Origin of the sequence: Maridesulfovibrio zosterae DSM 11974 (assembly GCF_000425265.1) — a bacterium.
GTDB lineage: Bacteria > Desulfobacterota > Desulfovibrionia > Desulfovibrionales > Desulfovibrionaceae > Maridesulfovibrio > Maridesulfovibrio zosterae.
This window is the reverse complement of sequence record NZ_KE384343.1, coordinates 108,445-223,787: the sequence shown is the minus strand read 5'-3', so window position 1 is coordinate 223,787 and position 115,343 is coordinate 108,445. Positions and strand designations below refer to the sequence as shown.

The window sequence follows — 115,343 nt, the reverse complement described above, 5'->3', positions numbered from 1 at the left end:
TATTGTCGTCAGTCCCGGTATTCCCGTGCGTAACATAAAGCCTTTTATAGGGAATCTTCCGGAACGAAAGATAATTTCCGAACTGGAGCTTGCGTCCTGGTTTGCAGATGAGCCGAAAATCGCCATTACAGGAACCAATGGTAAAACCACTACTACAGCACTTATCAAGCATATTCTCGAGCATTCCGGCAGGACCGCTTTCGCAGGAGCGAACTACGGCCCTCCCCTTTCAGAATATATTGTTGATAAAGGACAGTGTGATGTACTGGTACTTGAAGTTTCGAGTTTCCAGCTCCAGAACTGCCGTCTTTTCAGACCTCAGGCCGCTATATTGCTGAATGTTTCTGCCAACCATCTGGATTACCATATGGATATGGACGAATACCTTAAGGCAAAATTGAAAATATTTGAACGCCAAAGCAAATATGAACTGGCTATACTCCCAGCACACATGAAAGAGGAACTTTCTCCCATAGATTTTACTCATGCTGAAGTTAAGTGGTTCAACGGCGAGACTTTTCCTGAACAGCCGAATCTTCCTGGACTGCATAATCGTTCGAATATTGAAGCTGCATGGCTGGCCCTTGAAAAAATTGGACTTAGCATGGAAGAATTTCAGTCTGGGCTGAAAACTTTTAAAGGTAAGCCTCACCGTATTGAAAATATTGGATCAGTCAACGGAGTACAGTTTATCGACGATTCAAAAGGGACCAACCTTGATGCTGTTACAGCTGCCTTAAAAAGTTTTGCTGGGCCTGTAAGACTTTTACTAGGTGGTAAGTTTAAAGGTGGAGATGTAACAAGCCTGATTCCTGCAATGAAGGGGCGGGTTACTGAAGTTGCACTATTCGGTGCTGGCAGGGAACATTTTGAGCCACCTTTGAAAAATGATTTTAAAATTTCATGGCATGCAAATCTGGAAAAGGCTGTAAAGACCCTTTTCGCAAATTCAGATGCAGGAGATACAATCCTGCTTTCTCCCGGAACAGCAAGTTTTGATGCTTACACGGGTTATGAGGCTAGAGGCGCTGATTTTCAAAGAATCATGGAGGAATTGTCTTGAATAAGAAAAAGGACCTCTCCGGCAAACCTGAACGCCCTGACTACTGGCTGCTGGCTGCGGCACTACTGCTGGCCTGCTTCGGTTTAATGATGGTGCTCTCTGCGAGCGGCATCATGGCAGAGCGTTTCTTTGATGATAAATACCTATTCTTTAAGAAACAGGCTATTTTCCTCGCTGCCGGAACCTTTCTGATGTACTTGTGCGCCCGCCTGCCTAAAGCTGTGTTCTACAACATGGTTTATGTATGGCTTATGGGGGCATTTGTGCTGCTCCTGCTCTGCGATTTTTCACCGCTGTCGTTCTCTGCTGGCGGGGCTAAACGCTGGATAGCGCTAGGGCCTATGCGTATCCAGCCTCTCGAGTTCTGCAAGCCAGCATTGGTGCTCTACCTGGCTTACTTTTTCTCACGCAAGCAGGATTTGATCAAGACTTTCAGTGTTGGCTTTCTACCTCCGTTCGCCATTACAGGAGCACTTTGCCTGTTGCTAATGATGCAACCTGATTTCGGTGGATCAGTATTTTTATGCATGATTTTATTCTTCATGAGTCTGGTTGGAGGAACACGTATAAGCTATCTTCTGACTTCGCTTATTTTCGCAGGAGGAGCAGGTTACATGCTCATCACAAGTTCGCCATACCGCTTAAAACGTATGACTGCTTTTATTGATCCGTTCAAAAGTGCTCATGAAGAAGGATACCAACTGGTTCAGTCTCTTTATGCCTTTGGTTCAGGAAATATCTTTGGGCAGGGACTTGGCGCAGGTAAGCAAAAACTTTTCTTTCTACCTGAAGCGCACAATGACTTTATTATGGCTGTGGTAGGCGAGGAACTTGGTTTTATCGGCGTAACGGCAGTTTTCCTTGTTATCGGTTTTCTGCTCTGGCGTGGTTTTAAAATTGCGCTGGCACAAGATGATTTGCAGGACAGATTTACTGCTTATGGGCTGACAATTATGCTGGCTCTGGGTTTTACCCTAAACCTTGCTGTAGTAATGGGAACCGTGCCCCCTAAGGGAGTTCCCATGCCGTTTGTAAGTTATGGAGGTTCAAGTCTCCTTATTTCGTGTGCCTGTATTGGAATGCTGCTCAACCTGTCACGGGGAAAAGTCTGATGAAACGGATTATTCTAACTACAGGTGGTACCGGAGGGCATGTTTTCCCAGCTCTGGCCGTTGCTCAGGAAATCAAAGACAGATTTCCAGAATGTCTTATTCTTTTCCTAGGCGGACGTGGATCTGAAAAAGATATGGTTGAGCGTGCAGGAATTAGATTTAAAGGACTTCCTGCAGCAGGTGTTATGGGCGGCGGAATCAAAAAAGCTCTTAAATCTTTATGGATTGCACACGCTCTTGTGTTGTCTTTAAAGGAAATTTTGAGTTTCAAACCGGACGCCATTATCGGTTTTGGCGGTTATGCAGGCTTTTGTCCGGTACTGGCTGGCTGGATGCTTGGAAAACCAACAGCAATCCATGAGCAGAACAGCGTTCCAGGAGTTACTAATCGTATTCTCGGTAAAATTGTCAGAAAAATTTTTACTTCATTTGAAGATATCTGCGGCTCATTTCCAGCAGCTAAAACAGAAATTACAGGTAACCCTGTACGAAAAGAAATTTTATATTCAGGTTCGGCTGCAAAGAACAAATCAATTTTAGTCTTTGGCGGAAGTCAGGGCGCAGCAGCAATAAATGATGCAGTTATCCAGGCTCTGCCACAACTAAAAAAAGCAGGAATAATCCTGCGTCACCAGACTGGAACAGCAGATCTTGAACGGGTTCGTACTGCATATGAAACGGAAGGAATGAACACAGAGAAAGTATCAGCTTTTATTCACGATATGGCTTCAGCCTACGCCGAAGCACAACTTGTAATTTGCAGATCCGGAGCATCCACTGTTTTTGAAGTGGCAGCAGCTGGTAAGCCGGCAATATTCATTCCGTTCCCGTATGCGACCCACGACCATCAGACAGGAAACGGAAATTGTCTGGCTAAATTTGGAGCAGCAATAATGATACCCCAGAAAGATTTAACAGGGGATTTGCTGGCAGATAAAATTTTGGAACTTATTTCAGATCAGGACATTTTAGAAGAAATGGGAAGCAAAGCTCTTTCATTTGCACGTCCTGATGCGGCTTCCGCAATTGTGGATGGCGTTATTAATATTATTGGCGATAGAACAGTGAGAGGTGTGGCATGATCGCAGCAGAAGGTCCCAGCGTTCCTTTGGTAACAGACATTGCGTGTCCAATTATGCGTAGCAGAGTAGGCAATATTCATATGATCGGTATCGGAGGTTCAGGCATGAGCGGTATTGCCGAAGTTCTGATCAATATGGGTTTTACAGTAACAGGCTCAGATCTTGCCGCTGGAGCCCCAGTGAAAAGACTGCTCAAGATGGGAGCTCAGGTTTTCATCGGACATGGTGCGGAAAACGTTACTGATGCTGATGTTGTGGTTAAATCAACTGCTATATCTGAAGAAAACCCGGAAGTAATAAAAGCGCGTGAACTGGGTATTCCTATCATTCCAAGAGCAGAAATGCTTGCCGAACTTATGAGATTGCGTACAGGAATAGCTGTGGCTGGTACTCACGGCAAAACCACAACCACATCACTGTTGGCAACAATTTTTACTGAAGCAGAACTGGACCCCACCGTGATCATAGGTGGACGCCTCAATACCTTCGGCAGCAACGCCCGTCTTGGAGACGGACAATACCTGATTGCAGAAGCGGATGAGTCTGACGGGTCATTTCTCTGCCTTTCGCCCATTATTACTATTGTGACCAACGTAGATAAGGATCATCTTGATTTCTATCATGATCAGGACGCAATTGATAAATCGTTTCGCAAATTCATGAACTCCATCCCTTTTTATGGAATGAATATTGTCTGCGGCGACGATCCTGGTGTTAAAAGATTATTGCCCAGCATCAAACGCCCCTGCCTAACTTACGGTTTGGAAAAAGGGAATAAACTGCGTGCGGAAATTTTATCCTGTGAAGTTCGCTCTCTGTTCAAAGTTTTTTATGAAGACGAACTTCTAGGAGAAGTATCTCTTGCCCAGCCGGGACAGCACAATGTGCTTAACGCCCTTGGAGCCATAGGCGTGGCTTTAGAAGCCGGAATTGATAAAAAAGTTATCTTTTCAGGATTGTCCAACTTCATGGGTGTGGGACGAAGGTTTGAGAAAAAAGGCGAATGCAAAGGAGTTCTTGTTGTCGATGACTATGGGCATCATCCAGCAGAAATTGCAGCAACACTCAAAACAGCTAAAGCATGCTTTCCAAATCGCAGACTGGTTGTTGCTTTTCAGCCGCACAGGTTTACCAGAACACAGGCTCTGTTCGGTGAATTCTGTAAAACGTTTGAATACGCCGATGAACTTCTGCTGACTGAAATTTATCCTGCTTCCGAATCTCCTATTCCGGGAGTCAACGGCATGTCATTAGCGCAGGGAATCAGACAGGTCAGCAGCACTAAAGTCCGCTTTTATCCGGATTTTGAAATGATGGAAAACGAGCTCCCCAATATTCTGAAACCAGGTGATCTTTTTATTACTCAGGGAGCAGGATCTATTTATAAGATTGGCGAAAACTTTTTGAATTATCTGGAAGAACAGGGTTGCGATTGTAAAATTGCAGAGAACTGTACTCCACTATAACGGGTTTTAATTATGACACTGAAGTTGCTTCATGAACCGAGCATGTCTGAGCTCACCTCCCTTGGTATTGGCGGAACCGCCCGTACACTTGCCAAGGTGTGTGATGAAAACGGACTAGACAAGCTGGCCCGCTTTGTAGAAAGCGAAAGGCCCGGTCTTCTTGCTCTAGGTGAAGGAAGCAATATGCTCGCTGGTGACGGTAAACTTGACCTTGCACTGGTTCAAATTGACCGTAAACAAAAATCAGATGCAGCGATTTCAGGTTGGACAGTAAGAGTTCCCGCAGACATGCGTCTTCCCAAATTGCTGGCAACTCTGATCAGGGAAGGCCTTAGCGGCATGGAAGGACTGGCAGGTATTCCGGGCTCAGTTGGTGGCAGCATTGCTATGAATGCCGGATCTTACGGAACCGACATGGCAACCTCAGTTAAAAGAGTCAGACTATGGACCCCGACGAAGGGACTTTTCTGGAAAGACGCGTCTGAAATGCAATGGGGTTACAGATTTTTTTCACCTGCTACGGATGAATTCACGCTGGTCTGGGAAGCCGAATTTGAGCTTTCCGCATCCAGTGAAGATGAAGTCAGAAATAGAATAAAGGAAATATTCAGCAAGAAAAAAGCAACACAACCTGTTCTTGAAAAAACAGCAGGATGTGTTTTCAAAAATCCCGAAGGTTACAGTGCGGGAAAATTGTTGGATGAAGCAGGATTCAGAGGCAAAAACCTCGGAGGCATGTGCTTTTCTGAGATTCACGCCAACTTTCTTGTAAATAAGGGTGGCGGTTCGGCATCTCAAGCATTGGAACTAATGTCTTTGGCAACAGAAACCGTAACTGAAAGGTTCGGCATCACTTTAAAGCCGGAGGTCATAATAATATCATGAGCGTAGCTGATCTTAACAAAAGCAGGCTGAACCTGAATAAAACAGGTAAAAAGCGTAAAAGCCGCAATACAAGTATAAAGCGTAAAGGGTCATCTTCTATTTCAAGCATGATGTATGTTCTGGCACGTAAAACATGTATTTCCGGAATATTCCTCTTGCTCCTGATGCTTATCGGTGTTGGTTGCCTTGCAGGATATCGCTGGCTCACGACATATCCATATTTTGCGTTGCAGGACATCAAAGTAACCGGAAACCATAGATTGACCTATGGTGAAATCCTGTCCATTGCTGATGTCGGATTAAATAAGAACAGTCTGGCGGTGAATATAGCTGATGTGGAGAGCAAACTCAGTGACAACCTGTGGATTAAATCTGCCGCAGTTAAAAGAGAACTGCCCGGTAAGCTGCAAATCCATGTCCGTGAGAAAGACCCGCATTTCATGGTACGCCAAAATGATAAGCTCTATTACTGCGACAGCAACGGAGAGCTTATTGCTCCGGTAGTTCCTGGTAAATTTACATCACTGCCGTTTTTAAATATTGCCGCTGAAGCTATGGATAAGGCCGCTATTCTGCCTGAATTCATGGAAATATTGAATAGAAGAGAACTCCCCTTTGATTCCGGGCAGATTGCATGGATAGATATAAAGGGTGGCAACAGAATGATAATTTTTATGGACAGCCTAGGCCTGAAAGTACGGCTTAGTCTGGACAACTGGCAAGAACAACTTTCACACCTGAACATAGTATGGAATGACCTCAAAAACAGGGGAGAGTTCAGGAATGTGGCGGCCATATCCACCGACAAAGGCAGGGTCTGGGTTGAAAAACGCAGTTCCGGTAGTGGTTCGCCGCAATAGTTAATACCCCTAATTTAAAGGTGATGAGGAGAAATAATTATGTCCAAGTCTGATCTGATCGTCGGCCTTGATGTCGGCACCACCAAGATCTGTGCAGTCGTCGGGGAGGCTACTGCCGACGGAGTAGACATTGTCGGAATCGGCACTGCACCGTCCACAGGTCTTCGTAAAGGTGTAGTGGTCAACATCGAACAGACAGTTCAGTCCATCAAGAAAGCGCTTGAGGAAGCTGAACTTATGGCTGGGTGCGAAATCCGCTCTGTATATGCAGGAATAGCAGGAAGCCATATCAAAGGATTCAACAGCCACGGCGTTATTGCTGTTAAAGGCGGAGAAGTCACTCAGAAAGATGTGGACCGCGTTATTGATGCAGCTAAAGCTGTAGCGATACCTCTGGACAGAGAAGTTATTCATACTCTGCCACAGGAATACATCGTAGATGATCAGCGTGGTATTGCCGACCCTCTGGGAATGGCAGGCGTCCGTCTTGAGGTAAAGGTACACATTGTTACCGGAGCTGTAACTTCAGCCCAAAACATTATCAGATCATGTCACCGTTCAGGACTCGACGTATCTGACATTGTTCTTGAATCGTTAGCATCAAGCAAAGCTGTTCTTTCTGAAGAAGAAAGAGAAATAGGTGTTGCCATTGTAGATATCGGGGGTGGAACTACCGACTTGGCAATATTTGCTAATGATTCAATTAAACATACTTCTGTTATCGCCCTCGGCGGTAACAACTTGACTAACGACATTGCATTTGGATTAAGAACACCAATGGGTTCTGCGGAACAGATCAAGGTGAAATACGGAACAGCACTGACAGACCTCGTCACCACTGACGAAACAATCGAAGTGCCATCCGTAGGGGGACGTGATCACCGCAAGATGTCCAAACGGGTTCTCGCTGAAATTTGTGAGCCTCGTTGTGAAGAAATCATGGCGCTGGTAGACCAGGAACTGGTACGAAGCGGCTACAAAAACATGATTGCAGCAGGAGTTGTACTCACAGGCGGAACTTCACTTGTGGACGGAATGCAGGAACTGGCAGAACAGATTTTCGACCTGCCGGTCCGTATCGGATACCCCGCAGGCATTGGTGGCTTAAAAGATGTGGTCAACAGTCCCAAATATGCAACAGCAGTGGGACTGCTAATGTACGGCGCAGAAAAAGAAGGCAGCTCTGAGCAGGTTTTCCGAATTCGCGACGAAAATGTTTTCAACCGTATTCTGGGCAGAATGCGTAAATGGTTCACTGACATCGCATAAGGCAGAACGATGTGAGTGAAGGTTTATTCCTTCTCTGATCAAGGAAAAGTTGAAATTAACGGAAGTCAAACAGGGGAATTATTATGATGGATTACATGGAAATTGAAAACGATGGTCAGGCAAAGATCAAGGTTATCGGTTGTGGCGGTGGCGGTGGTAACGCTATCAATAACATGATTCAGTCCGCACTTACAGGTGTCCGCTTTATTGCAGCTAACACCGATGCTCAGGACATCAACAAATCTCTTGCTGAATATAAAATTCAGCTCGGCGACCAATTGACCAAGGGTCTTGGTGCAGGAGCCAACCCCGATGTTGGTAAAAATGCAGCTATTGAATCTCAGGAACAGATTCGTGAACTGGTCGGCGATTGTGACATGGTTTTTGTTACCGCCGGTATGGGTGGCGGAACAGGTACCGGAGCAGCCCCGGTAATTGCAGAAATAGCCAAAGAAGCAGGAGCACTGACTGTAGCCGTTGTAACCAAACCATTTTATTTCGAAGGCAAGCGCAGACTTCTTCAAGCCGAAAAAGGTATTGAAGAATTGAAGAATGTAGTCGATGCAATTATTACCATTCCTAATGATCGTCTGCTTCAACTTGCCGCAAAAAAAGCAGCTTTCTCTGAAATGCTCAAAAAAGCTGATGAAGTACTCTACTACGGTGTTAAAGGTATTGCAGATCTGATCACAGTTCATGGTCTGATCAACCTTGACTTCGCAGATGTTCAGGCAGTTATGTCAAACTCTGGCCTCGCCTTGATGGGTACCGGTATCGCACGGGGCGAAAACAGAGCCCGTGAAGCTGCAATGAAAGCCATTACCAGTCCTCTGCTCGAAGACGTTTCAATTGAAGGAGCAAAAGGAGTTCTGATCAATATTACATGCTCTCCTGATATGACCATCGATGAAGTCAGTGAAGCTGCAAATATTGTTCATGAAGAAGCACACGAAGATGCTCAGATTTTCTTCGGTACAGTCTTCGATCCAGAAGTAGGCGATGAAATGCGCATAACAGTTATTGCCACCGGCATTGACACAGCAGGTGAACAGCCAGTTGCACCTGTGATGGAACAGCCTCAGCCTCAGGCTCAGCCACAGCGTCATAATCTGACTCCGAGAGGCATGACCTCTAAAACAAGTCAGGGCGGAAATGTGCGTCATCTCGGCAGCGCTCATGCTGAAGAAGACAGATCCATTCCTGCTTACCTTCGTCATGGCTCCAAGCCTCAGGAAGCAGCAGGAAGCACAGCTCCTGTGCAGCATCAGCCCAAGCAGGCAGCAGCAAACAGCAGCGGTGAAGAATTCATCTTCCACGACGACGATGATTTTGAAGTTCCAACTTTCATCCGCAAGCAGGCTGATTAGTCCGTCTGCGTATGATTTATAATCAGGAAACAGAACGGACCATCAGATCCGGAAGTAAACTATTACCATGTCTGTAACAGAAGAATTCTTCTATTACGGAAAAGAAGAACCGTCTGCGGAGGAAACCGGAGGCCGTCTGCCCACGGCATTGGTATTTCCAGGCAGAAAAGGAGCAGGACTGTCAACTTTAGGGTGGCAGGCCGTATATAGATTGCTTGCTCCGGACGCGGAGCTTGCAGTTGAAAGGTTCTTCCTAGGAGACCCCGGAAAACCGTCTGTTTCCATGGACAGTGATAAAGTACTGTCCGAGTTTCCCCTGATCGGTTTCAGCATCAATTTCGAGGAGGAATATCTCCACCCGGTAAGGATGTTGAAAGATTCGGGCGTTCCGCCGCTTGCGGCGGAACGCCCGGACTTCCCGCTGGTCATGGCCGGAGGTCCCGTTGCATTCCTGAACCCTGCTCCAATAGCCCCATTTTTCGACCTGTTCTGGGTAGGAGAAGCAGAGGCAGGACTCAAGGAACTGTGTATTGAACTGAAACGTCACATATATAATGGCGGCAGTAAAAAAGAATTTCTTGAACTTATAAAAGACCGAGATGGCGTTTACATTCCCGGAATGACAAAAGGGCAAGTCCGCCGAGCCGTACTCGCCCCCGGAACTGTTGCAGCAGGACATGGAGTTCCTCTTCTTTCCGCACCGGCTTATTCATGTTTCATAAGTGCGGAAGCTGTTTTCAAAGATATGTTTCTGGTTGAAGTAAACCGAGGCTGTCCTTACGGCTGCCGATTCTGTGCAGCCGGATTCATCTATCGCCCTCCCCGCCACGCATCAATTGATCAGCTCAAAGAGATTGTCGAATTTGCCGATCCACCAAAAGTAGGGCTGATTGGCACAGCTCTGACTGATTGGCCTGATCTAATTACATACATTGAGTGGTTAAAAAAGCGTAAAACAAAATTTTCTCTATCATCGGTACGTGCCGATGGTTTGACAGAAGAGCTGCTTGATATTCTGCGTGCCTCTGGAGTTCGCACAGTAACTCTAGCTCTCGAAGGGGCAAGTAAACGCTTACGTGATGCCGCAAGCAAAAACCTCGAAGAAACAGACTTCCTTCGTGCCGTGGAACTATGTGCAGCCAAAGGGGTAAATCATCTACGTGTTTATGTTATTGTAGGATGGCCAGGTGAAGTAGATGAAGACTATGAAGAGCTTGCACAGATGCTCCAAAAAATGGATGAAGCCCGCAGTCGAGGTCAAGGCAAAAAGAAAAAACAATTTATGCGAATAACCCTTGGTGCCAGTTGCCTTGTTCCAAAACCATGGACTCCTCTGCAATGGTCTTCAATGCCCTCTGAAGAAGAGCTTAAAAATGTACTTTCCAAAGTTAAAGGACTGACCAAAAAATATAAAGGGGTCGCATTCTCAGGCGATTCTCCTTTTCAGGCCAGATTGCAAGGTATACTATCCAGAGGAGATGAATCTCTTGCCGAGTTTATAACTATCGCCGCCGAGCAAGGTGGCTGGAAGAAAGCTTTTAAATTTTATAATGGTGATCCTGAAAAATTCATTGATAATGAATTAGATCAAAAAACTCCATTGCCATGGGACTTCATTGATACCGGAGTAAATAAATCTTATCTCTGGCGTGAAAGAAATCGCTTTCACGAAGGCATAAAGACTCCGCCATGTCCGGCTGAAGGATGCTCTGAATGCAAAAAATGCGGTATGTTTCAATGGCTTAACGATAGATAACCACTCTACAAATTACTTCTTTTTTACTATTCACATTTAGTATGGGGCAGGCACTGATTTTTAACGCAGGCCTGCCCCATTTTTTAATTTAAATATATTCGAATCATCCAGTTCAACATTATTATGCTCTGAGTTTTGAAAATACAGAATTAATTCTAAATAAAAGCCCCTCTTAAAAGTGCATTTGATTCAAAATAATGCACATATGTGCAATCTATGGGCAGCATTTTGCAGTTATCTTTTCCAACCATTTCAGTATGTTTTACACAAAAAGGCTTTAAAACACGGGCTTAATAGAAATGGCACGAAGAATGCTTTTACATTTTAAAATTGACCACCAGTTTAAACATTTCCAGGAGAATATCATGCAGAAAAAAATAGTAATCTCAGTAATGACACTAATGGTTGTAGCACTGGCAGGCACAGCAATGGCTCAAGGTGGCCACATGAACGGTTTTTACAGAAACAACTCATTTATCTTTGATCAGCTAACTCCCGAGAAGCAACATGAAGCAGCAGCTATTTTTAAAAAATTTGAAAATAAGTTTGAACCAATCAAAAGTCAGATATGGGCAAAGCGGACTGAACTAAATGCTCTGGTGAATTCTGGCGCTGCTGAAAAAGACGATATCACAGCCCTTGTCGGAGACCTGACAATATTGAGAGACAAGGACTACAAACTCCGTAAACAGTTGTCCGAAGAAATTGAGCAGGTTACAGGTATTGCCATGCCTGTGAGAAGCTTTGCTGGATACGGTATGAATAATGGCAGAATGGACCGCAGATCTCACCGTCGTCCTCCCCACAATGGTAGAAACTGCTGGGACTCTAACTTCTAAAACTCTCCTTACAAGTTGTAAACTCCCCTGCGTAACAGAAGCACCCTGAAAACCCCACCGGACTTGGAGTCCGGTGGGGTTTTCTATTAAAGAAAATTTGAATGTGTATTACTGATGAACTCTCCTGTTATTTAGCACAAACTTTGATATGATCTACTTTATACTTCATAAGCGGCATTCAGAGTAACAAAAGTGAGTATGCACTATTTGTACAAATTAAAGTGCAATACACTGCACATATTATTGCACATACAGAAATAATACCCCTCATAATAATTTTATATCTACATGTAATACCTAATGATATTAACTTGGCACAGCAAATGCTTAATAACAATTGAGAGGGCAACAACATCTAACCGTATCAGGAGATCATATGAAAAGAAAAACTTTGGTCCCATTGATTATCGTGCTCGTTCTGGCAATTTCATCTGTTGCCATGGCACGAAACGGCAACCAGAATGGTGCATACCATAATGGTGGCTATCACAGCGGCAACTGGGCTGCTTACAACCAACTGACACCTGAAAAACAACAGCAGGTGCAGGCAATTATCAAGAAATACGAAAATTCATTTGAATCGCTCAAGAATCAGCAGTGGGCTAAAAGAACAGAACTCAACGCACTTGTAGATTCCGGCAAAGCTGATAAGGAAACTATCCATACTCTGGTTAAGGAACTTTCCGATATTAGAGATAAGGTATATGCCGAGCATAAGAAAATGAGCGATGAACTAGAGAAAGAAACAGGACTCACCTTTCCCATCATGGGAAAAGGTATGAATCGTGGTAACCGGGGTTGTGGAAATTACCAGCAGGGTAACTGTCCTAACAATGGTTACAGATGTCCGGGCGCGAACTAATCGAGCCTTTAAAACAACGTTCATCTACACCATACTAATGGAAAACGGGTAAAAAGGAGGGCTGAACAAGTCCTCCTTTTTTTATTATACACTCTTCCTAATACGTGACAAATTAGGTTATCAAGGACGTAGTAAAACCAAGGAGAATAAAATGCTTAGAAAAATCACATCCCTCACCAGCTTTATCTCAATTATAGTCCTGATGCTTACCAGCATTGTCTTGTATTCCGTTCCACAAGGAAGGGTTGCGTACTGGGCCGATTGGACATTTCTAGGGCTCAGCAAAGAGCAATGGGGTGATATTCACATATGTATGGGAGTATTTTTTCTTGTTGCCTCTATTTTGCACATCTGGCTTAACTGGAAACTGATAATGGCCTATCTGAAACGAAAAGCAGGTGCAGCAAATTTTTCATCTCCTGCATTCTTTATCAGTCTTCTTCTCACAGTTTTTGTTACTTTCGGGGCACTTGCTGGTTTACCTCCCATGAAGCAGGTCCTTGAATTTTCCAGTTATCTAAAAGATCTTGGTGAAAAAGAATACGGAATACCTCCTTATGGGCATGCCGAATTAAGTACCCTAACCGTATTTTGTAAACGAATGGGACTTGATGAAGAAAAAGCGGTTGCCTCCATAAAAAAAGCCGGTCACGAAATAAATTCTGTAAAAGAAACTATAAAACAAATTGCTGGAAGAGCCGGTTTGACACCAAAAGAACTGCATGAAATCATTCTAACTGATCAGCCTGAAAAACAGCAGTCAATTAATCCCAAAGCTGGAAGCAGCATGCAGAATATGGATAGCCACAGTTCAGGAGCTGGGATAGGGAGAATGTCTCTCGAAAAATATTGTCAGAAATATAATCTAGATCTGAATACAGCTTTAGGAATATTGCGAGAAAGAGGAGCTGTAGTTGATAAAGACACTACCATACGCGAAATTGCAGGTTCTCTAGGACTTAATTCACCACGTGAAGTCAGCGGTATGCTAAATCCCTAATTTTTAGAAGTATCATTAAATGGAATTAAGCTCACAAAAATCACAAAAATTACCTCTAGCTCTTGCGCTTCTGGCTCTGCTTCTACTCGGAGCCGGAAGCCTCTACCTGACATGGCACAACTTGCGCCAAATGCATCAGACAGTATTTGAGCACATGCTCCTATCAGCCAGATCAATATCCAGAGGCCTTGATATTCAGCTGGTCGAAGGAGCCCGACGCATGCGGGGCCCAGGCATGCACAATAGACGTATGCCTAAAACGATGATCCCTGATACACGTAAATTATTTACTGAACTTGTTGAGCAGGGAGATTTGCTTTTTATAGCTCTATACGGCCCGGACCGTAAGCCGCTTATTGTTGTGGAACAGGGAGATGAAAAGAATATTTTCACTCCTCCACCAGAGATATTTGATATGATCAGGTCTATGCAGGAATCGAGTACTCCGGTGATAATAGATAAAAAAGCAGCCCTGCTGTATGGAACACTTGGACAGCCTACACTGCTCAGAATTTACGGAGGCCCGCAACATCATTTCCTCCCTCCTCAAAAAAGCGAGACCTATCTTCTGCTGGGACTGAATGCAGAGAAACATTTGTATCAATTCAAACAATACAAACGTGCTGCTTTATTACAAACCGGATATATATTTCTTGCCGGTTTTGTACTCTGGCTGTTAGCTGTAGCTTATTTTCAACGCCGTGAAGAAAGCAAAAAAATTACCAAACTTGAAAGGTTTCAAGCCAACCTGCTTGATAACATGCCGGATGGACTGCTCACACTATCCCCTGACGGAATGATTCTTTCTGCCAACGGTTCAGCCCATAAGTTACTTGATAGTCCGGAGAACAAAGCTTTAGCAGGTCTTAACTGGAACGATTTCACATACGAATCCCTGCAGGAATTCAAACAGGACAATGTTATATGGGTTCATGCCAGACTCAACAGGAAAAGCCTTGAATTTATTCTTTTTCCCTACTTTGAAAGTCAGGACGAAGAACGCACCATGATCATAATACGTGACCGTACGGATATTGCAGAACTGGAAGAGGATCTATACGAAGCACGCAGACTTGCATCCATAGGCTCTCTGGCTGCCGGTGTTGCCCATGAAATTCGTAATCCACTCAGCTCACTTCGAGGATTTGCCCAGCTGTTTGCTGAAAAATTCAATGGCGAGCAACCATACGGGACTTATGCCACCACCATGCTCGAAGAAGCAGATCGTCTGAACCGAGTTGTTACAGATCTTCTTTATCTTTCCAGACCTCATGAGCTTGAACCTGAATTACTTAACACTGAAGAACTGTGTGAATCAATGCAGACTCTCATGGAGCTGGATCTTGAACACAAAGGAGCTGTAATCAATACAGACCTGCATAGCAAAACTGTTTTCGCAGATTCTGATGCAATCAGGCAGGTACTCCTAAACCTGCTGGTGAACAGCCTTGATGCTGTGCCGGACGGAACAGGAGAAATATTCATATCATCTGCAAGTAATATCCACGGAGTATGGATAAGTATTTGTGACAACGGTCCAGGAATGCCCGAAGATATACGCAAACACGCCCTCGAACCATTCTTTACTGACAAACCCAAAGGAACCGGTCTTGGCCTTGCTATTGTAAATACTATCATGCGCGGACACAAAGGAAGAGTTACTATAACCGAACCGGGTGAAACAAAGCCCTGTAACGGAACATGTGTAAAACTGTTCTTCCCCAATCCCAGCCATGAGGAATAAAAACATGACAGATAACACCAAAAATGTACTGATCGTAGATGACGAACCACCACTGCGAATGCTCATCAGGGCTGTGCTGGAAAGTGACGGCTGGAAAGTTTTCGAGGCTGAATCAGGTGAAAAGGCATTAGAAATGCTCTCAGATCTGTCACTCAACGCAGCTCTTGTTGATATGCGTATGGGTGGTATGGATGGTATGACTCTGCTTAAAGAACTTAATACCAGAGTTCCAGGTCTTCCGGTAATTATGCTCACAGCTTACGGAAACGTTAACTCTGCTGTAATTGCGATGAAGCACGGAGCTTTCGACTATCTCACTAAACCAGCTGATAACGAAGAACTGAAAGCTGTTCTTGCTAAAGCTCTTGATTATTCCAGACTTGTTGATGAAAACGAACGTCTTAAATCTGTCGCAGGCACCTCTGAAAAGATGATCGGTAACACACAAGGCATGCGCCGCGTGAAAGAACTCATTGAACAGGCTGGACCGTCTGAGGCTACAATTCTTGTGCTGGGGGAATCCGGTACAGGTAAAGAGCTGGTTGCAGAAGGACTGCACAAGGCCAGCTTACGCGCCCAACAGCCATTAATCAAAGTGAACTGCGCCGCGCTACCCGCGGACCTACTTGAAAGCGAACTTTTCGGATACGTTAAAGGAGCTTTCACAGGAGCAAATACCAATAAACCGGGAAGATTTCAGCTTGCAGCCGGAGGAACTCTGTTTCTTGATGAAATTGGAGAAATGGAGCAGGTACTGCAAGCTAAAATTTTGCGAGCACTGCAAGAAAAAGTTGTTGAGCCTCTCGGAAGTATCTCCCCTGTTGAAACAGATGTACGTATTATTGCAGCGACAAACCGCGACCTGAAAAAGGAAGTTGAAAAAGGTAATTTTCGCGAAGATTTATACTATCGCTTGGGCGTTCTTGAAATCAATATTCCTCCGTTGCGAGAAAGAATAGGAGATCTGCCGGCTTTGGTTGCATACCTTCTTGAAAAACTAGGACATAAAAACAGTAAAAAAGTACGTTCAGTCAGCCACTCCTTTCTTGACCTGCTTAGCCATTATAGCTGGCCCGGAAATGTACGAGAACTTGAGAATGTTCTTGAAAGGGCAATAATTCTCAGTCGCAGTGAAGTACTTGGCCCAGAACTGTTGCCTCCACAAGTACAGAATCCGAAAACAAGATGCTTACCCCCAAATAATCTTTCATCTTCAGGGGTTCCAGCACAACATGCAGACCAGCCAAAATCAACTGTAGGGACTTCATCTCTTGACGATGCAGAAAGACAGGCTTTAATAGCCGCACTTGAGGCCAATATGCATCATCGCGAACGTACTGCCGATGCATTGGGTATCAGCCGCAGGACCTTACAATACAAACTCAAAAAGTATGGTTTGACCAGAAGATAAAAATAACTTGCCCCCCCAGAAAAGGCCCTTGATAACATCAGATTATTCAGGGCCTTTTTTTGTAAATATGCCCAGAATACGATCTTAACCGACTAGAAAATTTTCTCATTAATATTTTCGTTATTCTGCTCTGTTGGATCAACATGCATTTGCCTATTTTAAAAAATTAAATAACTACTAAATCACAAAAAAATAGTATCAATCACAAAAAAATTATTCTTATTTGACACAGCTGTATATTTTATATACCTTATACAATCCTGAGTAACGAATTTTAAACTCTGCTCAGAAACGTATATTTTATCATTAACAGAGGCGCAACATGAGATTTGAATCTTATTTTACTTACTATAATTTACACATATACATTAAGTAATTTACCATTCTAACATCAGCATGTTTAAACTACAACATTAAATACAACTGTAAAACTGCAATACTAAATAAAAAAATGTATTCAAAATCACATTACTGCATTATTAACACAGGATCTCCCATCAAAAATTTGAATCCAGATACTGCCCCTGAAAAAGTACCCGTCTCCAATACTTCTCATTTTTTAAAAATCTGTTACATTTAATTTTAATTATCCATTTATTGAACACGTGGAGCATGTTTAGTTAAGCTAAACAAGGAAGTCGAGAAAGTCATGGAAAAGATACGAGTTGAGAATCTCTACAAAATCTTTGGAAGCACCCCTAATAAAATCATCCCGATGCTTGAAAAAGGAGCTTCCAAGGATGAAATAAAGGAAAAGCATAAACACGGCGTGGGTGTAAATAACGCTTCATTTTCAGTAGATGAAGGTGAAATTGTTGTAGTTATGGGATTATCAGGAAGCGGAAAGTCGACCCTTGTCCGTTGTATCAATCGATTGATTGAGCCAACTGGGGGAAAAATTTTCATTGATGGAACAGACATAACCAAACTTAGCCAAAACGAACTACGCAAGGTCAGACTGGAAAAACTTGGAATGGTCTTCCAGAACTTTGCTCTCTTTCCCCACCGCACTGTACTGAAAAATGCTGAGTACGGCCTTGAAATCAACGGAGTAGATCCGGAAACCAGAAAGCAGAAAGCAACAGAAGCGCTTGAACTGGTAGGACTTGCAGGATGGGAAAACTCATATCCGCCCCAACTTTCCGGCGGCATGCAGCAGCGCGTAGGACTTGCCAGAGCCCTGGCACTGGACCCGGATATTTTACTTATGGACGAAGCATTCAGTGCTCTTGATCCTCTCATCAGACGAGATATGCAAGATGAGTTGATCAACTTACAGGAAAGGATGCACAAGACCATTGTCTTTATCAGCCACGATCTGGATGAAGCGCTCAAAATCGGCGATAAAATAGTCCTGATGAAAGACGGTGAGATAGTCCAGACAGGCACCCCAGAAGAAATACTGACCTCTCCTGCAAATGATTACGTCAGAAGATTTGTAGAAGATGTTGATATAACGAAGGTTCTGACTGCTGAGTCAGTCATGAAAAAGACAGAGGCTGTCGCATATATTAAGACAGACGGCCCTAGAGCTTCACTGAGAAAAATGCGCAAAAATAATATTTCCAGTCTGTTCGTACTAAACGAAGAGCGCAGACTTATGGGAGTCATCGGCGTACAGGATTGTGCCCGACTTGTGGAACAAGGCAGCAGTGACCTCAGAAGTATAATATGCACTGAATGCAAAACAACACACCTTGACACTCCTGCACAGGATCTCTTCATACTCCTTCAGGATCTGGCGTATCCTCTGGCCGTCGTCGATACCGACAACAGATTAAAAGGTGTGATTATCAGGGGAACTCTTATCGGTGCACTTGCAGAAAGGGGAGGAAACTAAGATGAATATCCCACGCATTCCTGTAGGTGAAACCATTGAAACATTTATTAATTTTTTAGTTGACCACTTCTCGTTTGCTACCAAAGCATTTTCAGCTGTGCTGGAAACAGGATTGGATTTTGTTGAAGGGATCATGAAAGCCTGTCCTCCATGGTTGTTCATAATCATTGTTGTGCTGATAACCTGGAGATTAACACGCAGTAAACGGACAACTGTATTTTCTGCCTTAGGCCTCATGCTCATCTGGAATATGGGACTGTGGACAGCGACTGTTAGTACAATTGCACTGGTAATTGTATCAACCATGCTGGCTCTCCTGATAGGCATTCCCATCGGCATTATGGCAGCCATGAATCCTTATGTTAACAAAGTTGTCATGCCTGTACTGGATGTGATGCAGACTATGCCGGCATTTGTTTACCTCATCCCGGCAATTCCATTCTTTGGTCTGGGAAAAGTGGCGGCTATATTTTCAACAATTATCTTTGCCATGCCGCCGTCAATCAGGCTGACCTGCCTTGGCATTAAACATGTTCCCAGCGAACTGGTGGAGTGCGCTGAAGCATTCGGTTCAACCCGCTGGCAAAGACTTATTAAACTGGAACTCCCTATTGCAACCCCCACCATCATGGCCGGAGTGAATCAGACAGTCATGCTGGCTCTGTCCATGGTTGTTATTGCCTCCATGATCGGAGCTAAGGGCCTTGGAGGAGAAGTCTGGAAAGCTATTCAACGCCTCCAGATGGGCAATGGCTTTGAAGCAGGAATAGGTATCGTAATTGTAGCCATGATCATGGATCGTGTGCTTCAAAAAATAGGTTCAGGCAAAAAATAGCCTGACCACAACTTTTCAGGAGATAAAAATGAAGAAGTTATTAGTGCTAACTGTAGCAGCTCTGTTTGTAGTGGCTCTTTCATTACCAGCTTTTGCCGGAAATGAAAAAAAAGTTAAACTTGCTTATGTTGAGTGGGACTGCGCTACTGCTACAACCAACGTAATTAAAGCTGTTCTTGAAGAGCGTATGGGATATGAATGTGAGATTATTCCGGTTGCAGCTGCAGCAATGTGGCAGGCTGTAGGGACTGGTGATGTAGACGGTATGGCTACAGCATGGCTCCCTGTTACACACGCAGACTACCTTAAAAGGGTACAGAAAGACGTTGTAAATCTCGGTCCAATTGTTTCCGGAGCAAAACTGGGATGGGCTGTCCCGGCATACGTGACAGTAGACTCTATTGCTGATCTCAATAAATATGCAGATAAGTTCAATGACAGAATAATCGGCATCGACCCCGGTGCTGGACTTATGAAACTGTCTGAAGATGCCATAAAAGGCTACAATCTTGATAAGTTTGAGCTTATGGAAGGTTCAGGGGCGACCATGACAGCCGCTCTGAGTGATGCAATAAAAAATAAAAAATGGGTCGTAGTTACAGCATGGTCTCCTCACTGGATGTTCGGCCGCTGGGACCTGAAATACCTCAAAGATCCCAAAGGTATTCTTGGCGAAGAAGAAACAATTAATACAATTGTTCGCAAAGGACTCAAAAAAGACAAACCTGAAGTATATGCATTCCTTGATAAATTCGCATGGAAAGACGCTGCACAGCTTCAGCAGGTTATGGCCTGGAATCAGGAAAAAGGTGCCGATCCTTATGAAAATGCAAAACGTTTCATTAAGGAAAATAAAGCTCAGGTTGACTCCTGGCTGAAATAACAACCACTTCCTTGAAGTTTAAAAGCCCCTGCAAAGGGGCTTTTTTATTATTTATATTCGTAGCTTTGCCACAATGATCTTTTTATGTAATGTAAAGTTGAATTGAATCACTTAAGCAAGGCTGCAATATGACAGAGAAAATTACTATCACCAAAGAAATCCTTCATGATGCAACAACTCTCATGAAGGAGCGCTTTACCCATGCAGACCTCAAGAAGCCAGTGTTAAAAACTCTATTCGAGCTTGGAGTTACCCATGTCGCAAAAGACCTTATAGAACATCCGGAGCTATATAAACCTCTTGCCAAGCTTCCCATGCCTAAGAATCAGTTTGATAATATTGATCCTGTTTCACTTTTACGCTCGGAGGTGAAACTCCCATCTCTGCCTCAGGTTTTTATTGAAATGCGAGAGGTTATTAATGACCCTTCAAGCTCAGCCTCAGATGTTGCAAGAGTAATCTCACAGGATACAGCTCTTTCTGCTTTTTTGTTGCGTATGGTAAATAGCGCCTTCTACAGTTTCCCCTCACAGATAGATACTATTTCTCGAGCAGTAGCAGTAATTGGCACCAAGCAACTTTCCACTCTTGCTTTGGGTACTTCGGTAATGGATATGTTTAAAGGGCTGCCCACTGACATTATAGACCTGGAACTTTTCTGGAGACACAGTTTTGCCTGTGGAATTATTGCCCGTGAGCTTTCCAAACTTTTTAAACAGGGATCGCCTGAAAAATGTTTTGTAGCCGGATTATTGCATGATATCGGCCGTCCGGTACTGATGATGGCCCTACCGGACAGAGCTATTGCAGCAACAGCAATATCACGCAATAAGAAGGCTCTGATGTATAAAGCAGAGAGGCTTGTCACCGGTTTTGATCACGCTAAGCTTGGAGGAATGCTCCTGCGAAAATGGAACCTCCCATTCTCACTGGTGACAGCAGTACTTTATCATCACAGCCCGTCCAAAGCGGCAAAAAGCCCAGAATCAATGTATGTATATTTTGCCAATATAATTGCCAAAAGCTTTGGTATCGGCGGAGGTGGAGACTTTTTTATCAGAGATATAAATAACGACAGATGGAAAGAACAAGGACTGACACCTGAAAAGCTACGAGAGATTGAAAAATCTATAATTCCAATACTTAACGACTCTTTTTCAATCCTTACCAATGTAGCTGCGTAGCCGCAGATAATCCCATACAGGTTTGACAATAGAGGCTAAAGGTCGTACTTGAGCCTGCATATCAAACGGAGGATTTACCATGCGCGATAAAGTGGAAGCCGCTCTGGATAAAGTCAGACCTCTTTTGCAGGCTGACGGCGGTAACGTTGAACTCGTTGAGGTAACGGACAAAGGCATCGCCAAAGTCCGCATGCAGGGTGCATGCAAAGGATGCCCGATGTCACAGATCACTTTGAGAAATGCTATTGAACGCACCCTTCTCAAAGAGATACCCGAACTTAAAGGCGTTGAGCCTGCCGATTAATATTTTAACCGGCCGGAGTTTCTAATTCCGGCCGGTTGGCAAAATTCAACACCAGCATTTACGAACTCACAGGTTCTGCATTTAATACCGCCCATTCCGGCGGATTTTTTACTTATGAGCCTTTTAATAAAACTTTCAGGAGACAATCCTATGGGCACTACAATTACCCGCTTTGCGCCGAGCCCTACCGGGCATCTGCATATTGGAGGAGCTCGCACAGCTCTCTTCTCATGGTTGCTGGCCCGTCACAATGACGGCAAATTTGTTCTGCGTATCGAAGACACAGACCGTCAGAGATCCACTCAGGAATATACTGACGCCATCCTTGACTCCATGAAATGGCTTGGAATGGATTGGGACGGAGAACTCACATATCAGAGTGAGCGATTTGACATATACAACAGCTATATCGACCAGCTTTTAGAAGAAGGCAAAGCTTACTGGTGTGAATGTACTCCTGAACAGGTTGATGCCATGCGCGAAAAAGCCATGAAAGAAAAACGCAAACCTAAATATGACGGGACCTGTCGTGAAAAAAAATTCGGTCCTGGCGAAAACAGGGTTGTACGCTTTAAGGCTCCTCTTGAAGGACGTACTTCTTTTACTGACATGATCAAAGGACCTATCAGTGTTGAAAATGCTGAAATGGACGACATGATCCTGCGCCGCTCCGATGGTTCCCCCACATACAACCTTGCTGTTGTTGTAGATGACCACACTATGGGAGTTACTCAGGTCTTACGCGGTGATGACCACGTAAACAATACTCCACGCCAGATACAGCTTTATAACGCCTTAGGATGGGACGTCCCTAAATTCGGCCACGTGCCCATGATTTTAGGATCCGACAAGAAAAAGCTCTCAAAGCGCCACGGAGCTCTTTCCGTGATGGAATATGAAAAAATGGGCTACTTGCCTGAAGCAGTGGTCAACTATCTGGTCCGTCTGGGCTGGTCCCATGGCGATCAGGAAATATTCTCACGCGAAGAATTGATAAAACTTTTTAACACTGAACATCTGGGGAACTCACCATCCGTTTTTGATACCAAGAAACTGGACTGGGTTAACTGTGAATATATTAAGACTAAAGCTCCGGCTGATCTTGTTCCGGGCATGCGCTCTTTTCTTTCAGAGGATGTAGAAGTTGAAGATGCCTATCTGGAAAAAATCATCCCCCTATTGCAGCCACGTGCTACTAACTATAAAGAAATGGTCGAAATGAGTGATTTCTTTATGGTTTCAGCAGATGTGCTGGAATATGATAAAAAAGCAGTAGAAAAAGTTTTCACACCTGAAGCTGTTGAAATACTCAAATCCCTTACAGCTAAAATTGAAGCTGATGAAGAGTTCAGTCACGATTCTCTGGAATCCATTTGCAAAGATTTTCTGGAGGAAAGAGAACTCAAGTTCAAGGCCATAGGTCAGCCAGTTCGCTTAGCCCTCTGTGGCAGAACTCAGAGCCCCGGAGGACTTTACGACCTCATGCTGGTGCTTGGAAAGAATGAGACCCTTGCCCGCATGAACAGAGCTGCTTCACTGATTTAAAAAATCACGGTATAGAAATTAAAGTCCCTGTACTCACAGAGTACAGGGACTTTAATTTTGCCTATTCTTTACTTCGAAATTGGAAAATATTTATCCATAATAAGCTGCCATGTGCCATCCTGCATAACTTCATCAAGCGCCCTTTGCCATTTCTTAATAACAAAGTCAGGAGTCTTTAAAGCAAAAGCCAAGTATGTGGTTGTCAAAAAAATGGGGGGCCCAATCTTTTCATAATCATCTGCATTCAGATCACTATGCTTTTTCATAAATGGAAAATATGTAATATCTCCCATCGGAGTCAGAGCTGCTCTGCCTTTTAGCACTTTCAAAAAATCGTATTCATGCCCGGCACTTAAATCCAGATTTGTAAATCCCTTATTCACTAACTTGTAATAATAAAGATCGTCTCTGGTTACTGCAATCCTTCTTGTTTTCTTGGCATCTTCAATACTTCCAATATCTATTTTAGAACCTTTTTTACGATAAAAATATACAGTATTCCAAAAAACAGGCCCTACAAATTTAAACTGTTCATGACGCTGCGGAGTCATACCCATAGGAAAAAGAACATCCCCAGTTCCGTTTAGTAATCTTTTATAGGATCGTGCCCATGGCAAAAAATGAATTTCATTTTTTTTCATATCCATTCGACTCTCTAAAAGCCGAAATATATCAACAAAAAATCCCGTAGGCTTGCCATCATGTTCATAGCAATATGGAGGATAATTCTCTGCCATTACATACATATCTGAGGAATATGCATATGGCGTCACAAAAAAAATAAAAACCAAACATAAGCTTAAAATATTTTTTACCATGGTAAAAGATATGCTATTCTCTTTTATTTTGCAATCAACATGATTACAATAGGTTATGCTTTTTTTATGACGTTTTTTAACTATTTTTTATAGTTTGATTTTTTGCATTCGATACTTGTTAACTATATGCTGTATTTTAATCCAAGCTTGTAAAAACATTCAACATGGCGTTAAATATAAAAGATATTATCATGATGATCAGGAGCTGAAATTGCCACAATTTGAAATATCTAAACATTACCGACCCCAATTTTCCTTCAATTCACGCAGATCACCTATTTACTCCACTAAAAATATGGTTGCATCCAGCCAGCCTTTGGCAACGCAAGCAGGAATTGAAATTCTAAAATCAGGAGGCAATGCCGCTGATACAGCAATTGCAGTAGCAGCAGCTCTTGCGGTGGTTGAACCTTGCAGCACAGGTCTTGGAGGAGATGCATTTGCACTATATTACCAAGCAAAAACAAATAAAGTATGGGCTCTTAACGGATCGGGCAAATCACCACAAAATTTATCTTTAGAAAAAATTACAGCTATGGGGATTAAAAAAGAACTGCCTAAACGCCATGCCTTGACTGTTAATGTTCCCGGAGCATTCGCTATGTGGTGTGATATGATAGAACGCCATGGTTCCCTTCCCCTGGCTAAAATTTTCTCACCTGCGATACGCTATGCTATGCAGGGCTTTCCTGTAAGTCCGGTGACTGCCGATCTTTGGAGGTATGGAGCACAGGAGGTATTAAAATCCAGCCCAAATGGATTGGAATTACTGCTCAATGGCAAAGCCCCACGAACAGGCGAAATAATGGTCAACCGATCCTTCGGACAAACTCTGGCAAAACTGGCTGACTTAAGCCCTCAAAAAGCAAAACAACTTTTCTACACAGGAAACATCTCCGACAAAATAGTCCGCATTGTACAAGAAAACGGAGGGTTTTTAACCCATGAAGATATGGCCACACATACCAGTCTATGGGAAGAATCCATTAAAACGGACTACAGAGGTTACGAGATACATGAATGTCCTCCAAACGGACAGGGATTAGCTGCGCTGATTGCTTTAAATACATTAAACAATGTGGACATGGAGAAGACAGGCTCACCTATGTCAACTGAACGCCTGCATTACCTGATTGAAGCCATGCGCATGGCCTTTGCCGATGCAAGACAGCACATTACCGATCCACAAAAATATGGAGTCCCGATAAAGAAACTGCTGTCAACTGAATATGGCATTAAACGAGCAGAACAAATTCAAGATGATAAAGCTAACCCAGCAGCAAAGTCAGGAGTGCCACAAAATTCATCTGATACTGTATACTTCTGCGTAGTTGATAAAGACGGTAACGGATGTTCAATGGTAAATTCAAACTACATGGAATTCGGTACAGGAATTGTCCCTGACGGACTTGGGTTCCCTCTTCAAAATCGCGGCCACAATTTTTCACTTGATCCCAGCCACTCCAATGTTCTGGCTGGAGGTAAACGCACTTACCATACCATAATTCCCGGCATCTGCTTACGCACTGATAAATCTCTACACTCCGTATTCGGTGTCATGGGTGGATTTATGCAGCCACAGGGACACCTTCAGATCATATCGGCAATGCTTGACGATGCAGCAGATCCTCAGGAAGCACTCGATAGACTGCGATTCTGCATAGAGCCCGGCGAAGCCGGAGGAAAAATATGCCTTGAAGAAGGTATTCCAGAGCAAACTATTCAAGAACTTGCTGGCATGGGCCATGAAATTAAAATTTGCAAAGGATACAGACGCTCTATTTTTGGACGTGGTCAAATAATTTCACGAAAAAAAGAGAATGGAGTTCTTTGCGCAGGATCTGACCCCAGATCAGATGGTTGTGCAGCTGGTTTATGTTAGCTATTTTTAAGATTTTTTCATAGACAAATACAGGAATATTCCCAATGGAGTACGCTGTTTTTATTTAATATTAATTACTCAACCATCTAAATCCTTAAAATATAGTCTTCCAGGAAAATTTTCATTTTTCTGAAGCCGTGCTACAAAGAAGATAATATTTATAATCAAACTGTCAGTATAAGGAGATTAGCCATGATCGAAATTATGCCCGAGAGTACCGGCCCCATGCTGGCTGTTAAAGCGAGCAAAAGGCTATCTGAAGATGATTACGCAAAAGTATGGATTCCAGCTTTGCAAGAAAAAATTGAGAAATATGGCAAAGGAAACTGCCTTCTGTACATGGATGAAAATTTTGAAGGATGGGAATTAAAAGCCATGTGGGAAGACACAAAGTTTGGTATTGCCCATAGAAATGATTTTAACAAACTCGCCGTTGTGGGGGGGCCTTCATGGGTAGAATGGGGAACGAAAATAGCTTCCCTACTTATGAGTTGTGAAGTCAAAACGTATGAAGCAGACCAACTCGCTGAAGCTCTTCAATGGGCTGCTCAGCAGGACTAAACACGAGGCCTTCTAAAAGAATCATCATTGAGGGTAACCAAAAAAGCCCCAGTCATAAAAAATATGACCGGGGCTTTTTACACGAGCTTATCGTGCGAATAAAAATAAGAACTAGTTCGCAGCTTTTTTAGCAACGGGCTTTATTACAGCGCCGGAACGAATGCAGCGAGTACAAGCTTTGATGCTTTTTACTTCACCGCTTGGAAGCTGAGTGCGGACCTTCTGCAGGTTAGGCATAAAACGTCTCTTGGACTTGTTGTGTGCATGAGAAACGTTGTTGCCAGTCTGAGGACCTTTACCGCATATATCGCATACCTGGGACATGTTGACCTCCTTAAATGGTAGTTACCTTTTCTGAGTCTGCCGGAAGGACAGATCACTTGCAAGAGAAATTGCTCCTCCCGAACAAAAGAGGTATCATTTAAACGCTCATTCTGGAAAATGCAAGCTCTTTTTCCTTGACATAAGAAAAAAAACTCATATAGGAAACCCTTCCGCGAGGAAAAATATGTCTGAACTTTTGATTACATTAAATGACATCCCCGAAGAGGGACAGGAATTTGTTTTCGATGACCAAAAATACTGGTCTGATGCATGGAAACAATTTAAAGTGGATGTCCGTGAGGGCGATCCCCTGATCTCTGAGGTTTACATTCTCCCTCAGGAGAACGGATGCTTGGTCCGTGGTAAAACAAACGGATCAGTAACTATTGCTTGTGATAGATGCACGGTAGACTACAAGCACAAAATTTCCACCGAATTCGAGGAATATGAGCAGGTGGCTGACGCTGATGACCCTGAACCGTCACCAGTTGTCAAAACCAAAGAAGGCTTAATACTCGACCTCGGTGCCCTCCTCTGGGAGCAATTTGCAATGGCCCTGCCAATAAAGCCCCTCTGCAATGATGATTGCAAAGGACTTTGTTACAAGTGCGGAGCCGACTTGAATAAAGAAAAATGCGATTGCGAAAAAGAAGTGGGCGATCCAAGGCTTGCGGTTTTACGCAATCTTAAGATAAAGAACTAAATTCCGGTGTTGAAAAACCCGGTTTAAAAAATCACTCTCAGGAGACAGTCATGGCACAGCCGAAAAAGAAAACATCAAAATCCCGCAGAAACATGCGTCGTTCACACGACCACGTAGCAACACCTAACGTAGTTTACTGCGAATGCGGTGAACCTATCATCGCTCACAGAGCCTGCTCTTCTTGCGGTTCTTACAAAGGTCGTCAGGTAATCACCACTGAAGATGCCTAGCATAATTCCTCGCATTGCCGTTGACGCAATGGGTGGCGACTACGGCCTTAAGGTAATCGTCCCAGCTGCAGTTAACGCTGCAAAGAAAGGATTACCGATTACTCTGGTTGGTGACGAGTACATGATCCGGGCCGAGCTTGAAAAGCTCGATACCGGATCATGTACTATTGACGTTGTCCATGCATCTCAGGTTGTCACAATGGAAGACAAACCAGCCGATGCAATGCGTAAAAAGAAGGACTCGTCAATTCAGGTGGCATGCAGGCTTGTAAAAGAAGGTAAAGCTGACGGTGTCGTCAGTGCCGGTAATTCCGGCGCAACCGTAGCCTGCGGAATGTTCACCATAGGTCGCATCAAAGGTGTACTTCGTCCTGGTATGGCCGGAATTCTGCCTACCGAAAAAAATCCCATGGTCCTTATTGATGTGGGAGCGAATGTTGACTCCAAACCGGAACACCTCTTTCAGTTCGGACTGATGGCCGACGTCCTTGCCCGTGATGTGCTTGGTTATGAAAGGCCACGTATCGGACTGCTGACTATCGGCGAAGAGGAAGGTAAAGGAAACACTCTGGTAAAAACCACCTACGATATGCTTAGAGGTTCATCACTGAACTTTGTCGGCAATATTGAAGGACGTGATATTTTCACAGGAGATGTTGACATTGCTGTTTGTGATGGTTTCGTAGGAAACGTAGCTCTAAAACTTTCAGAAGGACTGGCAAACAGTCTGGGCAACCTTCTCAAAGGTGAGCTAAAACGTGACATAGTCTCCAAACTGGGGGCCATGCTCGCAATGAAAGCTTTTAAAAGATTTGGTAGACTGGTAGACAAGTCTGAGTATGGTGGAGCTCCGGTTCTCGGACTCAAAGGAATTGTCCTTGTCTGCCATGGTAAAGCTGACACTCTGGCTGTCGAACGAGCCATTGAAATGGCCGCAAGATTCGTCAAAAATGATGCTGTAGCCCACCTCAAAGAAGGGCTGGCTGCTCATAAAGAAATAACTGAACCTACAATTTAGCTCAGTAATCTTTTTAATGCAGCTGCTTGGTATCTTTTTGGCGATATACTCCAGACTGCCCGCTCCCTTTCCGTCCTAAAACAGGAATGGCTTAAATGAGTACTTTCTCACACGTCAGGGGTCTTGGATTCCATGTCCCTGAAAGAATATACACAAACGCTGATCTTGAGAAATTTGTCGATACTAACGACGAATGGATAACTACCCGCACAGGAATCAAGCAGCGCCATGTTGTAGAAGACGAAACATGTCTTGATCTGGTTTACGGGGCTTCTGTAAAAGCTCTTGCCGATGCAAACATGGATGCGGATGAACTCACCCACGTAATCATAGCCACCTTCACTGGTGACATGCCTGTTCCTGCAACTTCATGTGTTCTTCTGGAGCGTCTGGGAATCAAGAATAAAGTAGCCATGGATCTTTCCGCTGCCTGCTCCGGTTTTGTCTATGCCATCGAGGTAGCCAGAGCACTCATTAATCTTGACCCAAGTGCGAAAATTCTTATTTGCGGTGCCGAAGTTCTTACCAGCAGGGTTAACTGGGAAGACCGTTCTACATGTGTCCTCTTCGGAGACGGTGCAGGAGCGGCTATTTTAACCGCAGGAACAGAAGAAGAACCGGGCAGGGTTCTAGACACCCTCCTTTCTGCAGACGGCAAGCCTGCGCTTAACCTGACTATCAAGGATTCTGGATCAGCGCATCCATACAGACTCGGCGATACTGTCGGCAAAGAAAATTTTATAGAAATGCAAGGACGCGAAATATATAAACATGCAGTCAGGTCCATGACGGCTATCTCAACTGAGATTCTTGCTAAACATGGGCTTTGTGCTGATGATGTTGATGTTCTGCTTCCCCATCAGGCCAATATGCGTATTATTGGCGCAGTTGGAAAAAAACTGGGTGTTCCTGAAGAAAAAGTATTTGTTAACGTCGATAAATACGGTAATACATCTGCTGCTTCCATTCCCATAGCGCTTGCTGAAGCAAAAGAAAGCGGATTCATTAAAAATGGTGACCTGGTGCTCTTAACCACTTTTGGTGGAGGTCTGACATGGGGAGCTTCCCTCATCCGTTTTTAATGTTTCTTTTAGGGAAAGCTGTTTAACTTTTTATATAACAGACTTAACGATGTTGTATTAAGAGAAAAACAGCTACGGGCAAACACACATGTATGTTTAAACAGATTAATTTAGATTAAATTTGCAGTCAAAGCCGCTTTGAGCTATGAGACGCATGTCTAGTTTAATTTAATACATGAGGAAAATAGATGAGTGAACTGCCAAGCACCGCCCTTGTTACGGGCGGCTCAAGAGGAATCGGCGAAGCTTGTGCTAAAAAGCTGGCCAGTGATGGATTTGAAGTATTTATTACTTACGTAAGCCGTCCTGACGGAGCTGAAAAAGTCTGTGCTGATATTGAAGCTGCAGGTGGTAAAGCCAAAGCTTTCAAACTTGATTCCTCTGATCGTGAAGCCGTTACAGCATTCTTCAAAGAAGAAATTAAGGGCAAAGTAAAACTTGATGTTCTGGTCAACAATGGTGGTATCACCAGAGACGGCCTTCTTGTCCGCATGAAAGATGCTGATTGGGACAGAGTTATGGATGTCAATCTTACAGGAGCCTTTACCTGTTTACGTGAATCCGCAAAGATCATGATGAAACAGCGTTATGGAAGAGTTATCAATATTTCCTCAATAGTCGGTCAGTCCGGTAACGCGGGACAGGCTAACTACGTATCAGCCAAGGCGGGTCTTATCGGACTCACCAAGGCAAGTGCCATTGAACTTGCTCCGCGTGGCGTTACTGTGAATGCAGTCGCTCCCGGATTTATTCAAACTGACATGACTGCTGAACTTCCTGAAAATGTCATGGCACACATGATGGATAATATACCGCTGAAAAAACTCGGCACATCCGACGATATAGCGAATGCTGTTTCTTTTCTTGCAAAAGAGGAATCAGGTTATATCACGGGACAGACTCTCGCCGTTAACGGCGGGATGTACATGTAGACAACAAACACTAAAATAATGATTTGGAGGGGACAATGTCCGCAGCTGAAAAAGTAAAAGCAATTATAGTAGACCAGCTTGGCGTATCCGAAGACGAAATTAAACCCGAAGCATCCTTCGTTGAAGATCTCGGAGCAGACTCTCTTGACCTCACAGAACTCATCATGGCTATGGAAGAAGAGTTCGACGTAGAAATCGAAGATGAAGATGCTCAGAAGATTGTTAAAGTCAAGGATGCTATCGCATTCGTTGAGAGCAAGCAGTAGAACCATTGCTTATTTCAGGGTTTTTTAAAAGAGCGCCTTATTGCTCCCTTTGGGCGTAAGGCGCTCCTTTTCTATTCCCCATCTGAATAAACTCCAACATATTTTACAGGTTCGAATACATGAACAGGGTAGTAGTTACTGGCGTTTCAGCCATCACCCCCATCGGTAATGACATAGACACCAGCTGGGAGAATCTCCTCGCCGGCAAGTCCGGTATTGCCGGCGTTACAGCATTTGATGCTACTGAATTTAACGCTCGCATTGCAGGTGAAGTCAAAAATTTTGATGCTCAAAGTTTCATTCCTCCTAAGCAGGCTAAGCGTATGGAAAGGTTCACGCAGTTTGCTGTGGCAGCCAATCAGATGCTTATGGAGTCCACCGGGCTTAAGCTGGAAGGAAATGAACGTGAGCGGGCTGGAGTCGTAATTGGCGTAGGTCTAGGTGGTCTTGAAACCATTGAAAAACAGCATGCCAAGCTCGAAAAATCCGGACCCAAAAAAATCACACCTTTTTTTATCCCAATCATCATAGGTAACATGGCTGCTGGTCAGGTTTCCATTTTTGCCGAAGCTCAGGGACCAAACCTGTGTATGTGTACAGCATGTGCATCCGGTACCCACTCCATCGGCGCAGCATACACCGACATCATGCTTGGTCGAGCTGATGTAATGATTTGCGGCGGAGCAGAGTCCACCATAACCCCGCTGGGTTTTGCCGGATTTACTGCCATGAAAGCTCTCTCTACCCGCAATGATGATCCAGAAACAGCATCACGCCCATTCGACGCAGGCCGTGATGGTTTTGTCATGGGTGAAGGAGCAGGTCTCCTGCTGCTTGAATCTCTTGACCATGCCAGAGCACGTGGTGCTGAAATACTCGCTGAAGTTGTCGGATTTGGTGCGTCTTCTGATGCTTACCACATGACAGCACCGCCGGAAGACGGAGCAGGTATGGCCCGCGCTATGAACGCAGCAATCCGTGAAGCGAAAATTGATCCTTCTGAAATTGATCATATTAACGCACACGGAACATCTACTAAACTGAACGATTTCTGTGAAACCAAAGCTATTAAATCCGTTTTTGGTGATCACGCAAAAGATATCGCTATCAGTGCTAACAAATCACAAATAGGTCACCTTCTTGGCGGTGCAGGCGGAGTTGAAGCTGCTTTTGCAGTTAAGACTCTTGCAACCGGAATTATCCCCGGAACTGCAAACCAGTTTGAAGCAGACCCAGACTGTGATCTTGATTACTGCAAAGACGGAAAACGTGAACAGCAGGTCAATTACGTTCTGAGCAACTCATTTGGATTTGGCGGGACTAACGGCTGTATGCTTTTCAAAAAATTTGTTGATTAGTAGATGCATTTTGCATCATTAACAGGAGATTTCACCTTAAGTGATCACAGCCCTGCTATTAGCTAAATTCAGTTGATACTTCGCTAGTGATAGATACTGAAACACCGGATGTAAATTCATCCTTTGAAATCCCTGATAATTTTTTAGAACTTTGATGAGTTGAATTAATAACCACAACAGCAAAAAATAACTGGAGCTTGTCATGGAAGAACTTATGATGAAAGACCCGGCAGTGGCTGCAGCCATTAGTCAGGAAGTTACCCGCCAGATGACTAAGCTTGAACTCATCGCTTCGGAGAACTTTACCTCCACAGCGGTCCGTCAGGCCATGGGCAGTGTAATGACTCATAAATACGCTGAAGGTTACCCTGGGAAACGCTACTATGGCGGCTGTGAGTTTGTTGACCTTGCGGAAGATCTTGCACGTGACCGTGCTAAAGAAATCTTTGGTTGCGAATACGTAAACGTTCAACCTCATTCAGGTTCACAGGCAAATATGGCTGTTTACTTTGCAGCTCTTAAGCCTGGTGACACTGTACTAGGTATGGACCTTTCCCATGGTGGACACCTCACCCACGGTTCTCCAGTAAACTTCTCCGGCAAGCTCTTTGATATCAAATTTTACGGAGTAGACCCGGAAACTAAAACTATCAACTATGATAATGTTCTTGAAATTGCCAAAGAATGCAAACCCAAGATGATCATTGCTGGTGCCAGTGCCTATCCCCGTATCATTGACTTCGCCCGCTTCCGCCAGATTGCAGATGAAGTAGGCGCTGTACTCATGGTCGACATGGCTCATATAGCTGGTCTTATCGCAGCAGGCGTTCATCCATCCTGCATCGAACATGCTCACTACACCACTACCACCACTCACAAGACTCTGCGCGGACCTCGTGGAGGTATGATCCTTTCTACCGAAGAGCATGGCAAGGCTTTGAACTCAAACATCTTCCCCGGAATTCAGGGTGGACCGCTTATGCACGTAATTGCTGCTAAAGCAGTAGCTTTCGGCGAAGCTCTCTCTCCTTCCTATGTTGAATACCAGAAGCAGGTTGTAGCTAATGCTTCAACACTTGCAGGTCACCTTTCTGATGCCGGTTTTGAGCTTGTTTCAGGCGGTACTGATAACCATCTTATGATGCTGGACCTCACTAACAAGGACATCACCGGTAAAGATGCCGAACATGCTCTTGATGAAGCAGGTATCACCGTAAATAAAAATACCATACCTTTCGAAACACGTTCTCCTTTTGTCACTTCCGGTGTACGTATTGGAACTCCGGCACTGACAACTCGTGGAATGAAAGAAGCGGAAATGGAAAAAGTAGCTGCATGGATTGATGCTGCTATCGGCTCCGCAGATAATGAAACTAAACTTGCTGCTATCAGCAAAGAAATTGCTGATTTTGCTAAGAATTACCCCTTGTTTGCATACTAGGAAGTAGTCCTGCCTATGATTTAGTTTCATCAAACTAATCGCATATAAAATTCATTGACATAAAAGCGGACCCGGATTTTCCTCCGGGTCCGCTTCAGCTTCAAAAGCAGGGAGCATTTCATGGATAACAGACTTCCGTGGCCAGAATATTTCATGCGCATAGCGCACCTAGTTGCTGAAAGGGCAACATGTACAAGACGCAAAGTCGGTGCAATTGCAGTAAAAGAAAAACGCATCCTTGCCACAGGCTACAACGGCCCGCCCTCCAACACAGCGCACTGCGCAGATGTAGGCTGTATCCGTGAAAAACTCGGAGTTCCTTCCGGGCAGCGTCACGAGCTTTGCCGCGGCCTTCACGCTGAGCAAAACGTCATTATTCAAGGTTCTCTTCATGGCATATCCTTGAAAGGAGCAGAAATATACTGCACCACCCAACCCTGTCTTATTTGCACCAAAATGCTCATAAATGCCGGTATTACTGCCATCTATTATAGCGAAAGCTATCCAGATGAACTTTCTGAAACTATGCTCAAGGAAGCTGGAGTCAAGTTTGCATTTCTTCCACTCGACTCATAGCTTCTACGAAACATTCATGTCCCGCGCCGTGGAGATTGCTCTTCGCGGGAGGAATCGTACTGCGCCAAATCCATCTGTTGGGTCAGTTATGGTTCAGGACGGCCACATTGTAGCTGAAGGATATCATCGCTTCTGCGGTGGCCTTCATGCCGAACGCGAATGTATTGCCGATGCCAGAGCAAAAGGTGTGGACATGTCCAAGTGCACACTTTTCGTCACTCTGGAACCGTGCAACCATTATGGTAAAACTCCTCCCTGTACTGAAGGAATACTGCAAGCCGGAATCAGACAAGTTGTTATCGGAACCCGCGACCCGAATCCTAAAGCGGCCGGAGGACTTGAATATCTTGAATCCAAAGGGGTTAAGGTTGAGCAAGGAATCCTTGAAGAGCAATGCAAGGATCTTATTTCCGACTTTCTCTGCTGGCAGTTCACTGACCGCGCTTATTCTATTTTGAAGCTTGCAAGTACCATAGACGGTAAAATTGCCGGAACAACTGGAGCACAGGAAGCTGTCTCATGTCCGCAATCCTTTGCAGATGTACAACGTTTGAGGTCAATGGTCGGAGCTGTGATTGTGGGTGGAAATACCCTACGTGAGGATAATCCCAGCCTCAGTTGCCGGCTTGATGTACTGCCCGAAGAATTCAAGCAGCCCAAAGCAGTGGTTGTGACCGGACACCTTCCTGAAAATCATGAAGATTACATACTCACAAGCACTAGAGCAGCTGACACAATTTTCTGGACCAGCAAAGAACAAGAAACAACTGAAATCGCTGCGCAGCTGAAAAATAAGGGAATTGAGATTATAGCTCTTCCCCGAAATGAAAAAGGCCTTATATTAGAATCTGGATTCAAAATATTACGTAAAAAACACGGAATATTGAGAACTCTTTGTGAAGGTGGAGGTAAACTCGCCTGCTCGCTTGCGGAGCAAGATCTGGTTGACGAGTTTGTTATGTATCAGACCCCCCGCATTCTTGGAAACACAGCTGGCAGACCCAACTTTGCAGGCTCTGATAATCAACTTATCAGTGAAGCCATGAACATGCGCATTAGCCGTGTTGAGCAAAGCGGACGTGATTTAAAAATAGTTTTCAAACCCGAAGGACAATAACGATGTTCACCGGACTTGTTCAGGGAAAAGGTCTTATCTCAAAGGCCGAAAACAGGGGAAACGAAACTCGTTTCACTGTTACTGCTCCCGAAATTAAAGATTATGAAAAAGGTGAGTCCATAGCCATTAACGGCGTCTGCCTTACAGTTGAGACTTTCAGCGACAGCTGGTTCTCATGCTATGCAAGCAAAGAATCAATGTCGGTGACCAATCTGGGCCATCTTAAGGCCGGGTCTAAAATCAACTATGAGCGAGCCCTTGCCATGGGGGATAGACTCGGAGGACATATTGTTTCCGGTCATGTTGATTGTCTAGGCACAGTTGAATCTGTTCGACCTGCAGGAGAATCAAAAATTTACCGTATCAAATTTCCTGAGGAACATGCGCACCTGATTGTTCCTAAAGGATCTGTAGCTCTTGACGGCATCAGTCTTACTGTCAATGATTGCGGTAGAGATTATCTGGAAGTCAACATAATTCCTGAGACTCAGGAACAGACCACTATCTCACTGTGGAATCCAGGATATGCGGTTAACATTGAAACAGATGTTATCGGCAAATACGTTCAGCGCATGATCGGACCGTGGGCCGGACAAAAATCTGAGGCGAAACCTCAGAATAAACTCACAATGGAATTTCTACGCGAAAACGGTTTTTAATATTACTTCAGTCATATGTTTTTGATAAAAGCCAGATCTAAATCAAGCTACACTTAGTAACTTATTGTAATAAAAGGATTTATCTTTAGATAAAAAACATATTTCACCCTTTTTACTTTTTAAGGTAAGAAGACACACCTGTCCGCATAAAAACGGACTGAGAGAATTTTAAAAAAGCTCTCCGCATCTGCCGGAGCATGAGGATATGCATATGCCTTTATGTACAATTGAAGAAGCGATTGAGGATCTGCGCGAAGGACGCATGGTCATCATGGTTGATGACGAGGACCGTGAGAACGAAGGTGATCTCGTTTGTGCTGCTGAAAAAGTAACACCTGAAATCATCAACTTCATGGCCACACACGGCAGAGGGCTTATCTGCCTCGCCATGTCCGGTGAGATGGTTGACCATCTCGAACTTCCGCTCATGGCACAGAACAATGATTCCCAGTTCGGAACCAACTTTACTGTCTCTATTGAAGCACGTGAAGGCGTCACCACTGGAATTTCAGCTCAGGACCGCGCTACCACAATTCTTGCAGCTGTTGCTGACGAATCCAAAGCTGAAGATATTGTTTCTCCGGGTCATATTTTTCCGCTCCGCGCCAAAGATGGCGGCGTACTAGTTCGCGCAGGCCAGACAGAAGGTAGTGTTGACCTCGCACGTCTTGCCGGCATGAAACCTGCCGGCGTAATCTGCGAAATCATGAAAGATGATGGAACTATGGCGCGCATGCCTGATCTTGAAAAATACGCCAAGCAGCATGATCTCAAAATCTGCAGCACTGAAGATCTCATTAAATACCGCATGAAATTCGGCAGTCACACCGTCACCCGTGAAGCTGACGCTGAACTGCCTACACGCTGGGGCAAATTTAAAGCTTCCGCATTTCATTCCAGTGAAGACAACCGTACCCATATTGCCTTGGTCATGGGTGAAATAGAGCCCCACGAGCCTATTCTTGTCCGTGTTCATTCCGAATGCCTTACCGGTGATGTTTTCGGGTCACAGCGTTGTGATTGTGGCGATCAGCTTGCTTCTGCAATGTGCATGATCCGCAATGAAGGCAAGGGAGTGCTTCTCTACATGCGCCAGGAAGGACGTGGAATAGGCCTCGGCAACAAAATCAAAGCCTACCATCTTCAGGACCTAGGCTGCGATACTGTTGAAGCTAACGAACGTCTTGGATTTAAAGCAGATCTTCGTGAATATGGAACAGGAGCACAGATTCTTGTCCAGCTCGGAATTTCTAAAATGAAGCTCATGACCAACAACCCCAAAAAGATTGTCGGTCTCGAAGGATACGGACTTGAAGTTACTGAGCGTGTACCCATTGAAATGGACGCATGTGAAATGAACTTCGACTACCTCAAGACCAAAAAAGACAAGATGGGACACATACTGGACCACCTTGAAAAAGACAAATAAAAGGGAGACTCTATCATGTATCATATCAAAACTATTGAAGGGCAGCTTGATTGCAAGGATCTCAAAATTGCTCTTGTTGCCGGACGCTTCAACGATTTCATCGTTGACAAACTCATCGGCGGAGCAGTTGACTACCTTGTTCGTCACGGTTGCAGCAAAGACAACCTGACCCTCATTAAGGTTCCCGGTGCATTTGAAATTCCTGTGGTAACTAAAAAGCTGGCAACCTCCGGAAAATATGACGGAATTGTAGTTCTTGGCACAGTTATTCGTGGAGCAACTCCCCATTTCGACTATGTCTGCAACGAGTGTACTAAAGGCGTTGCGCAGATCATTCTTGAAAATAATCTGCCTATCGGTTTCGGAGTTCTCACCTGTGAAACTATAGATCAGGCGATTGAACGTGCCGGTTCCAAAGCCGGTAACAAAGGTGTTGAAGCTGCTTCCGCTATGCTGGAAACTATCCGCGTAATGGAACAGATCTAAATATTACTCTCGCAATACTGAGTTTTTATATGCCTCCGGAGGGTCTGTAACTCTTTTAATCAAGTGCGCTTTGCATTTTAAGATTAAAGGACTTTTCCCTCCGGAGGCTTAAACCCTTTTGGAAAAGTTTTTTGATTCCAAAGACTTTTGTTAATAATGGTCAAATTTATTCACGACTCTTCTACACCGGAACAGTTGTAAAGAAGTGCTTAAATATCACCTGTACATGCTGAGTGGTGAGTACGAAAGTAAAAGCTGGAATGGCTTTCTCATTCAGATCACCGGAAGCATCCTCTTAACTAAAGTTGTTTTAATAACCATTTAGATGTATCTTGCGTTTCAAAGTTCGATAGTTCTTTGTAAGTGCGAGGATAGTGAATAAAATGTCCCAGACCAAAGGTTTACGTAGGAAAGGCCGTATTTTGGCTTTTCAGGTTCTTTATGGCCTCAGTTTTGTTCCTCCGCAAGGCGGCTGGACTTGTGAACGTATTTATAATCAGAGCCCTGCAGTGCTGCGCGAAACAGAAGAAGATCTCATTCTGTATGCTCGCCAGCTTCTGATCGGAATCTGGAATTCACAGGAAGAACTCGATGAAGTTATCAGCAGCTATTCCAAGCACTGGAAGATTGAGAGAATTGCAAAAGTCGAACTGGCAATATTAAGACTCTCTGTTTATGAACTAGTTCATAAGCCTGATATTCCTCTTAAAGTAGGTATCAACGAAGGCATCGAGCTTGCAAAAAAATTCGGTGATGAAAATTCGCGTAATTTTATTAACGGAATTCTTGATGCAGTAGCTCGTGATATTGATACCGGAAAATTCAAGGTTTCAAAAAATTTCTAGATATCCCCATCAGGTAACGGGAATATCAGCATAGAAAGAGCCGCTATGGCAAAAGGAAGGGACAGGGCGCGAAGTCCGGATAGTCCCGATCAAATCGGAACCAAGTTCCGGGCTTCACGCTCTCCAACAAAATGAAAAAGCAAGGATTTGTATAATGGGCTTCGGGAAATACGAACCTGAATTAATAGAAAAAAAATGGCAGAAGGAATGGACTGATACCGGAGCTTTCAATGTGGAAGCTGATGAATCACGTCCAAAATATTATGTACTGGAGATGTTCCCCTACCCTTCCGGGAAAATCCATATGGGTCATGTACGTAACTATTCTATAGGTGATGTTGTTGCCCGCTACAAAAGAATGAAAGGCTTTAATGTCCTTCATCCAATGGGCTGGGATGCTTTCGGTCTTCCTGCTGAGAACGCAGCTATAAAGAACAACACACACCCTGCTGAATGGACCTATTCCAATATCGACGATATGCGCACCCAGCTTAAAAGGCTGGGCTATTCCTATGACTGGCGCCGCGAGATGGCTACCTGTCATCCCGGTTACTATAAATGGGAGCAGCAGTTCTTTCTTAAGTTCCTTGAAAAAGGACTTATTTACCGCAAAAAATCTCCTGTTAACTGGTGTGAAACCTGTCATACAGTTCTTGCTAATGAACAGGTTGAAGACGGTTTATGCTGGCGTTGCGATACTCAAGTCGTACAGAAAGAACTTTCCCAGTGGTTTATGCGTATCACTGATTATGCTGAAGAACTGCTGGAGAGTCTGAATGGACTGGAAGGCGGCTGGCCTGATAGAGTCATAACCATGCAGCGCAACTGGATCGGTAAGTCAATCGGTGCAGAACTTGATTTTGAAATTGAAAATTTCGACGAAACAATCAGCGTTTTCACAACCCGCCCGGACACTCTTTACGGTGCAACTTTCATGTCTCTGGCAGCTGAGCACCCCATGGTGGAAAAGCTCATCGAGGGGAAGCCGGAAGCAGAAAAGGTCCGTGAATTTGTCACCAAAGTTTCCAGCATGGACCGTATTGTACGCGGAGCTGATGATCTTGAAAAAGAAGGTGTATTCACCGGTGCATATTGCATCAACCCGCTAAATGGTCAGCGTATGCCTATTTATGTGGCGAACTTCGTTCTGATGGGCTACGGAACAGGTGCTGTTATGGCTGTTCCAGCACATGATCAGCGTGATTACGAATTTGCTACTAAATATGACCTGCCAATGCAGATTGTAATCCAGCCCGAAGGTCAGACTCTTGATCTTTCTGAAATGACTGAAGCATGCAGCGCTCCGGGGGTACTGGTTAATTCCGGTGAATTTGACAACCTGCCTAATGAAGAAGCCAAAGCAGCAATTGTTGAATATCTCGGAAAATCCGGAAAAGGCAAAAAATCAATTAATTACCGCTTGCGTGACTGGAACATTTCCCGTCAGCGTTTCTGGGGTTCCCCCATTCCGGTAATCTACTGCGACCATTGCGGAATTGTCCCCGTTCCCGAGAAAGATCTTCCCGTAGTTTTGCCTGAAGACGCGGTTATGAATGAAGAAGGTCGCTCTCCACTCCCCCAAATGGAAAGTTTTCTCAACGTTGTCTGCCCCAAATGCGGCAAGATGGCTCAGCGCGAAACAGATACCATGGATACTTTTGTTGAATCTTCATGGTACTTTATGCGCTATACTGATGCCCGTAAGGCGGATGCGCCTTTTGACAGTAATTCCCTTGAATACTGGGCTCCTGTTGATCAGTACATCGGCGGAATTGAACACGCTATTTTGCATCTGCTCTACGCAAGATTCTTTACTAAAATTCTTCGTGATGAAGGATACACTAAGCTCAGCGAGCCCTTTAAGAATCTGCTGACTCAGGGCATGGTTCTCAAAGACGGCGCGAAGATGTCTAAATCAAAAGGCAATGTTGTTGATCCGAACGCAATGATCAACAGATACGGAGCAGACGCGACCAGACTCTTCATCCTGTTTGCTTCACCGCCCGAGAAAGACCTTGAATGGTCAGATCAAGGACTTGAAGGAGCTTCCCGGTTCCTTAACAGAATCTGGAGACTGGCTGAAGATCTTGAAGGTAAACTAGCACCTATTGGAGCATGCGCTAAACCGTCAGCAGAGCTTCCATCTGAAGCTAAAAAACTGCGCCGTAAAGAGCATGAAACTGTCAGCCGTGCCAGCCGTGACATGGAAAACAAATTTCAGTTCAATACGGTTATTGCTGCATCAATGGAACTGGTCAACGAAATTTACTCTCTTAAGGATAAACTTGTTGAAACCGAAGAAGGACGTTTTGCGCTTTCCTCGGCATTCAGTACTGTGCTTGCAGTGTTGTCCCCAATTGCCCCGCATATCTGTGAAGAGCTGTGGACAACTATTGGGTACAAAGAAAGTATCGCAGGAGTTGCATGGCCGGAATTTGATGAGTCAGCTCTCGTTACCGATGAAATGCTGATCATCGTTCAAGTCAATGGCAAAATGCGTGGTAAACTTTCTTTTCCAGCATCTGCGACCAAAGAAGAAATTGAAGAGACAGCTCTTACACATGAAAACATTACCAAGCATACCGATGGTAAAACAATCAGAAAAGTTATTGTTGTACCCGGTAAGCTGATAAATGTTGTAGCAAATTAAATTAAATGCCTCCGGCGGTTCTTTAACTCTTTCTCTGATCGACAAGCGCTTTCAAGATAAAAGAGTTATCCTACTGGACGCCGGAGGCTTCATCTTTCATAGAACAGCGCCACGCGCATCCAGCTTTATACAGTAGGCCACATAAGGCACTACGAAGCAAGTACTGAGGAGTAAGAAATGACAGTTATGAATCATGTGAAAAAATTAATACTTTTGTTCAGTATTATTTTTGCTGTAAATGCTTGTGGATACCATAATTCTGCGACCGAACCGAACAGGCTGGGAGAAATGTTTAGAGATGTCGCCATCTCTAAAGTAGAAAATCCTACGCTTGAGCGCTGGCTTGAACCAAAGATAAGATCATTACTCCATGATGAAATAATACGCCGTGGACAACTGGTTTGGGTTGATAAATCCAAAGCCGATGCACTTTTTAATATTAAAATCATCAATCTTACTGATGGTAGCCGTATTCTAGGGGATAAAGATAAAACCCTTAAATATGACATGACATTAAAATTACAAATGCGCGTAACCAGTGCCGCAGATGGAAAACTACTGTGGAACTCCGGTCCTGTCTCAGTAACTGAATCTTACTACACAGGTCAGGAAGAAGCCACACAACAGCTTATTGTAGAACTGCTTGTACGCAGACTCGTGGATAAAATGAATCAGGCTTATTAAGCTGAAATAAAAATATATAATCAAAAAATTATAAAGGTACTATGTCCAGACCTGGCTATATGTTTCTCATATGTCCCGATGCAGAGCTTCTGCACGCCCGTATCGGTGAATTGCTCGATCAGCACAATGCTGTAGACTTTGAGAAAAAAGTATACTGGGCAGATGAAGACCTTCCTCCTAAATTCTGGGATGACTTGACCCTCCAGACACTTTTCGGCTCCAGTAAAGCGGTTATTTTACGCAGAGCACACAAGCTTAAAGCCGCAGTCTGGGACACTCTAGATAAAACTATTGCATCCCTTTCCGATGCATCTTTTCTATTTATCTGTATTGAAGGTAAATGGGAACGTAAAGGCCCGCCCGTTCCTGCTGTCCTGAAACGCCGCAACTGCTGGAAATACGCTGAAAAGCAAAAATGGTTCTGGCAGTCTGCAGGTCTTGATCAAAAAACAATTTCAGGGTTTGTTGGCAAATGGGCCAAACAGAAAGGAATTACCATCGACGGGCCGGTTCTTAATGCCTTGACCAAGGCTCTGCCTAAAGACGCTCGTGCGGCTAAGCTTGAACTGGACAAGCTTGAATTAGCTGCAGGGGATGACAGACGGATCTTGATGGATCATATCTCTCTGATTGCTCACAGTGAAGAAATGGACTTCTTTGAATTTATGCGCTCCATGTCCGAGGGCGGTGACCCTGTTGAGATATGGCGGCGTGTACTGACCAATCACAGTGAAAAAGATTCTATGATTTTTATGCTGACAGCATCACTGACCCGTGAAGCACGCGCTTTATGGATGCTGTTACATGGTGAAGACTCAGCTGTACGCTTACCACCCTTCGTTAAAAAACAAAAAAAATCTCTCGCCCAACGAATAGGCCCTGCCCGGATAGCACGAATATTTGATATTGTTTTAGAAGCTGAAATTGGCATCAAGACAGGTCAACGCAGACCGGAACAGGCTCTTGAGCTACTTGTTGCCGCCTTAACCAGCCTTTTTACTCCCACCAAGACACGGCAAAGACGTTTTTAAGCTTTCCATACTCTCAAATTAACATTTTTTTGTGTTAAAACCCTTTTTTTTCGATAAAATGATGCTTTTTTATCAAAAATAAGGCTATTTAGAGTCAAGCAAGGTTGATTTGCTGAAACATCCGGTTTAATCCTTATTGAAATTGATTAGGTTTAAAATATAAATTTTCCTTATGTACTATCTTTCTTAAGAACATAAGCCCCTTTTTAACTGTAGCACTTGCCAAAGCAGACTTACTATTTATTTATGAAGGATAAACCTCATTATCATGGTCATCGCCAGCGTTTGAAAGAACGCCTTTGCAAGGATTCCAGCAATATGGCGGACTATGAGATTTTGGAACTGCTACTGGGACAGGTACTGCCGCGCAGGGATACCAAGCCAATTGCGAAGGACCTGCTTGAACGATTTGACTCTTTAGGTGGCGTGTTCAGAGCTCCGCAGGTCCAGCTTGAAGAAGTTAGCGGGATAGGTCCTGGAGTTTTAGTTTTTTTCACACTTATACGTGAATTCTGGACTAGAATTGCCGAGGAACCGATGCATAGTAAAGAGGCTCTTTCTTCACCAGACAAGGTCTTTAAAGCAGCAATGGCACGAATCGGGAATTTATCTAAAGAAGAATTCTGGGTTGCACTGGTCAACAACGGTAACAAGGTGATATACTGGAACAGGCTTACAGAAGGCACTGTTGATAAAACGGCTGTTTATCCACGTGAAATTGTTGCACTTGCCCTACGCCACCATGCGAGCGGAGTGATACTGACTCACAACCACCCGGGAGGGAGCACAGCTCCATCGCCTGAGGATATGGGCATAACAATGGAGATTGCCACCTTGTGTCAGGATATGGGAATCCGTCTACTTGATCACGTAATCGTGACGGCAGACAGTTTCTACAGTTTTAAAGATAAGGGACGCCTATAACTGTACTATAAACGTTAAGGAGGTTGCCATGATCAGAAGTTATCATTGCGTAGTTACCGGAAAAGTTCAGGGTGTATTTTTTCGTGCATGGGTAAACGATCAGGCCTCAGCTCTTAAACTAAACGGCTGGGTTCGCAACCTTGATGAAAACAGAGTTGAAGTACTGCTACAGGGGGATGAAGATGATGTTGGTGAAATGCGCACCAGGCTTCTTGTAGGATCTCCTCTCTCACATATTGAAAATTTAAAATGTGACTGGATGGACCATGAGACTGAGCATAAGGGATTTAAAATCCGCTGAACACACCTGGATCAGCGGTGAACAAACTAAGAAACTACAAATCCAACACACTTGTTTTTGAATCAATGTAAAAACGGAAAGTTTTGATTTTTTATATGCTGGAACTGACAACCACTTTTGAATAAAGGATTTTGCCTTGAAGAAAAAAAAATCACCAATCAAACCGCTGAAGCTGAATAAAAAGGACCTAGTTGAAGCCGAAACAAAACCCGAAAAAAATTCAAGTTCTGATGCGGGTAATGATCAAGGACTGAACAAGCCTCCTGTATCACCCCTTAGCGTGCTTCACGACGCAGCTGATCTGCTTGAAGATGCAGGAAGTATCCCGGATGATGCTCAGGTTGCAATACCTACCACAATTCCAGTTCTTGCTGTGCGGGACATTGTTGTTTTCAACTATATGATTCTTCCTCTATTTGTTGGACGTGAGAAATCTGTTAATGCAGTTGAAGCTGCCATGACCGGTGACCGCTATGTAATGATTCTTACCCAGCAGGATGAAAGTGTTGATAATCCGGAACACGATGATCTGTACAGGACTGGAACAGTATGCATGATCATGCGCATGCTCAAAATGCCTGACGGACGTTTGAAAGTTCTTGTTCAGGGAGTATCACGGGCAAAGGTAAAAAGATTTATCGGTTCCGAACCGTTTCATATTGCGGAAATTGAAACAATCTCTGAGACAGAAGCAACTAAAACAGATCCAACTCAGGAAGCACTGATCCGCTCCTCCCGTGAGCAGAGCGAAAAGATTCTATCTCTGCGCGGTATATCCTCCACCGACATTATGAGTGTACTCAATAACGTTGATGAGCCGGGAAGACTTGCCGACCTTATAGCTTCAAATCTACGCATGAAAGTGGATGTGGCCCAGTCCATTCTTGAATGCGAAAATCCTATAGAACGACTTACTCTGGTCAACACTCAGCTCACTCAGGAAGTTGAAGTTGCTTCCATGCAGAATAAAATCCAGTCCATTGCCAAAGAAGGCATGGATAAAGCTCAAAAAGATTTTTACCTGCGCGAACAACTCAAAGCTATTAAAAAAGAACTGGGTGAATCCACTGACGACGCGGAAGAAGCTGAAGAAATCCGTGCCGCTATAAAAAAAGCCAAGATGCCAAAGGAAGTACACAAAGAAGCAGAGAAGCAGCTACGCCGCCTTGAAGCTATGCATCCGGAAGCATCCGAAGCGACAGTTATCAGAACTTATCTGGACTGGATGGTGGAAATTCCATGGAAAAAACAATCCCGTGACCGTCTTGATATAATTGAAGCCAAAAAGATTTTAGACGAAGATCATTATGATCTTGAAAAAGTTAAAGAGCGTATTCTTGAATATTTAAGTGTACGAAAACTTAACGCATCCATGAAAGGACCTATCCTGTGCTTTGTAGGCCCTCCCGGTGTAGGTAAAACATCTCTGGGACGTTCTGTTGCACGCAGCCTTCAACGCAAATTCCACCGTATGTCATTAGGCGGAATGCGAGATGAAGCGGAAATCCGTGGACACCGCAGGACATATATAGGGTCAATGCCCGGAAGAATTATTCAGGGCATCAAACAGTGCGGAACACGCAATCCGGTAATCATGCTGGATGAAATAGACAAACTCGGCTCCGATTTCCGTGGTGACCCGTCTTCCGCTCTGCTGGAAGTTCTAGACCCGGAACAGAACAACTCGTTCACAGACCATTATCTGAACGTGCCTTACGACCTGTCCAAGGCTATGTTCATATGCACAGCCAATGTCCTTGACTCCATTCCCCGCCCTTTGCTGGATCGTATGGAAGTTATCAGGATTCCAGGCTACACAGAGTTCGATAAGGTTAATATTGCCAAACGCTATATTCTAGGTCGGCAGTGCACTGAAAACGGCCTGAAAGAAAAAGAAATGATCATGTCTGACGAAGTCATCGCAAAGATCATTAAAGAATATACTCGTGAAGCCGGACTTCGTAATCTTGAACGTGAAATAGGGTCGGTCTGCCGTAAGCTTGCTCGCAAAAAAGCCGAAGGCGAAAAAGGTCCTTTCGAAGTTACTACCGATAATCTTCATAAATACCTCGGTATTCCTAAATATATTGAAGATGAAAAGGAAAACGATCTTCCTGCCGGTGTTGCTCTGGGCCTTGCATGGACACCTGTTGGCGGAACAGTCCTGCATGTTGAGGTTTCCACCATGCCGGGTAAAGGAAAACAGCTTTTGACCGGACAGCTTGGCGATGTAATGAAAGAATCTGCTCAGGCAGCAGTCTCTTTTGCACGTCTCCATGCTGAAGAATACGGTATCAGCCCAAAATTCCACGAAGAACAGGATCTGCATATTCACGTTCCTGACGGAGCAACTCCCAAGGACGGCCCTTCTGCCGGCGTAACGCTTGTTACCGCTCTTGTTTCAGCTCTAACCAACACTCCTGTTGACCCAGAGCTTGCAATGACTGGAGAGATATCCCTCCGGGGTCTTGTTCTGCCTGTAGGCGGTATCAAAGAAAAGATTCTGGCAGCAGTCTCTCTGGGTATGAAACGGGTTCTTATTCCGTCACAAAACCAGAAGGATCTTGAAGATATTCCTAAAGAACTTTGTGAACAGATTAAGATAATTCCAATTAAAAGAATTGATGAAGTATGGCCTCTTGCCAAGGCTAAATAGACATCCAATACGAATTAAAAAGCGCGGCAGACAATATATTTGCCGCGCTTTTTAATTTTCCTGAGTCGCGGACAACGGTTAGCCTAAAATTCTTTATGATAAGCTTAATTGGCTTTATATTTTATAAAATTCAGATTCAAACTTATTTGATCGCATCCCCTAATTACTGCACCTTGTCATTTCCTCATCCAGACTTATATATAGGCCAGACATTGCCCCACCGTCTATTTTGAGCTATGCATTTTCTCGCAAAAAGTTTTTTATCAAAGCATGGAGTAGTATAAATGCCTATTTTTGAATATAAATGCATTGACTGTGGCAAGGAATTTGAAGAACTGGTTTTTGACCGTGACGAATGTCCTCCCTGCCCTGAATGTAAATCCGAGAATACCGGAAAACTTATGTCTGCCTGCAAATTCAAGACTGGCGGTGGAGCCGCAGACTACGCCGAATCAAGCACTGCATCATCTGCTCCGGCTTCATCCGGCAGCAGCTGTGCAGGATGCTCCGGCGGCAACTGTTCTACTTGCGGTTAACTAATTTAATTTTAATGTAATACGGCGGGATAATGAGAAAAATAACAATTGCAACACGTGGAAGTAAACTTGCCCTCTGGCAGGCCAACCATATTTCCGATCTTCTGCGTGAAGAATACCCCGGAATTGAAGTTCAACTGCTTAAAATCAAAACCAAGGGTGATAAGATTCTAGATGTTCCGCTGGCTAAAGTCGGTGGTAAAGGACTTTTCGTCAAAGAAATCGAAGAGGCTCTGCTCGATAAAAAGGCTGATCTTGCTGTACACAGCATGAAAGACGTCCCGACAGAACTGCCTGAGGGGCTGGAAGTCGGCATTATACCCGAGCGTGAATCTGAGACAGACACTCTACTTTCAGTTAAGTACGATTCTCTTAGTGATCTGCCTGCTGGAGCTGTTGTAGGGACAAGCAGCCTGCGCCGCCAGTCTCAGCTTTTAACCTTGCGTGATGACCTCAAAATAGAATCACTTCGCGGAAATCTTGATACTCGTGTTCGCAAACTTCTCGACGGTGAATTTGACGCAATAGTTGTCGCAACAGCGGGGCTAAATCGCCTGGGCCTTTCTGCTCCGAAAAGCGAAGTTCTTGGCCCCCCTACATTTCTGCCTGCAGTTGCTCAGGGAGCTCTTGGCATTGAATACCGCATCGATGACACTGAAATCCAAGATATTCTGACATTCCTGCACGATGGAGTTACAGCCCGTCAGGTTAAAGCTGAAAGAGGATTTCTCACAGGTCTTGACGGAGGTTGTCAGGTTCCTATCGCAGCATGGTCACAACTGGAAGGCGACAATATCAAACTGACCGGATTCGTTGCTGACGTTGATGGATCAAGCCCCATCCGCATGGAAAAAACCGGTCCTGCAGATGATGCCTGGAATGTCGGTCTTTCTCTTGCCAGAGATGTCCTTGATGCAGGTGCTAAAGAAATTCTTGACCGAGTCTACGACAAGACCAAATAAAGATGTCTTAAAAACATTCCAGACACCTCCTGGAGTAGGCAAATCCATTGCACCTTATACATCCCGAATCAATATACTTGATTCGGGATTTTTAATTATGCCAACAGAAATAAAAGTGCATAGTATTAATAAATATTAATTCTAGCATACAGACCTAAAGTATACTTACAATCATCCGATAAGAATTCTAAACAGGATTCACCTTTATTAAGGTCTTTAAATTGCAACTTCCAAGGACGGAGGTATAAAATGAACGGGCACGAACTTAGCAGGGTTGCACAGGCTCCTCCAGCAAGGGACGATGAAAATTTGGCTAACTCCATGAAGACTCTCAGGCGCAAGAGACTGCACAGGCAGGCTTTCGCAGATCCTTCAATGCATCGCGAGCTGGTGAGGATTGAATCTTCTCCAGTCTATAATGCAAACGCAGAACTGATTCAGGCTGTAACTTCCAGCCATGGAACAGCCTAAGATGCACTCTAGGTCACTTAAAGTTAAGTCAATTCGAAAATTTTAAGTACACTGTTGTAATAATTTAGCGGTAGATTATGTTCCTCCTTTACAAAAAGAAAAGCGCAAGTCATCAATTGACCTGCGCTTTTTTCATACAGAAAAAATATACTACCCCAAACGTAATCGCCCTCTTTCAGGATCATAAGCGATAACCTGCCCGATATGGGCTGCCAGATCTCCGGACTCAAGCAGCATTTCAATAGCCTGTTGCAAATTAGCTTCAGAAACAGCCAGAACAAGACCTCCAGAAGTCTGAGCATCAAATACAAGGTCTGTCATGATGCCATCAGCATCAGCTGCGGTTTCAACCTGTGAACGACAATAACTCCGATTGGCAAAGCTTCCTGCCGGGATCAACCCCATTGAAGCAAGTTCAAGCACATCATCCATGAATGGAACTTTGTTGAGCCATAACTCAACACTGACACCGGATGCATTCGCCATCTCCAGAATATGCCCGCCAAGGCCAAATCCGGTCACGTCAGTAGCTCCTTTCAGTCCCAGTTCACGAATAACTCTGCCGCCGCCGCTGTTCAGTTTTGATGCCCACTTATAAACATCTTTTTCAAATCGATCAGCACCATCCCAGTCGGCTTTAAGAGCTGTTGCCAGAACACCTGTCCCCAAGGGTTTGGTAAGTAAAAGCTGATCGCCTTCTTTCAATCCTTTATTTGAAGCAAAACCGTCAGGATCAACCATACCGGTGACCGAAAGACCAAATTTAATTTCATCATCTTCAACGCTATGTCCGCCAGCCAGTACAGCACCGGCCTCACGAGTTTTATCCATGCCGCCTTTTAAAATTTCACGCAGAACTTCTCCACCCATTTTTTTCATCGGATAACAAACAATATTCATAACGGTCCAAGGCTCGCCGCCCATGGCGTAGACATCGGACAAAGAATTGGCCGCAGCAATCTGTCCGAACCAGTAGGGATTATTTACAACAGGGGTAAAGAAATCAACGGTTTGCACCAGTGCTTTGCCCGCAGGAAAAGAGACTATGGCGGAATCTTCATTCCCGCCCAGCCCAGTCAGAAGCCGCTCGTCTTCAACGGCTAATCCACGCAATGCCTGCTCCAGGTCCCCGGGAGCAATCTTGGCGGCTCAACCAGCAGCTTTAACTGTCTTGACCAATTCTATGGGCATGATCTCTCCATTTAAGATATTATCTTCGCGGTAAACTAATGCACTTTGAAATACTTTATATATTTAAACCGAGTTCAAATATTCAGCAAATTACTTTTAATTGCAAAAATTGAAAAGAATAAAGAAAATTTTAAACTAAATAATAAACTTATTTAAACCATGTGCCAACTTATTAAAAAGTTCTGATTGAGTCCAGAATCCATTCCAGCGTCATCCAAATCAGCATAGACGCCGGCAGACCTAACCTCCGGCATGTACTCCGGCATCTGAGAATGTTGCCATATCATTATAAATATTTGCAGCAGCACGGAGCATAAACATTGAAAGAGCAGCACCAGAACCTTCCCCCAGTCGCATATCCAGATGCAGCAACGGCCTGCACCCGAGAGCTTCAATAATTTCAGCATAGCCCGGTTCGGCAGAAGCATGAGAGAGTACGCAATAATCTCTTACAGCTGGACAGAGCTTTGAGGCTGCTGCGTAAGCTGCAGTTGAAATAAACCCGTCAATACAAACCATCTGCCTATTTCTGGCACCGCCGATAATAAGCCCTGCCAGCGCAGCTATTTCGTACCCGCCAAGAGCACGCAGTATAGCAAAAATATCACCGGAATCGACTGTCGCGGCATTTACCGCAAGTGCTTTCTTGACGACACCTATCTTACGGACAATCCCCTCTTCATCTATACCGCCGCCGGGTCCGGTTATTTTTTCAGGATCAAGACCGAAATAAGCACAATAAAGAGCTGTCGACGGTGTGGTATTTGATACTCCCATCTCTCCGGTCCCAAGGCTTTTAACCCCACGGGCATGAGCCTCATCAGCAAGATCAATTCCAAGAAATAAGGCTTTAAGACAACCATGCTCACTCATGGCAGGACCTTTGGTAATGTTGGCTGTTCCTTGTGCTATTTTACGCTGGATCAAATGAGAATGGTTTGGAAATCGACCACCTTTACATGCGGCATCTACTACTATCAGATCCACACCGGAAGTGCCGGCCAAAACATTAATACCGGCTCCTCCTGCAAGAAAATTTTCAACCATCTGACGAGTTACTTCCTGCGGGAAATAGCTCACGTTTTCTTCATTCACTCCATGGTCACCGGCAATAGCATAGATACATGCAGGATCTGATTGGGGAATCTCTCCACCGGAAACCATAAACATCTGGACGGCAAGATCCTCAAGTCTTCCAAGACTCCCTATAGGCTTAGTCAAATTATCTAAATGAGCACGAGCTGCCTTTTCGAGTGCAGGATTGATTTCTTTCACCTGTACAATAACAGACTCCAGCTTCTCCCGTGAAAAATCATTCATAATTAAATCCCTTGGGTGCGATGGCCCCCAGAACATATTGAGATATCATAGTCCTCTGTGCTAGGGTTCAGACCGTGATGAAAAAGAAAATATGTATATTGCACGCCAATTGTCAGGGCGATCCCGTTAAAGAATTGCTATGCTTAAACCTTGAGTTCAGTGAAATTTATGACATTTACAACTTCACCAACTATACCAGAGAAATTATCCCTGAAAACCTGATCGCAAAATGTGATCTTTTTCTATACCAGCATCTGGGAAAAAACTGGAAAGAATTAGGATCAGAATTTATAATTTCCAAACTGAATAATACAGCCAAAGCAATTCCTTTTCCGTCCATGTTCTTCAAACATTACTGGCCGCTGTGGTCAAGTATTCCCGGATTTGACTACCGTGATAACTTTCTCGATTCACTTCTTGAAAAAGACCTGACTGAATCTCAGATTCTACATCTGTACCTGAACACCAAATTGACCAATATTTATGATTTTGAAGAAATACTGAAAGCATCACTCAGGCATGAACGACAAAAAGAAAATATCAGCATAATCAATTATGTCGATCTGGTCATGGCTAATTATAAACAGGAAAGGCTATTTAATACCGTCAACCATCCCCGCAAAAAAATACTGACACATATCGTTAACTCAATCCTTGAAAAACTGAACATGTCCCTACTAACCAAAGAGGCTGTTGCAGAATTCCCTGAACCGTTTGCTGAATTTGAGCAACCCATTCATCCTCAGGTGGCTGAATATTTAGGTCTGGAATTCGGCAGTGCAGATGAGCGCTATAATGTGTACGGCGCAAAACTTACTTTCGAAGAATATGCTATGCGATACATCAAATGCCGTATGCACGGTATAGATGACTTTATTACATTCTTACGGGCTGCAGCACGAAGAAAAGATAATTCTCCGTCTTAGCCCGCCACTGGAATTATTTTGTCAGATCCGGCGGTCCCATAACTATCATTTCTGCCAGAGTATAATCCACTTTGGGCATAGTTCTGATCTTGTTACCCAGCAGACCTATTTCAAGAGCCACAAGCTCTTTATATAAAGGGGTTCGGTTAACAACCGGAACGTCAGCCATATCTTTAGTTAAATCCTGACACTTGAAACATCCCGGAAATGAAAGCTGGCGTCCATTAGGTTGCTGCAAAGTGTTAACAACCCCATGCATGCGACAAATCATCAGCCTGTGCTTATATACACCGCAAAGACCGTTATCATTTAAGGGACACATTATTTTGGGACGTACACCATTTTCAAGCATAGCATTTGCATTGCGCACATAGTCCTGAGAACGTTCTATATATTCATTACGCTTGGCCTCAGGCAATTTGTTCATTCCCTGCCAAAGATAAATCCACTCAACGTAAGTATGGTGCTGAAAATAGCTGGTACAACAGTTTTGCTCGCACCCTTCACATGAGAGCTCAATCTTTGCAGAAGTCTCAGCATAGGCAGATGCCATACGCTCATAGAGCGAATCAAGCTTGCGGAATACGGCCTGTCTGGTCATTTTTTTCATTATATATCCTTAAGTTGCTTATCTTCATTTGACCTGAGCCACTGATAAACCTGTTCTGCACATTCCTGCGGTGAAAATTCATCCGTATCAACAGCAAAGTCTGAATATTTCTCGTATAAAGGAGCGCGCTCTTCATAAAGACTTTCAAGCGACTGCCCCGGCATTCTGGCCAGACCGCGGCCTTCCCCGCCTCCGACTCGCTCAACGCAGGTTTCGCTGCTAATACGCAAATAAATTACCGGCCCCAGACTGCTGATACGGTTCATGGCATTTTCACCGTAAATAACACTTCCTCCGGTGGAAACAACGCTGCGTACAACTCCCAGACTGGATAAAATATAATCCTCTGCTTTACGGAATTCCGGCACTCCCAGCTCATCAACAATATCCTGCAAAGGACGACCATAGTACGCCTCTATAACAGAGTCAGTATCAATATACTCCCAGCCGAGTCTGGCAGCCAGAAGCGGGGCCAAAGTAGACTTACCAGCCCCGGCCATGCCGATAAGACAGACTGAGCATCCTTCCGAAAATTTACTTTTCCATTCTTCCATATAATAATCAGCTATGCTCTTTTATAAGTTATTCCACCAAAGATCGCTTAGAAAAAACTGCCAGAAACCTCTGACAGATAAGCTCAATTACGACTTGATGAGCACGACCTTATCTTCTTCGTCACGTTCGCTGACCAGAACATTTACGTGTTGTTCCTCATAAGTCCTTACTTCCTTACCCACGTAATCAGCGCGAATAGGCAACTCACGATGCCCACGATCTACAAGCACCAACAGTTCAACCCGCTTTGGGCGGCCAAAATCAAGAACTGCTTCAAGAGCTGCACGTACAGTACGTCCGGAAAAAAGTACGTCATCAACAAGAACGATAGATGCAGACTCAATATCAAAAGGAATCTCAGTACAATTTATGCTTGGCTGACGGGACAGATTAGTCCAGTCATCGCGATAAAGATTTATGTCCAGCTTTCCCAGAGGTATCTTTCTGCCCAGTCTTGAGTCGAGCAGATCTTTCAAACGCTCAGCAAGATCTGCTCCACGTCTTTGAATACCGATGATTGCGAGTTTTTCGTCATCACCACGGCGTTCGGTTATTTCCGAAGCAAGCCTGTCCAGCGTGCGTGCCATATCTTTTTCTGAAAGTATGGTTTTCTGTTCCTGCATATTAATACCGCCTTCAAAAGAAGTTGATTCTTATTCTCAAATTTGATCAAATCACTTTATCGACTTCCGTCGTGAGTAGCTATAAGAAATGTACACGGGCAATGCAAGCAGCCTCGTAAATAAGGAATAATTTATGGACGCTAAATTTGATATCAAAGGGATGACCTGTTCTGCATGTTCATCCCGCCTCGAACGGGTAATTGGCAATTTGAATGGAGTACGCAATGCACAAGTTAATCTTGCTGCTGAAACTTTAAAAGTTGACTATGACAAGAAACTTACTTCCCCCCCGGATATCATTCAGACTGTAGAAATGTCCGGTTTTGAAGCTGCTGAAAAGATTGATGGCATAGAGCTGACTTTACCCATTTCAGGCATGACCTGTTCTGCATGCTCTTCGCGGCTTGAACGGGTATTGAATGCTTCCGATGGAATGATCCTGGCAAATATAAGCCTTGCCACTGAAACAGCATCAATAAAATTTGACTCATCCCAGACTTCTCTGCGCCAGATAAGAACACTTATCAAAGAGGCTGGATTTAAAGCCGGTGATGTGCAGTCCAGCCATGACGCTAAAGCAAAATTTAATGAAAGGCGCGCTGAGACTGAAGCAAAACTTGCACAAATGAAAAACAAGTTGATCTTAGCTCTTTCTTTTACAGTCCCCCTGTTAATTATAACTATGGGGCACATGATCGGTATGCCTCTGCCTGAACTTATAAACCCACAGCAATCACCACTTGGCTTTGCACTGATTCAGCTTATACTGACAGTTCCGGTTCTCTGGTTTGGGCGTAATTTTTATCTGCACGGTTTCCCGAATCTTTTTCGTGGTGCACCGAATATGGATTCCCTTATTGCTGTAGGGACCTCGGCTGCTTTCATCTATTCTTTATGGAATCTTACCGAGATAGCACTGGGCATTGACACCCAAGTCAAGGCTATGGATTTATATTTTGAATCCGCAGCTACAATTATTACCCTTATTTCATTAGGTAAATTCCAGGAAGTTCGAGCCCGATCACGCACTTCAGAAGCCATTGAAAAACTGATGGATCTCACTCCGGCACAGGCAATTTTAATTAATGATGGGGAGCATATCAAAACACCCGTTGAAGAAATCGGACCCGGTGATTGTATTCTTGTACGCCCCGGAGATCGCATTGCCGCTGACGGAGAAATTTACGAAGGGCATTCCGATATTGATGAATCAATGCTCACAGGTGAAAGTATGCCTGTATCCAAATCTCCCGGATCTGAGGTGGCAGGAGGCACTGTCAACACGGGAGGAGGCGCACTGAAAGTAAGAGTAATCAATGTAGGAGAAAATACAGTTCTTTCGCGCATCATCAGGCTGGTGCAGGAGGCACAGGGTTCCAAAGCTCCTATCTCAAGCCTTGCGGATACGATAAGTTTTTATTTCGTCCCGACAGTTATGGCTGTGGGGATTGCCGCTGCACTGGGCTGGTTCTTATTCAGTACAGAACCATTCACCTTTGCTCTGCGCATTTTCATCAGTGTCATGGTTATTGCGTGCCCTTGTGCCATGGGACTTGCCACACCAACGGCAATCATGGTCGGAACAGGTCGCGGCGCACAACTTGGAGTACTTGTAAAATCAGGGATAGCACTTGAAACAGCAGGGAAAGTTGATACCGTAATCTTCGACAAAACAGGCACTCTTACATATGGAAAACCGGAAGTTGCCGATAAGTTCCTTGTAAGCGGGGAGAATACAAGCGAACTACTTGCTCTGGCTGGATCAGCAGAAAGTCAGTCCGAACACCCTCTTGCCAAAGCTGTTGTACAAGCGGCAATGAAGTTGGAGACTCCCCTGCCTGAGACTACATCCTTCCATGCGATTTCAGGACTTGGAATTGCTACTGACACAGGAGGACATTCTCTTCTTCTTGGAAACCGCAAATTTCTTGAGCAGAATTATGCAGGCGGACTTGATAATGAAGGAGCAAACGCTGCAGCTCTAAAATTTGCTGCAGCAGGTCAAAGCCCGTTGTATATTGCTAAAAATGGGAAGCTTGCCGGAATTCTGGCTGTTGCCGACCGCATCAAAGATGAAACACCTGAAACAATCAAAAGACTTCATGCTCTGGGCATCAAAACAATTATGCTCACAGGAGATACTGAAATAGTTGCTAAAGCCATTGCTGAAAAAGCTGGTATCAAGGAAGTAATTGCCCAGGTCATGCCTGACCGAAAAGCAGCCGAGGTAAATCGTGAAAAAAAACTGGGCAATAAAGTAGCGATGGTTGGCGATGGAATCAATGATGCCCCGGCCTTAGCCTCTGCCGATCTTGGAATTGCTATGGGCACCGGAATTGATGTTGCAATTGAATCAGGGGACGTAGTACTGATGAAAGGCGATTTGACAGGAGTACTCACAGCTCTTTCATTAAGCAGAGCAACTGTACGCAATATCAAACAGAATTTATTCTGGGCTTTTGCATTCAATGTATTGGGCATTCCTGTTGCTGCAGGGCTGCTTCATATATTTGGAGGTCCTACCCTTTCGCCTATGTTTGCAGCAGCAGCCATGTCACTGAGTTCTGTTACAGTAGTCACCAATGCTTTGAGGCTCAAATTTTTTAAACCGGAAGATTAAATTTGAAAGATATCACCCTTCTTTTCCCGCAATGGCAAGGTTCCATGAATAATATGGCCTTATACTACGGGGCGTATGAACTTGTGAAGAATATTCATGATCTGCCAAATATTGCAGAAATCGAAGTGCCATTATTCAAAAAACTAAAAGAGTGCAACTCCATTGCCGGAGAAAAAGACATTGTAAATCAGCTCACTAAAGCTTGTGACATACTTAAGTCAGAAACGCCTGACCGTATCCTGCTTTTAGGAGGAGATTGCAGTACAGAAATAGCTCCTGTATCGTGGTTTAATGAAAAATTTTCTGACGAATTAGCTCTGATCTGGTTTGATGCCCACCCAGATTTGAATACCCCGCTTACTTCCAAGTCAGGACGTATGCAGGGAATGGCCTTGTCTGCAATATTAGGTAACACCAGCGAGACAGTAAATGGTGCTATGTGTAAACCTTTGAAGAGCCTACAGGTCTTTTGTGCAGGAAGCAGAATCTTTGAGCCTCCTGAATTTGAATTTATTACCAGCAACAAAGTCCCATTCTTTGGCCCCGGGGAACTTGAAAGAGATCCTGCATGGCTGGCAAAACAAATTTGCAAGGCAGGTTTTAAGAAAGTATATATCCATTTAGACGTAGATGCCGTTAACCCCATGGGATTTCCGCACAGCAAACCTTCCCCTCCTGCAGGCTTAGCCTTTACCAATGTTCTAAACATTATCGCAGAGATTCAAAATAAGCTTGAAATTTGCGGACTGGGCATAACAGAGTTTCATCCAGGGAATGAGCGTGGAGTGCATAAGGCTAGAATTTTAATTGAAAAAACTCTTCACAATTTTCTTACTCCATAAAAAATGGGAAAAGTCCGAAAACTTTTCCCATTCAAGAATTAACACTCGATCAAAAATCCTGTCTAATACATTTATCTAGATAACTCCTGAATCATATCTTTAACCAGTCCTCCGCTTGGTGTCCTCGCAGAAGGATTCATATCAACAAGTCCTTTCCACGCACGCAGTGCTGCGGCCTTGTCCTTAATGTCATAATATAAAACTATTCCCTTATTAAAACGAGCTGTTTCATGATCCGGAGCTGCAATGATAGCCTTATCAAAATTTTCAACGGCTTTCCGAGGATTACCGTTACGGCGGTACATAACTCCAAGATCAGTCAAAACATGAGCATCATCGGATTTAATTTTTAAAGATCTTTCATAAGCCTCGATTGCCTTACCATATTGGTCTGTATCGTAATATAAATTCCCCAGCTTAGCCCATAATGAAGCAGAATCAGGCTGTGCTTCAGTCATCTGTTTTGTACTTTCAATCTGATCCGTAAGACTTGCACTACTCCCACTGGTATCCTGCGGAGCAGCTGTGTCTTTTAAAGCAGGAATAAAAACTCCCCCCAAATATAAACCAACAGCAAGGGCAATGACTACAGCCACTATTATGCTTTGCTTGCTGGTCCCGACTTTATTAACGTTTTTCTTTCCAACAGTTTTCTTTTTTTTGGCCACCTTAATATCTCCCTTTGGCGGTCTTCCAACTCGACCAGCAATTAATTTTGTGCAAATTGCACTTTGCACAAAAAATAGTGCAATTTTTAGTTTTTAATCAAAAAAAACGCCATCTGTATTTTTAAAAAACTATTTTTATTCAAATATATTTACCATTCCTTAAAACTCCACCGTGAAAGTTTTGCAACAGTCATACCAAATATCAGACATAACAGGTTGGATATCATACAAGTATATTCTATACAATTTCTCACTAAAAAACAGCAAATCGAGTTAAAAATTACTATACACGAAGTTTTAGCCCGATATTTTTTGGAAAAGATACATCGAAAGTATTGCCGAAAAGCATATCATTGAGTACTAAGTCCCGTGAAATACTTTGCATAAATTGAATGATATACAAAGTTTTCATCGATTATAGCTAGATAGTTCTTAGTTTACTTACAACAAAGGAATGATTTATGGATTTTTTGACGAATTTGGATGTTATCGTTGGTAAAATTGGCGCATTTGCATGGGGTCCTCCTATGCTGATCTTACTTGTGGGTACAGGGTTCTGGCTCACTTTTGCATTACGTGGTCTTCAGTTCCGTAAACTATGGTATGCACTCTATCTAGCTCTTATCAAACGTAAAGAAGAAACTGATGAACCTGGCGATATCACCCACTTTCAAGCCTTAATGACAGCCCTTTCAGCTACAGTCGGCACAGGTAACATTGCAGGTGTGGCAACAGCTGTTGCTATAGGTGGTCCCGGAGCTCTTTTCTGGATGTGGATCACTGGCCTTGTGGGAATGGCTACCAAATACGCTGAGGCTGTTCTTGCTGTAAAATATAGAATTGTTGACGAACATGGTGAGATGAGCGGCGGTCCCATGTACTATCTTTCCAATGGCCTTAAAATGCCATGGTTAGGTACTATTTTCGCAATCTGCGCTTCCTTTGCAGCTTTTGGAATAGGGAACATGGTTCAGTCAAACTCAGTTGCAGATGCAGTACAAGCAACATACAGCATCTCCCCCTACATCACAGGGTTGGCACTTATGCTCTGTACTGCAGCCGTTACTCTTGGCGGAATCAAAAAAATCGGTCAGGTAACAGGTCTGCTTGTCCCAGTTATGATCGTTTTTTATATGTCCGGTGCCGCCTACATTATTTTTGCAAATATTTCAGAGGTACCGGCAGCATTAGGCCTTATCGTAAGTAGTGCTTTTAATCCTTCTTCTGCAGTCGGTGGCTTCGCCGGAGCTACGGTAATGCTCTGCATAAGAATGGGAGTTGCACGCGGTGTATTCTCTAATGAATCAGGCCTTGGAAGTGCGCCTATTGCAGCAGCGGCTGCTCAGACTAAAAGTCCGATCACTCAGGCACTTGTATCAATGACTCAAACTTTCATTGATACAATCATAGTCTGTACCATGACCGGACTTGTACTTATTCTGACCGGAGCATGGTCTAATGGAGCAACAGGTGCAGAACTTACCACAATAGCATTCTCAAAAGGCATGCCCGGCGGAGAGCATATTGTAACCATCGGATTAATTCTCTTCGCATACTCAACCATTCTCGGCTGGTGTTACTATGGTGAAAAATCAATTGAATACCTGATGGGAGTGAAAGCTGTTCTTCCATATCGTATTTTATTTATCAGCTTTGTAGGAGTTGGAGCTATAGCAAAACTCAGCCTTGTCTGGAATATTTCAGACACATTGAACGGACTGATGGCTATTCCTAACCTTATAGGTTTGCTGCTCCTTTCACCTGTAGTGGTATCAGAAACGAAGAAGTTCTTTAACAAACAGGCTGTGAACAGAGCTGAGCGCCAAACTGAAGCCAGCTAGCCCTCATAATTATAAATTAATGAAATGCTCCGGTCTGTGTATTACACTTTCCGGAGCATTTTATTTCTGCGACTCAAATTAAACAGTTTTCCGACCAGACAAGTATAGGACAAAAAAAAGACCGCCCTTAATCAGGACGGCCTTAACTAAACTAAATTAGAATAAAATTACTTGAGAAGGCTGCGACGGCAAAAATCAATAGCCTCTCCACGGACATCCTTCTCATTGGGCCAATAGATATACAATCTTGTCAGACCAAAAATTATAGTCATAACTACCGTCGCATTACTTTCAGCATCAACGTCTCTTATTTCACCCTTATCAATTCCGATACGGATACACTCTTCAATGATCAGCTCAAGATTCTTTAAGAAAACAGCCATCAGTCGCTTGGAAGAATCGAGTAACCCATATGTGGACAACATGATTTTCAGGTCAATCTGATTAGCTGATACAAAGTCAAAATATTCAGTCATGATCTCTTCAAGAGTACATTCCTTTATATCAAGTCTTTTACGGATGCTCTCAATATAATATGAAAACTGCTCTTCAAGGCTGTCTAGAATATGTAATAAAATATCTTCCTTACTTTCAAAATGTCTATAAATTGTCCCTTCGGAGATATTTGCTGTTTTAGCCAGATTGGCAGTTGTGGCTTTGTGGAAACCCACCTCTGAAATCATTTCCTTGGCAGTTGCGAGGATGATATCCTTGGTTTTCATTCCGCGGTCTCCTGTCTGCGTTCGTAACGCTTTTAGGCTATCTTGTTTATATTTAAATATTTCACTTGTAAGAAAATATACTTCTAACATTCTCCTCAAAATATATTTCCTAACTCATGGATGAGCCAAGGTCAACTCAGCTCATTTGACAAAACCTGATAGAAAACTTATTTTGTATAGACAAAACCTATGAGGAGGAAAAAATGGTTGAACTTACCGATGCTGCACAAAAACAGCTAGAAAACTATTTTGCAGATAAAGACAAAACTCCTATCCGTATCTATCTTGCAACCGGAGGCTGAGCCGGGCCACGGCTGGCATTGGCTCTGGATGAGTCAAAAGATAATGATGATAGTATTGATGTTGAAGGATTTACCTTCCTGCTTGATAAAGATTTAAACAAACAGGGCAGCCCTTTTCGTGTTGACCTGAGTTACACTGGTTTCGTAATTGATTCCAAAATGGAACTTGGCGGCGGCGAATGTGGCTCCTGCTCTGGGAGCTGTGGCTAATGAATATGCTAGATTTATTGTAAAATATATCTAAAAACCGATGTAAGAGCCATACGGTTTTATACACCTTTACGGCCACTATAGGCTGCCTCACTAGTGGGGCAGCCTATTTTCGTTGACGCATGCTAAAAAAATTTCTTCAAATTATCTTTACTTCACCAGATCTTACACAAATAATTCATAATGATTTTTATTATCCTGAATTCAACAATTGCGTTTACAAGTTTGAAGGATTATTCTGTATAATAAATTTTAAAGGACAAAGAAAAAATTTGGAGCTTCAGGTGAGGGGAAAAGAAAAAATTAAAGGAATGTTTTCTTCAATGCAGACCATGGTCATAGGAACCGGGACGACAAAGAAGAGAACAAAACAGACAACTTACTGGTATGCAGAAGAACAAGATAACGGAGTTCTGAAAGTACAGCCTATAAATGATAACTTCGTACCGTCGGGGCCTAAAATGGCTGTGGAAATGGAAATGTTTCTGGATAGCTATAATCCGGAACCAGAACTATATGCGGAAAAAGTTCTTCCCCAGATGTTAGAATTAAACAAAACGATTTCACTTGGTGAAAGCCATCGTCAAAAAGGAGAAGGTTACAGCGCAGAGAATGAATTTACAAAGGCGATAAATATTGATTCACTTAGTGTTCGCGCTAATTTCGGCCTTGGGCTGACATATCTTGATCGAGGAGAAATAAGCAGAGCTGATGATATTTTCAGAAGATTGGTCTGCATTAATGCCACCTACGAAAAAAAACACAAACATCTGTTTAATGATTTTGGAATTTCACTCCGAAAAAACGGTATGCACAGCCAGGCATTGGAATACTACCGCAAAGCTGAAAATTTTAATGTTGAAGATGAAAATCTTTGTTTAAATATAGCCCGTGTTTTCTACGAAATGGGCAAACTAAAAGAATGTCTGGAGTATTTAAAAAAATCCTTGCACCTTAATAAAGATCTTGAAGAAGCATGTATCTTCCTTGATTTCTTATATGGAAAAGACTTTGTTAAAGAACATACTATTGAAAATATAAAGAAAAATCGTATTAATAAATTTGCAACAGCCAAATAAAGTTAACACTTAAATTTGATATCTAAGTATACAGCCTGAGCATCTACTTCTACTCTTCTTATACCTGCTGACGACTATCTCTTTTCACACTACCAGAGCACACAACTCAGCATCTTACCCGGTATTTGCTATAGCTTACTATTCCTGAAGTTCTTAAAGAATATTAACAATCATATTAGCGCTGGAAATACTTAACAAAACATATATCGCAAATTACAACAAAAAAAAGGCTGTGGGGTCCACCCCACAGCCCAATAATAACAGCATAAAATTAATCAAACTACCTGTGAAAAATGCACATAAATCACTTATGAGCTAACTTTTCCACTCATCCATAAAATCTTCTGGACCTACAACTTTGTAGCCGCGTTCTTTAATCGCATCAATGATTGGACTTGGATCTTCTGTAGCAACACGGACTACAACCATTCTACGATTACGGTGATGAAAAACACCAGTGCTGATAATACTATATTTCATGTTGGAAATAATTCCAGCGACTTCATAAAGCACACCGTTTCTTTCTTCAACATCCACAACAATACGAGACCCGCCCTGTTTCAGCCCCATCTCTTCAACCAGTAACTCAAGAATTTTATTACGATTGATGTAGCCGATAAGCTTTTTGTTCTCGTCCACGACAGCAAGTCCGGACAAATTCATTTCAAACATCAAGTCAGCTGCAGCTTCAATTTCTGTTTCCGGCGGAATGGTCGTGATATTTTTACGCACAACTTCTCTGACAGATATTTTGCTGAGCAGGTAGCTCAACTCATGCTTATCAAGAGAATTAATCACTGAAGGAAGGGCTGCGCGGACATCCTCTTTGGTCACATAACCAACAAGAACATCACGATCTTTGACCAGAAGCATCCACAACTGATTGTCTTCGAGAATTTTGTCCGCATCCTTCACTAAAGTGTCAGGTGTAACGGTCACAAAGTCCCTGAGCATTTTCAGTCCCACATACATCTATATGTCCTCCAGTGTCCGGAAGGTCCGGTGCGTAAAAAGTTTTTCATCAGAAATTATTTTCAACTAAAAACCGATCACTTAATATGCGACCGGATAAATATGCCCACTCTACGAAATACTCGAAAGCAGGCATTTCGTTAATACACCTCTTCCACATACTCAAGCTTTAAAACACATGCAAGAAATGACCTTTAACGCAAAGTCAGGATATAATGTATTTAACCAGAAAATTAGATGTAACTTACTTTTTATTTAATTAGCTACATTTTGTTAAGAATAAAACCCAAACTGATTTATATGTAAAGCATCTTGCCCCTGATACTTTTTTGAGTTAGTCCAAATTTCATGCATGAAATGTCTATAGCGCAAAGTATACTTGCAATCATTCAAGAGGAAATGGAAAAGCAGCCCGACGCCACCCTCAAAAAAGTTTTGGTAGGCAATGGTGCGCTTGCGGGAGTTGTCTCCGATGCACTTACTTTCGGGTGGGAAGCCGTAACGATCGGAACCCCACTTGAAGGCTCTGTGTTGGAAGTTAATGAAATTCCCATCAAAGTCCGTTGCGGCGGATGCAAAAAAGAATTCATTCCCGAAGATAGACTGTACATGGCCTGTCCGGATTGCAATCTGGAAATAGGGCATGAAGTACTTCAAGGGAAAGAATTACAAATCGAAAGCATTGAAATCGAATAACAGGATGTCTGCTCTTTTTTATGCTGAACAGATTTTTTTACAGCCTGTTTTTTGAACTAGCTTTGTGGATTGAGAAAAAGGAGATCTATAATGGGCGAAATCCCTGTAGTACGTAATATTCTGGAAGCCAATGACAGAATTGCTAATGAACTGAACCAGTTTTTCACTGAAAAAAAGATTCTGTGTATTAACCTTATGAGTTCCCCAGGATCCGGTAAAACAAGCCTTCTGGAAAAAACTCTCGCAGACCTCAAAGATGAATTTAAAATGGCAGTCATCGAAGGAGATCTTCAGACAGACAATGACGCACGCCGTGTAGCTGCAACCGGAGCACAGGCTGTACAAATAAATACTGAAGGCGGCTGTCACCTCAACTCCAGTCAGGTTAAGGAAGCTCTCACACTTATTGATCTTGAAGGCATCGACATCTTATTTGTTGAAAATGTCGGCAACCTTGTCTGCCCGGCAGAATTCAATGTGGGCGAAGATCACAAAGTAACCTTGCTTACAGTGACTGAAGGAGATGACAAACCGGAAAAATATCCTCTCATGTTTCATATCTCATCAGTCATGATACTTAACAAAATAGACCTGCTCCCATACGTAGACTTCGACCTCGAAAAAGCTAAAAATCATGCAAGAAAACTCAATGCAGACATTGAACTATTCCCTCTGTCATGCCGCACACGAGAAGGGCTGGATGGCTGGTACAACTGGCTTAGAAAAGCCCGCGCAGCTAAAGCATAAATAGATTTATATAAGCCTCCGGATGGTGTACGAACTGTTTTATTTTATACTTTTCGCACTTGAAAATTAAATTTTCTCTCCGGAGGCTTAGATTTTGACAGGATGGTTTTTCCTTCTCTTTGGCACGTAAGCCACCTGAGGTATATTTAAATGAAATTTCCCAGCAATCTTCCTTGCTCAGCCGTATTAGACTCCCTTGCGGATGGTGTTTTTACTGTTGATCTTGATTGGAACATCACCTTCTTCAATGAAGCAGCAAGCCGAATCACCGGTGTTCCTTCTGATGAAGCTGTTGGTTCTAAGTGCTGGGATGTATTTCATTCAAGTCTTTGTGATGGAAACTGTGCATTAAAAACGTGCATGATCGACTGCGGACGCATCAGTAACAAATCAATTTTCTTTATTCATGCTGACGGACGTAAAGTTCCTGTCTCCATCAGCGCATCACCTCTGGTAGATGCTGACGGTAAGATACTTGGAGGAGTGGAAAGCTTTCGAGATCTGACTGATATTCAAATGATTCGCCGTGCAGTTGAAGACTCTCGTCGTTTTGAGGATATTATTGGAAAAAGCAAAGCTCTGGCAAAAGTATTCTCAATTTTACCTCAGGTAAGTAAAAGCGAAGCTACGGTCCTATTGCTGGGAGAGTCCGGTACAGGTAAGGAGCTGTTTGCCAGAGCAATTCATAATTTAAGTGATCGCAAAAATGGCCCTTTCGTAGCTGTAAACTGCGGGGCACTACCGGATAACCTCCTTGAATCGGAACTGTTCGGTTACAAAGAAGGGGCATTCACGGATGCCCGTAAAGATAAAGCAGGACGATTTGCACTGGCTGCAGGCGGAACTATTTTTCTCGATGAAATAGGCGACATGCCAGCTAAATTACAGGTCAAGCTGCTCAGAGTCTTGCAGGAAAAAACCTTTGAACCGTTAGGAGCTGTTTCAAGCGTAAAAACAGATGTACGTGTTATTGCTGCTACTAATAAAAATTTAACTGACCTTGTTGAGCAGGGTCTTTTCCGTCAGGATTTATATTACCGCCTGAATGTGGTAACTCTTAATCTTCCAGCCCTCAAAGACAGAGTAGAGGACATTCCGCTACTCATTAATCACTTCATCAGCAGACTTAATGCTCTTCAAGGCAAAGACATTGACGGTCTTTCCGAAGATACATTGCAGATTCTTATGCGACACCCGTTTCCGGGGAACGTACGTGAACTTGAAAATATTCTGGAATTTGCTTTCATCTTATGCCCTTCTGGTTTCATTCAGGTTGAACACCTTCCGGAATATATGCAGCCGCAAACCAAAGTAACGACTTCATCAGACAACATGCCCATGACTATGGAAGAAGTAAAATGTCTTGCAGCCAGACGTGCCCTTGAACGCAATAATGGTAAAAAGATGGCAACATGCCGTGAACTTGGCATATCCAAAGACACTTTGCGCCGCATACTTACTAATTGTGAAGAACAGGACTCATAATTAGCCCTTTCCTTTAAAGACAGACTCATTTCTCGCCTCAAAAACAGTCTAAATAATTCAAGACAAGCACCAAGCATCTGTAATAATTTATTTTTAAATTACAGGCATGGGCTATGCTTTGCTTATATCCATGAGAGGATTCGAAGGACGCAATAATAATTCAAAGCTACTTTGTTTAGCATGTTTTGAGAACAGGCTTGCCTCAGTATTTGACAATGCTTCGGAACTGAAACTGTTTCGAGTTGAAGACAATAAAATTTGCCCCGCAGGTTACCTATCCCTTCCCTCAGAAGACCCAAAGGACAGGACATCCGCCATAACAACCTGCGGGGCAACGTTTTTAATATGCGGCGCCATATGCGGCTGTACCAGAAATGATCTGGAGCAGGCTGGCGTAAAAGTCATCCCATGGATAAGAGGGATGGTTGATGAAATTCTTGAAGCATACAGCCAGAACTGTCTGGAAAACTATATGATGCCTGGTTGCGGCGGTAGAGTCGGAACGTCAGGAAAATGCAGACAGGATGGCAGAGGCTTCAAAAATAAGAGAGCCGGACGAGGCGCAGGCCGAATGGTCGGTGCGACTTTAAATTCCGGACCAAGGAGAGATTAATATGAAAATTGCAATAAGCTGTCAGGGTAATGATCTTAACGGTGATATTGATCCCCGTTTCGGTAGGGCTAAAGGATTTCTAATCTGCGATACAGAAACAGATACCCAAGAATATGTTGATAATACCCAGAATCTTAATGCAGCTCAGGGAGCAGGAATACAATCAGCTCAAAATGTTGCTGCAACGGGTGCAACAGCTGTAATTACAGGACATGTTGGCCCTAAAGCATACACTGCTCTTGAAAAAGGACGCATTCAAGTTTGCCTGAAAGAAGGTGGAACCGTGGCACAAGCTCTTTCTGATTTTAAAGACGGAAAACTTAGTTCGGCAAGCGGTGCAGACAAACCAGGTCACTGGTAGAGTTTAACTCCAGTTCAGTCATGCCTTTTTCTCCTCTCCCTTGTGTGCAGGCATGACTGAACATTTTACGCTCGAAATTAAGGCATTGACAAGATAGACTCAGGTCTTAGTTTAATTCAAAGATTTTCAACATGAAGCCCTGAAAAAAGGGCTTGTTTTTTAAAATAAAACTCCCTCTTTCAGTGAGGGGCAGGAGATTTATAAATGAGTGATCATGCTTGCGGAAGCTGTTCTTCCTCCGGTTCAGGTTGTTCTTCTCAGGGCTGTAGCCCCGAGGACATGAAACTGAAAAAAACTCTTTCAAGAATCAAACACAAGATTGTAGTTATTTCCGGTAAAGGCGGCGTAGGTAAAAGTACTGTTGCCACGAATATTGCTGTAGCTCTTTCCCTTGCTGGCAAGCAGGTCGGACTCCTTGACGTAGATGTGCATGGACCAAGTGTTCCACGGCTTCTTAGCCTTGAAGATCAGAAACCACATATCGGTCATGAAATAATTGAGCCAATCTCATGGTCAAGCAACCTTTGGGTTATGTCCCTCGGATTTATGCTGCCAAGCAAAGATGATCCGGTAATCTGGCGCGGTCCTGTTAAAATTGGTATGATTAAACAGTTTGTACAAGACGTTGCTTGGAACGACCTTGACTTCCTCGTTGTTGATTGCCCTCCCGGAACCGGAGACGAACCTCTTTCTGCTCTTCAGACCCTCGGAACCGATGCACATGCTGTTATCGTAACCACTCCACAGGGAGTTGCTGTCGATGATGTACGCCGCTCTGTAAACTTCTGTAAACAGGTAGGTAATCCGGTTTTAGGTATTGTTGAAAACATGAGCGGGTTTGTTTGCCCAGATTGTGGAAGTATCCACAATATTTTTAATACCGGCGGCGGTGAAGAACTTGCTAAAGAGACCGGTGTAAAATTTCTGGGACGTATTCCTCTTGATCCAGAGGTTGGACGTTCCGGCGATGAAGGCTACCCCATTGTCCGTGTTAACCATGACAGTCCCACAGGATCGGCGCTTAACACTATCATTAAACCCATGCTTAATCTCACTGAGACTTTGCAGGAGAACAATGAAATGCCAAAAATTAATGATTTCGAAGCCAAAAACGGTATGATCAGAATTGCAGTACCGGTTGCCGCAGGAAAACTCTGCATGCACTTCGGTCACTGTGAACAGTTTGCACTTATGGATATTGATGTTGCCACGAAAGGTATTGTAGCAACCCATATGGAAACTCCCCCTCCTCATGAACCGGGTGTACTTCCAAAGTGGATTGCTGATCAGGGAGTACAACTTGTACTTGCTGGCGGCATGGGATCAAGAGCGCAGTCTCTGTTCACTGATGCAGGGGTTAAGGTTATTGTCGGTTCTCCTGCTGAAGCACCTGAAAATGTTGCTGCCAGCTATCTTGCAGGCACACTCCAGACAGGTTCTAACACCTGTGATCACTAAAATTGCTTATATGTAAACCTACCTTTACATAGCCTCGATTGACAAAACCGTCCGCAAGTACAACTTGCGGACGGTTTTGTCTTTTGATTAATGAGGACAGAAAATCATGCTTTGTACAGCAACTGTTCTCTGCCATAATTTACTGAATTATTTTAATTCCACACACAGCCAATTTGAAGAAATAGCAGGCTGACCAGAATCATATTATTGAACAGGGATTACATTGCTGACAGCGATATGTCCGTCCCGAATAGTAGAAATGATAACATCTTTATCTGGATCACCGTTATTATTATAATCAAAAGTTCCTGTTACTCCATAAAATGGAGGCATAGAAATCAAGCCATCGTGAATAGCCACTGAATTAATCGAGCTGACTTCCTTTACTGCCGCAAAAAGGCTCATCATCGCATCGTAGGTAAGAGCTTCAAGTTCCGTTGGTTCAACACCGTTTTTTGTTTTAAAATCTTTTTCAAATTCCTTACTGCGATTACTTGGCAGCCCCGGAACCCAATGATCAGCAAAATAGCTTCCCATGAATAGATTGTTACGCTCAAGATCAATTGGATCCCATGAATCTCCCCCTAGAAGAATTCCCTTAAACCCCATTTTACGTGCCTGAGCTGCTTGGAGCTGTATCTTTTTGGTATTATTTGGGAGGAATAAAATCTCTGCTCCGGAATCTAAAATTTTCTTTAGCTGTTTTTTGTACTTCCGAGCACCCGAAGCATAGCTTTCAAAGGCCGTCACCTTTCCACCTATCTTCTCATATTTTTTTTTAAAAAAACTCGCTAACTCAGTACTATACGGAGCCCCTGCAGAATATAGAACTCCTACGGATTTTCTATGGAGTTCAGTCGCAACAAACCTGGCAAGCGCACGACTTTGCACTTTATTGGTATATGATACCCTAAAAGAATACTTTAATGAGGTAAGCTGGATTGTTCCTGCTACAGGAGTAATGAATGGCACGGAATACTTTTCACAGACCCTTGCAACAGCCATTGCAACTTCGCTGCTAGTCCCTCCGACAATTGCCGCAACTTTATCTTTCTCAATCAATCGCTTGGCAACCTTAGCTGCAATTTCAGAACGCCCGCCAGTGTCAGCAGAGATAAGCTTAACTTTATGTATAGCTCCCCCTACATTAATTCCGCCTAGTTTATTCACTTTATCCGCCGCGTAACGCGCAGCGGTCATAAGGTAATTCCCCTTCCTGAACAGCTCACCACTTGTAACTGCAACAATTCCAACTTTAAGTTCCGGTGCTGCAGATTTTTTATCACCAGTACAGGCAATGGAAAAAGAAACTATAAGAATCATCAAGAGCGGGACCAGAATCTTTTTAATTAAAATCATGGGGAGAAGCTCCAGTGAGTGGTTGGCTGCTTTAAAATCAAAGGGCGTCTCTATTAGAGACGCCCTTAGAAGAACTAAATTCCTGCCATACAGTCATACAATTCTTCGCTGACTTCAATTCGGACAATACCGTCTTCGATATAAACACGGACATTAGCTTCAGGAATAAGTGCCATGTCAAATGCTACTTCTGCCCACTTATCCCTTAGTTCCGCAGGATCAACATCCTTAAGAGGATGACTTTCTGCTACTTTCCAAGCCATTTCGATTCTCCTTTGTTATATTTCAGCCCCCAAGACCAGCAAATAATTTGCATGTGCTACCGGGCTCCCCCAGTCTACTTGAACATTTTGGGATTGAAACCCAAAAGACAAAAAACTTCATAAGTAATTGTTCCCCACCAACCAGCGAGGTCATCAGGACTGATTTTGCCCTCACCTTCACCTCCGAGCAAATAAGCACGGTCAGAAAAGTGTACGTCAGGAATATCTGTCACATCGACAATACACAATTGCATGCATACTCGTCCCAAAATCTGTGCTCGCCTACCGTTTATGCAGACCTGCCCGGTATTAGACAAATGACGGCTATAACCGTCAGCATATCCAGCACAGACAATTGCAACTTTCATGTCCCGTTCAGCGTGACAAGTACAACCGTAACTGATGGCCTGACCCTTTTTCAAATCACGCACCGCTGCAATTTTAGTACTTACCTGCATAGCAGGCTTAAATCTGTCTCCCAACGAGCTCCACTTTGTTCCAAGAAGAGGATTAACTCCATAAAGAGCAACTCCTCCACGCTGTGCGTCATAATGAACTTTATCATGCACCAGAATTCCGGCAGAATTAGCTAGAGAAGCTTCAACTGTATATCCAGCAGAACGAACCTTTTCTAAAATGGATGAAAAGACCTCGGCCTGAGCAGAAACATAGTCTTCGTAAGCCGGATCATCAGAGGTTGCAAGATGTGAACTGGCAAGGACTGGATTAATTTGAGGGTTAGCCTTTAGCCATAACAAAAGTTTTTCAATCTCATCAATTGAGAACCCGAGTCTGGACATTCCGGTATCAAACTTTAAGCAGATATCAACTTTCTTTCCCTGTGCAGAAACAACGCGGGAAAGCATATCTAACTGCTCAAACTCTCCAATGAAGGGAATTATATTAAACTGAGACGCATTAAAGCAATCAGCTTCATTAAGAGGACCCAGCAGAGATATTATGCGGTTATCACAACCACTTTTGCGCAGTGTCAGAGCCTCATCGACTGCACCGACTGCAAATGTATTCGCCCCCTCCTCTTCAAGAGCGCGTGCAACTTCTAAAAGACCGTGCCCATAAGCATCAGCCTTAACGACTCCATAGACGTTACTGCCTTTTTCACAAAGCACACGATAGTTGTGCCTGATCGCATCCAAATCAATTTGAACGTCAATAGTATTGTATCCGATTGTCATGATGATTATTCCGTATGAAGTTAAAAGCTACTTGCGCTTAAAAAGTTTTTCCATATCCAATGAGGACCAACTGACCAGCACAGGTCGACCATGAGGACAATATTCGCGCTGTGGGCATTGCACCCATATTTCCAGTAGAGCAAGAGCCTCATCAACGGCTAATGGCTGATTGGCTTTAATTGCAGATTTACATGAAAGCATAATCCAGAGATCATCGAGGGTTTTGGCCTGTCCATCCAAAGCAGCTCTTAAGTACTCTCTTGCCTCTCCAGTTTCAAGTCCGGGAGGAATTCCACGCATAAAAAGGTTCTGCCCACCTTCAAGTTCAAGCACAAAACCAGCCGATTGCAACTCCTCCCACAGTTCCTGCAACCTATGAACCTCACTGGAATGCAAAGTAAGCTCTACAGGAATAGCAAGAAGGCGCGAATCTCCTTTAGTCCTCTGGTTACGCATGTTGTGATAAATAACTCTTTCATGAGCAGCATGCTGGTCCAGCAGACCTAACGAACCATTAGGAAGTTTTAAAATCAGGTAAGTATCAGCAACTTGGCCTAGATATTCAATGCCGGACCCAGGCACACGCAGCACGGCATGACTACTTTTCTGAATATTTATAGAAGATTCAGCATCTGGAGGCTTACTTTCTGTTCTATAATTACTGGACTCTTCCCGTATAATATCAGATTCAAATCCATTTCCTGATAAAGGAGCTGTAAAATCTGAATCAGTTGTGTCAGAAATAGAACCAAAAGCAGCATTAACTGATGAAGCATGCTGTTCGGGTCCATTATCAAGGGTTGTGAAATCGGTATTCTTAAACTCATTCCAGCTTGAAAATTTAGCTGCGGGCTCAATTGGCAGAGATGCTCTGGAAGGAGTCACTGTTTCTTTAGCTACCGCGCGATGTTCAGAGAACATCTGCTCCTGAACATGTGCATCACCATCAACGATACCAAGCTCATAACGTGACAAAGCCTGAGCAATACCATTACGTATCACGCTAAAAACAGGCCGCTCATCCTGAAAGCGTACTTCCATTTTTGCAGGATGTACGTTGACATCAACTAAATGCGGCGGCAATTCCAAAAAAAGCACAGCCTGAGGATATTCACGAGAAATAAGGCGGCCCTTATACGCTCCCCTGACGGCGCTCAGCAAAAGTTTATCCTGAACAGGACGACCATTCACAAACATGACTATCCGGTCACCGCGCCCCTGCGCTGCGGCAGGAATACCAGCACATCCATAAACTTTCATTTCCCCAGCTTCATGTGAAAAGTCCAAAAGCGAATCACAAATATTACGCGGCCAAAAAGCTGCAAGCCGCTCTGGCAAGGACTGTCCGGGAGGTAATCTGAATTGTTCTTTACCATTAGAAATAAAAGATAATCCCGCATTTAAATTGGCAAGGCTGATTTTAAAAAGAGTCTGATTACACCGCCGAGCCTCAGTTGACTCAGTTTTAAGAAATTTAAGGCGAGCCGGTACACTAAAAAAAAGATCGCGCACTTCTACGGATGTTCCTCCGGGGATGACAGCAGGCCCTTCATCAATAACTTCGCCCCCCTCAACTGATATAAACCAGCCCTCAGATGCCCCTTTCTGGCAGGAAGTCATTTTAAAACGGGAAACGGAACCAATACTCGGTAATGCTTCACCTCTGAAACCAAAACTTGTGATTGCCGAAAGATCATCAACATTCGCAATTTTACTGGTTGCATGTCTGGTTACAGCTAATTTTAGTTCATCAGGAGCTATTCCAGCACCATTATCACGCACGCAAATCAGCCCTTGCCCTCCGCGCTCAATAGTAACATCAACCTGTGTACTTCCAGCATCAATAGAATTTTCCACAAGCTCTTTAACAACGCTTGAAGGACGCTCAACCACTTCACCGGCAGCAATCTGGTTGCGTAACGCTGCGGGGAGTACATGAATCTTAGAATTAGTCATTTTGAATAAATATATTTTTTTAAATGATTCGATAAATAAAAATAATAATGTAGTTTCAATCAGCCTACAATAAGCAAAGGCCCCCGTCTACATTACAACGAGAGCCTTCAAATTCTGTTTTTAAACTTACTAAATTATACTTCAAAAAAGTTTAATAGCGAACAGTGTCTCGACCGGCTTCTTTTGCTTCATAAAGTTTTTTATCAACTCTACTCAAAAGTGATTTCAGTGATTCATCTGCTTCATACCCGGCCAGTCCTATCGAAAATTGAAGCGGAAGAATTGTTTTTCCAGATTTAAAAGGACTTTCCTTCAAGTTCTTCCCTAGATTTTTTACAGCTACAGCACAATCACTTAAACATGTTTGCGGAAAAATTATCATAAACTCATCACCGCCAAGCCTAAAAACTGTATCACTTTTTCTAATCGACATTTTAAGATGATCCGCCAAATGGCATAACAGATCATCACCTACAAGGTGCCCATATTCATCATTAACCTGTTTGAAATAATCAAGATCGATCATTGCTATAGTTAACCATTTTCCATATCTTTTAGCTTTCTCAATCTCATATTCCAGCAGCTGCATCCCCGCTCTGCGATTTCTAACACCGGTGAGTTCGTCAATTGATGAAATCTCTAACAGTCTTTTATTAAGGAGCAGAATTTCTTTCTGCTTAAGTCGAATAGAATATTGTTGAATATAAATATAGATAGCAATTCCAAGAGAAATAGCTAAAAGAACGGCTCGCACTGCATTGTAATATTTATCATGTGTTTCACCCTGCTTTAACCGGAGTATCCAGTCTCCATTCGGTACTTTTATATTCATGGTAACTGTATCTTTGCCACCCCACCCTTTAGACTGGTAAAAGACAGGATTATCTGCGGCATCAGGATCATCCCCCTCAATCCTTGCAAGGATATGCTGTTTTTCAAGCAAATGAAGCTGCGAAGGTAAGATGTCATTGACTAAGAGCAAAGCAATGCTAAATCCCCAAAATTTATCAATCCCATTATCATTACGAAAAACAGGTTTTCTCGCAATTACAGCATATTTACCATTCTGAATAAGTTTTAAAGGTCCGACAAAAGTAATTTCTTTCTTAACCAAAGCCTTCAGTGCACCATCATTTCGCCTTTTATCTTTCAGTAAATCATGGCCTATAGCAGCTTCATTACCTTTTAAAGGGTAAATAGATGAAACGACTCCTCCTGGAGCAAGCTGGACAGTGCTGACTCCGGAGTCAGCTCCAACAAGCTGACTTGCCCATTCATCAAAGTCTGAAGTGTTGAAATTATTTATTCTTAGCAATGTTTCCAATGTTTGAGTTGCATAAATTCCGTGAGTAATATTGCGCTGAATATCCTGCGCAATGAGAGACCCACTATTTAGAAGGTGGTCGCTAATGAGCGAATGCTCTTTTTCAGCATCATGACGAATTAACAATTCACCAACTAAGATGCCTGTAATTATGACAGCCAGGCATACGATTGCTATACCTGAAAACCACTCACGGTCACTTTTCAACATTCACTCCCCTCCCAAAAAAATAAAGGACTCTACCTAGATCAGACACTAACAGACTTTAAATATATTAATTATTGCCAATTAAACATACGATTGAAATTAGGATAAATATAAAAAGACAAAAAAGACCCTCTATGAGAAATATGCACAGAGGGTCTTAATATTTATACTGTGTTATTTATGACTCTTTTTAAAAAAGGCCCATATCAAAAAGATTAAAATTCACGCTGTAGCGTTCATCAACAGTTGTCTTAGAAGCGACAAATTCAAGGAAAAAGCACTGATGGTTCCATCCAAGAGAACCTGTTTTCTCAAGATCTTTTCCTGCATTAAGATCTGCACGAAATGTTCCACCTACCTGCATTCCCCAAGGTAGTTTGGCTTTCAAACCATATTTGACAATCTGCATGTCTGAATCCTGCTGGCGTTTATACTCATCAATTTTGCTTAAATAATCATAACCAAACAGGATTTCGCCATACGAGTCATGGAATAATTTCAAAATATTCTCATGTTCAGTCACATCACCGAGATATGGAGAAATCCACGTACGAGAGGAAAGGTTCACATAATCATATGGAGTAACTATGAATTCTGCCATAAAATCAGAGAACGGCCTACGCTCATAATTAAGTTCAACAGAACGATTCTCTTCGTCTATGTCGTAGCCCTCTTCCAGACGGACTCTTAGAAACTCCAGATAACTGCTTTCCATAAACGGATTACCCTCAGAATCAAGTGCTACAGTCCCTTTATTTCGGTCGAATACGTTTGTAAGTGAGAAAACAATGTCATTTTGCTCAGTAATACGGTCACGGGAATCAAAATATGGAAGTTCTTTCTGCTCTTCGGAATCATCCTGAACCCACGAATATTCCAATCTTGGAATCATATTATGTTTCAAGCGTGTCCAGCTGCTCTTCCCGACATTCTCTTTAGTCAGTGCAGGAGCTCCGCCCAGATCAAATACCCTATAAAAATCTGTAACCGCGCTCATGCCTGCGTCAGCAAGAAACCGGGTTTGAGTTGAATCACGACTCATGTCAGCACTTGCATTCTGAAATGAATCAACAAGATAAGAAGTTGCCCTGATTCCAGCACGTGGGATGAAAGTAATTCCAGCAGCACTGACAGGCAGACTCAATTCAGGACGAATATCGAAACGCCCACCGGTAGTGCCATACTCACGCCAGAAATAATCACCTTGAAACTCTCCCTGCCATTCTAGGGGAGTCCCGAAAAGTTTATTCTTAAATGCGTATGCATTAACCTGCGGAAGTTTTTGTAAAGTAGGATCTTCAGAAGAAGGGTTATTTCCGTTACGATACAACAAATTCTCATTGTACTGCGCTAAAGCGGAGACAGAGTAATTATTCCAGCTTCTTGCGACAAGAGCAGTACTAGTTCTTGTCGTATCATCAACAGTATTAATATCGCGGCCGAACTGATCTATAAATCCTTCACGAGAAGCATCATAGCCATTAAGTCCGGTACGATATTCACGCAAATAATCCTGATCAGAAACCAAATCAAGGTCAAATATAGTCTGCCACTCAGGTGACGCAAGATAGCCGTTGTACTTAGACCGGACCCACCATCTGTTGCTGTTGGGTCTGATCAGCCCGTCACCTTGAAAAGCATTATCAGCATCGGCAGTATTATCATATGTCTTCCCATCATACAGCCAGTCAGCGCGCCATTCTCCTTTAGAGTTTGCGTCTTCCGCATGACGGAAATCAACTCCAGGCCTAAAACCGCGCTTGGACAAATACTCACCGTACACAGTAAGGTCCATCTCTTTATTGATAGCCCAGTAATAAGGGATATTTATCTTGCCACCTAATCTAGTGGTATGACCAACTTCAGGAGTCAGAAGACCTGACTGCCTTTCACGTGCAACAGGAAGCTCCATATAAGGAGTATACATTACAGGCACACCCTTGACATTGAACTTTGAATGCCAAAGACGCGCATATCCGTTAATGGTGATGTCACCCTCACCGGATTCAAATGACCATAAAGGGTTTTCACCACTACAGGCTGTAACTTTTACATCCTTGAAGCTGTAAGTTGCTCCATTGTGTTTTTCAATGAAATCACCTTCAAAATATACATGTGGCTTGGCAACAAAAACGCGGCCTTTTTTCAGCCAACCGACCATATTATTAAGGTCAAATTCAGCTTCAGCCGCGTCGTAAAAATCGCCTTTTACCTGCGCTTTTACATTACCACGCAAGTAAATCCATTTCGTAGCCTGGTAAAAACGGGCAAAATCAGCTTTGATGTAGTTATCACCACTACGCAAAGTAACATTACCATAAGCCTGCAGGTATTCGCTGTCGTTTTCAACGACCAGCTTATCCGCAGAAAATTTCCACTCCTCCCCCTTCTGAACCTCGCCCTGACTATTAGTCATGGGTACTTTGAGCTGTTCCTGAGCCATTACAGCACACGGCAGACAAAGGAGGAGTAAAACTACGAGTATGGTAAACCTTGATTTCAAAACAACCTGCCCTTTAATATTCTACAGTTTCAAGCATCCCTTAAAGAGATGCTAGCTTTTCAGATAAGGATCTTCCTGAGCAAGATAGTTCTGCACGTAATCTTTTGCAGCATCTTCCAGAGAAGTGAATGGTTTATCGTATCCGGCAGCAACCAGTTTACTCATATTAGCCTGAGTGAAGTATTGATACTTATCCCTGATGGATTCAGGCATTTCAATATAACTTAGATTGGGCTTTACATTCATCGCAGCAAAAACAGAATTAGCGAGTTCATTCCACTCACGGGCCTGCCCTGTGCCGATATTGAAAATCCCATTCTTGTCAGGATTTTGCAGGAACCACCACATAACATCCACGCAATCTTTGATGTAGACAAAATCTCGTTTCTGCCCACCATGAGGATATTCAGGTTTATATGATTTAAAAAGTTTCATTTCACCAGTTTCACCGATCTGGCTGTGCGCCTTGCAAATGACACTTCTCATATCGTCTTTATGGTACTCGTTAGGCCCAAATACATTGAAAAATTTCAGGCTGACCAATTTATCCAGAACTCCTCCACGCTTAGCCCAGAGGTCAAAAAGCTGTTTAGAGTAACCATACATATTCATTGGCTGCAATTGATCAATACCATCATGATTGTCATCAAAACCAAACCGCCCGTCTCCATAAGTTGCTGCACTTGAAGCGTTAATAAAGCGAACGTCATGATTGAGACAAAAGCGACAGAGCATCTGAGTATAGCGGTAGTTGTTTTCCATAAGAAAATCCGCATCAAGCTCTGTTGTGGAAGAACAAGCTCCCATGTGAATCACTGCATCAGTTTCAAATGGGTCATCGCCTTCAAGCATAAGCTTATAGAATTGATTTCTATGCACATAATCTTCATAACGAAGATTAACGAGGTTCTTCCATTTTTCAGTAGATGCAAGATTATCAACGATAAGAATATCATCGATCCCCATCTGGTTTAACTTCCAAACCATGGCACTGCCGATAAATCCGGCTCCGCCAGTTACAATATACATAAATCAATTCTCCAACTATTTTAAGTAGATATAACAAGGAAACAACCCTGTCACACAATTCAAGATGCCGGATGTTACTTATTTTTTTAACTCTTTTCAACTACAATCGTGTAGATAAATAAACTTCAACTGATGTTTTCATAAAATAAAATTCACTCTTTTAAAAAAAGTAAAAACTGGCAAATCAAATTTTACTCTCCAACATACTGATAATTTTATTTTTTATATAGATATTATTTTCTATTCCAGTTACAAATCGGACTTTCACAAACGACATGTACAACAACACCAAACTCGTGACCGGCCAAGAATTACATTGCACTTACATTCTAACCTAAAAACTTACATTACAGTAACTACATAAAGCATTAAATATACAATGATAGTCAAAGTAAAAGAAATAATAATACATTACATAAACAATGTAACAAAACAAAGAAAGCATACTTACAACCTATAATTCTCTTTCCTTATTAAAAATAACCTTTTTTTTATCTTTCACTCCGCACCATGGCATGATATATTTTTAAAATATTATCAATTTATTATGATTTTTTCTAGACTTTTTTACAACAACTGTATCTATTGTTGCCATATACTTTTTATTCTTAATATTTATTTCACTTTTTAAACGAGAGAAGTATGAGTTATTCAGTAAAAGAAATTCTTCACCTTGAGGTATCCCCGGCACTTGGTTGTACTGAGCCCGTAGCAATAGCACTTGCCACTGCAGCTGCTGCATCTGTAATCAAAGACGAGAGACCAGACAAAATTGAAGTATGGGTTGATCCAAATATCTATAAAAATGGACTCGCGGTAATTATACCGGGCACAGGCGGACTTAATGGACTCGACACCGCAGCAGCGTTAGGAGCACTTTACGGAGATCCGGCTTTGGGTCTTGAGGTTCTGGACCCTATAGATTTAACCGGAGTAAGGAACGCATGCGAATACAAAAAGGAAAATCCTGTTCAGGTTAATCTTCTAGAAAATCACCATGGTATTTATGTTCGAGCATTGCTGACTTATAAAGAACACCAAGTAGAAGCAATAATTGAAACAGTGCATGATAATATTACCAGTCTGACAATAGACGGCAAACCAGTCCCCAATTCAAAACTGCTTAAGGAAGAACAGGCACATCAGGCAGATGTATCCAAATTGGAAGAATACATTAAAAAACTCTCGTTAGATGACCTTGTTATGATGATTGACGATCTCGATGATGACGATTTTGCATTTCTCAAGGAGGGCATCACCTATAACATGCGTCTTGCCGACTACGGGCTGAAACATGGATCGGGACTAGGAGTCGGGATGACTCTGGAAAGACTGGCACGGCTGAAAATCCTGAGTCGTGATATGATTCTTGCCGCACGCATAGTTACTTCCGCAGCCTCCGATGCACGCATGGGGGGAATAAAACTCGCAGCTATGAGTTCTGGAGGTTCCGGCAATCATGGACTAACAGCCATATTACCAATTTACGCAGTAAGCGATTTTATTGATTGCACTGAAAAGACAATGCTTGAAGCAATAGCACTAAGCCATCTGGTTACAGCTTATGTGAAAGCCCAGACAGGAAGACTTTCTGCTGTATGCGGTTGTTCCGTTGCAGCCGGGGCTGGAGCGACAGCCGGCATAACATATCTTATGGGTGGGACGACTTCACAAATGGCGGGGGCCATTACCAACCTGACTGAAGATCTTGCCGGAATTATTTGTGACGGGGCAAAATCAGGCTGTGCCCTGAAGTTGGCAACTGCCGCAGGAACGGCTGTTCAGGCAGCACTTTTTGCAGTTCATGGAGTAAATGTCCACTCTACCGACGGAATTATTGGCAGTTCACCGGAGCAAACGATGCAGAACATAGGAACACTTAGCACACAGGGTATGATTGATACAGACCGGACCATACTCAAAATAATGCTTGAAAAACATTTTGTTTCTGCAAACAGTTAAAAGATGTCAGAAAATAATATAAAATTGTTGATTAAGGTATATTTATCCCTTACTTTATAAAGGCACGCATTTTTTTAATAAACCGCTAACCTTACTCTTGGAGGACTTAAATATGTTCAGTAAAAAAACGTTTTCTATCCTGTCGCTGACACTGATCGCCTTAATGGCTTTCGGATCCATGGCTTCTGCTGAATCAAGAATTATTCTTAAACCTAAAGTAGACGCTTTTGCTTATTTTGTTGACACGTCACCATCTATGGCAAAGTCATACAAAAACACTGGTACACCTAAAATTATTGCAGGACTTAATGCTCTTAAAAGATTAAATAATGTAGTTCCTGAACTTGGCTATCAGTCTGCACTTTATGCTATGCCAGATTTCGTAACTTACTCCCCTAAAGCTACTTTCAGTAAAGCGACGATGGCTAGAGGGCTTTCAGCAGTTCCATCTGAGTTATCTTTCTTTCAGGCTACCCCCATGGGCAGAGGCTTCACTGATCTTGATGGAGCTGTGAAAAACTGGGATGGTAAATTCGCAGTAATTTTTGTTTCTGATGGCCTTGCCAACTCAGGCAGAAACCCTGCTGTTATAGTTTCTGATATGGAAAAAAAATACGGCGATCGCTTCTGCCTGCACGTGATAAGTGTCGCCGATACTCCTAAAGGAGTTTCAACTCTTAAAAAACTTGCTTCAATGACTCCATGCGGTGTCTATGTAGATGCTTCTGATCTCTCACGTAAAGAAGTCCTTGATAAATTTGCTCAGGACGTATTTTATACACAAGAAGAAGAACTTATCGTGGAAGTAGTTGAAGAAGTAGTTGTTCCTGTCCCTGTTCCTGTTCAGGAAAAAATTGTTTTCCGTAACTTCAATTTCGGTTTTGACAAATATCAGCTTACTGACGAGATGATTGCACCGTTAACTGAAGCAGCAGCACTTCTCGAAGAATATCCTAACCTTAAGGTATTGGTAGGTGGACACACAGACTCCACAGGCCCGGAAGCATACAACCTTGGTCTGTCTGAGCGCAGAGCAAAATCTGTCGCTAACTGGCTTGCAGAAAACGGTATCCCGGCTGACCGTATTGTTGTTAAAGGCTACGGCGAAAATAATCCTAAGTTCGACAACAATACCAAGGAAGGCCGCAAACTTAACCGTAGAGTTGAAATTGACGTTGAAGACTAATAACGAAATAATAAACCTTAAAATCTCCTTTATCGATATTGCATAAAGATAAATCAGGAGTAATACTCGGGTGGAAAGGACTACCTTTCCACCCTTTTTTCAATTTGGAGTGTTTAATGAAAACTGTTAACAAATTTCTTGCAGCCCTGATTTTATTCTCTTTGCTGCCTTCAGTTGCTTATGCCTCTACCCTTGCCAGTCAAGCCGAGCACGATCAATTCCGTATCTTTGCCATCGGCTGGGTGAAAAAGCTCAATCGAAGCCACCTCAAAGGATTCCACAACATGGAAATAATCCTTCAAGAAGATGGAAGCTACATGGCTCGTTATCATGCTATTAACCCCGACAGTATCAAATGTATTGTTAAAAACACGAGTTCTAAAACAAAGGGAATGGTGGGAATGCTCAAATACATTGAAACCATATACCAAAGCAAAGCTGCAACACCGCAGGAAGCACGGTCTAAAAAATTTACCCCTGTAAAAAATATCCGCATAACTGAAATTTTCAGCAATACAGGAAAAGGCTGGCGTTAAATATATAACACCAACCCGAACCTATTAATTAAAAGCTAAAAAAAAAGACCGATTGATATAATACCAATCGGTCATTTTTTTCTTCACTATAAAACAATTTTATTTAAAACGCTCTACAAGCTGACTTAGCTTTTGAGCCATTTCCGAAACATCCTGAATACCTGCATTGGCATTCTGAATCCCTTCAGAAAGAGTGTGAGACAAATTATTAATCTCAGTCACACTGTTGTTAATCTCATCACTGGTAGATGACTGCTGAGTCGCAGCAGTTGCAATGGTTCTAACCATATCTGCAATTTTGACAGACTCGGTCACAACCTCATCAAGGACCCCGCCGGCCCCTTCAGCAAGCTTGACGGTATTATCAACACGACTTCTGACTCCGCCCATTTCGTCAACAACATTGCTTGTTCCCTGCTGAATCTGATTAATTGCACCTTCAACTTCATTCGTTGCAGTCATCGTTTTTTCAGCAAGTTTACGAACCTCGTCTGCCACGACAGCAAATCCGCGACCGGCCTCACCGGCACGAGCCGCTTCAATAGCAGCATTGAGAGCCAGTAGGTTTGTCTGATCAGCAATATCATTAATAACAGACATGACTTCACCGATATTTTCAGCCTTAACAGAAAGATCTGTCAGCATTTCAGATAATTTATCTGTAGTTTCTGTAACAAGATGAATTTCTTTAACTGTTTTGGAGACAACTCCTCCACCATCACGGGCTACAGTATTTGCCCGTTCAGAAGCTTCGGCTGTCTCTCCTGTATTTTGAGCTACTTCAAGGACAGTAGCATTCATCTCTTCCATGGCAGTTGCAACCTGCCCGGTCTGCATTGCTGTAGTATCAACTCCGGCAGTTAATTCGTTCATCTGCAGAGCAAGATCATTACAATAAACAAGCAGATTCTTGGAAACTTCCGTGACTTCGTTCGCAACCTCTAAAAGAGCCTCTTGCTGTTGCTCGATATGTATACGACTGGCTTCCTCAGCAGTAAGATCTACCATCACAGCGATAGCTCCGACAATTTCGCGTTCAGCATTAAGCAATGAGCAGACCTGATACCGTAACGGAAATTCAATTCCGTCTTCTCTATTATAGCGCAGCAACCCTTCCGGACAACCATTTAAACTAATAGCTTCTTCTGTCAGTGGTTTACCTTCGTGCATAAAATAATTTTCAACAGAAGAACCGAGAATGTCTGACTCTGATTTATTCATAATTTTCTGTAATGGCTCATTTACAAAACTTATTCTCTGATCTTTGTCGACAACAAACATTGGAACATTAATTCCACTCAATACGCCACTGTTATATACCAGTTGGTCCTTGATCTGACTTGCCATTTTTCCGAGATGCTCACCTAAAGAACCGAGTTCATCACAACAATCAACTTTAAAATTAGCATTAAGATTACCGTCGATAAACTCATCAGCAGCACCGGATATGACCTTAATACGGCTAACTATAGACCTGCGCATAAAGAAAAGTAATGCAGCGAGAAGAGATAATAACCCTCCAAGAGAAAGAGCTGCACCTTTGTACTGAGACTCGTGCAAAGCAACAAATTGTGGAGTGACATCCTGCACCATCATCAATGAACCTAAAATAGGCTGTCTATGCCCGTGACAATGATAACATTTCTTTTCATTTTTAATCGTTTCAACTTCAACAAAAACATTCCTGCCATCAAGTTTTGCAAGTCTTCCTTCCTCAAGAGGTTCCTTCAGGCTACGTTCAAAGAGATTTATTAGCTCAGGATTGTCAAATTTAGCAGTCAAATCAGAGCGAATTTCCTGAGCTTGCGTAGCATAAGTTATATTGCCTTTAAAGTTAGTCAGATAAATTTCAACATCTTTATATTTCTTAGAAACTATTGCGAATTTTTCAGTAGTTGCAGAGTTATCTCCTTTCGCCATAGGCTCTCTGATTGCAAGTTGAAGCATGTCAGCATATCGATGAGCAGTATTCTCGATCTCATCTACCATTGAATTTTTTTGCCAAAAAGAATTACCCAAAAACAGGAGAAAAAATACAATTGAAGTCAGAAGCGATGTAAGCACCAAAACTTTTGTGCCAAGGGAGTTCCGTATAAAATTCATACTCCCCCCTAGTGTGCGCCGCCGAAAATCAGCGGTTTAAAGTTAAAATTATCTACCCGCTCGGCGTTATGGCAAGTTTCGCAATCTTTAATATTCATTTTTCTTTTAATAAATTCGGGGTCACCGTCTTCAGCGTGTAAAGACCCAGGACCATGGCAAACTTCACATCCGGCATCCGCAAGATCCGGTGTTTGTTCAAAAGACACAAAACCTCCGGGCTTCCCGTACCCGGTGGCGTGACATGCAAAACATTCTTTGACCTCATCAGGGTCAAGATCCGAAGCCATAATTTTTACGCTTTTACTGGAATGAGCCTTTTTAGAATACTTGCTGTAGTTGCTATACTCAGTTTCATGGCATTCCTTACATTTTGAGGACCCTACATAAATAGCAGAATCTGAAAAGCTATAATCAGCCAACACACACCCGAAAACAACAAATACCGTTAGAAACACCCCGATTCGAACGGCAAAACCACTTCTTATCATAGAACTAACCCCGTTGTTATGATATAGAACCCCAAACAAAGGCTTTACTTTATAGTTGAAATCCACTGATTTCCCGCAAAATAAATCACAATTACAAAATAGCCTTTTTAGCACCACTGTATGTTTGGTATCCCCTTTCATTTTATAAGTGAAGGAAAAAAATAATTCTACAGTAACAACACAAGTTTATGAGTAGCATCATTATTAATAAGTCATCACTTAAATGGTTATAGATATTATAATTATACAAATTTGTACCACTGTTACTATTATTTTTAAGCTCAACATACTAATCATATCAAACAACCTCGTGAGATCCTTTATGCTACCGCTTAAAAAGACTCACAACGACACGTACATAAGTAATATAACAATCTGTCTTTATTCTCTTTAACCAACAAAAAGCAATTAAAACAGCACACTTGTATTCCCTGCTAAATTATGCGGGAATATTGCTTGCAGATTAGCCGCATCTTCTGGCAGTATACGGCATCTTAAGAATCTAACCTCTGTAAAATCTTTAAGCCAAATCTACACACAAAAGTCCGCTCCACCGGACTTAAAATCGGAAAGGCGGCTACTCATTTATGGGAATAGTTAATATTACGAAGTCTTACGATGCCGATTTTGTAAGGCAGGTCGAAGAAGAAAGCGGACAAGATCTTGCACTGTGCTATCAGTGCGGTAACTGTACCGCCGGGTGTCCATACACATTTGCGTATGACTACCCAGTCAGCAAGATCATGCGACTAGCTCAGGCAGGTCAGAAAGAAACCGTCCTGAAGTCAAAGTCCCTGTGGCTGTGCGCCACTTGTGAATCTTGCACGACAAGATGTCCTAACAACATTGACGTTGCGCACATCATGGATGTTTTGCGCCATATGGCCCGCCGCGAAGGTTATGCGCCGGTCCCCACTGTCAAAAAGTTCTGGGATAGCTTCCTCGACTCTGTTGAAAACAACGGGCGCGTATTTGAAGTTGGTCTTCTTGCTGCATACATTGCTAAAACAGGAAGATTCTGGACAGACCTTGATCTGGGACCAAAAATTTTGCCCACAGGCAAAATGCATTTCAAACCACATCAGATTCAGGGAAAAGAAGAAATTGCTAAAATATTCAAAAGGTACAAAGAGGGGTCCCGCAAATGAGTGATTCCTTAAAATTTGCATATTACCCCGGATGCTCTGGAACCGGAACATCGATGGAGTACGACATGTCCACACGTGCAGTCTGCCGTGAACTGGGCATTACGCTTACCGATATCCCGGACTGGAGCTGTTGCGGCTCGACTCCGGCACACACGGTTGACCATACCTTGTCCTGTGCTCTTTCTGCCCGCAACCTGCAATTGGTTGAAAATATGAAAATGGACACTGCTATTACACCTTGTCCCAGCTGTCTCACAAATCTTAAGACAGCTGAACGACGCATGAAAGATGACGACATGCGAGACAAAGCAAATAAGCTGCTGGATAATCCATATAAAGGCGGAGTAACCACTAAATCTGTTTTGCAGATTCTGGTGGAAGATCTGGGACTCGATGCACTGAAAAATAAAACTGTCCGTCCACTTAAAGGACTTAAAGTTGCTGCATACTATGGCTGCATCATGAACCGTCCTCCGGAAGTCATGAACTTTGATGATCCGGAACATCCAATGGCCATGGATAATATCATGACTGCTCTGGGTGCTACGGTTCTGCCGTTTCCTTTAAAAGTTGAATGCTGTGGCGCATCATTTGGTATTCCCCGTAAAGATGTTGTTATGAATCTTTCAGGAAAACTGCTGGATGCTGCGGATGATCTGGGTGTTGATGCTCTGGTCACCGCCTGCCCACTGTGCCAGATGAACCTTGATTTACGCCAAAGCCAGATCAACTCGGCAACAGATGCCAAGCACAACATTCCAATCTTCTACTATACCCAGCTGATGGGTCTGGCTCTGGGGATGAATGAAAAGGAACTGGGAATGAACAAGCTCTGTGTGAGCCCCCGCAAAGCAATCAATGCCATCGGCAGTGAAAATAAATAGCGGACGACCCTGCTGATAACGTAAAGGAGAAGACTTAAATGAAAATCGGAGTCTTTGTCTGCCATTGCGGGACAAATATCGAGGGAACCGTTGACACCGCTGCAGTTGCTGCGGCGGCGAGAGAATTCCCAGGTGTTGTTTTCGCAACAGATACAATGTACGCCTGTTCCGAACCCGGACAGGATGGAATAATAGAAGCTATCAAAGAACATAATCTCGATGGCGTAGTAGTAGCATCCTGCACACCCAGAATGCACGAGCCAACTTTCCGTAAAACTCTGGAAAGAGCTGGCCTTAACCGCTACCTGTTTGAGATGGCCAATATCAGGGAACATGTTTCCTGGATCGGCAAAGACCGTGAAGCCAATACCAATAAGTCAGTCGACTTAGTGCGTATGGCTGCGGCTAAACTGCTTAACAACAAACCTTTGTTCTCCAAGTCCTTCGACATGAATAAAAAAGTCATGATCGTCGGCGGTGGTGTTGCCGGTATTCAGGCGGCACTGGACTGCGCTGACGGCGGACTTCAGGTTGTTCTGGTTGAAAAGACTTCTTCCATCGGCGGTAAGATGGCAAAACTGGATAAGACATTCCCTACTGTGGACTGTTCCAGTTGTGTTCTCGGGCCCCGTATGGTTGATGTTGCCCAGCATCCTAACATTACTCTTCATGCCTATTCAGAAATTGAAGAAGTTAACGGTTACGTGGGTAACTTTGAAGTCAAGATCAAGAAAAAAGCCAGCTATGTTAACTGGGATCTCTGTACAGGTTGCGGTATCTGTATGGAAAAATGTCCCAGTAAGAAAGCAGCTGATCCTTTCAACGAAGAACTTGGCAAAACAACTGCAATCAACATTCCCTTCCCTCAGGCAATCCCAAAGAAAGCGGTTATTGATCCGGATTTCTGCATGAAGATGATCAAAGACAAGTGCGGAGTCTGCGCTAAGGTATGCCCATCGGAAGCTATCGACTATACACAGAAAGACGAAATCATCACTGAAGAAGTTGGCGCAGTTGTCGCCGCGACCGGTTTTGATCTCTTCGACTGGACTGTTTACGGTGAATACGGCGGCGGTAAATATCCTGACGTAATCACCTCTCTGCAATATGAACGTATGCTCTCCGCTTCAGGACCTTCGGAAGGACACATCAAGCGTCCATCAGATGGAAAAGAACCTAAGAATGTAGTATTCATCCAGTGTGTCGGTTCACGAGATAAATCTGTTGGCCGTCCCTACTGCTCAGGTTTCTGCTGCATGTACACAGCTAAACAGTCTATCCTGACCAAAGACCATATACCCGACTCACAGTCATATGTATTTTACATGGACATCCGTGCTCCGGGAAAAATGTATGATGAATTCACCCGCAGAGCTATGGAAGAGTACGGAGCAAGATATATCCGTGGTCGCGTGTCCATGGTCTACCCTAAAGGTGATAAGCTGATTGTTCGTGGAGCTGATACCCTCATGGGCGATCAGGTTGAAGTTGATGCGGATCTAGTTGTTCTTGCTGTTGGAGCTGAAGCTTCTATCGGCGCAACTGATTTAGCTAAAAAACTTCGCATCTCTTATGACGCATACGGTTTCTTTATGGAAGGCCATCCCAAGCTCAAACCTGTTGAGACAAACACCGCAGGGGTTTTCCTTGCAGGAGCATGTCAGGGTCCCAAAGATATCCCGGCATCAGTTGCACAGGGTAGCGCCGCTGCGGCAAAAGTGCTTTCCATGTTCGCAAAAGACCAGCTTGAAAGTGACCCGCAGATTTCTGTAGTTGATATCAAACGCTGCATCGGTTGCGGCAAATGCATCAGCACTTGTCCTTTCGGAGCGATTAAAGAAATCGATTTCCGTGGACAGCCTAAAGCTGAAGTGATTGAAACAATTTGTCAGGGTTGCGGTATCTGCACATCCACCTGTCCACAGGGGGCAGTACAGCTACAGCATTTTACTGACAACCAGATTCTTGCGGAGGTTAACGCAATATGCCGGTTCTAGAAGGTAAAGAACTAAGAATCGTCGGTTTTCTCTGCAACTGGTGCTCCTACGGCGGCGCGGATACTGCCGGCGTTGGAAGATTTGACCAGCCGACTGATTTAAGAATTATAAAGGTTCCCTGTTCAGGACGAATAGATCCTCTGTTTATTGTGAAAACACTCATGTCCGGTGCGGACGGAGTACTCGTGTCCGGTTGTCATCCTAATGACTGCCACTATGCTGAGGGTAACTTTTATGCCCGCCGCAGGCTTGAAATGCTCAAAAGGTTCATCCCTATGCTGGGAATCGATCCGAACCGTTTTGACTACACCTGGGTTTCCGCATCAGAAGGTCAGCGTTGGCAGGAAGTTGTGACCAAGTTCACCGAACAGATTCACAAACTCGGACCCGCACAGAAGATTGAAGGTGCGGATGCTGAAGAGACACTCAAATTGATGGAAGCGTCCCTCTAGGCAGGGCTGGCTTCAACCAAGGAGAAACAGAGTGAAAAATCTGGAAGATCTGAAAGAACAAATAAGGAAAGCCCTGCCGGAATTGGATGTGGTGATTGGCTGGACGGACAGTTTTGATCCGCTTCATGCCACCCCGCATTTCATGCGCAAGGAAGAAGATATAGATAAATTAAAAGTGGATGCGCTTTGCGTTCATAACCTAGCCACTTACCTGCCCGGCCTCAAAGGCAAAAAAGTAGGTATTGTGGTCAAAGGCTGTGACAGCCGTTCTGTTGTGGAACTACTCCAGGAAAACCTCATCAAACGTGAAGATGTAACAATCTTTGGTTTCGGTTGTAACGGAGTTGTGGATCAGACTAAAATACGCAGCATTATCGGTGACGTGGGTAATATTGAAGCATGTGAGCTTACTGACAAAGAAGTCACAGTCACAGCTTCCGGCGAAGTACACAAACTGGCTTTGGACGAAGTCCTTTCCGACAAGTGTAAAACCTGCCGTTACCCCAATGCTGTTCTCTCCGACCACTTTACCGGAGAAGAAGTTGCAACCACAGCTACTTTTGAAGACGGCTACAAAGATCTTGAAGAGTTTGAAGCGAAATCTACCGAAGAAAAGTTTGCATACTGGCTCGGAGAAATGGATCGATGCATCCGCTGCTATGCCTGTCGCAATGCATGCCCCATGTGTGTATGCCGTGACCACTGTGTAGCGCAGAGTCGTGATCCTCACTGGCTCAGTCAGGAAGCTCACGTTCGTGATAAATGGATGTTTCAGGTTATCCATGCCTACCATCTTACCGGACGCTGCACCGAATGCGGTGAATGTCAGCGCGCCTGCCCGGTAGACATCCCCATCCTGCTCTTCAAGAAGAAATTCAATAAGGAAATCAAAGAAGTCTTCAATTATGAAGCCGGACTTGATCCTGAGGCTACACCTCCGCTTCTTACCTTTAAAAATGAAGAAGCAAAGATCAAAGAGAGGGATTGGTAATGGCTCAGGTAAAATTCATCAAAAAAGACAATGTCTCGGCTTGGCTGGAAGAATTGGGCCAGAAGCACGAAGTGCTTGCACCCCGCTTTGAAGGTGACTCAATCATCTTCCGTCCCTATGATGCATCCAAAGGTTTCTTTATTGAGCGCGAAGCTACCGCCCCTCCCAAAAAGGCGATTTTCCCTCAAAGTGAAACCCTGCTGAAATTCAGCAATATAAAAGATCTTGAAAATCCTGAAAAGGTCGCCCTTGATGTTAAGGAAAATCTTCCTGATTCATCCTGGGTTGTTTTTGGCGGACGCCCCTGCGACGCACGTGGATTCACCATGTTTGACCGTGTTTACCTCAACGGAAAACACGTAGACGCATATTACAAAGCACGTAGAGAAAACACCTTCTTCATCACACTTGCCTGTGAAAAAGGTGAAACAACCTGTTTTTGTAACTGGGTAGGTTCAGGTCCATCTGATCCTACAGGCTCAGATGTGCTCATGGTTCCTGTTGAAGGTGGCTTTTTCCTTGAAGCGGTCAGTGACCGCGGTGCATCACTGCTGGACAGCTCTCTACTCGAAGATGGCGACTCCAAACAGGCTGAAGCAGACAAGGTAAAAGTCGAAGCAGATAAATCCATGGGTGAAGCACAGGACCTTTCCAAAGCTCCTGAAAAACTTCTGGCAGTGTTCGACAATATGGAGCACTGGGAAGAAATGTCTGCAAAATGCCTTAGCTGCGGTGCATGTACTTACCTCTGCCCCACATGCTACTGTTTCAACATCACTGATGAAAGTGACGGTATCTCCGGCACACGTATCAGAAGCTGGGACAACTGCATGTCCTCTATGTTCACTATGGAAGCCAGCGGTCACAATCCACGCCCGACAAAAGCTCACCGACTGAAAAACAGAGTCGGACATAAATTCAGCTACTATCCAGACCTGCACGACGGAGTCATCTCCTGCTGCGGTTGCGGACGCTGCATTAAGAGCTGTCCTGTTGGTGTTGACATCAGGCAACTGGTGCTGAGCGCTATTGCATATGAAGCAAAGGAGGCAGCAAATGACTAGCAATCCTTACCTTCCGGCTATGGCTACCATTCAGGAAGTCATTGAGGAAACACCTAATATTAAAACTTTCCGGGTTACTTTAAACAATCCGGAAATTAAGAAAAACTTCTCCTTTGAACCCGGTCAGGTCGGACAGCTGTCCGCTTTCGGTATAGGTGAAGCAACATTCGTAATCAACTCCACCCCGACCCGCATGGATTATCTGCAGTTCAGCGTCATGCGGACAGGTGAAGTTACCAGCAAGCTCCACACACTAAGTGCAGGAGACCAGATCGGAGTACGAGCCCCACTTGGCAACTGCTTTCCTTACGAAGCAATGAAAGGCAAGGACATCGTCTTCGTCGGCGGCGGTATCGGTATGGCACCGCTACGCACCCTGCTCTACTACATGCTGGATAATCGCGATGATTACGGAAAAATAACTCTACTTTACGGAGCAAGAAGCCCCGTAGATATGGCGTTCAGCTATGAACTGCCAGAGTGGATGGAGCGTGATGATCTAGACACCCACCTGACTATCGACTCAGAATACGAAGGATGGGAGCACAATGTCGGACTTATCCCCAACGTGCTGCTGGATATCAATCCTCCTTCCAAAAACGCATTTGCTGTAACCTGTGGCCCGCCAATCATGATTAAGTTCACAGTGCAGGCCCTTGCCAAGCTTGGGTTTAAAGATGATCAGATCATCACCACGCTTGAAAAACGCATGAAGTGCGGTATCGGAATCTGCGGACGCTGTAACATCGGCGGCAGCTACGTATGTCAGGACGGACCAGTCTACACATACGAGCAGCTCAAACAGCTTCCTAACGAAATGTAATTAAAAAGCCCCGTCTTCACAGACGGGGCTTTTTAATATAATATTCTTATCTATGAAAATATTACTTGTCGACGATGAAAGAATAAACTCACTATCAGCATCCAAACTGCTTGAGAAAGACGGGCACGAAGTGGTGAGTGCTGCCAACGGCGCACAAGCACTTGAAAGACTGCATGAAAGTCACTTCGACTGTATTCTTATGGATATTCAAATGCCCGTCATGGATGGTTATGAAGCTGTAGCAAGAATTCGTGACACTTCAGTTTTTGGTAAAAAGTCCCTGACACCAATCATTGCCATGACTGGCCATACATATGAAGATAGCAAAGAAAATCTCAAAAAAGCCGGACTTAAATTTTACGTAGCAAAACCTTTTGATATAACAGAATTATTAGAAGTTATAAAGGAAGCTACCGAAGACCATCTGCAAAGCTAAAACCTTTTTTAAAATACAAATTATCAGAATTATTCAAAAATAAATCTATGTACTTCCATATGTAGAAACAGATTATCTTTTGAGACTACAGCCTCCACCTTTTATATTAATTTCAGTTAACCTGTAGATATCATCCCATTAGACAAACTGTGAAGCGGCGTACCCCGAAGACCATGCCCACTGCAAATTATAGCCGCCAAGCCAGCCAGTTACATCCAGAACCTCTCCTATAAAAAATAGACCCGGAACATTTTTAGCTGCCATTGTTTTGGATGAAATTTCATTCGTGTCCACTCCGCCGGCAGCAACTTCGGCTTTAGCAAAACCTTCAGTTCCCTGCGGCTTGATACACCATGAATGAATGCGCTCTGTGATTTTAAGTCGTCTTTCTTTAGTAAGCTGACTGATAGCCGTATCGCCGTCCTCATCTTCCAGAAGCAGCCCTACCATTTTGCGGGTAAAATATCGGGCCAAAAAATTATGCAATGCCGTATTTTCACTGCGATGTGCTTCAAGCAAATCAGAAATATTATCTTTAGGAAGCAGATTGATGTTCAAAACAGAACCACGTCGCCAGTAATTTGAAATCTGCAACACAGCAGGACCTGAAATACCTTTATGAGTGAACAACATATCACTTTGAAAAATACGCCCTTCGCATTCAATAGAAACAGGTAAAGCATTGCCGCTCAGTTCCTTGCAGAATTTACCGTCACGTCCGCTTATACTCATAGGAACAAGTGCCGGACGGGGGGGAATTATTTTCAAACCGTACTGTTCAGCAATTTTATATCCGAATGGAGTAGCACCGACTTGAGGCCATGCAGGAGAGCCTAACGCAACAACAAGAGAAGGAGCTTCAAATGACTTAGCTTTACTTTTAACAATGAAAGGTCCTTTGCCGCTGACAGACTCTATTTCTTGATTCATAATAGTTTCAACGCCAGCACGGTGACATTTTGAAACCAGCAGTCCGGCAATCAGACCTGCTCCGCCAAGAGTAAAAAGCTGACCGTCTTCACGCTCCTCATATTCTACTCCAGCCTCAGAAATAAGGGAGATAAAATCCCACTGATTATGACGGGCTAGTGCAGATTTTACAAAATGAGGGTTGGAACACACATAGTTGTCCGGCTCCACATTCATATTGGTAAAATTACACATACCACCACCTGCGACTCGAATTTTTCGACCAGCCTTACCGCCGTGGTCAAGTACAAGAACTTTTTTACCAAGTGTGGCTGCATGCAAGGCACAATAAAGCCCGGATGCTCCCGCGCCGAGAATAATTACGTCATATGTGGAATCGTTTGTATTGTTACGCATGCCCGAGGTTGTAGGATGGTTTGATGAATGCGTAAAGAGTTGAACATCCTGTTTCTTGAAATAATATTACGCTGCCTGCCACAATAAATATTTATCACCATACAATCTCCCCTTACTCTGGACATAATCAGTACTTGCCCATCCCTTCAAAGACAGGTATTAGGGGCCGCGAAGCGTAATGTTATCTTTAATAGATAAATTTTGAAACAAACCTTTCATGCTGCTTGAAAGGTGGTCGTTTTCTTTTCCTTTTTACGACCTTAGCTCCATGTACTTTTCATTTTGTGCAACCTTCATGTGTTGCCGGAGCTATATTTTGCAGCCTGACAGGAAATTTTATATTTTCAGGAGAATTTAGATATGGCTCTTAGTATCGGAATCGTGGGACTGCCAAATGTTGGTAAATCCACCTTATTCAATGCCCTGACCAAGGCCCAGAACGCAGAAAGCGCAAACTATGCATTCTGTACCATCGAACCCAACAAAGCTGTCGTACCTGTCCCGGACGCACGCATTGACAAACTGGCAGAGATTGTCAATCCGCAGCGTGTTCAGCAGTCTACCGTTGACTTTATTGACATAGCAGGTCTGGTTGAAGGTGCAAGTAAAGGTGAAGGACTCGGTAACAAGTTCTTAGGCAACATCCGCGAAACACAGGCCATCCTGCACGTTGTCCGCTGCTTTGATAACGACGATGTCATCCATGTTTCCAACTCAGTTGATCCAATGCGTGACATCGATATTATTGAAACAGAACTTATCCTTGCTGATGTTCAGATTCTTGATACCAGAATCGAAGGCATGAAGAAAAAAATCAAAGGTGATAAAACTCTCGGCCCCAAAATTGCCGAGGCTGAAAAGCTTCTTGAACATCTCAACGAAGGAAATCCAGTCAACACCTACAGTGACCTCGATACAGATATCATGATTGAGATGCTTCGGGATCTGCGCATGATCACAGCTAAAAACGTTATCTACTGCGCAAACGTTGATGAAGAAGGTCTCACAGAAGACAATGACTACGTGAAAAAAGTGAGAGCTCTCGCTGAAGAACGTGGCGCTGAATTTGTTAAAATTTCTGCCAAAATGGAAGAAGAACTGGTCGGTCTAGATGAAGAAGAATATAATGAGTTCCTTGAATCTTACGGCGTAACCGAATCAGGACTTGCCAAAATTATTCGCACCGGTTTCCATTCACTGGGTATGATCAGCTATTTCACTGCCGGTGTAAAAGAAGTTCGCGCATGGACCATCAATGAGGGAGACAAAGCCCCCCGTGCTGCAGCAGCTATTCACACAGATTTCGAACGAGGCTTTATTCGCGCAGAAGTCATCGGCTATGAAGACTACATCACACACGGAAGCGAATCTGCATGTCGTTCTGCTGGTGTTCTGCGCTCCGAAGGTAAAGAATATGTTGTTAAAGATGGTGATGTTGTCCACTTCTTGTTTAACGTATAAAAATCTATAAGAACTCAGTGCCCCGGAAAATAGATAGTCAAACCAGGTTGGCTTCCAATATCTGATAAACCTCTGAGTAGAGTTTCCAGCCTGACTGTGAAACAATAATAAGGAAAACAGCCCTGACACTTTTGGTGTCAGGGCTGTTTTCCTTTGAAAATTATTTCTTATAAAATATAGCAGTACATTTTTTTAATAATTTTGATAAGAATCAAGATAAACAGAAAAGCCTTAGCAACTGACAATATTTGACGAGATTGAGGCAACAAGGATAAATGATTACAAGGAAACTCGTGAGATAACATAATGAGAAACTTATGAATAAAATACTGATGAAACTGTTTACGACTGCTCTGCTGATGCTCATTGGCGGATTCCTCATTTTCATGCTGAATCAGATTTCAGCCCTGGCCGGGCTTTGCGCGGTCTACTTTCCTTCATCCCATGATTATGTATTATTTGGACTGAGCGGCCTTTTTTTAGCTATCTGCCTCAGTCCTTTGTTTATTTATCTCCTTCGCCCCGGACCACTGGTAATGCCTGAAGATCCAACCCAAGCTCAAGAACGTAAATTCATCAGCAAACTGCGTAAACGGCTGCGCAAAAATCAATACGTACGTAAATCAGGCATGAGTATAGCCAGCAGTGAAGATATGGAACTGGCGTTAGATATGCTCGATGAAATTTCTACGAACAAAATGAAATCAGTTGCATCGCGTATTTTCCTATCAACAGCCATTTCACAAAACGGGAAGCTTGATTCTTTTATTGTGCTGGGCACATTAGCTAAGCTGATCTGGGATATTTCAAAGATATACAACCAACGCCCGTCCTTTCAGGATATGGTATCAGTTTATGCCAATGTTGCCGGTACTGCCTTTTTTGCCAGTGCAGTTGAAGAACTTGATATACAGTCACAGATTGAGGCTATTATGTCTCCGGTACTGGCTGGATCTGCACTGGGAATGATACCTGGTGCAGGCGGACTCACAGCCATTGTTACAGCGTCCATACTAGATGGATCAACCAATGCGTTTCTAGCCCTGCGTGTCGGCATAATTACCAGAGGCCATTTCAATTTTCATGCAGATAAAAAATCACCCGGGTACAGACGTACAGTGCTGAAAGAAGCAGCTGGAATGCTGCTCTCCATAGCCATGGGGTCAACAAAGATGATCACAACAGCCTACATTAAAACTATTACCAGATCAGCAGGAGAAAAGGCGGCCAGCGCAGCACGCAAGGTAATGGATTCCAGCGACAAAGCATTTGAAGCAACGGGTAGAGCTGCCCGTTTTTCCGCAGAACAGGTTGGCAAAGTGGCAAGATTTGCAAAATTCAAAAACACAGCAAAAGAAGAAACACCACCAGAACCAGAAACTCCTACAGAAAAAGCAAAAAAGAAACTGAACGCAGTAAAAAACTTATTCCGCAGAAAAAGATAATGATCAGACTAAAATTATTTTAAGGCCTCTTCGACCTGATATTTTCAAAGTAAGCAGCTCCCTTAACCTCCGAATAAAAAAATTCCGATTTAAAAACACAAACACATCAATAATATTAAATTTGTTCAATCTTTCCATTGTTTTTGGCATTCAATTTGAATAAAGTATTCATAGGTGTCAGAAAAACACTCATTTTATACTATCCCAGATAACCTGTTTCCAGTGGAAGATTGAAAAGTTATGGATCAAAGTGAACTGCAAAAACTGCATAAAGTAGCTGCATCTGTGCCTAAGCAAAAGAATCTGGCTGTTTTTTTCGGCAGATCAGGCATCTATTTTATCGATAATGTTAAATATTTTTTTCTGCACTGTGTACAGCATCAACCGCAGTTGCAATGCTGTTTTATGACCTTCACGAAAAAAGATGCCAACATTCTTAAGGAACAAGGGCTTCCCGCCATGTGGGTCAGCGATCCGAATGCAGCCGCTATAATGGCCAGAGCCGGGCTGGTTATCAGTGATGATTTTATCTGGAAAGAACAGCCGTCTCTTTGGGCTTTGCTCTCTGAGGCTGTATCTATTCAGATCTGGCACGGTATTCCCCTCAAGGCTATCGGATTTCCTGAAATCAATTCCTCGGTAAATATGAATCCTGAGAAAGCCACTAAATTATCTTTTGCCTACTCTGGTTACGATGAAGTGGTTTCTACTTCTCCTTATTTTACAGAGAATGCATTCGGTAAGGCATTCAAAGCCAAAAATTTCATTGAATCAGGTTACCCGCGCAACGATGTCATAATGCGTCGACCATCAAAATATGACATGATAAATGTCGATCGTGATCTATACGGTGACATGGTTAAATTCCGCAAAATGGGTGGTAAGGTAGTTTTTTTTATGCCTACATTCCGTGACATCGGAGGCGGCCCTTTTGAAGACGGCGCAATCAATATTATACGTCTGTCAGAGTTTTGCCAGCAAAACGACATTATGTTCATCTGTAAATTTCACCCCTGCCTGACGGTTAGTAAGGTAGCTTTGCCCCCGGGCATCAGGATGATGAACTCAAAAAGTGATGCATATCCACTGCTCAGCCTTTGTGATGTGCTCCTTACTGATTATTCATCTATTTATTTTGATTACCTTCTTCTTGATCGGCCTATAATTTTCTATGCCTACGACTTTGAAGACTATACCACCAAGAACAGGGAGCTGCTTTACGACTTTGATTCCATGACTCCCGGTAAAAAAGTCATGAAAGAAGATGATCTCTATACCGCTTTTGAAGATATCGTGATAAATAATATAGATGAATATGCTAAAGAGCGTAAAAGGTTAAGAGAACTTTCATTCAGCAATCCTGACGGCAAGTCAGCTCACAGGCTGGGTGAACACATTATTTCCAACTACCTTTAACTGAACGGGGGACTCACAATGAAAGCAATTATCCTAGCAGCAGGTATCGGCAGCAGGCTCAGCCGCCCCTTTCCCAAATCCCTGTCCGTACTTCCTTATGGAGAAACAATTCTCGGAAGACAAATACGTATCATGCGTGAATTGGGAGTTAAGGAAATCTTCATCGTTGTCGGTTTCAAAATGACCCTGATCATGGAGCAGTTTCCTGATGTCTTTTATAAATACAACCCGGACTATTACATTACCAATACATCTAAAAGTCTGCTTCAGGCTGTGGAACAACTTGATGATGATATTCTCTGGCTTAATGGTGACGTTGTTTTTGAAAAGCCGGTACTTAAAAATTTTCTTGCCGTTAAAGAGCACAATTTAGTATGCGTAGACCGCAAATCATGTGGGGAAGAAGAGGTTAAATACAGCCTCAATAAAGATGGTTTCATAACTGAAATTTCCAAAGAAGTAATTGAAGCTGAAGGCGAAGCTGTCGGCATAAACCTGATTCGCAAAGCAGACCTGCCGGCATATACTGAAGCACTTCGCCGCTGTGAAGATCAAGACTATTTTGAAAAAGGTCTGGAATTCATCATTCAGGATGGAGCAAAGGTCAAACCTGTTGATATTTCCGACCATGCATGCATTGAGGTCGACTTCGAAGAAGACTGGATTTCCGCCCAGAAAAAATTCCTTAAACCCGACCAGTAACAAACGGATAACTGTTCATGCAAATCGCAATAATTCCAGCCCGGGGAGGCAGTAAACGCATCCCCGGAAAAAATATTCGCCATTTCCTAGGTAAACCCTTAATTGCCTATGCCATTGAAGCCGCCCGTGAGAGCGGCTTCTTTGATCATATCATTGTCAGTACAGACAGCGATGAATACGCTAAAATTGCACAGTATTTCGGGGCAGAAATTCCGTTTATGCGTCCCCACGAACTTTCAGGCGATTTTGTCGCAACTGCTCCGGTGGTGGAACACGCTCTGGAATGGGTTACAACAAACTGGGGGCATGTTGAAAGATACTGCCAGTTCTATGCAAATCCATTCATTACCTCAGAAAATATAAGCGGTGGCTATAAGCTGATGCGGAAACACAAAGCAAACTGCGTGCTGGGAGTGGCTGAATTTCCTTTTCCTATTTTACGGAGTTTAAAGAAAAATGATCAGGGCGGCGTTGAATATGCTTTCCCTGAATATGCCGCAAGCAGATCACAGGACCTACCGATTTTTTTTCATGATGCGGCCCAGTTTTACTGGCATGAACTTACAGATATTCCCGCGGACCGCAAACAGGAGCTGAACATGCCTTACTTCATGCCCAGACATATGGTTGTTGATATTGATACAGAAGAAGACTGGTTTATTGCTGAAAAAATGTATCAGGCATTTCTAAAAGAATGAACAGAAAACCCCAGTTTCTATTCTTTTGCGAAGGCTCGGCTGAACGAGGATTAGGACATGTAGGCCGTTGCATCGCTCTTGCCGATGTTATTCGCCGGAAATACCAAAGAGAAAGCCGCTTTGTATTCCGAGGCAGCAGCCCTGCACGCAATAAAATTATCGAGGCAGGATTTGTTGTAAGCTCCGTAACAGATTACAACGATTGGAAGTTCTCAATTGGGGATGTAGCCATTCTTGATTTGCTTATTCCACTTGATAATATTTTTTTCGATGATGCAAAAAGAAAAAACGTTTTACTTTGCAGTATAGATGACCCAACAACAAACCGAATCAAATGTGATCTGGTGTTTTATCCTCCGGTTCCGCAGGTAATGGAGCTTGACTGGACAGATTTCGAAGGAGAACTTTTTCAAAGCTGGGACTGCATTCCATTGCGCAAAGAATTTTCAAATCCCCATAAAGTAGCCACTATTAAAAATTCTCCAAGCATACTCATCAGCATGGGGGGAAGCGACCCTGCAAACCTCACTGTGACAGTACTCCAAGCACTGCATAAAATTCATGAAAAGTGGACAGCTAAAATTATTGCAGGTCCCATGTTCAATAGTCTGGACAAGATTAAGTATATGACGGTAGTGCAGAGAAATAAGATTGAAATAGTCAGTAACGTAAGCAACATGGCAGAACTGATGAATGAAACAGACCTTGCCGTAGCATCGTTTGGTATGACAGCTTATGAACTTGCAGCATGCAGAGTTCCTCAGCTTCTTTTATGCCTAACTGATGACCATGCGCGCTCGGCATCTGCTTTGCATCAATCAGGAGCAGCCGTTTCACTAGGAAGATATGACCTTATCAGTGAACAATCTTTATTGGGAAACATGCAGAAACTCATTTCTGATACCCAACTGCGCAAGCACATGTCGGCAAAAGCTGCACAGCTTAATGTCGAAAATGGCGCATCAAATATCGCACGTATAATCATAAAACGGGTGGAGCAGAAACAGTGAATGACAGAAAGTGCTGGAATGATCATAGTGGCATGGTCCTGCATTCGGCCGAAGGATTTGATGTTATCGACTGTGAAAGCTGCGGCTTCAAGCATATAATCCCCATTCCAAACGAAGATGAACTCCGCGAAATATATAAGCATGACTACCACGTAAGGGTTAAACCCCTCATGCTTCAACACCAGCTTGAAGATCAGTCATGGCTTGATGCAACGAATGAAGCACGCCTTGAGACTATTGAACGTATGCTTGGAAAAGCTGGAAAATTTCTTGATATAGGTTCAGGAAACGGCTTTCTGCTGCAAACAGCCCAAAAACGGGGCTGGACAGTAAAGGGAGTTGAACCTTCATATAAGGCTGCTGAATATTCCTGCTCTCAGGGAGTTGATGTAAGTTGTTCTACATTTGATAGCGAATGTGCAGCTTCACTTGGCAAATTCGATGTTGTCCATCTGGGGGATGTTCTGGAACACTTACCGGACCCGACATGTATGCTTGATCTTTGCAAACAGGTTCTAATTCCCGGAGGTTTGATTGCCATCGGGGTTCCCAATGAATATACTCCAGTACAAAAAATTCTGACAGAAGATATGAACTTCCGGCCATGGTGGGTATCTCCTCCGCACCATATTAATTATTTTGATAAAAATTCCCTCGAAAAACTTCTTGAACAATATGGATATACTTCAATTCATTCTGAAGTTTCATTTCCAATGGAATTATTTCTGCTCATGGGCCGCAACTATATCGACAACCCTGATCTGGGACGTGAATGCCATGCCATGCGCAAAGAACTGGAACTGAACCTTACAAAATCAGGGAACCGTAAATTTCTCGATAAACTGTATGAATGTTTTGCTGAAGCCGGAATGGGACGAACTGTTCTGGTTGTGGCACAGAAAAATAAATAGGTTTTATATGAAAAGACTTGCAGGAAAAACAGCACTGGTAACCGGAGGCGGCAGAGGAATAGGTAAAGCAATAAGCCGCAAACTTGCAGAGAACGGCGCTGAAGTTATTCTTACATGGTCTTCAGATGTTTCCAGTGCAGATGAAAACGTCGAAAACATAACAGAAAAAGGCGGCAAAGCACGCTCATTACAACTGGATGTCAGTGACGAATCCTCAATTGATCTTGCTGTGGCAGATATCACGTCAAAAGAGGGAAAACTTAATATACTGGTTAATAATGCAGGAATTAATAATCCCAATGATTTTGATATGATCACCTCCGAAGAGTGGGACAAAATTTTAGGGGTAAATCTCAAGGGTCCTTTTTTATGTACCCAGAAATGCCTTAATCTGCTCAAAAGAAACAGCAATGCCAGCGTGATTAATATAGGTTCAGTAAGCGGTCAGTATGGCGGCCCCAGAACAGCCCACTATGCTGCCAGCAAAGCCGGGCTTATTTCTCTCGGTCAGGTTATTGCCAGATTCGGAGCTCAGTGGAACATTCGCTGCAACACGATTGCCGCAGGTATGATTACATCTGACATGGCTGATGCAAGTCTTGAAAACCCGGCAGTACAAAAAGCAACTGAAAACATCATCTTAAAAAGACTTGGTTATGCTGACGAAGTAGCCGATGCTGTTGTGTATCTAGCATCTGACGAATCATCTTACATTACCGCCCAGACTATAAGTGTTAACGGCGGACTGTATTTTTAGTTAACAGATAATTCCAGACACAGGAGAGAAAAATAAAATGTCCCGATATGATGAGCTTAAAAAGTTTGCTGCTAAGCTGCGCAAATCCATCATTACAATGAATTGTTATGCAGGGACTGGTCATCCGGGAGGCTCACTTTCCTGCGTGGAAATTATCAGCTGGCTTTTCAATAATGAAATGAATTTCTGCGTGGAAAATAAAGATGATCCATGCCGGGACAGATTTATTTTATCCAAGGGGCATTCCTCCCTGACACTTTATGCTGCGCTTGCTGAAAAAGGTTTTTTCTCCAAAGAGGAATTCAAAAATCTGCGTCAGGTTGGTGGAATGCTGCAAGCCTATCCTGACCGGCTGAAAACGCCGGGAATCGAGTTTAACTCAGGATCACTGGGACAGGGACTCTCCTTTGCTTTAGGGTGCGCTCTTGGAGCCAAAAGAGCTGGACGCAGCTGTCGTACCTATACTCTGCTGGGAGACGGTGAGCTGAATGAAGGACAAATATGGGAAGGATGTATGTTCGGAGCTCATTATAATCTGGACAACATTGTAGCCATTGTGGATTACAACAAGCTGCAAAGTGATAACCTGAACACCAGAATAACAGCCCTTGAGCCCTTGATTGACAAATTCAAGGCCTTCGGCTGGCATGTAATTGAAATTGACGGACACCATTTCCGTGAAATAGAAAATGCATTTACCAGAGCCCGTGCCATGGCAGGTAAGCCAACAGTCATTATAGCCCATACTATTAAAGGCAAAGGAATTTCGTTTATGGAAAATGTTCCTAAATGGCATGGCAGTATGGCTCCGACCGGAAAAGAGCGTGAATGTGCTATGCGTGAATGCGGATGCGAGGAGCTTATCTAATGGAAAATATGAGAGATGCATTTGGTAAGGTGCTGGCTGAACTTGCTGAACAGCGCGACGACTTTGTTGTTCTTGATGCAGATGTCTCCGTCGGAACCGGAACCTATCATTTTCGCGATGCCTATCCGGACCGTTTCATTCAATGCGGTATTGCTGAACAGAATATGCTTTCCGTTGCTGCAGGGATAGCAGAATCCGGAGTTACCGCGATTGCGACCTGTTACTCTATTTTTGCCATCCGGGCGATTGAACAGGCCCGAAACTCCATTGCCTACCCTGAATTTAATGTGAAGATTGCCGCCAGCCATCTGGGACTGGATGTAGGACCTGACGGGGCTACTCATCAGGCAATAGAAGACATCGCTGTCTTCCGCTCTATTCCTCGCATGAGTGTTATTTCTCCAGCTGATCCCATCGAGCTTAAAGCGGTAATGCCTTATATTCTTGATAACCCGGGACCGCTTTATCTGCGTACCGGACGTAGTCCCCTGCCGAATGTCTTTGATGAAAATACAATTTTCGAGCATGGCAAAGCCAATATTTTACATGAAGGAACGGATGCAACCATAATGGCTGTAGGAGTTATGGTCCATAGAGCCCTCAAAGCTGCAAAGCTGCTTGCCGGAGAAGGAATCTTCTGCCGTGTGCTTAACATGTCATGGATTAAACCCATGGATGAAAATGCTGTAGTTAGTGCGGCTAAAGAGACTGGAGCAATCGTAACTTGCGAGGATCACACTAAATACGGCGGTCTTGGAAGCGCTGTCATGGAAATAGTATGTGAAAATCATCCTGTTCCGGTTGAACGAGTAGCTGTGAACGATATTTTCGGAGCATCCGGTGAACCGGAAGATCTCGCCATAGAATATGGCCTTACACCAAGCGATATTGTCAAGGCCGTAAAACGTGTCCTCAAACGCAAATAAGGAGCAAATTAAAAGCAACGGCAAACATGAGCTTCAGCACAACAGGAATTTATCCTCCGGCTTTGCAGAAAGTTCAAACCTTCATATCTTAACCATAAATCTGTGATGCCCGACAGCATACATTTTTTACGCAAACATATTAAGGAATTATTATCGCATGACAACATCTCAATCTACCTCCCCCGTGATTCTTGTTCAAGCTGCTTCCCGTGCATGGAGCGGCGCTCCTGACTGGTGTATGAATGAAATTGATGGTCGTCCTGTTGTTGCCATGACAATTGACAATGCTTTTAAAGAATTTCCTGATGCAGATGTACGCATCATCGCCCCTGAATTTGATCAGGGTGGAAGACTTGATGACATTCCGCAGATGTTTCCAGACAAGAAGGTAAGTGTATTCTACGGCTATGATGACAGTCCGCTTGAACGAATGGTTGCTTCATTAAACGGTACCCCTGATGAAGATTACATCATAAGAATTGACGGACTTCACTTTGCATGGCTGCCGGAACATGCAAATCAGATGCTTAAAATAGCAGTGAATGAGAATCTGGACTGCGTAAAAATGCCCGATGGTTTTCCCTGCCAGCTGACCTCCGATATATATCGTGTTTCTGCTCTTAAACAAGCATGTGAAATGCTGGAAGACCATGTAAATGCAGGTATTTATAAAGTTCATCCTAAATTTTATATGATCAAAAACAGTGATAAATTTAAATGTGTTCACTATACAGATCATCCCCCCATTGCAGATGAATGGCTAAGCAGATGCAGAGAAATAGCTAAAGGCGTATACCTCGCAGGTAGAATGCAGGTAGGTGAAAGCAAAGGATTCAAAGCAGGAGACCAGCTTACATTCCACTACGAACTGGCTATGGCTTATATTAAACCTGACTATAGGGTGCTCGATTGTGCCTGCGGTCCGGGGTACGGGGCACGGATTATTGCAGAAAAGGCATCAAGAGTAATCGCAGCCGACCTCGACATTCAAACTGTCAGAAATGCTTCGGCAGGAACATATTACGACAATATAACTTTTCAAACTGCAGATGTGCATAACCTTAATTTCCCTGATGCATCATTTGACGTTGCAACCAGCTTCGAAACAATTGAACATGTTGATACAGATCCATTCTTTAAGGAACTTTTCAGAGTCATTAAACCGGGTGGTCTGCTTATCTTGAGTACTCCTCAAAACAGCCTTGGACATATCCCTGTCAATTCACAACATCTGCATGAATTTTCACTTGAAGAAATTACTAACCTCTGCTCAGAACACTTTGAAATTGTGAAAATCACCGGAATAAAACAGGGCCGCGTTGTGTTTGAAGACGACCCCAGAGGACAAAATACCTTTATAGTCTGCCGCAAACCAGAAAACTCATAATGAAGGAAAAATTGATTATGATCGGGGCAGGGGTCGAAACGATTCCTGCCATCCAAAAAGCTGTGGAGATGGGCATCCATGTAGTAGCTATGGACCTTAATCCGCAGGCTCCCGGATTTGCCCACGCTCAGGAAAAGGTTATAGGCTGTGTTTATACTCCTGAAAAAGCTGTTACGGCGTTAGACAACTGGGCTTTATCAGGAAATAAACCTGATGGAGTGATGTGTGCAGCGGTTGATGCCCCGCATACTGTAGCAGCCGTAGCCAGACATTTTGGCCTGAAATCAGTAAGTATGGAAACCGCTGCTCTTGCCACAGATAAGCTTGCAATGAAAGACCGGTTTAAAGAAGAAGGTATTGCCATACCGTGGTATAAAGAAATCTTCAGTACAGAAGAGTTGCAAAGCATCATTGAAACACGACGTGAAACAATCGTAATCAAGCCTGTAGACAGCCGCGGAGCACGGGGAGTCTTAAGGCTCATATTTGGATCAGATAAAATGCCGGCTCCGGAATGGGCCTTCAAATATGCCCGCAATGAATCTCCCACAGGCAGGGTGATGGTTGAAAGCTATCTTGACGGTCCCCAGATAAGCACTGAGGGATTTGTAATTAACGGGCAAACATATACTCCCGGATTTGCCGACCGCAATTATGAATTCATCGATAAATTTGCTCCGCACATTATTGAAAATGGAGGACAGCTTCCTTCCCTCCTTAACGCTGAAACACAACATGCTGTAAAGAAACTCTCAGGGGAAGCGGCAATTGCACTTGGTATTGATAACGGTGTTGCTAAAGGAGATATGGTTCTTCATAAAGGAAAGCCGTATGTAATTGAAATGGCAGCAAGGCTGTCCGGCGGTTATTTTTGTTCGCACCTGATCCCGTGGAATGCAGGAGTAGATTTTGTGAAGGCAGCCATTCATCTGGCAATGGGAGATATCCCGGACCCTGAATCTATAACTCCTGCATATCAAAAGGGAGTCGCTCAACGATACCTATTTCCACCGCAAGGTAAGGTCATTAAAATTGATGGTGTTGAAGAAGCACGCAAGATAGATGGAATCCGTATGGTGGAAATAAGAACTGCAAAAGGAGAAATAATTCCCCCCACAACAAACCATCCAGCCCGTGCAGGCGTAGTTATAGGTGTAGCCGAGACCGGAGAAGAAGCTGTCAGAAATGTTGAAAAAGCTGTCAGTCTTATAAAAATAACCACCCAGTAGCAGCATGAAAATATATGCAATTTTCCATTTAAACCTTATGTTTTCTTCAATCCCTGAAGAAGACAGGTCAGAAGTAATTAATCGCTGCTACTGGCCGCTACTACACCTTATTGAAAAATATAATTTTCCACTTGGAGTGGAAGCATCTGGAATAACGCTTGAAATAATCCAAGACCTTGCTCCTGCCTGGATTGTAAAATTTAAAGAACTTTTAAGAGCGAACAAAGCCGAATTTATCGGAAGCGGATATGGCCAGATCATTGGCCCCCTTGTTCCTGCGGCAGTAAATAAGGCCAATTTTAGAATAGGAATGCAGACCAGTGAAAAAATTCTGGGGGGCCGTCCTGAAATAGCTTTAGTAAATGAACAGGCGTGGTCTGCCGGTCTTGTAAGCCATTATCTGGAAACCGGATATGGCGGTGTTTTTATGGACTATGATAATCCGGCCCGTTTTGCGGACTGGGATGATCATATCCAGCACTATCCTCAACGAGCCCTAGGAGTATCGGGAGAATCCATACCTATTCTGTGGAGCCGCTCTATGGTTTTTCAAAAACTGCAGCGCTTTGCCCATGGAGAGTTGGAACTGCCTGACTACCTTAATTATGTTGAAAACCTTGGAACCAACGATGGCTGGCTTCCCGTCTATGGAAATGACGCTGAAATTTTTGACTACCGCCCCGGAAGATACAAGACTGAATCCAACTACTCAGGACAGAGCGAGTGGGAATTTATAAAAGAAGCTTTCAATGCTCTTAGAGATAACGGGCATACTTTCTTTCTTCCTTCCGAGGTATTAGCCGACCTTGATAATCCACTAGCAGGAAATAAGATTAATCTATGCTCTGCAGAACAACCTGTTCCGGTAAAAAAGCAGCGTAAATATAATCTCACACGCTGGGCTGTCAGCGGTAGAAATGATTTTCAAATAAATTCACTTTGCAAAGCTATTTCTACAAAACTTGAAAAAATACCGGCAACCCCGGCATCTGAAAAAATGTGGAAAGAGCTATGTTTCTGCTGGTCCAGTGACTTCCGCACACATATAACTCAAAAAAGATTCGACAATGCATGCAGAAGACTGCAATACTTAGCATTGTATAGTGGAGCTTCCGTACGTGAACCGGAGTTTGTTGTTAAAGGCAGGCCTCTCAAAATTAAGAGCAGACACTGCAGATTTGAGACAGAACAAACCTCCGTTGTACTAAATACGGCAAAAGGGCTGGCAATACATGAGGCCGCTTTCTCCGACCATGATATGGTCCCTGTTTTCGGAACACTTGAACATGGTTATTTCAAAGACATCGCCCTTGGTGCTGATTTCTTTTCAGGTCACCTTATTATGGAAGGCCCTGGAGTTGAAAAAGAGACTGATTTGTACCACGTCGCCCCACTCTTTTCTGAAACAAATGAATCAATTGATATCAGCTGTGAGATGAATCTCCATAGCGGTCGCCTCGAAAAATCAATTAAAATTCACAAGCAAAAACAGCAAATAGATATACTTTACCGTTTTAAGCTTGAAAATGTTCCCCAAGGCTACATCAGACTTGGGCACATCACCTTACTGACTCAAAATTTCGATTACGAATCCAGCCGTTATGAAGTTTCAAATGGAGGAGGTAAAGAAGAATTCTCTTTAAAAGGCAAAGACTTCGACCATAGTAATAATGTCTCTTTTCTGGTATCTTCAGCCCATGCATCAGGAATGACCGATTCCCGTCTGGTCATCGGAGGGCAGGAAACAGCCCTTGAAATATCACCGTTAGTTGACGAGCATGCATTCATTGCAATGGTTACATGCCGTCAGGCTGTGCCGACACCTTTTATCAGGGTGGCCTTCTCAATGCAGGAAATGGATGAAACCAGCAGGCACAATGCTTGCGATAATACACAATTTATTTTTTCGACAGGCTTCAGTATAAAGCCATATTCAAAGGCTGGCAGCAAATAATGTTTAATGACAAATCTATATTAATTACAGGTGGAACAGGTTCCTTCGGACAAAAACTTGTTAAGACTTTGCTCGAAAGATACAGCCCCAAGCGACTTGTCATTTTCAGCAGAGATGAGCTCAAGCAACATGAAATGCAGCAGGTTTTTTCCCCGGCAAAATACCCGTGCCTGCGTTATTTTATCGGAGATGTCCGTGACCAGGAAAGACTTCGCAGAGCCTTCAACAAAATAGATATTGTATTTCACGCCGCTGCGCTTAAACAGGTTCCGGCCTGTGAATATAATCCATTTGAAGCCGTAAAAACCAATATCCTCGGTGCGCAAAATATCGTTGAAGCTGCCATTGATAAAGATGTTTCAAAAGTAATAGTATTGAGTACAGATAAAGCGGCCAACCCGGTCAATCTTTATGGTGCGACAAAACTATGTTCGGATAAACTTTTCATAAGCGGCAATAGCTATGCAGGTGCAGAAGGCACTCGCTTTGCGGTGGTCAGGTACGGAAATGTACTTGGAAGCAGAGGCAGTGTTGTTCCCTTGTTTTTAAAAGCCGCGAAAGAAGGAAAAGTCTGCATTACAAATCCGGAAATGACCCGTTTCTGGATAACCCTTGACGCAGCAATCGACTTTGTCATCAACAGCTTGAAAGTCATGCAGGGTGGCGAGATTTTTATTCCCAAACTACCCAGTATGAAAATTGGTGATATGGCAGAAGCAATGTGCCCGGAATGTAAAGTGGAGATCACTGGAATCCGTCCGGGCGAAAAGATGCATGAAGTCATGGTTCCTATGAACGAAGCTCATAACACCTTAGATTGCGGCAAATATTTTGTAATTCAACCAGCCTACCGTTTTTTTGAACGCATGGATGTCACATGCGCGGGTAAAAAGGTACCTTCTGATTTTGAATACAGCTCCGACACTAATACAGAGTGGCTGAGCAAAGAAGAGCTTCTTAAACTGGTGCATAAAAAATGATCCCGTATGGTAAACAGATCATCGATGATGATGACATTGCAGAAGTTATTGAAGTCTTAAAATCTGACTGGCTGACGACCGGACCTAAGGTCTCAGAATTTGAAAACAATGTTGCTGGCTATATCGGATGTAAAAATGCAATTGCTGTTTCAAGCGGCACAGCAGCACTTCACGCCGTAATGCACGCCCTTAAAATCAAAGCCGGTGATGAAGTTATTCTGCCCCCCATTACATTTCTGGCCACGGCAAATTGCGTTGCATATATGGGTGGAACACCTGTTTTTGCAGATATAAACCCTGACACTCTTTTAATTGATCCTGCTTCCGTGGAACGGAAAATTACTCCTGCAACCAAAGCAGTTATTGCTGTTGATTATGCAGGACAAACCTGTGATTACAACATCCTGCGATCAATATGCAGCAGACATAATCTGGCACTTGTTGCAGACTGCTGCCATGCCTTGGGCGCAAAAGATCCTCACGACAGAAATGCAGGCAGCATAGCAGATATCTCAGTACTCAGTTTTCACCCCGTAAAACACATCACGACAGGTGAAGGAGGAATGATTCTGACAGATAATAATGATCTGGCTCAGAATATACGCTCCTTTCGTAACCATGGAATAAATCTTGATGCATCTGCCCGTCAGGAAGAATGTACATGGAATTATGAAATGCAGGATCTTGGTTATAACTACCGCATAACTGATTTGCAGTGTGCATTGGGTATAAGCCAATTAAGAAAGCTTGATATTTTTCTTGAAAAAAGAAGAACTCTGGCAGCTGTATATGATTCCTTTTTTAAAGCTGAAAGTGAAGTTTCACCATTAAAACTAATTGCTGGAGCAACCCACGCCTACCATCTTTATGTAATTAAAATTCCCGCAAAGAAACGTAAAAAAATATTCGAATTTATGCGTAATGCCGGAATTGGTGTGAACGTACACTATATTCCTGTTCACTGTCAGCCATATTACAAAAAGATATTTGGAACATATATCGGAATGTGTCCTGCGGCAGAAGAAGCCTATGAGCAGTTACTGACCCTTCCCTTGCATCCCGCAATGACAGAAAAAGATGTCAAATTTATTGTCTCAAAACTTAATGAAGCTTTAAGTTCAAACTGATTATTATGCTTAACTCACGTCCGCGCCTAACTATTTCAATTCTTGATACAAAACGAATCACCCCAGTTCATTGGGATGGCTACCAATCCTTCCCCACTATTACTGCGGTAAATGATGAGTTGCTTGTGGGGTTTCGAAGGGCTGTCAATATCGGTCCGGATATGCGTGGAGTAATGGACCACGGCATGGCCGGAGATATTTATACGACCCGCAGTAAAGATAGTGGCTGGAATTTCAGCACCCCCAGGATCATTATTAACCATGCTGAGAATAGAACAAATGAACATGATGCCTTGATCACTGCGCTCGATGAAAAAAGAGTGGCTCTTATCACCCGCTCATATACCACCGAGCTGCATCAAAATTATTTTTCCCTTTCCGATGATGCAGGTAACACCTTTGCTGAGCGTAAGCCGCTAAATGTTCCCCCCGGAGCATGGGCTTCATTTGGTCATCTAATACCTGCACTTGACGGAAAAACCTATATCGGAACATTTTACAACGGACCGGGCTGCGGAACATTCCGGCTGGACCCGAATAGTCTGGAAATATCTCATCAGGCGCTGATCTTTAAATTCAGCCAGGGATACCGGCTTAACGAAACGTCCATTACCCGCCTTGAATCAGGCAGAATACTGGCAGTTATCAGGCAGCAACCAGTTTACGAAGGACTTTTTCAATCATACTCGGATGATGATGGGTTAACATGGAGTAATCCCCGTCCAATCGGGCTTTATGGTGAGGCCCCATCAATCAAGGTCCTTCCAGACCAGAGTGTTTTGATGATCTATCGCGGAATGATACGTAAAAGCCGCAAGTGCCGTGTGGCACTTTCAATTTCACGCGATCACGGCGAAACATGGAGCCATGCGCAGACACTTGCGTGGTATAAAGGAGGCAGATTCCATGGAGGGTATGGAGATCTGGCACTCAACTCCAAAGGACAGGTCGTCGCTGTTTATTATATTTCACGAAAATACGAAGCTCCTACGGTAGAGCGAATGGTATTCAGCATTAAATAGTCTGCTCGACATATAGACGGAAAATCACCCGTTTCTGATATATTTTAAAGGCCTGAGACCATCCTCTGGATCAGCTCTCCAGTCTCTATCCGAAAGTTCTACATCTGCAGGAACTTTATCCCCATAACCATCGCAGGCCATCCCGATGCGAACACTCTTAATCACTCTTTCCATCTCTTCCGGCAGCCAGCAATGTCCTGCTGAGAATTCAGCTCCTGTTTCATCCAGATCAAGATGAAACTCAATCATATCAGCATCAAACTTATGGACTGCACGCTGGATGACTCCTTCCTGAACTGTATGATCAGACCAGCCAACTCTGCAACCGAATTCGCTGCGGAGCCTATTCATGGCTGCTAAATTAGCCTGTGCAGCAGGCACAGGATATCCGGAAACGCAATGAAGCAAAGTAAGTTCCTTGCACCCTGCAGATTGTAATGCGGAAACTGCGCCGGAAATTTCATCCATAGCAGCCATTCCAGTAGAGAGGACAACCGGTTTGCCTGTTGCTGCGCAAGCCTCAAGTAAATCAGTCCAAAGCAGCTCATATGATGCAATTTTATAAAATTCCACATACGGAGCCAGCAGGGCAACAGCATCCAGATAAAAAGGAGTACAGGAAAATGCAATTCCGACTTCCTTACACCTCTTTGAAATTTCAGGAATAAAATATTCAGGTAACTCCCATTTTTTTCTGGCACGATGTTCAGGGCTTTTTGCCAATATCTCAGGAGCAAACAGCTCATCGATTTTGAACAATTGAAACTTAACTGCGTCACAACCTATTTTAGCTGAATACTCAATAAAGTTGTAACACCGCTTTAAATCGCATGAATGGTTGCTAGACACTTCTGATACAAAAAATGGAACTTTCATCACAACATTCCTTTCGTAAACTTTAACTTTTGAAGAAAGAGCTTAATCAGATAATTATTGTTTTTTCCTTGTCAGCCCATTTTTCGACAATTTTTAAAAAATTATCAAGCGCCGCAAACGACTCACCCTTTCTATAAATTACGTGCAATTCAAGTGTCGGATAATCGCCGGTCATTTTCTTAAAGAAAACTCCCTGCTGATTTCTGCGAGCCAGGCTTTCAGGTACGATGGAAATGCCAATTTGTGCAGCTGCCAAGGCCAACGCTGCTGCTTTGGTTCCAGCCTCCTGAACAATATTAGGGATAAATCCGCAATCATTAAAGACTCTCATCCACTCATCGTAAAGCAGAGGCTGGCTCTCACGTGGAAAAAAAATCAAAGGTTCACCGGACAGCTCCGATACATCTACACTCTTCTGCTCTGAAAATTTATGCCCCGTAGGTAAAACCAATGCATATGATTCCTTGTGGAACATAATACTCTCAAGATCACTGACATCGTGCTGAAACAAACGGACAATCCCTGCATCTATAGTTCCAGTACGGACAGCTTTAAGCTGATCATTAGTGAACATTTCATTTAAAACAAACTGCACCCCCGGATAAGCAGTTTTGTACTCCCTCACAATATCAGCAAAAGTCGTTTCCAGAGACGGGCCTATATAACCAAGGCTCAACCGTCCTCCTTCACCCGTAATAAAAGCTTCAAGATTATCTTGAGCCCGTTCAATTGAGCGTAATACCGTCCTTGCATCTTCAAGAAATGATTTCCCCGCAGCTGTAAGCTCTACAGAGCGTTTATTACGCTTAAACAACTTAACCCCAAGCTCATCCTCAAACTTCATTATCTGCTGACTGAGCGGAGGCTGAGAGATATACAGTCGTTTGGCAGCACGGCCAAAATGCAACTCTTCAGCAACCGCCACAAAATATTTCAGTTGTCTAGTTTCCATGGCAGTAATATCTACTAGATATTACTGCCATAGGAAAGATATATTCGACATATTTATTGCCCATCCATATAAGTCACTCATCATCTTTCAACAATTAACTCACGGAGAACAGATAATGACTGACACCTTAAATTTTCAGACTCTCGGTAACAGCAGTATTAAAATCAGCAAAATAGGACTTGGATGCATGGGCCTCAGCGAATTTTATGGTCAGCCAGCTACAGAGAGTGAGGCATCTACACTGATACATCATGCCCTCGATCATGGAGTAAATTTCTTTGATACCGCAGATATGTACGGAGGAGGGCACAACGAAAAACTTCTGGCTACAGCCCTTAAAGGAAGAAGAGATCAGGCAGTAATTGCAACTAAATTCGGGATTGTGCGTGAAGGAAATGAATATTCACGAGAAATATGCGGTAAGCCTGAATACGTCCGTAAGTCCTGCCATGACAGTCTTCGCAGACTCGGAATAGATTGCATTGATTTATATTACATTCACCGTATAGACGTTAACACTCCGATTGAAGAAACTATCGGTGAAATGTCCAGACTGATTGACGAAGGTAAAATCAAAACCATTGGTCTTTCCGAAGCCTCTGCAGCCACTCTTCGTAGAGCTCACGCAGTTCATCCTGTTTCAGCCTTGCAATCAGAATATTCCATGCTGACTCGCGACCCTGAAGAAGAAATGCTCCCGCTGACAAAAGAGCTGGGCATTACTTTTGTTCCATACAGTCCTATCTGCAGAGGACTTTTAAGTACCAGCAAAATAGCAGAAAATGATCCGAATGATGTAAGAAAATTTCTTCCCCGTTTTCAGGATGGAGCATACGAAAATAACAAAAACATAGCGACCCAACTTTCTACAGTAGCAGAACGCAAGAAATGTTCACTTGCTCAGCTTTCGCTGGCATGGGTGCTGGCACAGGGCGATAATATTATTCCCATTCCAGGTACAACCAAGATTAAAAATCTGGACTCAAATATCAATGCTCAGCAAGTGGAGCTAAACCGAATGGATCTTGCTGAAATAGATAGCATCCTGAATCAGAATGAAGTGAAAGGTGAACGGTATACAGCCGAAGGGATGAAAGGAGTCAGTGCATAACGACCACAGTCGCTTGAATTTTATAATGACAGAAGGCTCTGGAGAGCCTTCTGTCATTATATTCTTTACTTGATGTTTATTGCTTAACGAGAGTTAACAACATCTTAAACCTTTCTCGGGCTTCAAGACCATGAGCCACATTTGCAGGCATAACAATTGATTCACCTGCTCTGACATTGAAAACTTCA

General features: G+C 43.4%; 108 protein-coding genes (2 of these 108 only partly in view). 85 read left to right on the top strand and 23 right to left on the bottom strand.

Annotated features, from left to right (window positions below; all coding sequences use genetic code 11):
* The 20 genes from murD to gltX form a co-directional block, all read left to right on the top strand.
* On the top strand, positions 1 to 1,063 hold the 3' portion of the coding sequence (gene murD, locus H589_RS0117305) for a UDP-N-acetylmuramoyl-L-alanine--D-glutamate ligase (protein WP_027723196.1). Its footprint begins 242 nt before the window's first position; 1,063 of the gene's 1,305 nt are visible here — the last part of the coding sequence; the start codon falls outside the window, past its left edge; the stop codon is at positions 1,061 to 1,063.
* Complete coding sequence (gene ftsW, locus H589_RS0117300; RefSeq protein ID WP_027723195.1) at positions 1,060 to 2,175, top strand: putative lipid II flippase FtsW; 1,116 nt, start codon at positions 1,060 to 1,062, stop codon at positions 2,173 to 2,175. The genes murD and ftsW overlap by 4 nt, the downstream gene beginning before the upstream one ends.
* Positions 2,175 to 3,257 (top strand): undecaprenyldiphospho-muramoylpentapeptide beta-N-acetylglucosaminyltransferase, encoded by a 1,083-nt coding sequence (gene murG / locus H589_RS0117295; RefSeq protein WP_027723194.1) that lies wholly within the window; start codon positions 2,175 to 2,177, stop codon positions 3,255 to 3,257. Before ftsW ends, murG begins: the two co-directional genes overlap by 1 nt.
* 53 nt (positions 3,258 to 3,310) lie before the next feature.
* Entirely contained in the window at positions 3,311 to 4,723 is a 1,413-nt protein-coding gene (gene murC / locus H589_RS0117290; RefSeq protein WP_051249814.1) for a UDP-N-acetylmuramate--L-alanine ligase, read from the top strand.
* 12 nt (positions 4,724 to 4,735) lie between these two features.
* Positions 4,736 to 5,608, top strand: a complete 873-nt coding sequence (gene murB, locus H589_RS0117285; protein ID WP_027723192.1) for a UDP-N-acetylmuramate dehydrogenase — start codon at positions 4,736 to 4,738, stop codon at positions 5,606 to 5,608.
* The gene (locus H589_RS0117280) at positions 5,605 to 6,468 is read left to right on the top strand and encodes a cell division protein FtsQ/DivIB (RefSeq protein WP_027723191.1); all 864 of its coding nucleotides are present in this window, start codon (positions 5,605 to 5,607) and stop codon (positions 6,466 to 6,468) included. Before murB ends, H589_RS0117280 begins: the two co-directional genes overlap by 4 nt.
* Positions 6,469 to 6,507: 39 nt before the next feature.
* Positions 6,508 to 7,737: a cell division protein FtsA gene (ftsA, locus tag H589_RS0117275; protein WP_027723190.1), complete on the top strand. Its 1,230-nt coding sequence runs from the start codon at positions 6,508 to 6,510 to the stop codon at positions 7,735 to 7,737.
* 86 nt (positions 7,738 to 7,823) lie between these two features.
* Positions 7,824 to 9,104 (top strand): cell division protein FtsZ, encoded by a 1,281-nt coding sequence (gene ftsZ, locus H589_RS0117270; protein WP_027723189.1) that lies wholly within the window; start codon positions 7,824 to 7,826, stop codon positions 9,102 to 9,104.
* 67 nt (positions 9,105 to 9,171) lie between these two features.
* A complete protein-coding gene (locus H589_RS0117265) occupies positions 9,172 to 10,860 on the top strand; it encodes a radical SAM protein (protein ID WP_027723188.1) in 1,689 nt (562 codons plus the stop codon).
* Between the two features lie 365 nt (positions 10,861 to 11,225).
* Positions 11,226 to 11,699 carry a periplasmic heavy metal sensor gene (locus H589_RS0117260; RefSeq protein ID WP_027723187.1) on the top strand — a complete coding sequence of 158 codons (474 nt, stop codon included), beginning with the start codon at positions 11,226 to 11,228 and terminating at the stop codon, positions 11,697 to 11,699.
* Between the two features lie 376 nt (positions 11,700 to 12,075).
* Complete coding sequence (locus tag H589_RS0117255) at positions 12,076 to 12,561, top strand: Spy/CpxP family protein refolding chaperone (RefSeq protein WP_027723186.1); 486 nt, start codon at positions 12,076 to 12,078, stop codon at positions 12,559 to 12,561.
* A 151-nt stretch (positions 12,562 to 12,712) separates the two neighbouring features.
* Entirely contained in the window at positions 12,713 to 13,561 is an 849-nt protein-coding gene (locus tag H589_RS0117250; RefSeq protein WP_027723185.1) for a DUF4405 domain-containing protein, read from the top strand.
* A 19-nt stretch (positions 13,562 to 13,580) separates the two neighbouring features.
* Positions 13,581 to 15,305: a two-component system sensor histidine kinase NtrB gene (locus H589_RS0117245; protein WP_027723184.1), complete on the top strand. Its 1,725-nt coding sequence runs from the start codon at positions 13,581 to 13,583 to the stop codon at positions 15,303 to 15,305.
* Positions 15,306 to 15,309: 4 nt separating this feature from the next.
* Entirely contained in the window at positions 15,310 to 16,716 is a 1,407-nt protein-coding gene (locus H589_RS0117240) for a sigma-54-dependent transcriptional regulator (RefSeq protein ID WP_027723183.1), read from the top strand.
* Between the two features lie 649 nt (positions 16,717 to 17,365).
* Positions 17,366 to 18,556, top strand: a complete 1,191-nt coding sequence (locus H589_RS0117235; protein WP_027723182.1) for a quaternary amine ABC transporter ATP-binding protein — start codon at positions 17,366 to 17,368, stop codon at positions 18,554 to 18,556.
* Between the two features lies 1 nt (position 18,557).
* Complete coding sequence (locus tag H589_RS0117230; RefSeq protein WP_027723181.1) at positions 18,558 to 19,391, top strand: ABC transporter permease; 834 nt, start codon at positions 18,558 to 18,560, stop codon at positions 19,389 to 19,391.
* 28 nt (positions 19,392 to 19,419) lie between these two features.
* Positions 19,420 to 20,274, top strand: coding sequence for a glycine betaine ABC transporter substrate-binding protein (locus H589_RS0117225; RefSeq protein WP_027723180.1), 855 nt, complete (start codon positions 19,420 to 19,422; stop codon positions 20,272 to 20,274).
* Between the two features lie 128 nt (positions 20,275 to 20,402).
* Positions 20,403 to 21,458 carry an HDOD domain-containing protein gene (locus H589_RS0117220; protein WP_027723179.1) on the top strand — a complete coding sequence of 352 codons (1,056 nt, stop codon included), beginning with the start codon at positions 20,403 to 20,405 and terminating at the stop codon, positions 21,456 to 21,458.
* Between the two features lie 79 nt (positions 21,459 to 21,537).
* On the top strand, positions 21,538 to 21,762 hold the full coding sequence (locus H589_RS0117215) for a NifU family protein (protein ID WP_027723178.1): 225 nt from the start codon (positions 21,538 to 21,540) through the stop codon (positions 21,760 to 21,762).
* A gap of 150 nt (positions 21,763 to 21,912) precedes the next feature.
* Positions 21,913 to 23,307, top strand: a complete 1,395-nt coding sequence (gene gltX, locus H589_RS0117205; protein WP_027723177.1) for a glutamate--tRNA ligase — start codon at positions 21,913 to 21,915, stop codon at positions 23,305 to 23,307.
* A gap of 68 nt (positions 23,308 to 23,375) precedes the next feature.
* Here the strand turns inward: gltX and H589_RS0117200 are convergent, their stop codons facing one another.
* Complete coding sequence (locus H589_RS0117200) at positions 23,376 to 24,044, bottom strand: substrate-binding periplasmic protein (RefSeq protein WP_245577195.1); 669 nt, start codon at positions 24,042 to 24,044, stop codon at positions 23,376 to 23,378.
* A gap of 292 nt (positions 24,045 to 24,336) precedes the next feature.
* On the opposite strand from H589_RS0117200, the gene H589_RS0117195 reads away from it, so the two are divergent.
* Together H589_RS0117195 and H589_RS0117190 are read left to right on the top strand one after the other, a co-directional pair.
* Positions 24,337 to 26,007: a gamma-glutamyltransferase family protein gene (locus H589_RS0117195; protein WP_051249801.1), complete on the top strand. Its 1,671-nt coding sequence runs from the start codon at positions 24,337 to 24,339 to the stop codon at positions 26,005 to 26,007.
* A gap of 192 nt (positions 26,008 to 26,199) precedes the next feature.
* Positions 26,200 to 26,568 carry a SpoIIAA family protein gene (locus tag H589_RS0117190; protein WP_027723174.1) on the top strand — a complete coding sequence of 123 codons (369 nt, stop codon included), beginning with the start codon at positions 26,200 to 26,202 and terminating at the stop codon, positions 26,566 to 26,568.
* Between the two features lie 111 nt (positions 26,569 to 26,679).
* Here H589_RS0117190 and rpmB read toward each other — a convergent pair whose 3' ends face one another.
* A complete protein-coding gene (gene rpmB / locus H589_RS0117185) occupies positions 26,680 to 26,892 on the bottom strand; it encodes a 50S ribosomal protein L28 (RefSeq protein WP_027723173.1) in 213 nt (70 codons plus the stop codon).
* 184 nt (positions 26,893 to 27,076) lie between these two features.
* Here rpmB and H589_RS0117180 point away from each other — a divergent pair, with 184 nt between their 5' ends.
* The 23 genes from H589_RS0117180 (at position 27,077) to H589_RS0117070 (ending at position 49,249) form a co-directional block, all read left to right on the top strand.
* Positions 27,077 to 27,595, top strand: coding sequence for a YceD family protein (locus H589_RS0117180; protein WP_027723172.1), 519 nt, complete (start codon positions 27,077 to 27,079; stop codon positions 27,593 to 27,595).
* A gap of 50 nt (positions 27,596 to 27,645) precedes the next feature.
* On the top strand, positions 27,646 to 27,825 hold the full coding sequence (rpmF, locus tag H589_RS0117175; protein ID WP_027723171.1) for a 50S ribosomal protein L32: 180 nt from the start codon (positions 27,646 to 27,648) through the stop codon (positions 27,823 to 27,825).
* The gene (gene plsX, locus H589_RS0117170) at positions 27,818 to 28,843 is read left to right on the top strand and encodes a phosphate acyltransferase PlsX (protein WP_027723170.1); all 1,026 of its coding nucleotides are present in this window, start codon (positions 27,818 to 27,820) and stop codon (positions 28,841 to 28,843) included. The genes rpmF and plsX overlap by 8 nt, the downstream gene beginning before the upstream one ends.
* A gap of 95 nt (positions 28,844 to 28,938) precedes the next feature.
* The gene (locus H589_RS0117165) at positions 28,939 to 29,925 is read left to right on the top strand and encodes a beta-ketoacyl-ACP synthase III (RefSeq protein ID WP_027723169.1); all 987 of its coding nucleotides are present in this window, start codon (positions 28,939 to 28,941) and stop codon (positions 29,923 to 29,925) included.
* A gap of 188 nt (positions 29,926 to 30,113) precedes the next feature.
* Positions 30,114 to 30,857 carry a 3-oxoacyl-[acyl-carrier-protein] reductase gene (gene fabG / locus H589_RS0117160; RefSeq protein WP_027723168.1) on the top strand — a complete coding sequence of 248 codons (744 nt, stop codon included), beginning with the start codon at positions 30,114 to 30,116 and terminating at the stop codon, positions 30,855 to 30,857.
* A 35-nt stretch (positions 30,858 to 30,892) separates the two neighbouring features.
* The gene (gene acpP, locus H589_RS0117155) at positions 30,893 to 31,123 is read left to right on the top strand and encodes an acyl carrier protein (RefSeq protein WP_027723167.1); all 231 of its coding nucleotides are present in this window, start codon (positions 30,893 to 30,895) and stop codon (positions 31,121 to 31,123) included.
* A gap of 119 nt (positions 31,124 to 31,242) precedes the next feature.
* Positions 31,243 to 32,481 (top strand): beta-ketoacyl-ACP synthase II, encoded by a 1,239-nt coding sequence (gene fabF / locus H589_RS0117150; RefSeq protein WP_027723166.1) that lies wholly within the window; start codon positions 31,243 to 31,245, stop codon positions 32,479 to 32,481.
* 202 nt (positions 32,482 to 32,683) lie between these two features.
* The gene (gene glyA, locus H589_RS0117145) at positions 32,684 to 33,922 is read left to right on the top strand and encodes a serine hydroxymethyltransferase (RefSeq protein WP_027723165.1); all 1,239 of its coding nucleotides are present in this window, start codon (positions 32,684 to 32,686) and stop codon (positions 33,920 to 33,922) included.
* A gap of 120 nt (positions 33,923 to 34,042) precedes the next feature.
* Positions 34,043 to 34,498 (top strand): deoxycytidylate deaminase, encoded by a 456-nt coding sequence (locus tag H589_RS0117140; RefSeq protein ID WP_027723164.1) that lies wholly within the window; start codon positions 34,043 to 34,045, stop codon positions 34,496 to 34,498.
* Positions 34,473 to 35,615, top strand: a complete 1,143-nt coding sequence (gene ribD / locus H589_RS0117135) for a bifunctional diaminohydroxyphosphoribosylaminopyrimidine deaminase/5-amino-6-(5-phosphoribosylamino)uracil reductase RibD (RefSeq protein WP_027723163.1) — start codon at positions 34,473 to 34,475, stop codon at positions 35,613 to 35,615. Before H589_RS0117140 ends, ribD begins: the two co-directional genes overlap by 26 nt.
* 2 nt (positions 35,616 to 35,617) lie before the next feature.
* Complete coding sequence (locus H589_RS0117130; protein ID WP_027723162.1) at positions 35,618 to 36,274, top strand: riboflavin synthase; 657 nt, start codon at positions 35,618 to 35,620, stop codon at positions 36,272 to 36,274.
* Positions 36,275 to 36,485: 211 nt separating this feature from the next.
* On the top strand, positions 36,486 to 37,703 hold the full coding sequence (locus H589_RS0117125; protein WP_027723161.1) for a bifunctional 3,4-dihydroxy-2-butanone-4-phosphate synthase/GTP cyclohydrolase II: 1,218 nt from the start codon (positions 36,486 to 36,488) through the stop codon (positions 37,701 to 37,703).
* Between the two features lie 15 nt (positions 37,704 to 37,718).
* Positions 37,719 to 38,189, top strand: coding sequence for a 6,7-dimethyl-8-ribityllumazine synthase (gene ribH, locus H589_RS0117120; RefSeq protein ID WP_027723160.1), 471 nt, complete (start codon positions 37,719 to 37,721; stop codon positions 38,187 to 38,189).
* A gap of 383 nt (positions 38,190 to 38,572) precedes the next feature.
* Positions 38,573 to 39,034, top strand: coding sequence for a transcription antitermination factor NusB (nusB, locus tag H589_RS0117115; protein ID WP_027723159.1), 462 nt, complete (start codon positions 38,573 to 38,575; stop codon positions 39,032 to 39,034).
* Positions 39,035 to 39,188: 154 nt separating this feature from the next.
* Complete coding sequence (leuS, locus tag H589_RS0117110; RefSeq protein WP_027723158.1) at positions 39,189 to 41,684, top strand: leucine--tRNA ligase; 2,496 nt, start codon at positions 39,189 to 39,191, stop codon at positions 41,682 to 41,684.
* A gap of 177 nt (positions 41,685 to 41,861) precedes the next feature.
* Positions 41,862 to 42,368, top strand: a complete 507-nt coding sequence (gene lptE, locus H589_RS0117105; RefSeq protein WP_027723157.1) for an LPS assembly lipoprotein LptE — start codon at positions 41,862 to 41,864, stop codon at positions 42,366 to 42,368.
* A gap of 41 nt (positions 42,369 to 42,409) precedes the next feature.
* Positions 42,410 to 43,399, top strand: coding sequence for a DNA polymerase III subunit delta (gene holA, locus H589_RS0117100; protein ID WP_027723156.1), 990 nt, complete (start codon positions 42,410 to 42,412; stop codon positions 43,397 to 43,399).
* 246 nt (positions 43,400 to 43,645) lie between these two features.
* Positions 43,646 to 44,323 carry a RadC family protein gene (gene radC / locus H589_RS0117095; protein WP_027723155.1) on the top strand — a complete coding sequence of 226 codons (678 nt, stop codon included), beginning with the start codon at positions 43,646 to 43,648 and terminating at the stop codon, positions 44,321 to 44,323.
* Between the two features lie 28 nt (positions 44,324 to 44,351).
* Positions 44,352 to 44,624, top strand: a complete 273-nt coding sequence (locus tag H589_RS0117090; RefSeq protein ID WP_027723154.1) for an acylphosphatase — start codon at positions 44,352 to 44,354, stop codon at positions 44,622 to 44,624.
* Between the two features lie 136 nt (positions 44,625 to 44,760).
* Positions 44,761 to 47,280 carry an endopeptidase La gene (lon, locus tag H589_RS0117085; protein WP_027723153.1) on the top strand — a complete coding sequence of 840 codons (2,520 nt, stop codon included), beginning with the start codon at positions 44,761 to 44,763 and terminating at the stop codon, positions 47,278 to 47,280.
* A 284-nt stretch (positions 47,281 to 47,564) separates the two neighbouring features.
* Positions 47,565 to 47,816 (top strand): FmdB family zinc ribbon protein, encoded by a 252-nt coding sequence (locus H589_RS0117080; RefSeq protein ID WP_027723152.1) that lies wholly within the window; start codon positions 47,565 to 47,567, stop codon positions 47,814 to 47,816.
* A gap of 32 nt (positions 47,817 to 47,848) precedes the next feature.
* Positions 47,849 to 48,778, top strand: coding sequence for a hydroxymethylbilane synthase (gene hemC / locus H589_RS0117075; protein ID WP_027723151.1), 930 nt, complete (start codon positions 47,849 to 47,851; stop codon positions 48,776 to 48,778).
* Between the two features lie 249 nt (positions 48,779 to 49,027).
* Complete coding sequence (locus tag H589_RS0117070) at positions 49,028 to 49,249, top strand: hypothetical protein (protein ID WP_027723150.1); 222 nt, start codon at positions 49,028 to 49,030, stop codon at positions 49,247 to 49,249.
* 150 nt (positions 49,250 to 49,399) lie between these two features.
* On the opposite strand, the gene selD is transcribed toward H589_RS0117070, so the two are convergent.
* The gene (gene selD, locus H589_RS0117065) at positions 49,400 to 50,440 is read right to left on the bottom strand and encodes a selenide, water dikinase SelD (RefSeq protein ID WP_084147040.1); all 1,041 of its coding nucleotides are present in this window, start codon (positions 50,438 to 50,440) and stop codon (positions 49,400 to 49,402) included.
* Between the two features lie 240 nt (positions 50,441 to 50,680).
* Positions 50,681 to 51,760 carry a nicotinate-nucleotide--dimethylbenzimidazole phosphoribosyltransferase gene (gene cobT, locus H589_RS0117060; RefSeq protein ID WP_027723148.1) on the bottom strand — a complete coding sequence of 360 codons (1,080 nt, stop codon included), beginning with the start codon at positions 51,758 to 51,760 and terminating at the stop codon, positions 50,681 to 50,683.
* A gap of 77 nt (positions 51,761 to 51,837) precedes the next feature.
* Here cobT and H589_RS0117055 point away from each other — a divergent pair, with 77 nt between their 5' ends.
* On the top strand, positions 51,838 to 52,686 hold the full coding sequence (locus tag H589_RS0117055) for a WcbI family polysaccharide biosynthesis putative acetyltransferase (RefSeq protein ID WP_027723147.1): 849 nt from the start codon (positions 51,838 to 51,840) through the stop codon (positions 52,684 to 52,686).
* A 13-nt stretch (positions 52,687 to 52,699) separates the two neighbouring features.
* On the opposite strand, the gene H589_RS0117050 is transcribed toward H589_RS0117055, so the two are convergent.
* From H589_RS0117050 to pyrR, 3 genes are all read right to left on the bottom strand, one after another.
* Positions 52,700 to 53,296 carry a hypothetical protein gene (locus tag H589_RS0117050; RefSeq protein ID WP_027723146.1) on the bottom strand — a complete coding sequence of 199 codons (597 nt, stop codon included), beginning with the start codon at positions 53,294 to 53,296 and terminating at the stop codon, positions 52,700 to 52,702.
* Positions 53,296 to 53,850, bottom strand: a complete 555-nt coding sequence (thrB, locus tag H589_RS0117045) for a homoserine kinase (protein WP_027723145.1) — start codon at positions 53,848 to 53,850, stop codon at positions 53,296 to 53,298. Before thrB ends, H589_RS0117050 begins: the two co-directional genes overlap by 1 nt.
* 87 nt (positions 53,851 to 53,937) lie before the next feature.
* Complete coding sequence (gene pyrR / locus H589_RS0117040) at positions 53,938 to 54,474, bottom strand: bifunctional pyr operon transcriptional regulator/uracil phosphoribosyltransferase PyrR (protein WP_027723144.1); 537 nt, start codon at positions 54,472 to 54,474, stop codon at positions 53,938 to 53,940.
* A 133-nt stretch (positions 54,475 to 54,607) separates the two neighbouring features.
* Between pyrR and H589_RS0117035 the strand changes: the two genes are divergently transcribed.
* Positions 54,608 to 57,094 (top strand): heavy metal translocating P-type ATPase, encoded by a 2,487-nt coding sequence (locus H589_RS0117035; protein WP_027723143.1) that lies wholly within the window; start codon positions 54,608 to 54,610, stop codon positions 57,092 to 57,094.
* A gap of 2 nt (positions 57,095 to 57,096) precedes the next feature.
* Positions 57,097 to 57,936: an arginase family protein gene (locus H589_RS0117030; RefSeq protein ID WP_027723142.1), complete on the top strand. Its 840-nt coding sequence runs from the start codon at positions 57,097 to 57,099 to the stop codon at positions 57,934 to 57,936.
* A 71-nt stretch (positions 57,937 to 58,007) separates the two neighbouring features.
* On the opposite strand, the gene H589_RS0117025 is transcribed toward H589_RS0117030, so the two are convergent.
* On the bottom strand, positions 58,008 to 58,604 hold the full coding sequence (locus H589_RS0117025) for a tetratricopeptide repeat protein (RefSeq protein ID WP_027723141.1): 597 nt from the start codon (positions 58,602 to 58,604) through the stop codon (positions 58,008 to 58,010).
* Positions 58,605 to 59,065: 461 nt separating this feature from the next.
* On the opposite strand from H589_RS0117025, the gene H589_RS0117020 reads away from it, so the two are divergent.
* On the top strand, positions 59,066 to 60,445 hold the full coding sequence (locus H589_RS0117020; RefSeq protein WP_027723140.1) for an alanine/glycine:cation symporter family protein: 1,380 nt from the start codon (positions 59,066 to 59,068) through the stop codon (positions 60,443 to 60,445).
* 167 nt (positions 60,446 to 60,612) lie between these two features.
* Here the strand turns inward: H589_RS0117020 and H589_RS0117015 are convergent, their stop codons facing one another.
* A complete protein-coding gene (locus H589_RS0117015; RefSeq protein WP_027723139.1) occupies positions 60,613 to 61,167 on the bottom strand; it encodes a TetR/AcrR family transcriptional regulator in 555 nt (184 codons plus the stop codon).
* Between the two features lie 203 nt (positions 61,168 to 61,370).
* Between H589_RS0117015 and H589_RS21120 the strand changes: the two genes are divergently transcribed.
* Both H589_RS21120 and H589_RS20045 read left to right on the top strand, forming a co-directional pair.
* Complete coding sequence (locus H589_RS21120) at positions 61,371 to 61,679, top strand: IscA/HesB family protein (RefSeq protein WP_245577193.1); 309 nt, start codon at positions 61,371 to 61,373, stop codon at positions 61,677 to 61,679.
* A 284-nt stretch (positions 61,680 to 61,963) separates the two neighbouring features.
* Positions 61,964 to 62,758, top strand: coding sequence for a tetratricopeptide repeat protein (locus H589_RS20045; protein WP_051249812.1), 795 nt, complete (start codon positions 61,964 to 61,966; stop codon positions 62,756 to 62,758).
* 315 nt (positions 62,759 to 63,073) lie between these two features.
* On the opposite strand, the gene H589_RS0116995 is transcribed toward H589_RS20045, so the two are convergent.
* A complete protein-coding gene (locus H589_RS0116995) occupies positions 63,074 to 63,730 on the bottom strand; it encodes a CBS domain-containing protein (protein WP_027723136.1) in 657 nt (218 codons plus the stop codon).
* Between the two features lie 348 nt (positions 63,731 to 64,078).
* Between H589_RS0116995 and H589_RS0116990 the strand changes: the two genes are divergently transcribed.
* From H589_RS0116990 to H589_RS0116965, 6 genes are all read left to right on the top strand, one after another.
* Entirely contained in the window at positions 64,079 to 64,426 is a 348-nt protein-coding gene (locus H589_RS0116990) for a hydrogenase maturation nickel metallochaperone HypA/HybF (protein WP_027723135.1), read from the top strand.
* A gap of 90 nt (positions 64,427 to 64,516) precedes the next feature.
* Positions 64,517 to 65,173: a hydrogenase nickel incorporation protein HypB gene (hypB, locus tag H589_RS0116985; protein WP_027723134.1), complete on the top strand. Its 657-nt coding sequence runs from the start codon at positions 64,517 to 64,519 to the stop codon at positions 65,171 to 65,173.
* Positions 65,174 to 65,323: 150 nt separating this feature from the next.
* Positions 65,324 to 66,658 carry a sigma-54 interaction domain-containing protein gene (locus H589_RS0116980; RefSeq protein ID WP_027723133.1) on the top strand — a complete coding sequence of 445 codons (1,335 nt, stop codon included), beginning with the start codon at positions 65,324 to 65,326 and terminating at the stop codon, positions 66,656 to 66,658.
* Between the two features lie 130 nt (positions 66,659 to 66,788).
* Positions 66,789 to 67,271 carry a NifB/NifX family molybdenum-iron cluster-binding protein gene (locus H589_RS0116975; protein WP_027723132.1) on the top strand — a complete coding sequence of 161 codons (483 nt, stop codon included), beginning with the start codon at positions 66,789 to 66,791 and terminating at the stop codon, positions 67,269 to 67,271.
* A gap of 1 nt (position 67,272) precedes the next feature.
* Positions 67,273 to 67,632, top strand: a complete 360-nt coding sequence (locus H589_RS0116970; protein WP_027723131.1) for a NifB/NifX family molybdenum-iron cluster-binding protein — start codon at positions 67,273 to 67,275, stop codon at positions 67,630 to 67,632.
* Between the two features lie 204 nt (positions 67,633 to 67,836).
* Positions 67,837 to 69,090 (top strand): iron-sulfur cluster carrier protein MrpORP, encoded by a 1,254-nt coding sequence (locus H589_RS0116965; protein ID WP_027723130.1) that lies wholly within the window; start codon positions 67,837 to 67,839, stop codon positions 69,088 to 69,090.
* Between the two features lie 204 nt (positions 69,091 to 69,294).
* Here the strand turns inward: H589_RS0116965 and H589_RS0116960 are convergent, their stop codons facing one another.
* From H589_RS0116960 to rfaD, 7 genes are all read right to left on the bottom strand, one after another.
* A complete protein-coding gene (locus H589_RS0116960) occupies positions 69,295 to 70,449 on the bottom strand; it encodes an ABC transporter substrate-binding protein (RefSeq protein WP_027723129.1) in 1,155 nt (384 codons plus the stop codon).
* A 74-nt stretch (positions 70,450 to 70,523) separates the two neighbouring features.
* Positions 70,524 to 70,712 (bottom strand): hypothetical protein, encoded by a 189-nt coding sequence (locus tag H589_RS0116955; protein ID WP_027723128.1) that lies wholly within the window; start codon positions 70,710 to 70,712, stop codon positions 70,524 to 70,526.
* Between the two features lie 74 nt (positions 70,713 to 70,786).
* Entirely contained in the window at positions 70,787 to 71,908 is a 1,122-nt protein-coding gene (gene alr / locus H589_RS0116950) for an alanine racemase (protein ID WP_027723127.1), read from the bottom strand.
* A 27-nt stretch (positions 71,909 to 71,935) separates the two neighbouring features.
* On the bottom strand, positions 71,936 to 73,864 hold the full coding sequence (mutL, locus tag H589_RS0116945) for a DNA mismatch repair endonuclease MutL (protein ID WP_027723126.1): 1,929 nt from the start codon (positions 73,862 to 73,864) through the stop codon (positions 71,936 to 71,938).
* 151 nt (positions 73,865 to 74,015) lie between these two features.
* A complete protein-coding gene (locus H589_RS20540; RefSeq protein WP_027723125.1) occupies positions 74,016 to 75,398 on the bottom strand; it encodes a diguanylate cyclase in 1,383 nt (460 codons plus the stop codon).
* Positions 75,399 to 75,585: 187 nt separating this feature from the next.
* Positions 75,586 to 77,898, bottom strand: a complete 2,313-nt coding sequence (locus H589_RS0116935; protein ID WP_027723124.1) for an LPS-assembly protein LptD — start codon at positions 77,896 to 77,898, stop codon at positions 75,586 to 75,588.
* Positions 77,899 to 77,949: 51 nt separating this feature from the next.
* On the bottom strand, positions 77,950 to 78,927 hold the full coding sequence (rfaD, locus tag H589_RS0116930) for an ADP-glyceromanno-heptose 6-epimerase (RefSeq protein ID WP_027723123.1): 978 nt from the start codon (positions 78,925 to 78,927) through the stop codon (positions 77,950 to 77,952).
* A 642-nt stretch (positions 78,928 to 79,569) separates the two neighbouring features.
* On the opposite strand from rfaD, the gene H589_RS0116925 reads away from it, so the two are divergent.
* From H589_RS0116925 to H589_RS0116915, 3 genes are all read left to right on the top strand, one after another.
* Positions 79,570 to 80,889 (top strand): L-cysteine desulfidase family protein, encoded by a 1,320-nt coding sequence (locus H589_RS0116925; protein ID WP_027723122.1) that lies wholly within the window; start codon positions 79,570 to 79,572, stop codon positions 80,887 to 80,889.
* A gap of 112 nt (positions 80,890 to 81,001) precedes the next feature.
* Positions 81,002 to 82,075, top strand: a complete 1,074-nt coding sequence (locus H589_RS0116920) for an OmpA family protein (protein ID WP_027723121.1) — start codon at positions 81,002 to 81,004, stop codon at positions 82,073 to 82,075.
* A 116-nt stretch (positions 82,076 to 82,191) separates the two neighbouring features.
* Positions 82,192 to 82,611 (top strand): hypothetical protein, encoded by a 420-nt coding sequence (locus H589_RS0116915; protein ID WP_027723120.1) that lies wholly within the window; start codon positions 82,192 to 82,194, stop codon positions 82,609 to 82,611.
* Positions 82,612 to 82,710: 99 nt separating this feature from the next.
* Here the strand turns inward: H589_RS0116915 and H589_RS21160 are convergent, their stop codons facing one another.
* Together H589_RS21160 and H589_RS0116905 are read right to left on the bottom strand one after the other, a co-directional pair.
* Positions 82,711 to 84,714 carry a methyl-accepting chemotaxis protein gene (locus H589_RS21160; RefSeq protein ID WP_027723119.1) on the bottom strand — a complete coding sequence of 668 codons (2,004 nt, stop codon included), beginning with the start codon at positions 84,712 to 84,714 and terminating at the stop codon, positions 82,711 to 82,713.
* 8 nt (positions 84,715 to 84,722) lie between these two features.
* Positions 84,723 to 85,202, bottom strand: a complete 480-nt coding sequence (locus tag H589_RS0116905) for a cytochrome c family protein (protein ID WP_027723118.1) — start codon at positions 85,200 to 85,202, stop codon at positions 84,723 to 84,725.
* A gap of 587 nt (positions 85,203 to 85,789) precedes the next feature.
* Here H589_RS0116905 and H589_RS0116900 point away from each other — a divergent pair.
* From H589_RS0116900 to H589_RS0116865, 8 genes are read left to right on the top strand one after another with little or no spacing between them, the layout of a single operon-like run.
* A complete protein-coding gene (locus H589_RS0116900) occupies positions 85,790 to 86,350 on the top strand; it encodes a 4Fe-4S dicluster domain-containing protein (protein ID WP_027723117.1) in 561 nt (186 codons plus the stop codon).
* On the top strand, positions 86,347 to 87,234 hold the full coding sequence (locus tag H589_RS0116895) for a CoB--CoM heterodisulfide reductase iron-sulfur subunit B family protein (protein ID WP_027723116.1): 888 nt from the start codon (positions 86,347 to 86,349) through the stop codon (positions 87,232 to 87,234). Before H589_RS0116900 ends, H589_RS0116895 begins: the two co-directional genes overlap by 4 nt.
* A 38-nt stretch (positions 87,235 to 87,272) precedes the next feature.
* Positions 87,273 to 89,231 (top strand): CoB--CoM heterodisulfide reductase iron-sulfur subunit A family protein, encoded by a 1,959-nt coding sequence (locus H589_RS0116890; protein ID WP_027723115.1) that lies wholly within the window; start codon positions 87,273 to 87,275, stop codon positions 89,229 to 89,231.
* Complete coding sequence (locus tag H589_RS0116885; RefSeq protein WP_027723114.1) at positions 89,219 to 89,683, top strand: hydrogenase iron-sulfur subunit; 465 nt, start codon at positions 89,219 to 89,221, stop codon at positions 89,681 to 89,683. Before H589_RS0116890 ends, H589_RS0116885 begins: the two co-directional genes overlap by 13 nt.
* 31 nt (positions 89,684 to 89,714) lie before the next feature.
* A complete protein-coding gene (locus tag H589_RS0116880; protein WP_027723113.1) occupies positions 89,715 to 90,674 on the top strand; it encodes a 4Fe-4S dicluster domain-containing protein in 960 nt (319 codons plus the stop codon).
* The gene (locus H589_RS0116875; RefSeq protein ID WP_027723112.1) at positions 90,674 to 91,738 is read left to right on the top strand and encodes a 4Fe-4S dicluster domain-containing protein; all 1,065 of its coding nucleotides are present in this window, start codon (positions 90,674 to 90,676) and stop codon (positions 91,736 to 91,738) included. Before H589_RS0116880 ends, H589_RS0116875 begins: the two co-directional genes overlap by 1 nt.
* Positions 91,731 to 92,561 carry an FAD/NAD(P)-binding protein gene (locus H589_RS0116870; RefSeq protein WP_027723111.1) on the top strand — a complete coding sequence of 277 codons (831 nt, stop codon included), beginning with the start codon at positions 91,731 to 91,733 and terminating at the stop codon, positions 92,559 to 92,561. The genes H589_RS0116875 and H589_RS0116870 overlap by 8 nt, the downstream gene beginning before the upstream one ends.
* Before the next feature lie 52 nt (positions 92,562 to 92,613).
* Positions 92,614 to 92,997, top strand: a complete 384-nt coding sequence (locus tag H589_RS0116865; RefSeq protein WP_027723110.1) for a response regulator — start codon at positions 92,614 to 92,616, stop codon at positions 92,995 to 92,997.
* Between the two features lie 138 nt (positions 92,998 to 93,135).
* On the opposite strand, the gene H589_RS0116860 is transcribed toward H589_RS0116865, so the two are convergent.
* Entirely contained in the window at positions 93,136 to 94,323 is a 1,188-nt protein-coding gene (locus H589_RS0116860; protein ID WP_027723109.1) for a BaiN/RdsA family NAD(P)/FAD-dependent oxidoreductase, read from the bottom strand.
* 360 nt (positions 94,324 to 94,683) lie between these two features.
* Here H589_RS0116860 and ychF point away from each other — a divergent pair, with 360 nt between their 5' ends.
* From ychF to H589_RS0116780, 16 genes are all read left to right on the top strand, one after another.
* Positions 94,684 to 95,784: a redox-regulated ATPase YchF gene (gene ychF / locus H589_RS0116855; protein WP_027723108.1), complete on the top strand. Its 1,101-nt coding sequence runs from the start codon at positions 94,684 to 94,686 to the stop codon at positions 95,782 to 95,784.
* A 317-nt stretch (positions 95,785 to 96,101) separates the two neighbouring features.
* Positions 96,102 to 97,229, top strand: a complete 1,128-nt coding sequence (locus tag H589_RS0116850; RefSeq protein ID WP_027723107.1) for a DUF697 domain-containing protein — start codon at positions 96,102 to 96,104, stop codon at positions 97,227 to 97,229.
* A 240-nt stretch (positions 97,230 to 97,469) separates the two neighbouring features.
* The gene (locus tag H589_RS0116845; protein WP_027723106.1) at positions 97,470 to 98,645 is read left to right on the top strand and encodes a CDP-glycerol glycerophosphotransferase family protein; all 1,176 of its coding nucleotides are present in this window, start codon (positions 97,470 to 97,472) and stop codon (positions 98,643 to 98,645) included.
* A gap of 18 nt (positions 98,646 to 98,663) precedes the next feature.
* Positions 98,664 to 99,347 (top strand): phosphocholine cytidylyltransferase family protein, encoded by a 684-nt coding sequence (locus H589_RS0116840; RefSeq protein WP_027723105.1) that lies wholly within the window; start codon positions 98,664 to 98,666, stop codon positions 99,345 to 99,347.
* 17 nt (positions 99,348 to 99,364) lie between these two features.
* Entirely contained in the window at positions 99,365 to 100,045 is a 681-nt protein-coding gene (gene pseF, locus H589_RS0116835) for a pseudaminic acid cytidylyltransferase (RefSeq protein WP_027723104.1), read from the top strand.
* Positions 100,042 to 101,055 (top strand): PseG/SpsG family protein, encoded by a 1,014-nt coding sequence (locus tag H589_RS0116830; RefSeq protein WP_027723103.1) that lies wholly within the window; start codon positions 100,042 to 100,044, stop codon positions 101,053 to 101,055. Before pseF ends, H589_RS0116830 begins: the two co-directional genes overlap by 4 nt.
* Positions 101,052 to 101,966: a class I SAM-dependent methyltransferase gene (locus H589_RS0116825; protein ID WP_027723102.1), complete on the top strand. Its 915-nt coding sequence runs from the start codon at positions 101,052 to 101,054 to the stop codon at positions 101,964 to 101,966. Before H589_RS0116830 ends, H589_RS0116825 begins: the two co-directional genes overlap by 4 nt.
* 7 nt (positions 101,967 to 101,973) lie before the next feature.
* On the top strand, positions 101,974 to 102,723 hold the full coding sequence (locus tag H589_RS0116820) for an SDR family NAD(P)-dependent oxidoreductase (protein WP_027723101.1): 750 nt from the start codon (positions 101,974 to 101,976) through the stop codon (positions 102,721 to 102,723).
* A 37-nt stretch (positions 102,724 to 102,760) separates the two neighbouring features.
* Positions 102,761 to 103,591: a transketolase gene (locus H589_RS0116815; RefSeq protein WP_027723100.1), complete on the top strand. Its 831-nt coding sequence runs from the start codon at positions 102,761 to 102,763 to the stop codon at positions 103,589 to 103,591.
* Positions 103,591 to 104,517: a transketolase family protein gene (locus tag H589_RS0116810; protein ID WP_027723099.1), complete on the top strand. Its 927-nt coding sequence runs from the start codon at positions 103,591 to 103,593 to the stop codon at positions 104,515 to 104,517. Before H589_RS0116815 ends, H589_RS0116810 begins: the two co-directional genes overlap by 1 nt.
* Positions 104,518 to 104,674: 157 nt before the next feature.
* Positions 104,675 to 105,904 (top strand): methyltransferase domain-containing protein, encoded by a 1,230-nt coding sequence (locus tag H589_RS0116805; RefSeq protein ID WP_027723098.1) that lies wholly within the window; start codon positions 104,675 to 104,677, stop codon positions 105,902 to 105,904.
* Positions 105,904 to 107,133 carry an ATP-grasp domain-containing protein gene (locus H589_RS0116800; RefSeq protein WP_027723097.1) on the top strand — a complete coding sequence of 410 codons (1,230 nt, stop codon included), beginning with the start codon at positions 105,904 to 105,906 and terminating at the stop codon, positions 107,131 to 107,133. The genes H589_RS0116805 and H589_RS0116800 overlap by 1 nt, the downstream gene beginning before the upstream one ends.
* A 4-nt stretch (positions 107,134 to 107,137) precedes the next feature.
* Positions 107,138 to 109,087 carry a glycoside hydrolase gene (locus H589_RS0116795; RefSeq protein WP_027723096.1) on the top strand — a complete coding sequence of 650 codons (1,950 nt, stop codon included), beginning with the start codon at positions 107,138 to 107,140 and terminating at the stop codon, positions 109,085 to 109,087.
* A complete protein-coding gene (pseB, locus tag H589_RS0116790; RefSeq protein WP_027723095.1) occupies positions 109,087 to 110,067 on the top strand; it encodes a UDP-N-acetylglucosamine 4,6-dehydratase (inverting) in 981 nt (326 codons plus the stop codon). Before H589_RS0116795 ends, pseB begins: the two co-directional genes overlap by 1 nt.
* A complete protein-coding gene (gene pseC / locus H589_RS0116785) occupies positions 110,064 to 111,194 on the top strand; it encodes a UDP-4-amino-4,6-dideoxy-N-acetyl-beta-L-altrosamine transaminase (RefSeq protein ID WP_027723094.1) in 1,131 nt (376 codons plus the stop codon). The genes pseB and pseC overlap by 4 nt, the downstream gene beginning before the upstream one ends.
* A 5-nt stretch (positions 111,195 to 111,199) precedes the next feature.
* Entirely contained in the window at positions 111,200 to 112,216 is a 1,017-nt protein-coding gene (locus H589_RS0116780) for a sialidase family protein (protein WP_027723093.1), read from the top strand.
* A gap of 24 nt (positions 112,217 to 112,240) precedes the next feature.
* On the opposite strand, the gene H589_RS0116775 is transcribed toward H589_RS0116780, so the two are convergent.
* The gene (locus tag H589_RS0116775; protein ID WP_027723092.1) at positions 112,241 to 113,092 is read right to left on the bottom strand and encodes an N-acetylneuraminate synthase family protein; all 852 of its coding nucleotides are present in this window, start codon (positions 113,090 to 113,092) and stop codon (positions 112,241 to 112,243) included.
* Positions 113,093 to 113,138: 46 nt separating this feature from the next.
* Entirely contained in the window at positions 113,139 to 114,044 is a 906-nt protein-coding gene (locus H589_RS0116770) for a LysR substrate-binding domain-containing protein (protein ID WP_035076534.1), read from the bottom strand.
* Between the two features lie 115 nt (positions 114,045 to 114,159).
* On the opposite strand from H589_RS0116770, the gene H589_RS0116765 reads away from it, so the two are divergent.
* A complete protein-coding gene (locus tag H589_RS0116765; protein WP_027723090.1) occupies positions 114,160 to 115,155 on the top strand; it encodes an aldo/keto reductase in 996 nt (331 codons plus the stop codon).
* Between the two features lie 76 nt (positions 115,156 to 115,231).
* Here H589_RS0116765 and H589_RS0116760 read toward each other — a convergent pair whose 3' ends face one another.
* A protein-coding gene (locus H589_RS0116760; protein WP_051249800.1) for a cupin domain-containing protein crosses the window boundary here: on the bottom strand, positions 115,232 to 115,343 show its 3' end. The gene runs 251 nt beyond the window's last position; the window shows 112 of its 363 coding nt (coding positions 252-363); its start codon lies off the right edge, out of view; it ends in the stop codon at positions 115,232 to 115,234.

Coding starts and splice junctions, on each gene's coding strand:
- H589_RS0116900 (WP_027723117.1), top strand. CDS start 85,790: ATGGGAATAGTTAATATTACGAAGTCTTACGATGCCGATTTTGTAAGG.
- H589_RS0116865 (WP_027723110.1), top strand. CDS start 92,614: ATGAAAATATTACTTGTCGACGATGAAAGAATAAACTCACTATCAGCA.
- H589_RS0116845 (WP_027723106.1), top strand. CDS start 97,470: ATGGATCAAAGTGAACTGCAAAAACTGCATAAAGTAGCTGCATCTGTG.
- gltX (WP_027723177.1), top strand. CDS start 21,913: ATGGGCACTACAATTACCCGCTTTGCGCCGAGCCCTACCGGGCATCTG.
- H589_RS0117265 (WP_027723188.1), top strand. CDS start 9,172: ATGTCTGTAACAGAAGAATTCTTCTATTACGGAAAAGAAGAACCGTCT.
- hypB (WP_027723134.1), top strand. CDS start 64,517: ATGGGCGAAATCCCTGTAGTACGTAATATTCTGGAAGCCAATGACAGA.
- plsX (WP_027723170.1), top strand. CDS start 27,818: ATGCCTAGCATAATTCCTCGCATTGCCGTTGACGCAATGGGTGGCGAC.
- H589_RS0116975 (WP_027723132.1), top strand. CDS start 66,789: ATGAGAGGATTCGAAGGACGCAATAATAATTCAAAGCTACTTTGTTTA.
- H589_RS0116815 (WP_027723100.1), top strand. CDS start 102,761: ATGTCCCGATATGATGAGCTTAAAAAGTTTGCTGCTAAGCTGCGCAAA.
- H589_RS20540 (WP_027723125.1), bottom strand. CDS start 75,398: ATGTTGAAAAGTGACCGTGAGTGGTTTTCAGGTATAGCAATCGTATGC.
- H589_RS0117130 (WP_027723162.1), top strand. CDS start 35,618: ATGTTCACCGGACTTGTTCAGGGAAAAGGTCTTATCTCAAAGGCCGAA.
- H589_RS0117140 (WP_027723164.1), top strand. CDS start 34,043: ATGGATAACAGACTTCCGTGGCCAGAATATTTCATGCGCATAGCGCAC.
- ychF (WP_027723108.1), top strand. CDS start 94,684: ATGGCTCTTAGTATCGGAATCGTGGGACTGCCAAATGTTGGTAAATCC.
- H589_RS0116780 (WP_027723093.1), top strand. CDS start 111,200: ATGCTTAACTCACGTCCGCGCCTAACTATTTCAATTCTTGATACAAAA.
- H589_RS0116850 (WP_027723107.1), top strand. CDS start 96,102: ATGAATAAAATACTGATGAAACTGTTTACGACTGCTCTGCTGATGCTC.
- H589_RS0117235 (WP_027723182.1), top strand. CDS start 17,366: ATGGAAAAGATACGAGTTGAGAATCTCTACAAAATCTTTGGAAGCACC.
- H589_RS0116810 (WP_027723099.1), top strand. CDS start 103,591: ATGGAAAATATGAGAGATGCATTTGGTAAGGTGCTGGCTGAACTTGCT.
- H589_RS0116890 (WP_027723115.1), top strand. CDS start 87,273: ATGAAAATCGGAGTCTTTGTCTGCCATTGCGGGACAAATATCGAGGGA.
- H589_RS0116840 (WP_027723105.1), top strand. CDS start 98,664: ATGAAAGCAATTATCCTAGCAGCAGGTATCGGCAGCAGGCTCAGCCGC.
- H589_RS0116870 (WP_027723111.1), top strand. CDS start 91,731: ATGACTAGCAATCCTTACCTTCCGGCTATGGCTACCATTCAGGAAGTC.
- H589_RS0117220 (WP_027723179.1), top strand. CDS start 20,403: ATGACAGAGAAAATTACTATCACCAAAGAAATCCTTCATGATGCAACA.
- pseB (WP_027723095.1), top strand. CDS start 109,087: ATGTTTAATGACAAATCTATATTAATTACAGGTGGAACAGGTTCCTTC.
- murB (WP_027723192.1), top strand. CDS start 4,736: ATGACACTGAAGTTGCTTCATGAACCGAGCATGTCTGAGCTCACCTCC.
- H589_RS0117090 (WP_027723154.1), top strand. CDS start 44,352: ATGATCAGAAGTTATCATTGCGTAGTTACCGGAAAAGTTCAGGGTGTA.
- H589_RS0116995 (WP_027723136.1), bottom strand. CDS start 63,730: ATGTATGTGGGACTGAAAATGCTCAGGGACTTTGTGACCGTTACACCT.
- acpP (WP_027723167.1), top strand. CDS start 30,893: ATGTCCGCAGCTGAAAAAGTAAAAGCAATTATAGTAGACCAGCTTGGC.
- rfaD (WP_027723123.1), bottom strand. CDS start 78,927: ATGTATATTGTAACTGGCGGAGCCGGATTTATCGGCAGTGCCATGGTT.
- radC (WP_027723155.1), top strand. CDS start 43,646: ATGAAGGATAAACCTCATTATCATGGTCATCGCCAGCGTTTGAAAGAA.
- H589_RS0116875 (WP_027723112.1), top strand. CDS start 90,674: ATGGCTCAGGTAAAATTCATCAAAAAAGACAATGTCTCGGCTTGGCTG.
- pseF (WP_027723104.1), top strand. CDS start 99,365: ATGCAAATCGCAATAATTCCAGCCCGGGGAGGCAGTAAACGCATCCCC.
- H589_RS0116925 (WP_027723122.1), top strand. CDS start 79,570: ATGAGTTATTCAGTAAAAGAAATTCTTCACCTTGAGGTATCCCCGGCA.
- H589_RS0117015 (WP_027723139.1), bottom strand. CDS start 61,167: ATGAAAACCAAGGATATCATCCTCGCAACTGCCAAGGAAATGATTTCA.
- rpmB (WP_027723173.1), bottom strand. CDS start 26,892: ATGTCCCAGGTATGCGATATATGCGGTAAAGGTCCTCAGACTGGCAAC.
- H589_RS0116830 (WP_027723103.1), top strand. CDS start 100,042: ATGAACAGAAAACCCCAGTTTCTATTCTTTTGCGAAGGCTCGGCTGAA.
- H589_RS0116895 (WP_027723116.1), top strand. CDS start 86,347: ATGAGTGATTCCTTAAAATTTGCATATTACCCCGGATGCTCTGGAACC.
- H589_RS0117225 (WP_027723180.1), top strand. CDS start 19,420: ATGAAGAAGTTATTAGTGCTAACTGTAGCAGCTCTGTTTGTAGTGGCT.
- pyrR (WP_027723144.1), bottom strand. CDS start 54,474: ATGCAGGAACAGAAAACCATACTTTCAGAAAAAGATATGGCACGCACG.
- ribH (WP_027723160.1), top strand. CDS start 37,719: ATGTATCATATCAAAACTATTGAAGGGCAGCTTGATTGCAAGGATCTC.
- fabG (WP_027723168.1), top strand. CDS start 30,114: ATGAGTGAACTGCCAAGCACCGCCCTTGTTACGGGCGGCTCAAGAGGA.
- pseC (WP_027723094.1), top strand. CDS start 110,064: ATGATCCCGTATGGTAAACAGATCATCGATGATGATGACATTGCAGAA.
- alr (WP_027723127.1), bottom strand. CDS start 71,908: ATGACAATCGGATACAATACTATTGACGTTCAAATTGATTTGGATGCG.
- H589_RS0117165 (WP_027723169.1), top strand. CDS start 28,939: ATGAGTACTTTCTCACACGTCAGGGGTCTTGGATTCCATGTCCCTGAA.
- H589_RS0117240 (WP_027723183.1), top strand. CDS start 15,310: ATGACAGATAACACCAAAAATGTACTGATCGTAGATGACGAACCACCA.
- hemC (WP_027723151.1), top strand. CDS start 47,849: ATGAGAAAAATAACAATTGCAACACGTGGAAGTAAACTTGCCCTCTGG.
- H589_RS0116970 (WP_027723131.1), top strand. CDS start 67,273: ATGAAAATTGCAATAAGCTGTCAGGGTAATGATCTTAACGGTGATATT.
- H589_RS0116955 (WP_027723128.1), bottom strand. CDS start 70,712: ATGGCTTGGAAAGTAGCAGAAAGTCATCCTCTTAAGGATGTTGATCCT.
- ftsZ (WP_027723189.1), top strand. CDS start 7,824: ATGGATTACATGGAAATTGAAAACGATGGTCAGGCAAAGATCAAGGTT.
- H589_RS0116800 (WP_027723097.1), top strand. CDS start 105,904: ATGAAGGAAAAATTGATTATGATCGGGGCAGGGGTCGAAACGATTCCT.
- rpmF (WP_027723171.1), top strand. CDS start 27,646: ATGGCACAGCCGAAAAAGAAAACATCAAAATCCCGCAGAAACATGCGT.
- H589_RS0117200 (WP_245577195.1), bottom strand. CDS start 24,044: ATGGCAGAGAATTATCCTCCATATTGCTATGAACATGATGGCAAGCCT.
- H589_RS0117250 (WP_027723185.1), top strand. CDS start 12,713: ATGCTTAGAAAAATCACATCCCTCACCAGCTTTATCTCAATTATAGTC.
- H589_RS0116920 (WP_027723121.1), top strand. CDS start 81,002: ATGTTCAGTAAAAAAACGTTTTCTATCCTGTCGCTGACACTGATCGCC.
- H589_RS0116965 (WP_027723130.1), top strand. CDS start 67,837: ATGAGTGATCATGCTTGCGGAAGCTGTTCTTCCTCCGGTTCAGGTTGT.
- H589_RS0117180 (WP_027723172.1), top strand. CDS start 27,077: ATGTCTGAACTTTTGATTACATTAAATGACATCCCCGAAGAGGGACAG.
- H589_RS0117070 (WP_027723150.1), top strand. CDS start 49,028: ATGAACGGGCACGAACTTAGCAGGGTTGCACAGGCTCCTCCAGCAAGG.
- H589_RS0117230 (WP_027723181.1), top strand. CDS start 18,558: ATGAATATCCCACGCATTCCTGTAGGTGAAACCATTGAAACATTTATT.
- H589_RS0117035 (WP_027723143.1), top strand. CDS start 54,608: ATGGACGCTAAATTTGATATCAAAGGGATGACCTGTTCTGCATGTTCA.
- H589_RS0116990 (WP_027723135.1), top strand. CDS start 64,079: ATGCATGAAATGTCTATAGCGCAAAGTATACTTGCAATCATTCAAGAG.
- H589_RS0117080 (WP_027723152.1), top strand. CDS start 47,565: ATGCCTATTTTTGAATATAAATGCATTGACTGTGGCAAGGAATTTGAA.
- glyA (WP_027723165.1), top strand. CDS start 32,684: ATGGAAGAACTTATGATGAAAGACCCGGCAGTGGCTGCAGCCATTAGT.
- cobT (WP_027723148.1), bottom strand. CDS start 51,760: ATGAATGATTTTTCACGGGAGAAGCTGGAGTCTGTTATTGTACAGGTG.
- H589_RS0116795 (WP_027723096.1), top strand. CDS start 107,138: ATGAAAATATATGCAATTTTCCATTTAAACCTTATGTTTTCTTCAATC.
- H589_RS21160 (WP_027723119.1), bottom strand. CDS start 84,714: ATGAATTTTATACGGAACTCCCTTGGCACAAAAGTTTTGGTGCTTACA.
- thrB (WP_027723145.1), bottom strand. CDS start 53,850: ATGGAAGAATGGAAAAGTAAATTTTCGGAAGGATGCTCAGTCTGTCTT.
- H589_RS0116820 (WP_027723101.1), top strand. CDS start 101,974: ATGAAAAGACTTGCAGGAAAAACAGCACTGGTAACCGGAGGCGGCAGA.
- H589_RS0116915 (WP_027723120.1), top strand. CDS start 82,192: ATGAAAACTGTTAACAAATTTCTTGCAGCCCTGATTTTATTCTCTTTG.
- H589_RS0116980 (WP_027723133.1), top strand. CDS start 65,324: ATGAAATTTCCCAGCAATCTTCCTTGCTCAGCCGTATTAGACTCCCTT.
- H589_RS0117245 (WP_027723184.1), top strand. CDS start 13,581: ATGGAATTAAGCTCACAAAAATCACAAAAATTACCTCTAGCTCTTGCG.
- H589_RS0117260 (WP_027723187.1), top strand. CDS start 11,226: ATGCAGAAAAAAATAGTAATCTCAGTAATGACACTAATGGTTGTAGCA.
- lptE (WP_027723157.1), top strand. CDS start 41,862: ATGACAGTTATGAATCATGTGAAAAAATTAATACTTTTGTTCAGTATT.
- H589_RS0116805 (WP_027723098.1), top strand. CDS start 104,675: ATGACAACATCTCAATCTACCTCCCCCGTGATTCTTGTTCAAGCTGCT.
- mutL (WP_027723126.1), bottom strand. CDS start 73,864: ATGACTAATTCTAAGATTCATGTACTCCCCGCAGCGTTACGCAACCAG.
- H589_RS0116885 (WP_027723114.1), top strand. CDS start 89,219: ATGCCGGTTCTAGAAGGTAAAGAACTAAGAATCGTCGGTTTTCTCTGC.
- H589_RS0117190 (WP_027723174.1), top strand. CDS start 26,200: ATGATCGAAATTATGCCCGAGAGTACCGGCCCCATGCTGGCTGTTAAA.
- H589_RS0117020 (WP_027723140.1), top strand. CDS start 59,066: ATGGATTTTTTGACGAATTTGGATGTTATCGTTGGTAAAATTGGCGCA.
- H589_RS0116960 (WP_027723129.1), bottom strand. CDS start 70,449: ATGATTTTAATTAAAAAGATTCTGGTCCCGCTCTTGATGATTCTTATA.
- fabF (WP_027723166.1), top strand. CDS start 31,243: ATGAACAGGGTAGTAGTTACTGGCGTTTCAGCCATCACCCCCATCGGT.
- murC (WP_051249814.1), top strand. CDS start 3,311: ATGCGTAGCAGAGTAGGCAATATTCATATGATCGGTATCGGAGGTTCA.
- leuS (WP_027723158.1), top strand. CDS start 39,189: ATGGGCTTCGGGAAATACGAACCTGAATTAATAGAAAAAAAATGGCAG.
- H589_RS0117255 (WP_027723186.1), top strand. CDS start 12,076: ATGAAAAGAAAAACTTTGGTCCCATTGATTATCGTGCTCGTTCTGGCA.
- nusB (WP_027723159.1), top strand. CDS start 38,573: ATGTCCCAGACCAAAGGTTTACGTAGGAAAGGCCGTATTTTGGCTTTT.
- H589_RS0116775 (WP_027723092.1), bottom strand. CDS start 113,092: ATGAAAGTTCCATTTTTTGTATCAGAAGTGTCTAGCAACCATTCATGC.
- H589_RS0116860 (WP_027723109.1), bottom strand. CDS start 94,323: ATGCGTAACAATACAAACGATTCCACATATGACGTAATTATTCTCGGC.
- H589_RS0117055 (WP_027723147.1), top strand. CDS start 51,838: ATGAAAAAGAAAATATGTATATTGCACGCCAATTGTCAGGGCGATCCC.
- H589_RS0117050 (WP_027723146.1), bottom strand. CDS start 53,296: ATGAAAAAAATGACCAGACAGGCCGTATTCCGCAAGCTTGATTCGCTC.
- H589_RS0117125 (WP_027723161.1), top strand. CDS start 36,486: ATGCCTTTATGTACAATTGAAGAAGCGATTGAGGATCTGCGCGAAGGA.
- murG (WP_027723194.1), top strand. CDS start 2,175: ATGAAACGGATTATTCTAACTACAGGTGGTACCGGAGGGCATGTTTTC.
- H589_RS0117215 (WP_027723178.1), top strand. CDS start 21,538: ATGCGCGATAAAGTGGAAGCCGCTCTGGATAAAGTCAGACCTCTTTTG.
- H589_RS0117280 (WP_027723191.1), top strand. CDS start 5,605: ATGAGCGTAGCTGATCTTAACAAAAGCAGGCTGAACCTGAATAAAACA.
- H589_RS0116770 (WP_035076534.1), bottom strand. CDS start 114,044: ATGGAAACTAGACAACTGAAATATTTTGTGGCGGTTGCTGAAGAGTTG.
- holA (WP_027723156.1), top strand. CDS start 42,410: ATGTCCAGACCTGGCTATATGTTTCTCATATGTCCCGATGCAGAGCTT.
- H589_RS0116905 (WP_027723118.1), bottom strand. CDS start 85,202: ATGATAAGAAGTGGTTTTGCCGTTCGAATCGGGGTGTTTCTAACGGTA.
- H589_RS0116765 (WP_027723090.1), top strand. CDS start 114,160: ATGACTGACACCTTAAATTTTCAGACTCTCGGTAACAGCAGTATTAAA.
- ftsA (WP_027723190.1), top strand. CDS start 6,508: ATGTCCAAGTCTGATCTGATCGTCGGCCTTGATGTCGGCACCACCAAG.